The following is a 111,752-nucleotide window of genomic DNA, read 5'->3' as shown; positions in this document are numbered from 1 at the left end:
GCACCGAGGCGCCCAGCGCGGCCGCGAGCGCCGGACCGCTGGCCACGGCCTCGAGGCAGCCGGTGTTCCCGCAGCGGCACGGGGCCTCGCCCGCGGAGGCGACACGGACATGTCCCAGATCGCCCGCCGTACCCTGCGCCCCGCGCTGCAGCACGCGGCCCGAGATGATCCCCGCGCCGATGCCCGTCGCCACCTTGATGAACATGAGGTCGCCCACGTCCGGCCAGTTGCCCTGCTCGCCCAGCGCCATGATGTTGACGTCGTTGTCCACGAGGACGGGGACGTCGAAGCTCGCCCGGACGAGCCCCGGCACGTCGAACCTGTCCCAGCCCGGCATGATCGGCGGGTTGATCGGGCGCCCGGTGTCGTGCTCCACCGGCCCGGGCAGCCCGATACCGATGGCCGCGAGGTCCTCCTGGACACGCCCGGCCGCCCCCAGTAGCCGTCCGATGGCCGAGACCAGCCATCCGAGGACGGCGACGGGCCCGTCGGCGATGCTGAGGTCCTGCCGTTCCCGGGCGAGCTCCTCGCCGGCCAGGTCCGTCAGGATGACGACGGCGTGGGTGGCCCCGAGGTCCGCGCCGACGACCACCCGCGCCGAGGGGTTGAGCGCGAACAGGGACGGCGGCCGACCTCCCGTGGAGACGCCGCCGATGGGCGACACGAGGCCGAGTCCGGTGAGGACGTCCACGCGGGCAGCGACCGTGGAGCGGGCGAGGCCGGTGATCTGGGCGAGCTCGGCCCGCGTGCGCGGCCGGCCGTCGCGGAGGACCTGGAAGATCCCGCTGGCGCCCGACGGCGGCGGAGCAGGGGTCCGCGGGCGCGGACCGCCATGACTCGTCAGTGCCGGTGCCGGCTGTGGAAGGGACACACTTCCATTGAAGCACGAGCGGCTTTTGCACGCCTCTCGACAGAAGTGAGTGTGCCATGTCACAGTAGGCGCGTGGACGACGACGTCAGTGGCAGCAGGCACCCGGCTCCGGTCCTGCACGTCACCGGACTCTCGAAGAGTTTCTTCGGAGTGCCGGTCCTCGAAGACGCATTCCTCGAGCTCTTCCCCGGGGAGGTCCACGGACTCGTCGGCGAGAACGGGGCGGGCAAGTCCACCCTGATGAAACTCCTCGCAGGCGTGCACGTGCGCGACGCCGGGACCGTGGAGATCGCTGGGGAACCGGTCACGTTCACCCATCCGCTGCAGGCGCGACGCGCGGGTCTCTCTACGGTCTTCCAGGAGTTCAACCTGCTGCCCGAGCGCACCGTGGCGCAGAACATCTATCTGGGCCGGGAGCCGAGGAGAGGGCTCCTCGTGGATCGCCGGGCCATGACCAGGGACACCGCCGCGCTGCTCGGACAACTCGGCATCACCGAGATCCGGCCGAACGACGTGGTCGGGTCGCTCTCGGTCGCGCAGCAGCAGATCGTCGAGATCGCCAAGGCCGTCAGCTACGACGCCCGGATCATCTCGATGGACGAGCCGACGGCAGCGCTCGCCGGCCCCGAGGTCGACCTGCTGTACGGGATCATCGACCGGCTCCGCAAGCGCGGGACGGCGATCCTCTACGTCTCCCATCGCCTGAAGGAGGTCTTCGACCTCTGCGACACCATCACCGTGCTCAAGGACGGGCGCGTGGTGATGTCGTCGCCCGCCGCGGACCTGGATGACGCCGCACTCGTGCGGGCCATGGTCGGCAGGCCCATCTCCGCGTTCTTCCCCGAACCCCTGCCGGGGACCACCGTCGGCGACGCCCTCCTGGAGGTGCACGGCGCCGGCAACGACCAGCTCGACGACATCCACCTCACACTGCGGGCCGGGGAGATCGTCGGGGTCGCCGGGCTCCAGGGGTCGGGCCGCTCCGAACTCGTCCACGCGGTCTTCGGCGCGGCACCGTTCACCCGCGGCACCGTGACCCTCGGCGGGCGCGACCACCGCCCGGCATCGCCCCGGGAGGCCATCCGGCAGCGCGTCGCCCTGATCACCGAGGACCGCAAGGCGGAGGGCCTCAGCCTGAACCAGTCCATCATCGACAACGCGCTGAGCGTCGTGCGGTCCGTCCACCCGCGCCGCACGGGGGCGGCACGCCGCGAAGCGCCCGGCGTCTTCTCCTCGCTGGAGGTCATCGCCCGCGACCTCGACCAGGAGGTCCAGTACCTGTCCGGCGGGAACCAGCAGAAGGTCGTGCTCGCCAAATGGCTCGCGATCGATCCGCAGGTCGTGCTCCTCGACGAGCCGACCCGCGGCATCGACGTCGGGGCGAAGGTCGCCGTCTACACCCTGATGCGCCGCCTGGCGCGGGAAGGCAAGGCCATCCTCATGGTCTCGAGCGAGCTGCCCGAGGTGCTCGGCATGTCCGACCGGGTGATCGTCATGCGGGACGGCCGCGTCGCCGGGGAGGCACCGGCCGGCGCGTCCGAGGAACAGATCCTGCACCTCGCGACGGGCGCCCGGGGAGTCCCCTCGTGACCCGCCTGACCTCGACGCACATCGTCTACCTCGTGGCCCTGCTGACGGTCGTCGCGGGCACGGTCCTCGTGGGCTCCACGGGCCGCAGCTTCTTCAGCCCCGGCAACATCTCCGACATCCTCACGGGGACCAGCATCCTCGGCTTCATCGCCATCGGGCAGACCCTCGTGATCCTCGTCGGGAGCCTGGACCTCTCCGTGCCGTACGTCATCAGCCTCTCGAGCCTCATCGGCGCCGGGATCATGGCGAACCAGCCGGGGAACATCCTGCCCGCGGTGATCGCCGCGCTGCTCGTCTCCGGGCTCATCGGCCTCGCCAACGGTGCCGTGGTGGCCGGGCTGAAGGTCCACGGCTTCATCGCCACCCTCGGGATGGGTCTGATCATCAGCGGCTATCTCGCGTCCAACTACCAGGGCAGCTCGGGCCAGGCGCCGCTGGCGTTCCGCCTCGTCGGCGCCACGGGAATCGGGCCCGTGCCGGTCTCGACCCTCATCATGCTCGCGTGCGCCGCCGTCGTCCTGCTCATGCTGAACACCACGCGCCTCGGGCACGCGATGTATGCCGTGGGCGGGGACGCCTCGGTCGCGAGGATGTCCGGCATCAGGACCGCGACGCCGGTCGTCGCGGCCCACGTGATCTGCTCCCTCCTGGCCGGGCTGGCGGGCCTGCTGCTGGCCGCCCGGCTCGGCGTCGGCAGCCCGACCATCGGCTCCCAGGGCGGCTACGATCTCCTGTCCATCGCCGCCGTCGTACTCGGCGGCACCCTCCTCGCCGGCGGCAAGGGATCGCTGGTGGGAACCCTCGGTGGCGTCCTGATCTTCGCGATGCTGGACAACATCATGAGCGTGCTGCAGGTCAACCCCTTCCTCAAGGACGTGGTGCGCGGCGTCGTGATCGTGGTCGCCGTCGCCGTCTACGCGCGGCGCACGGTCGTGCCCCGTCAGGCGCGCTTCGGTCGCGGCGCCGCCCCGCACGGCGACGAGGCGCCGACGACGACGGCGCGGCACGACGACGGACCGGCCGACGGCGCGGGCCGCGGGACCCGGGACGGGGTGTCCGCATGAGCGTGGCCACCGGACGCGCCGTCCTCGAGCAGAACCGGTCCCCGCGGGCAGAGCGCCTGGGCCGTGCGCTCCGCTCCCCGAGCGGCGGGGTCTTCGTCCTCGTCGCCGTCCTCCTGGTCGCCGTCCTGGCGGCGAACCCTTCGTTCGGCGAGCCGGGATCCCTGATCCGGTTCATCGGACGGACGGCTCCCATCGCCATCGCCGCCATCGGCCAGTACTTCGTCATCGTGTCCGGCGAGTTCGACCTGTCCATGGGATCGGTCGTCACGGCACAGGTGATCATCGCCGGCAATCTCGTCGGCCAGGACGAGTCGCGCACGCTGCCGGTCCTGGCGCTCATGATCGTGTTCGGCGCGTTCATCGGACTCGTCAACGGGCTCGTGACCACCCTCCTGAAGGTCCCGAGCTTCATCGCGACCCTCGGGATGATGCTCGCCCTGCTCGGCCTCGTCCTGTACTGGACGGGCGGCGCCGCAACGGGGAACCCCGCCGACACCTTCCGCCGGATCGGCCGCGGCGGCATCCAGGACGTCCCCGGCTTCGACGTGATCCCCTACCCCGTCCTGATCCTCGCGGTCATCGCGGCGGGCGCCTTCTGGCTCATGCGCCGGCCCTACGGGCGCACGCTGATCGCCATCGGCGACAACGCGCGGGCCGCCGCCCTGACCGGTGCACCGGTTTGGTGGGTCCGCACCCGCGCCTTCATGCTGTCCTCGCTCGCGGCCACGGTGGCCGGCGTGATCCTGGTCGGCTACGCGGGAGTGCACCCGTCCGTGGGCCAGGGCTACGAATTCACCGCGATCACCGCCGTCGTCCTCGGCGGGGTGGTCCTCGGAGGAGGGCGCGGCTGGGTCCTGTCCGCCGCCGCGGGAGCGTTCGCCCTCGAGCTGCTCTTCACCCTCCTGAACTTCCTCGGCGTCCAGTCCACGTGGCGTGACACCGTGCAGGGCGTCATCATCATCGTCGCCGTCGCCGCGGCCGCCCGGACCTGGCAGCGCAAGCGGCGCGGCACCAGCGCGCAGGCCCATGACCAGCACCGTCCGATAGCAGCACCACAGCCCGCACCGGGCACCACTGAGGGAGGAACATGATGCGTGGAAGCATCCTGGGCAAGGTCACGGTGATCGCAGCGACGTCGCTGCTCGCCCTGACGGCCTGCACCACCGACTCATCCATCGAGAACCCGCCGGCCTCCGACGGCGCCGCAGCGGGCGAGTCCGCGCCGGCCGAGCAGCCCACCGGGGACAGCACGGAGTGGTTCGACCAGGCCGTGTACGACACGCAGGACGAACAGCGGTCGGCGACCTTCGAGGGCGATCCCGAGCAGCCGCACCTGCAGTACATCGACGGCGAGATGACGGACACCTCGTCGTTCGCCTCGGAGGGGGCCAAGAAGGTGTGCTTCTCGAACGCGTCGATCTCCAACCCGTGGCGCCAGACGGGCTGGATCACCATGAACGAGCAGCTGAAGGTGCTGCAGGAGTCCGGTGTCGTCTCCGAGATGGAGACGCGCGACGCCCAGGACGACGACAACACGCAGATCGCCGACATCGACTACTTCATCTCCGACGGCGACTGCGACGCCTTCATCATCTCCCCCAACTCCACGGCGGCGATGACGCCCGCCGTCGAGCGGGCCTGCGAGACCGGGAAGCCGGTGATCGTGTTCGACCGCGGTGTGCAGACCGACTGCCCGCTGACCTTCATCCATCCCATCGGCGGCTTCGCGTGGGGCATCGACACAGCGGAGTTCCTCAGCGAACGGCTCAGCGAGGGCGACAAGGTGGTCGCCCTGCGGATCCTCCCCGGCGTCGACGTCCTCGAGCAGCGCTGGGCCGCCGCCGAGCGCATCTTCGAGGAGAACGGCATCGAGGCCGTCGACTACTTCACCGGGGCGGACCCCGTGGAGATCAAGTCGATCATCGCCGACGAGCTGGCCAAGGGCGACGTCCAGGGCGTCTGGATGGACGCGGGCGACGGCGCCGTCGCCGCCATCGAGGCCTTCGAGGACGCGGGGGCCGAGCTGCCCGTCATGACGGGTGAGGACGAGATGAGCTTCCTGCGCAAGTGGGACGAGACCGGCATCGACGGCCTCGCGCCCGTCTACTCGAACTTCCAGTGGCGGACGCCGCTGCTGGCGCTCGAGAAGATCTTCAAGGGTGAGGAGATCCCGGCGGAGTGGGTGCTTCCCCAGTCGCCGATCACCGAGGACGAGCGTGCCGAGTTCCTGACCGCCAACGAGGGCATGCCGGACGGCCACTACGCCAAGTTCGGCGGCGAGGACCTGCCCGGGTACCCGGAGGTCTGGCAGGAACGCCAGATCCCCTGACCGCACGACCCATCCGCTGGAGGAAAGGAGGCAGGACCGTGGACACCGGACATGTGCGCCCGATCGGCGTCAACACCTGGGTGTGGACATCCCCGCTGACGGACGCGGACCTGCCTCCCCTGCTGCGCCGGATCGCCGTGATGGGCTTCGATGCCGTCGAGCTCCCCCTCGAGAACGTCGGCGACCTCACCGTGGAGGTGGTCCGGGACGTCCTGGCGGAGACGGGCCTGAGAGCCTACGTGGTGGGGGCCATGGCCCCCGGCCGGGACCTCGTCGACGCCCCCGACGCCGTCGTCCGGACCACCCAGCAGTACCTCCTCGGATGCGTCGCGTTCGCCGCCGGCATCGGGGCGCCCACGGTGTGCGGGCCCTTCTACGCGCAGACCGGCCGGCTCTGGCGCATGGACGACGCCGAACGCACGCGGGCCTACGCGGAGCTGCGACGCAACCTCGCCCTCGTGGCGGAAGCAGCCGTCCACGCGGGCGTCGTCCTAGGGATCGAACCACTCAATCGGTACGAGACCTCCCTCATCAACACGGTGGAGCAGGCGATCGAGGCTCTCGGTCCGCTCCTCGGCCACGGCGTCGGGCTGGCCCTGGACACCTACCACCTCAACATCGAGGAACGGTCCACGCCCCACGCCCTCCGGAGGGCCGGCGACCACCTCGTCCACCTGCAGGTGTGCGGCAGCGACCGCGGCACGCCCGGCGGGGACCAGACCGACTGGCCCGGACTGTTCCGGGCGCTGGACGACATCCGGTACCAGGGAGCCCTGACCATCGAGAGTTTCACCGCCCACAACGCCAGCATCGCCACGGCCGCGGCCATCTGGCGCCCCCTGGCCGAATCCCAGTACCTGCTGGCGGAGAATGGGTTGACCTTCCTCCGCCATGCGGAGGCCGTCCGGACCCGGGACGCAGCACCCCTACGAGGAGAAACCCCATGACCCACACCGCGGCCGAACCCGCTGACACCACCCGCCCCCTCGGCGTCGCCATGATCGGCTACGCCTTCATGGGCAAGGCGCACTCGGCGGCCTGGCGGACGGTCGGCAGCCACTTCGACGTCCCCGCCATCGCGCGGCGCGTCGTCGTCGGCCGGGACGCCGGGAAGGCGGCGGAGGCGGCCGCACGCTACGGCTGGGAGGGCTTCGCCACCGACTGGCGCGAGGTGATCCACCGCGACGACATCGACATCGTGGACATCTGCACGCCCGGCTCCCTGCACGCCGACATCGCCATCGAGGCCCTGAAGGCGGGCAAGCACGTCCTCGTGGAGAAGCCACTGGCCAACACCATCGCGGAGGGCGCCGCGATGGTGTCCGCCGCGGCGGAGGCGAGGACGCGGGGCGTCCAGTCCATGGTCGGCTTCAACTACCGTCGCGTGCCCGCCCTCGCGCACGCCCGCAACCTCATCGCGGACGGGCGGTTGGGCGCCATCCGCCAGCTGCGGGTCGCCTACCTGCAGGACTGGCTCACGGATCCCGACTCCCCCATGACCTGGCGACTGCGCCGGGAGACCGCCGGGTCGGGCGCCCTCGGCGACATCGCGTCCCACGCCCTCGACCAGGTGCAGATCCTCACCGGCCAGGAGGTCACCGAGGTCTCCGGGCGGCTGCGGACCTTCGTGGAGCAGCGCCCGGGTGAGGGCGGGCCGGAGCCGGTGACGGTCGACGACGCCGCCTGGATCACCGCCGAACTGTCCGGGGGCGCCGTCGCGACCATCGAGGCCTCACGCATGGCGACCGGGGTGAAGAACGGGCTGCGCATCGAGGTCTTCGGCGAGCGCGGGGCGCTGCGCTTCGACCTCGAGAACCTCAACGAACTGGAGTTCATGGAGGTGACCGGGCCTGCCACGGAGCAGGGTTTCCGTCGCATCCTGGTCAGCGAGCCCGGCCACCCCTACCTCGAGGGCTGGTGGCCCGCGGGCCACATCATCGGGTGGGAACACACCTTCACGCACCAGCTCCGCGACTTCCTCACCTCGATCCGCACCGGTGAGCCGCCGCGGCCGTCCTTCGAGGACGGACTGCAGATCCAGCGCGTCCTCGCCGCCGTCGAGGAGAGCGCCGGCGCCCGGAGCGCCGTCGTCCATCTCGCTCCGGCCCCCCACGCCCAGTCGTAGACACCCCCTTCCCAAAGGAGACCGCATGACGCGCAACTTCACCCTGTTCACCGGCCAGTGGGCCGACCTCCCCTTCGAGAAGGTCGCCGAGCTCGCCGGCCAGTGGGGCTACGACGGGCTCGAGATCGCCGTCTCGGGCGACCACCTCGACGCCTGGCGGTGGGACGACGACGCCTACATCCAGGACCGGCTCGACATCCTCGACCGCAACGGGCTGAAGGTCTGGGCCATCTCGAACCACCTCAAGGGCCAGGCCGTCTGCGACGACCCCATCGACTTCCGCCACGAGGCGATCGTCGGGCCGAAGGTGTGGGGCGACGGCGACCCCGAGGGCGTGCGCCGGCGGGCCGCAGAGGAGATGAAGCTGACGGCGCGCCTCGCGAAGAAGCTCGGCGTGGACACCGTCGTCGGATTCACCGGATCCTCCATCTGGCAGTACGTGGCCATGTTCCCGCCCGTCCCGGCGACCATGATCGAGGCCGGGTACCAGGATTTCGCGGACCGCTGGAACCCCATCCTGGACGTCTTCGACGAGTGCGGGGTCAGGTTCGCTCACGAGGTGCACCCCTCGGAGATCGCCTACGACTACTGGTCCACCCAGCGCGCACTCGAGGCCGTCGGGCACCGCCCCGCCTTCGGCCTCAACTGGGATCCCAGCCACTTCATGTGGCAGCAGATCGACCCGGTGGCCTTCATCTCCGACTTCAAGGACCGCATCTACCACGTGGACTGCAAGGACACGAAGATGCGCATGGGCGGGGGCCGGAACGGGATCCTCTCCTCCCACCTGCCCTGGGGGGATCCGCGGCGCGGCTGGGACTTCGTCTCCACGGGTCGCGGCGACGTCCCCTGGGAGGACAGCTTCCGCGCCCTGACGGCCATCGGCTACACCGGCCCCATCTCCGTGGAGTGGGAGGACGCCGGCATGGACCGGCTGCAGGGCGCCCCCGAGGCCCTCGCCTTCCTGAAGGGCTTCGACTTCGCGCCGGCGGAGACGTCCTTCGACGCGGCGTTCAGCCAGTAGGTCGTCGTCGCCGTGCACCCGGCGCTGCGGCCCTCCGTCGCGGCGCTGGCAGGTCGCCGTCGCCGTCGTGCACCCGGCGCGGCGGCCCGCCCGCGCGGCGGCGCATGGTGTGATTCCGCTCATTTCGTAACCTTGTAGAAATGGGAGCGGAGTAGCCTTGGGGCATGCATGAACTCCAGGCACGGATCATCGAGGAAATGGGCGTCAAGCCCACCATCGACCCTGCGGCGGAAGTCCGCAGCAGGATCGGCTTCCTGAAGGACTACGTCCGGTCCACGGGCACCCGTGGGTTCGTCCTCGGCATCAGCGGCGGACTCGACTCCACCCTGGCCGGGAAGCTCGCCCAGCTCGCCGTCGACGAACTGCGGTCCGAGGGCGTGGACGCCGATTTCGTCGCGATGCGACTGCCCTACAACGCCCAGCACGACGAGGAGGACGCCCAGGCGGCGCTCGCCTTCATCCAGCCCCGCACCTCGAAGGTGTTCAACGTGGCTCCCGCCGTGGACGGCCTCCAGCAGGAGTACGCGCGGGCCACCGGCGAGCGCATCTCCGACTTCACCAAGGGCAACGCGAAGGCCCGCGCCCGCATGATGGCGCAGTACGCCGTCGCCGGGCAGCACAACCTGCTCGTCGTCGGCACGGACCACGGTGCCGAGTCGGTCACGGGATTCTTCACCAAGTTCGGCGACGGCGGAGCCGACGTGCTGCCGCTCTTCGGCCTGAACAAGCGCCAGAACCGCGCCCTCCTGAAGGAACTCGGCGCGCCCGCCTCGCTGTACGACAAGGTCCCGACGGCGGACCTGCTGGACGAGCTGCCGGGCCGCGCCGACGAGCACGAACTCGGCCTCACATACGAGCAGATCGACGACTACCTCGAGGGGCGCGCGGTCGACGCCGATGCCGCGAAGGCCATCGAACACCGCTACTGGATCACCCGGCACAAGCGCACGGTGCCGGTCACCACGTTCGACTCGTGGTGGCGTGAGTAAACAGCACCGTTGGTAACGTAGGGGGCGTGAAGATCGCCACCTGGAACGTCAATTCCCTCCGTGCCCGCGCCGACCGCGTCGAAGCCTGGCTGAACAGGTCCGACGTCGACGTCCTGGCGATCCAGGAGACGAAGTGCAAGGACGACAACTTCCCCTGGGAGCTGTTCGAGAACAGCGGCTTCGAGGTGGCGCACTTCGGGCTCAGCCAGTGGAACGGCGTCGCGATCGCGTCCCGCGTGGGGCTCGACGACGTCGAACGGACCTTCCCCGGCCAGCCCTCCTTCGGCAAGCCGGGTGCCGACCAGGTGCAGGAGGCCCGGGCCATCGCGGCGACGTGCGGCGGGGTGCGGGTCTGGAGCCTGTACGTCCCGAACGGGCGGGCGCTCGACGACCCCCACATGCCGTACAAGATCGACTGGCTGAACACCCTCCGCTCCCACGCGCACCAGTGGATCACCGACGACCCCGACGCGCAGATCGCCCTCATGGGCGATTGGAACATCGCACCGCAGGACGACGACGTCTGGGACATCGACCTGTTCGTCGACGGCGGCTACACCCATGTGAGCCCCGCCGAGCGTGCCGCGTTCCAGGCCTTCCTCGACTCCGGCTTCGCCGACCTCGCGCGCCCCTTCACCCCGGGGCCCGGCCTCTACACCTACTGGGACTACAAGCAGCTGCGCTTCCCGAAGAAGGAGGGCATGCGGATCGACTTCGTCCTCGGCTCCCCCGCCCTGGCCGCCCGCACGCAGCACGCCTTCGTGGACCGGGAGGAGCGCAAGGGCAAGGGCGCCTCGGACCACGCCCCCGTCGTCGTGGAACTCAGCGGACCGTGAGCCGGCTGGACCGCGTCGTCCGGACGTTCCCGTACGTCTCCTACCTGCGCATCTACGAGCCGCTCGACGCCTTCTCCGACGCCCAGCAGCTCGCGATCCTCGAACAGCGGTCACGCGAACGGGAACTCACCGAGGAGATGGAGCACGAGCAGTCGTTGCGGCGCATCCTGCGCACCGTCTCGGACCCCTTCCCCCACCACGAGTCCGACCTCGTGCGGGTCACGCACTTCCCCAGCCTGAACGGCACGACGACGCCCTACTACTGCCCCAACCAGCTCGCCGTCCGCACCGCGCTCGCTGCCGAGTCCCTGGACCAGAGCCTGCGCGGGCCCCTGATCGACGTCCTCGTCCCGGAGATCGCCCGGGAGGCGCACCAGGCCCGGCTGGACCCCGACACCTTCGCCGACTCGGTCGCGAGGCTCCACACGCGGTCGGCGACCTGGGGTGTGCCCTTCGCCTGGTTCGCCCTCATCCACGAGGACGATCTGACGGAGGTCGTCGAGGACGACGGCCGGGTGAGCACGGTCCGGATCACGGCGCGGATCGGCGACTGCATCGACCGCGGGCGCCGGTCGATCGCCCAGCTGGCGGTCGGTGCCCCGGAGATGGACCTCCTGGACGAGCTCACGGAGATCGTGGAGTGGCTCGAGATCTTCCGGCGGGACGCCGTCGTCGAGGTCGACTACGGGCCGGTCGCGGACCGCGTGTTCCCGGACGACTCGCCGATGGACGTGCGGCTCGGGATCGAGAGCCTGGCCGAGGCGGACATGATGGGCGCCGCCGCATCCTACCGGCGTCTCGCCTCGCGGTGGATCCCGATCCGCCAGCTCGCCCGCGCGTCCTGACCCGCGCGACGGCGCTGCCTCAGGTCCTCGCCGGCCCGGTCGTGCCGCGCACCACGAGCGTGTGGGGCCGCGGGGGCGGGTAGTCCGCCGGGTCGTTGCGCAGCAGCTCCCCGAGCAGGAGGTCCGCCGCGTAGGCACCCTGGTCCTCGGGATCCTGCCGGATGGTCGTCAGGCCCATGGGCTCGGAGAACTCGTGGTCGTCGATGCCGATCACGGACAGCTCACCCGGCACGGCGATGCCGAGTTCCGCCGCAGCCTTCAGCACGCCGAACGCCATCTCGTCGGAGGAGCAGAACACCGCCGTCGGCCGGTCCGCCGGGTCGGCGAGCAGCTCCAGCGCCGACGCCCGGGAGGTGGCGAAGCGGAAGTCCCCGAACGCCGACCAGTCCTCGCGGACCGGTAGCCGGTGGTCCGTCAGTGTCTGCCGGTAGGCCTGCTCGCGGAGGCGCGGCACCTCGAAGTCGATGTCGAAGGACCCGCCGCCCCGCATGTGCGCGATCCGCGTGTGGCCGAGCCCGATCAGGTACTCCACCGCATCGCGTGCCGCCCGGGCGTCGTCGATCCCCACGTGCCGGACACCCTCGACCGCGCCGCCGATCATGATGTTCGGGTAGTCCAGTTGCTGGACGGCCGTCCGCTCCTCCTCGGTGAGATGCATGCACATGACCAGCAGCGCGTCGATCCGCTTGCGGAGGATGGAGCGGTGGAACACCCGGTCCCGGTTCACCCCGGAGCCGCCGAGGCTGAAGAGGATGAGGTCGTACCCGGCCGCCCGCAGCTGACGGTCCACTCCCTCCAGGACGGCGGAGAAGTACCAGCGGTCGATCACCGGGACGAGCACGCCCATGGCCATGGTGCGGCCGGACGCGAGCCCGGAGGCGGCCGACGACGGGACGTAGCCGAGCCGCTTCGCCGTCGAGGTGACCCGCGCCCGGGTCTCCTCGGCCACGCCCGGCAGGCCGCGGAGCGCACGGGACACCGTGGCCGTGGAGACCCCGAGGGACGCCGCGACGTCGTCGATGCTCGTCACGGTCAACCCTTCAGACCACCGGCCAGCAGGCCCCGCACGAAGTACCGCTGGAGCCCGAAGAACACGGCGAGCGGGACGATGATGGACACGAACGCGCCCGCCGTGAGCCGCTGCCACTCGCCGCCGCGCGAACCCTGGAGTTCGGCGAGGCGCTGCGTGATGGGCGCGACGTCCGCCCCTCCCCCGGAGAAGACCAGAGCCACCAGGAGGTCGTTCCACAGCCACAGGAACTGGAAGATGCCGAAGGAGGCCAGGGCGGGTGTGGCGAGGGGGACGATGATGCGCCAGAAGATGGTGCTGTGCCCGGCGCCGTCCACCCGCGCGGCCTCGATGACCTCGCCGGGAATCTCCGCGATGAAATTGTGGAGGAGGAAGATGGCCAGGGGCAGCCCGAAGATGGTGTGGGCGACCCACAGCTGGGCATAGGTCCCGCTGGGCAGCAGCTGGAATTCCCCGATCGTCAGGACCTGCGTGAAGAGCTGCAGGAGCGGGATGAGCGCCATCTGGAGCGGGACGATCTGCAGGGCGAAGACGAAGATGAAGAGCCCGTCCTTGCCGCGGAAGCGCCCCCAGGCGAACATGTAGGCGGCCATGGATCCGAGGACCAGCGTGAAGATGGTCCCGGGGATCACGATCGCGAGCGAGTTGACGAAGTAGGACAGCAGGTTCGGCGACTGGCTGCCGCCGGGGCTGAGGACGTCCGCGTAGTTCTCCAGCGTGAGCTGGCGGTCGGTGAAGACGTTCCACCAGCCGTTGCCCTTGATGTTGTCCTCGGGCCGGAACGACGAGATGAGCAGGCCGAAGGTGGGGATGGTCCAGATGACGGCGATGACGACGGCGGCCGCCGTCGCGGTTCGTGAGGTGAGCCGCTGCCGGACCCGCTTCTGCAGGGGCGGACGGCCCTGGGTGGCGTCGTCCTGGACGTTCGGCAGGAGGTCCTTGTTCTCGAGGGGGACAGTGCTCATCGGATTTCCTTCTGCTTGCGGAGAAGCCGGGCGTTGTAGACGACCACCGGCAGCACCATCAGGAAGAGGACCAGGGCCAGCGCGGCTCCGCGGCCCGGCTCGCCCGCCCGGAAGGCCTGGGTGTACATCTCGTTGGCGACCACGGAGGTCTCGTACTGCCCCGCGGTCATCGTCCGCACGATGTCGAAGACCTTCAGCGTGCCGATGGTGATGGTCGTGACGACGACGATCAGCGAACCGCGGATGGTGGGGATCGTGACGTTGCGGAACTGCTGCCAGGCGCTGGCGCCGTCGAGCCGGGCGGCCTCCACGATCTCGGTCGGGATGCCCTTGATGGCGGCCGAGAGCACCACCATCGCGAAGCCGGTCTGGATCCAGATCATGACCGCGATCAGGAAGAACGTGTTCTCGGGGGCGTCGAGGAGGAACTGCTTGGGCTCCTGTCCGAACCAGACGAGGATCTGGTTCAGCAGGCCGATCTGGTCCTGTTCGGCACCCTTGTAGGCGTAGACGAAGCGCCAGATGACACCGGCGCCGACGAAGGAGATCGCCATGGGCATGAACACCAGTGCCTTGAGCGCCTTCTCCCCGCGGGCCTTGTCGATGAAGACCGCGTAGGCCAGACCGATCGACGACGCGAGGAGCGGCACGAGGACCACCCAGATGACGGTGTTGCGCAGCGTGACCAGCGCTTCCGGCTGCGTGAACATCCAGACGAAGTTATCGAGTCCCACGAATTCGCCGTTGCGACCGGTCAGGGAGAGGTACGAGGTCTGCAGCGCGGGGAAGACGAGCCCGACGGCGAGCAGGATCAGCGCCGGCGCGAGGAACCCGGCGATCTGGACCTTCTCACGCCCGGACTTGGGCGCCCGGTCCACCACCAGCATGATGAGCCCGATGATGGCGGCGAAGACGGCGAGGCCGACCACCACCTGTAAACCTTTGTCTGCGATATCTTCCACAGCCCAGCCTCCTGGCGTGCTCTCGGAACGTGAATGGGGAGGCGGTGCAGCGGGCGCCCGATGGGGACGCCCGCTGCTACCCGACTAGGAGGAGGGCCAGCTGTCCTCGACGGTCTGCGTGACTTCCTCGGTGGAGGAGCCGTTGATCCAGTTCACGATGCCGCTCCAGAAGGAGTTGGCACCGACGGCACCGGGCATCAGGTCGGACCCGTCGAAGCGGAAGACCGTGTTGGGGTCCTGCAGCAGTTCGATGGACTGGCGGTCCAGGTCCGACTGCGCGACCTCGGGGTCCAGACCCTTGTTGGCGCTGATCGCACCACCCTGGGAGACACGGGCGTTGGCGAACTCGGCGCTCGCCAGGTACGCCTGCAGCGCCTGGACCTCGGGGCGGTCCGCGTAGGCGCCGATCAGCTCACCGCCGCCGGTGATGGCCGTGCCCTGGGAGGCGTCGATCGGCGGGGTCATGAAGGCCCAGACATCGCCGTCCTCGGCGACGTTGGTCCCTTCGGGCCAGTTCGCGGCCTGGAAGGACGCCTGGTGGTGCATGGCGCACTGGCCGTCCAGGACCGGCTGGCCGGCCTCGGCGAACGGCGTGGAGAGGATGGAGCGCACATCACCGAAGCCGCCGTTGACATACTCGTCGTTCTTCAGGATGTCACCCACCCGGTCGAAGGAGTCGACGATCCTGGGATCGTTGAAGGGGATCTCGTGGGCGACCCACTGGTCGTACACCTCGGGGCCGTGCTCGCGCAGGACGGCATCCTCCACCCAGTCGGTGCCCGGCCACCCGGTGGCCTCACCGGACTCGAACCCTGCACACCAGGGCTTCATCTCGCCCTCGCCGGCGATCTTCTCGGTCAGTTCGGTCATCTCGTCCCAGGTGGCGGGGACCTCCCAGCCCTTCTCCTCGAACGTGGCTGGCACGTACCAGACGTAGCCCTTCACGTTCGCGAGCATGGGGGCCGCGTAGAACGTGCCGTCCACCGTGCCGTACTTCTTCCAGTCCTCGGACCAGTTCTCGTCGACGAGGTCCGAGACCTCCTGCGGGGCAGGCTTGAGGTTCGGGGCCTGGTCGGCCAGGAGGCCCGGTTGCGGGAAGATCGCGAGGTCGGGAGCGGTGCCACCCTGGGCCCGCACGCCGATCTGCGTCTCGAATTCCTTGGAGCCCTCGTACGCCACCTCGATACCGGTGCACTCCGCGAAATCCGCCCAGGAGTTCTCGAGCAGTTCCGCCTCGAGGTCGACGATCGTCGAGTAGACGCTCACCTCGGCGTTGTCGAAGGTCCCGTAGGACTCGTAGGCGGCGCAGTCCGCGTCACCGGATCCTCCTGCGCTGTCCGAACCTTCCGAACCACAGCCGGCGAGCGCGAGGAGGGAAACACTGAGTGCTGCAGCAGGCAGCACGAATTTCCTTGAGCGAATATTCGCCATGAAACAGACTCCTTTGTCTGGCGGACCGTCTACGTCCGGGCTTCCAGCTGGACGCGCCGGGCCCCGGGGATGTTCCGCCTCACTGATTGGTATCGCAACAGTAAGCGCTTACATGAACGCGTCACAAGCATCACGGATGCCTCAGGGGTTTCGATATCGAAATGTGACCCGCTTCACGCCTCAGGCGACGCGTTCGGACCTCGCGAACCGGACCCGAGCCCCGGAACGGATGCTGATCAGCACCGGCGTGCGATACCCGGTGACCCTGTCCAGCGCCTCGACGAGCTGGGACACCTCCTCGGCGACGGCGTAGGGAGGCACCCCCTTGCGAGGGAACACCCGGACCTGCAGGCCGGGCACGCCCCGCACCGTCCAGACACCGACGGATGCCGAGGCGAGATCGGAACGCTCCAGGAGCGCGGCCTTGAGCGCCTGCTCGGCGGCTGCGGCCGTGATCGTCACCGTCCCGGCGGCAGCGTCGGCAGCTGGGGCAGGGCCGGCACCGGGGGCAGGGTCGGGTCCCGCGGGACGGCCCCGGCCGGGGACGGACCTGCGGCCGGCCCCGGTCGACGCGAAGATGCCCGTCCGCCCTCTCCCCTGCGCGGCGATCCAGAGGACGAGCAGCACGATCAGCAGCAGCAGGACCCCTGCCAGTGCCAGCCACAGCCAGGTGTCGTCCTGGCCGTCGGGCGTGGTCCGAGCCCGGACGCCGTCGATGAGCTCCCCGACCCGCGGCGCCGCGGCGGCCCACCAGGAGGCGACCGCGGGTACCGTCTGGACGGCGAGCCCGGCAGCCCCCGCGGCGAACAGGAGGAGCCCGACGACGGCGAGCACCGCGCGGTTGAGTCCCCGGGGTGTCGTGTTCACTGTCCGATCACCCCGGTGTCCGTCACCACGACGGCGATCCGCGGCTCGGGGGTCACGCCCGATCGATGGAGGTCGTCCGCGACGGCCGTCCGGACGGCGTCGGCGTCGACCGGGATCCCGGAGGTGGGCCGGACCTGCACCCTGACCGCAGTGCGTCCCACCGTGACGAGGACCTGCTCCGGCCCCACCCCCGCGGCGATGCGCGCCCTGCGGGCGAGCGAGGACGCCACCACCTCGGCGTCCACGACCACGGCCGCGCGGTCGTCGGGGATGGCGTAGCGGCTCCGGCGGCCCGGCAGCACGGCGAGCAGGAGCAGCAGCGCGCCGACGACGAGCAGCAGGACGGAGCCGGCTCCGAGCAGCGACGCCGGCACGCCGCCGGGCAGGGCGCCGATTCTCGCGGCCGCGGCGTCCAGGTCGAGCAGGAACGGCTCGTCCCCCACGGCCCGCAGGACGGCCTCCAGCAGCAGGACGAGGCAGCCCCCGATCAACGGGACGGCGGTCACCACCGATGCGACGGCGCGGGACGAGTGCATCTCCCGGCGCACGAGGCGGGCGGTGCCCGACGGCGTCGACAGGTCCGGCTGGTCGATACTCACAGGACCCGCGCCTTGGCGACGGTGCTGCCGATGATGCGGATGTCGACGCGGCTGAGCCGCGCCCCCGTGAGCTCCTGGACCCGCTCGAGGATCGGGGAGCGCGCGGAGTCGGCACGCTCCCCCAGCGCGCCGCCGAACGTCCCGACGACGGCGGGTTCGCGCACCACGCGGGCCAGCGGTGGCACGGGCAGTGGCAGGGCGAGCAGGAGTGCGAGGAGGCCCCGGTCGTCGGAGAAGGTCGCACGGACCTGGGCCGGCTGGACGCCGAGCACGTCTGCCGCGACCGCCCGCGCCGTGCTGGTGAGGGCCTGCGTGGTGATGCGGGTGTGGCCGGCGAGGAATGGCCCGGGAGGACGCCCGGGCACCGCCGTCGCCGGCTGGATGTGCTGCGGGAGCCGCGCGGGGACGGACTCGGCGGTCACGACGACGAGCGGCGGCCGGACAGGGCGTCGAAGACGCCGCGCAGGTCGAGCTTGCCCTCGATGATGCGCCCCACGACGGCGCCGCAGAGCACCAGGGCGAGCATGAGGAGGAAGCCCCAGAAACCGAAGACGAGCGCCGCGAAGGCGAGGACCGCTCCGGCGGTCATGCCGACGATGGTCGGGGTCACGGGCGCCTCACGCCCCCGGCTGCTGGAGCTGGGTGGAACCCGCCGTGCGGACACGGTCCCCGGACTTCGACTCGGCCGGAGGCGGCAGGTGGACGTCGAGGATCTCGACGTTCACCTCGATGACCTCGAGCCCCACGAGCTCGGTCAGGGCCTCGTACACGGCCGCCCGGACCGCGTCGGCGAGCGCGTTCAACGGGAACCCGTAGGCGGCGACGAGACTGATGTCGACGGCCAGCTGCGTCTGGCCGACCTCGACCTTGACGCCCTGGGAGAGATCGTTGGCGCCGACGGCGTCGCGGATGGCGCCCAGGGCGCGTCCGCTGCCGGGGCCGAGCGCGTACACGCCGGGAACGGCCCGCGCCGCGATGGCGGCGATCTTCACGGCCGCGGCGTCGCCGATCACGGTCCTCCCGGCCGCCGCGCCCGGGAGGACGGGCAGCTGCCGGCCCGTGGGTTGATCGATCATGGCGGGAACCCCTTTCGCTTGTGCCCCAGCCTAAGCCACACTGCTGCCGGTCAGGAGTGGGTGCAGTGACGACCCAGCCAGTCCTGCACCGGGGCCATGGCCTGCCGGAACGTCTTCTCGTCGAACGTCCCCGAACCGCGGGGAGGCGCCTCGACGGACCGCGCGAGCGTGGTGAAGTCGTCGTGCAGGTCGGCGGGCACCTTGTCCCGGAGCTCGAGGAGCTGCCGCTCGAGGGCCGTCAGCTCCTCCGGGTCGGCACCGGAGCGCAGGGCCAGCGGCGCGAGCATGGCGGTGGTGATGCCGCCGGCGACGACGACACAGTGCTCGGGTGTCCCGGGGGACGCCGTCGTCGTGTCCACCCGGGCCGCACCGTCCGGCGACGGAGCGGCGGCGCCGGACGGTGGGGAGGGGCTGGGCGGCATCGTCAGCATCCTCTCGGCGGAGGTCGGGGCACCCTGACCGCATCCGCACAGGGCCAGGACGAGCGCGCACGACGCGGCAGCGGAAGGCAGGATTCTCACTGGCGCCCTTTCGTCTCGATGCGATGCCGGAGGTCCGACGCTCGGTGACTCCAGAACTATCCCAGGTGATTCCCCGAGGCAACCTGCCGGGGTGGGACGGTGCGGGCTGCGACCCTCCGGCCGGGGTTCCGCCGCCATGGTACGGGCGGAACCCCGGCGTTGGCTGGGAGGACGGCGCCGAGGGTCAGCGCCGGCCGCCCTTCGCCTTCGAGGGCAGGAACTTCTCGCTGACGACACCGCTCACGTTGCCCGAGGTGTCGACGGCCCGCACCTGGACCGTGACGGCCCGATCGCCGACGGGGATGGGCCCGGTGTAGGTCTCGAACGAGCCGTCCCTGCGATTGAGGGAGTACTCGATACGCGACACCCCGGTGTCATCCGATGCCTCGACGCGCACGTGGCGCGTTGTCGGGTCGAGCGACGCCGTGACGGTGGGGGCGATGGTGTCGGCGTCGAGCGACGCCCTCACGTGATCCGAGTGCAGGCCGAACGAGTCGCCGATCCGCGGGACCCAGCAGTCGTCGTTGTGGCGTCCCACGGGGTACACCTCGGAGGTGTGCCGGACCCCCTTGCCGTCCAGCAGTGCGTCCAGGGACCGGACGGCGTCGTCGAAGCGGTAGTCGTCGTCCTCGCACGCGTCGAAGAAGAACTCGTGACGCGAGAGCTGCTCGCCGGTGCGGGCGGCGACGTCGGCCAACGGTGAGAGCGACTGCCCGGCCGGCCCGCCCGGCGAGGTCACCCCGACGACGGCGGGCGCCAGGCTCAGCGCGCCCATGTGCGAGGCGAGCGACGAGAAGAGCTCGGGGTGGGCGAGGCCGATCGAATAGGCTCCGAAACCTCCCATGGACACGCCGGAGAGCCCCCTGAAGTCGCGGTGCGCGATGGTGCGGTACTCGGCGTCGACCTGCGGGATCAGTTCGTCGATGAACATGCTGCGCCAGGGAGTGCCGTCCTGGTGGTCCACGTACCAGAGTGATTCGCCGTCGGGCATGACGACGATCGACTCCTCGAGCCCGCCGGACGTGTAGAGCTCATCGAGCTTCGCCCCGAAGTCGCGCGGCTCCCACTCACGGCTGCCGCCGTTGACACCGTGCAGGAGGTACACCACGGGGTATTCACGGTTCGGGTCCTCGAAGTAGGACGGCGGCAGGTACGTCACGTACTCGCGGCGTGCGCCCTCGAGCCCGGACTCGACGAAGTCGCGGAAGAACCGGGCACGGTTGCCGCTCTCGGTCCGGGAGGCGGGATCGATCGTCAGGAACTGCTGCGTCCGCGGCTGGAACTCGAAGGGCGCGCCGTCCTTCGTGCCGATGATCGCGCGGTTCGTGTCGACGAGCAGGCGGCCGTCGTCGGACCGGATGATCTCCACCCCCGCATCGTCGAGGCGCAGGCTGCCGGAGGCCGCCATCCAGCTTCGCAGTTCCTCCGCGCGGCGCTCGCGGTCGCGTCCGTCGTGCATGTAATCGCCGGCGAGAGTGGCGAGGTACGCGGCCACGTCCCCGGAGGCGAGCGCTGCGGCCTGGCGATCGAGCAGGGAGCCGACCCAGGCGGCCGTGTCGGCGTCGGCCGCCGTGCCGCTGATGCCGTACACCTCCTCGCGGACGGCGTCCTTCGAGTAGATGCCCACCGGGCCCTGATACCACCCGCCGCCGCCGGACATGTCGTAGACCCGCACGGAAAGCGTGTTGGTGCCGCCGAAGACGGGCGCCTCTGCGGGGACGGGATAGAGCCGCTGCTCGAACCACTGGCTCTGCGCGTCCGGCGGCATGCTGCCCGAACTCCCGATCCTCACACCGTTGAGGAAGGCCTCGTCCGCGTCGTCCAGGAAGCCGAGCGAGGCCACGAGGTTCTGGCCCTCGGCGTCGTCCGGGAGGTCGAAGGTCAGCCGGTACCAGCCGAATCCGTCGTAGTCCGCGAACTGCGGCGCGCCGTCGGTCTCCGGGACCTGCAGGGAGGTCCAGTCGGAATCGTCGAACGACGGCTCGGCATAGGCGGGGTCGTCGCCGACCGTGAACTTCCAGGTACCGGACAGGTCGAGGTTCGTCGTCGATCCCGGCGCGGCCGGCTCCGAGGCGAGGGCGGCACCGGGCGAGGGCGCCCCGATCGCCGGCAGGGCGGGGGCGAGGGCGACGGCGGTCACCGCGAGGGACGCGATCAGGCGTCGGGCGAATGGGGTGGGGCGTTGCTGCGCCATACGGGCTCCAACTTCATCGTTGAACAGGGACAGCCCGAACCTACTGGGAACGTTCACAGAAAGCGAGGAGGACACACCAGCCGGTGGGCACAGACGAGAAAACCCCGCGTTCCGTGGGGAACTGCGGGGTTATCAGCGGTGGCTCCGACCGGCGTCGATCCGGTGACCTTTCGATTTTCAGTCGAACGCTCTACCAACTGAGCTACAGAGCCTTGCAACCATCTTGCAGGATGATCACCGTATCCAGCCCGGCCGGCTTCCCCGAAGGGATCCGGCCGCCTGAGCGACCCTGACGGGACTTGAACCCGCGACCTCCGCCGTGACAGGGCGGCGCGCTAACCAACTGCGCTACAGGGCCTTGCTTACTTCACTCGCTGTTCGCAAGAGTTCCAGCCTACCAGCACTTTTCGCTCCGGTTGACCGCCCGTGAGGGCAATTCCTGCGTACCCCCAACGGGATTCGAACCCGTGTCGCCGCCGTGAAAGGGCGGTGTCCTAGGCCACTAGACGATGGGGGCCTGAACCACGGTCCGGGTTCCTGCGACCTGCCGGCGAACGAGCATTTCCGGCCGATCATTCCCTGTCGTGGACCTATAGAACTATAGATGCTCATCTCTGTTTCCACAAAATCACGACCCCCGGCCGGAGTCGGTACGATCGGGGGCGTGCCGTTCGAGATCTCGCGTGAGGAATTCGAGGAGGCGGTCGACGACGCCATCGACCGCATTCCCGACGAACTGGCGCGCGCCATGACCAACGTGGCGATCTTCGTGGTCGAGGAGTACGAACCGCGCCCGGGTGAGCCGGCGGACACGGAACTGCTGGGCCTCTACGAGGGCACTCCCCTGACCGAGCGGGACTCCTGGTGGGACGCCGGGTCGCTTCCCGACCGCATCAGCATCTTCCGCGGCCCCCTCATGCGCCTGTGCGGCTCCCGCGAGGAGCTCGTCGAGGAGATCCTCGTGACCGTGGTCCACGAGATCGCGCACCACTTCGGGATCGATGACGAACGGCTCCACGAACTGGGATGGGGCTGACGCGCCGGACGGGCCGGAGAGGTCGGTCAGCCGGCGCGGGGGACCATGGGGCCGAATGAACCCCGGTCCTCGAGCCGTGGGTCCGCCCGGTCGGGGACGACCAGCACTGGTCCGCGGGCGTGGTGCAGCACGCCCTGGCTGGTGGAGCCCAGCAGCATGCCGGCGAACCCCCCGCGCCCGCGCGTGCCCACCACGAGCAGTTCCGACGTGGCCGACGCCTCGATGAGAACCTCCGCCGGCGGTCCGTCCACGAGGTCCACCGTGATGGTGACGTCGGGGTAGTGGCTCTGCAGCCAGTCCCGGCCGGCGGCCAGCTGGACGGTGAGGTCGGCGTGCAGCGCCTCCCGGTCCACCGGCGCGGGAACCCAGGCGAGCGAGCCGTTGAACGGCGCGACGGAGCAGATGACCCGCAGGGGCAGTCCCCGGGAGCGGGCTTCCTCGGCTGCGGCGAGCGAGGCCATGCGGGCCTGCTCCGACCCGTCGACGCCGACCACCACGACGGGTTCGACGGCGGCAGGGGGGACGTCCCTGTCCCTCCCCTGCTTCCTGCCGAGCTCCGGATGTCCGAGGCGCGCACCCGTGCAGACGGGGATGACCGCCGTCGGGCATTTGGCGTGGGCGGGAAGGGCACTGCTCACCGAGCCGAGCAGTCGGCCGACGAACCCACCCCGGCCGCGCGATCCGACGACCATCAGTTCGGCGTCCTCCGAGAGGTCGAGGAGCACACCGGCGGCGTCGCCGCTCTCGATCCGCGGATGCACCTCCAGTGCCATGCCCTCCAGACGGGACACGGCCTCGTCGAGGACGGCCTGTGCGCTCTCGCGGATGACCTCGTCGTCCACCGTGGCGTACCCGGCGTCCATGCTCGACGCCGCGAAGACCGGCACCGTGTAGGCGGTCACGACGTAGAGCGGCGCGTCGCGTCGCGCGGCCTCACGCGCGGCCCACAGCAGCGCGCAGATGCTCTGGTCGGAGCCGTCCACGCCGACGACGATCCCGCGCTGCATCAGTTCCTGCGGCAGGCCTTCTGTGTTCTCACTGCTCACGGCAGGCCTCCCTCGGTCGCACCCGGAACCGCGGACAGCGGCCGGTCAACCCTTTCTAGCGCACCGGAGATGATCGGTCTATCCACTGTCCCAAATGTTATATAGGGTGAAGCGACCCGTCGCGGGGACCTGGCCGACAGGTGGGAACCCCGCACGCAGTACTCCTGGCCGACCCGTTCGCTGCCAGGAGTCCGCACGACCGGAGAAGGCGTGCGGAATCCAGGCTACGTGTGGAGGTGACCCGGTGGATTCCTTGCCGCCCGACCCGGCCCGACCTGCGCCCGAGCCCGGCGCGGCCGAGCGGACGAGCACCGTGGTCATCGGCTCCGGACTGTCGGGCCTGGCCGTCGCCAGTGAACTGAGCCGCCGCGGCATCGACGCGATCGTCGTCGAGAGCGTCGAGTGCTCCGACTCCGGCGCCCTGCGCACCGTCATGACGGACTCCGCCTCGCTCTCCGAGCGCACCGAACTGATGCGCCTCCTGCGCGGCTACGCGACCGCCCATTCCATCGATGTCCGCCAGACCACCGTGGCCGAGCAGCTCTGCATCATCGGCCACCCCCGGATCCTCCCGACACCGGTGGAGCGGAAGAAGTGGGCCGTGCAGACGGCGGGCGGGGTCCTCCTCGCCGACCATGTGGTCCTCACGAAATTCCCGCAGAACGAGCTCCGCCGGCTCCTCCGCTCGATGGACATCGCGATCGGCCGCGACGTCAGGGAGGCTCTGCGCGCGATCGGGCTGTACCTCGTGGGCGTCGGTGAACTGCTGGCGCCCTCCACGCGGGAGATCGTCCGCCAGGCGAAGCTGGTCAGCGACGCCATCGTGGAGCAGGGCCCGTCCGCCCTGGACCGCGTCGGGCCGCGCCCGGCGATCTCCCCCCGGTAGGGACGCCCCTGAACTCCGGGCGTCGCCACACGCCTGCCGGTCCGCGCCTAATTACCGCACGCCTCCCGGTCCGCGCCTACTTGCCGGCGCCGAGCCGCTTCCGTGCCGTGACCGCGAGCACGACGGCGATCGCGACGAGTGCGGCGATCATGAACACGACGCTCCAGGGGAAGTCGCCCACGCCGGCCTGGTGGGTCTCGTTCGTCTGATCGTCCTGGACGTCCAGGGGGCCGGCCGTGCCCGCGGTGTCCGGCACGGTGGCCGCACCCTCCTGCGTGGTGAAGCCGAAGGAGCCCTCGATGGGGTGGGAGTCCGAGCTGACCACGCGCCAGTTCACGGTGTACTCACCGGCGGGCGCCCCCGGGCGCAACGGCTGGGTGGCGGAGCGGTCGACGATCTCCGCCGGGCCGTCGGCCCAGTCCGTCCCGGATCCGTCCAGGACCTGGATCTGGGCCCCGATCCCGGACGGCACGCTGGAGAAGCTGAGTTCGAGGCTCGGCGGCAGCACGTCCACCACGGCACCGGCCGCGGGATTGCTCCCCGTCAGTTCGTCGTGCGCGGTCGCGGCTCCGCCGGCGCCCAGCATCGCCGCGAGCGCGAGCAGGACCGCGGGGACGAGCGACGCAAGGATCCGGGCGGCACGACGACGGCGACCGCGGGTGGGTGCAGCGGGCCGGGAGGGCAGGAGGAGGGCAGACATGCCCCCACCCTACGGCGCGTCCCTGATGAAGTGCTGGGTCACCGCGCTGGCCGGCGTCCGTCACGATCAGGACCCGGACGGACCGCCGGGATAGGATTTCCTCGACCCACCCCTTCCCCCTAGGACCTCCCATGCTCAAAACCGGTTCCGTGCTGGATCGCTACTTCCACATCACCCAACGGGGGTCGACCGCCTCCCGTGAGATCCGGGGAGGGCTCGCCACCTTCTTCGCCATGAGCTACATCGTGGTGCTCAACCCGCTCATCCTCGCCGGCGCCGACTCCTCGGGCGCCGAGCTCGGCTTCGAGCGCGTGGCCGCGGTGACCGCGCTCGTGGCCGGCATCCTGACCATCGTCATGGGCGCCTGGGCCAAGTACCCCTTCGCCCTCGCCACGGGGCTCGGCGTCAATGCGTTCGTGGCCATCACCGTCGCGACGAACCCCGGCCTCACCTGGCCGGACATCATGGGCCTGGTCATGCTCGCGGGCCTCACCATGCTGGTGCTCGTCCTGACCGGGTTCCGGACGGCCGTCTTCAACGCCGTCCCCGGGAGCCTGAAGACCGCGATCGTGGTGGGTATCGGCCTGTTCATCGCGCTGATCGGCCTGGTCAACGCGGGCTTCGTGCGCCGCATCCCCGACGTCGCCAACACCACCGTGCCCGTGGGCCTGGGCTTCGGCGGCGTCCTCATCGGGTGGCCCACCCTGGTCTTCGTCTTCGGCCTGATCCTGACGATCGCCCTCGTGGTCCGCCGGGTGCGCGGGGCCATCCTCATCGGCGTGCTCGCCGCGACGGCGCTCGCCGTCGTCCTCGAAGCCGTCTTCGACGTCGGCGCCAGCGTCACGCCGGGCGAGGAACCGAACCCCGCCGGCTGGTCGCTCGTGGTCCCCGAACTCCCGTCCGGCTCGTGGGTCGGCATCCCCGACCTCAGCCTCGTCGGCAACGTGAGCCTCTTCGGTGCCTTCGGACACCTCGGCGGGACCGCCGCCGTGCTGCTGACCTTCACCATCCTCCTGAGTATCTTCTTCGACGCCATGGGCACGATGGTGGGCCTCGCGAACGAGGCGAAGCTGGTCGACGCCAAGGGCGACATCCCCGGCGTCAACCGCGTGCTCATCGTCGACGCCCTCGGAGCGGTGGCCGGCGGCGCCGGATCCGTGTCGTCCAACCAGATCTACGTCGAGTCCGGTGCGGGCATCGGCGAGGGGGCCCGGACGGGACTCGCGAACGTCGTGACGGGCCTGCTGTTCCTCCTGGCGATGTTCTTCACCCCGCTCATCAGCCTGGTGCCGTTCGAGGCCGTGGCCCCGGCGCTCGTGGTGGTGGGCTTCATGATGGTGGCGCAGGTGGGGCGCATCGACTTCGACGACTGGGGAATCGCCATCCCGGCCTTCCTCACCTTCACCCTGATGCCGTTCACCTATTCGATCGCGAACGGCCTCGGCGCCGGCTTCATCGCCTTCGTCCTGATCCGCGCCATCCAGGGGCGCGGCCGCGAGGTGCACCCGCTGATGTGGGCCGTGGCCGCGGCGTTCGTGGTGTTCTTCGGCATCGGCCCGATCGAGGAGATCCTCGGCGTCTGACCGGCAGCCGCGGCGCCGATCGTCGCGCCCGGCTCCGCCCGGTGGGCATGTGTCCACCCGGCGGGGCTGTTCCTCGGCGGGGCTGACGACGGCGGGCGGGGGGGGCCGCCCGTCCTCCCTGCGGCGGGCGTCAGCGGGCTGACCAGCCGCCGTCCATGACGTAGGAGGACCCGGTGACCATGCCGGCGTCGTCGCCCGCCAGCCATGCGACGAGCGAGGCGACCTCCTCGGGTTCCACGAGCCGCTTGACGGCGGCCTCGGTGAGCATGACCTGCCCGAGGACCTCCTCCTCGCTGATGCCGTGCACGCGTGCCTGGTCCGCCAGCTGGTGCTCCACCAGCGGCGTGCGGACGTAGCCGGGATTGACGCAGTTGCTCGTGACGCCGCGGGCGCCGCCCTCGAGCGCCGTGACCTTCGACAGACCCTCCAGGCCGTGCTTGGCCGCGACGTAGGCGGCCTTGAACGGCGACGCCCGCAGCCCGTGGACGGACGAGACGTTGACGATCCGGCCGAAGCCCCGCGCGTACATCCCCGGGAGCGAGGCGCGGATGAGGAGGAAGGGCACCTCCACCATCAGCCGCTGGATGCGGCGGAAGTCCTCGGGATCGAACTCCTCGAGGGGGCTGACGGTCTGGATCCCCGCGTTGTTCACGAGGATGTCCGTCTCGAGCGTCAGCGTCTCCAGGGACCGCGTGTCGAGGAGGTCCACCGCCCACGCCTCGCCGCCGAGATCGGCGGCCAGGGCTCCGGCGCCGGCCTCGTCGCGGTCCGCGACCACCACGTGCGCGCCGCGTCCTGCGAGGGCGCGGGCGCAGGCGGCCCCGATGCCGCTCGCACCGCCGGTGACCAGGGCCCGCCGGCCGGACAGGGAGCCCTGGACGACGGCGGTCACCGGCCGGGACGCCGTCGTGCTCACGGCGTGACCTGCCCTGCGACCGGCTCGTCCAGGCCGTGGCGACGCGCGTCCTCGGCGTCGACCTCCCGGAGCGAGGTCCCGCGGGTCTCCTTCAGGGTCAGCACCGCGACCAGCGTGATGCCGCAGGCGATCACCAGGTAGACGGCCACGGGGACCCAGCTGTCGTATTCCTGCAGGAGGGCCGTCGCGATGATCGGCGCGAGGGATCCCGCGAGGATCGACGTCACCTGGTAGCCGAGGGAGACGCCGGAGTAGCGCATCCGGGTGGGGAACATCTCCGACATGATGGCCGGCTGGCCCGCGTACATGAGGGCGTGGAACACCAGGCCGATGGTCACCGCCAGGATGATCAGGAAGGGGTTCAGCGTGTCGAACATGGGGAACGCGAAGAACGCCCAGGTGGCGCCGAGGACCACCCCGGCGAGATAGACCGGCTTGCGGCCGAAGGCGTCCGAGAGCCTGCCCACCTGCGGGATGACGGCGAAGTGGACCACGTGCGCGATCAGGAGGGCCAGGAGCAGCTGCGAGGTGTCGTACTGGTGCACCGTCTTGAGGTACACGATCGTGAAGCTGACGATGATGTAGTAGAGGATGTTCTCGGCGAACCGGAGGCCCATGGCCCCGAGGACTCCCCTGGGGTACCGCTTGACCACTTCGAGGACACCGTAGCTGACCGCCTTCTCGGACTCGATCTTCTCGCGGGCCTCGAGGAAGATCGGCGCCTCGCTGACATGGGTCCGGATGTAGTAGCCGATCACCACGATGATCGCGGAGGCCCAGAAGGCCACCCGCCAGCCCCAGCTGAGGAACTCGTCCTGCGGCAGGATCCAGCTCATGCCGAGCAGGACGAGGGTCGCGAGGAGGTTGCCCACGGGAACGGCCGCCTGCGGCCAGCTCGACCAGAACCCGCGGGACCGGTTGGGGCTGTGCTCGGCGACGAGGAGCACCGCGCCGCCCCATTCCCCGCCGACGGCGAAGCCCTGGATGAAGCGCAGGACCACCAGCAGGGCCGGGGCCCAGTAGCCGATGGTGTTGAACCCGGGGAGGCAGCCCATGAGGAAGGTGGCCACGCCCACGAGGATGATCGTGACCTGGAGCGTGTGCTTGCGTCCGAGCTTGTCGCCGATCTGCCCGAAGACGATTCCGCCGAGCGGGCGGGCCACGAAGCCGACGGCATACGTGAGGAAGGCCGCGATGATGCCGTCCAGTTCGGAGCCGGCGTTGGGGAAGAAGAACGTGCCGAAGACCAGGCTCGCCGCCGTCGCGTACAGGAAGAACTCGTACCACTCCACGACGGTGCCGACCATGGCGGCGCCGACGATCCGTTTCAGCCCCGACGCCTCGTCGGGCTTCTCGGTCCGGGGCGGGTTCGCGCGCTGATTGACGCTCATGGGTTCTCCTCTGTCGACGCTGACATGGTGTCGGCCCGCTGCGGGCCCGGCTGGTTCTTCTCGAGTATCCCTGCGGCTTTCCGGCCCGCCAATGACCAGATCGGCACCGTCGCTCTGCAATACTGCAGATATGTCGGGGCCCAACGCGCAGGATCTCGTGGTGCTGCTCGCCGTGGCCCAGAGCGGGCGCTTCACCACGGCCGGCGAGTCGCTGGGGCTGAACCACACCACGGTGTCGCGGCGGATCGCGGCCCTGGAGAAGGCGCTCGGCGGGCGCGTCCTCTCCCGCGGCAGCGGCGGATGGGAGCTGACCGACCTGGGCCGGCGTGCGGCGGACGCCGCAGCGGCGGTCGCGGAGGCGGTCGCCCGGCTGGGTGACGACGACGGCGCGCTCTCGGGCGTGGTGCGGATGAGCGCCACGGACGGGTTCAGTGCGTTCGTCGCCGCTCCCGCCTTCGCCCGGCTCCGGGCCGCGAACCCCCTGCTGCGCATCGAGATCGTCACGGCCACGCGCCGGGCGTCGCAGACCCGGACGGGCCTGGACTTCGAGGTGGTGGTCGGCGAACCGCAGGTGCACCGCGCGGAGGCGGAGCGGCTGGGCACCTACGTCCTCGGGCTGTACGCCTCCAGGGAGTACCTCGACGTCCACGGCGCACCGGCCACGCTCGAGGAGGCCACGGCGCACCGGCTGGTGTACTTCATCGACGCGATGCTGCAGGTGGACAGCCTCGACGCACCCCGGCGGCTGCTGCCCGCCATGCGCGACGCCCTGAGTTCGACGAACGTCTTCGTCCACGTCGAAGCCACCCGGGCGGGCGCCGGGATCGGCCTGCTGCCCTGCTTCATGGCCGACCGGCACCCGGACCTCGTCCGGCTGCTTCCGGACGACGTCGCGGAGCGGCTCGACTACTGGCTCGTGGTGCGGGCGGACGCGCTGCGGCAGCCGGCGATCGCCGCCGTCGTCGACGCCCTCCGACGGTCGACGGCGGCCATGGAGGCGCAGCTCCTCGGGCGCGCCTGACGGCCGCCTCCCATCCCCCGGGCGCGGGACGTGGGAATGTTCGAACACTCCCACGTCTTGCGCCCGTCACGTGGGATGGGCGCAAGACGTCGGGCCCGGGGCCCGGGGCGAGGTGCCGGCACTGACGCTCCGCGCTCAGTCCGTGAGGACCTGCGCGTTCGCGGCGAACGTCCGGACGCGGGCGTCCTGCCACAGGTGCGCGGGGACGCCGCCACCGAGCAGGTCCCGGGCCAGGCCGGGGTCCTCTGCCAGCGGGGCGTCGCTGCCGGCGATGATCACGTTGCCGTAGCGCCGGCCCTTGAGCATGGCGGGGTCGGCGATGACCGCGGTGTGCCGGAACTCCGCGGCGATCGTCGCGGCCTCACGTCGGGCCATGGCGAGGTTCGGGCTGTCGCCGCAGTTGACGAGGTAGACACCGTCGGCCGCGAGGACGCGCTTGGCCGCGCGGGTGAACTCCGCCGTCGTCAGGGGTGCGGGTGTGGCCGACCCGGCGAAGACGTCCCGGATCACGAGGTCGCGGCTGCCCTCGCTGAGGGCTTCCGTGACGGCACGGGCCTCCCCGACCCGGATGCGGACGAGGGGTGCGCGCGGCAGGTCGAACCAGGTCCGGACGAGTTCCGCGAGCCGGCCGTCCAGTTCGACCACGACCTGGCGGGCCTGGGGGTGGCTCGCGGCGAAGCGGCGGGCGAGCGAGCACGCCCCTCCCCCGAGGTGCAGCACCCGCAGCCGCTCCGACGGCGCCCACCGGGAATCGACGAGCGAGGCGATCCAGTGCATGTACTCGAAATCCAGGTGCAGCGGATCGTCCAGGTCGATGTGGGAGCTGGGCACGCCGTTGACGCGCAGCACCCAGCCGTTGGGGCTGTACGGGTCGGGCTCGAGCTCGCACGTGCCGGTGTCGATCGGGAACTCGCCGATCGCGGGGCGGGGCCCTGCCGATTTCGTCATGGTCGAAGGCCGGACGCGTGGTCGGGGCGGTGCATGCGGAACATCGGCCGGTGGTGCCAGGTGGGCCCGCAGAGCATGGACGTGCCGTCGGGCGCGAAGCCGTTGCGGACGTAGAAGCGCTCGGCCCGCGGATTGCCGTCGAGGATCCACAGGTACGCGGCCCGGGCGCCGATGACGGTGTCCAGCAGGCGCTGCCCGAGTCCGGAGCCGTGCGTGGACCGCAGCGTGTAGATGTGGTGCAGCTCGAAGTCCGGGCGGTCCTCGTCCCGGCCCGGGCCGGAGGTCGCGACGGCGACCGGTCCGCCGTCGTCGTCGAACGCCAGCCAGCTCCGCGCCCCGCCGGGGGTCCGTGCCGCCTCCTCGAACGCTGCCCGACGGCGCCCGATCAGGGTAGGCAGCTCCGCGTCGTAGTGCGCGTGGTACTCCGGGGGCATGATGTGCTCGTACGTCTCGTGCAGGCCGGCGACGTGGGTGCGGACGTACGCCTCGGCGTCGTCGGGGGTGGCGGGCCGGATCACGTAGGGCAGCGTCGGCAGGGGCTGTGTCACCGTGCCAGCCTAGTGGCCCGGGGCACCGGACGACGCCGCGGGCCGGCGGGTCTAGGAGTGGCCTTCGAACTGCTCCTGTTCGGCCAGTGCCGCCTCGAGCCGCTCCACCTTCCCGGTCATTTCCCCCGTGCGGCCGGGCCGGATGTCCGCCTTCAGCACCAGGGACACACGGCTCCCGTAACGGCCCACGGCCTCGGTGGCGTGCTTGATCACGGCCATCACCTCGTCCCACTCCCCCTCGATGGTGGTGAACATCGCGTCGGTGGAGTTCGGCAGACCCGATTCACGGACGACGGCGACCGCGGCGGCGACGGCGTCGTGCACCGACCCGTCGGCGGTCTCGCGGGAGAGGTCGGAGGTTCCGGACGGGGCGACGCTGAAGGCTACGAGCATTCCCCCAGTCTGGCACGCGGTGGTCGTGCGGTCAGCCCCCGGCGATGGCGCCGACCAGCTCGTTCAGGCCGAGGACGAGGAACACGATGGTGGTGACGGCCAGGAACACGTTGGACAGCCACTTGTTCCGCCACTGACCGGGCAGGCGCGTGCTGTTCAGCAGGACCAGCAGGGTGATGGCGAGGAAGGGCATGAAGAGCGAGCCGAGGACCCCGTACACGAGGATCAGGAAGAACGGACGGCCGAGCAGCAGCAGGAGCATCGGCGGGATGGTCAGCCAGAGCATGTACGCGCGGGCGGGCTTGCTGTGCGAGCCGGGGGCGTCGTCGTCGGAGAGGTCGTCCGCCTTCTTGCGGAAGTTCGCCCAGAAGTCGGCGAACATCAGGCTCACGCCGTGCCACACGCCGAGGAGCGAGGAGAACGACGACGCCCAGAAGCCGATGAGGAAGACCTTCGCCCAGACCACCCCGTAGCGGTCCTCGAGCACCGCACCCATGTCGAGGAGGCCGCGGTCGCCGCTCTGCAGCGAGATGTTCGCGGTGTAGAGGAGTTCGGCGCCGAGGATGAGCATGCAGACGACGAAGACGCCGGTCATGGTGTAGGCGACCGAGTTGTCCACCCGCATGACCTTCATCCATTTGGGTTTGTTCCAGCCCTTCTCCCGGAGCCAGTACCCGTAGGCGGCGAGCGTGATGGTGCCACCGACACCACCCGCAAGGCCGAGCACGTAGAACACCGACCCACCGGGGAGGGTGGGGACGAGACCTGTGAGCATGGCGGGGACGTTCGGGACGGCGAGAATGGCCGAGCCGACGACGGAGACGAACATGATGCCGACCATCACGGTCATGATCTTCTCGAAGAGGCCGTACCTGCCGAACCAGACGAGCACCAACCCGGCGAGGCCGGACGCCACGGCGAAGACGTTGAGCGGGACGGCCGGGAAGAGCGCCTGGAGGGGCAGGGCAGTGGAGCTCATCGCCGTCGCTCCGTACACGAAGCCCCAGATGATGATGTACGGACCGAAGTACCAGCTGGTCCACGCGCCGAGAGTGCGCCAGCCCTGGAAGATGGTCTTCCCCGTGGCGAGGTACCAGCGGCCCACGCCCTCGACGAGGATGATCTTGAGCGCACAGCCGATCACGGCGGCCCAGAGGAGGGCGTAGCCGTACTGGCTGCCGGCGATCAGCGTGGCAACGAGGTCGCCCGCGCCGACGCCTGTGGCCGCCGCCAGGAGGCCGGGGCCCACGAGTCTCCATCTCGGTTTCTCGAGTTCGTCGGCGTCCGTGACCAGGCGTTCGGCGCTCATGCTGCTCCCTCGAAGTCGTGATCGTCCCGGTTGAGCCTAGCAAGCGTGCTGACGATCGACTGCGCGCGGTCACGCGGCGCGGGATGCCTCCCGGCGGCCGAGCCACGTGCTGAGTGGAGCCGTGGACACGCCGTGGACCAGGACCGACAGCGTGATAGCCAGGGTCGTGTAGACGAAGATCCGATGATCGCCGGTCAGCCGCTCGGCGAGGGTGGCGTAGAACAGCGCGGAGACGCCGATCGGCCCGAACCAGCCGAGGAAGACGGTCTCGGGGACGTCGTGCACCCGGCGTAGGAGCGGACGCAGGAGCGCGAGGGCGACGGCCCGGCGCAGGAGGACGGCCGCGAGGAGGACGACGGGCACGCCCCAGCCGAGAGCGGCCCAGTCCCTGAACGGCAGGGCGATACCGAGCAGGATGAAGATGGGCAGCAGGAAGAATCTGTTCACGGTGTCCTCGACCTTGTCCTCCTCGTCCTCGTCCTGCTGCGGGATGACCTGCCCGAACACGGCCGCGGCGACGAAGACGGCCAGGATGGCGTCGGTCCCGAGCAGCTTCCCCGTGCCGAGGACCAGGAGGGCGAACGGAAAAAGGAAGCCGAGGTAGGAGCTTTCCTCCATCAGGCTGTGACGCCGGGCGAGCGAGAACACTTTGCCCAGCACGAAGCCGATGACCGCTCCGAACATCGCCGCACCGAGGACCTCCTGGAGGAGCACTCGCGTCAGCAGGTCCCGCGTTGCCGTTTCCGGCGACGTGATCAGCAGGACCGGGAGCAAAACGAAGAGGTAACCCAGTCCGTCATTGAGACCGCTCTCCGACGAGATGTCGTACCGCACACCCTCGGGCACCTTCGCCTTCGCCAGGGAACCCGTGACGATCGGCGTCGCGACCACCGGATCCGTCGGGGTGATGATCGCCCCGACCGTCAGGGCGATCAGGAAGGGGACGCCCAGCAGTGCCCACAGGACACCCGCTGCCACGGCGAACATCAGGGGCATCCCGAGGACGATGACCGTTACGACCCAGCGGCGGTTCCGGCGCCAGTAGCCGTGCGGCAGGCGGAGGGCGACGCCGGCGAGGCCGACGGCCAGCGTGAGACGCGCGGTCTGCTCCAGGAGATCACCCGGAGGAACCCCGAAATCCTCGATGCGGATGAGTCCGGAGACTGCGGGGCCGAGGAGGACACCGAATCCGAGCGCCAGGACGGGCCCCGGCAGGCTGATGCGCTCGAAGAACGAGGAGAGGAGGGACAGGACGAGGACGCCACCGGCGAACAGGGCGAGGACCAGGTTGATGTCGATGTCCAGGACCACCTTCCGAGTGCCTGCCGGTGCTGGGAGCGCGTCCCACAGTAGCCTGTGTAGTGGCGGCGGGCGGAGGACGGATGCGCCCGATTCGAGGACGGAGGCGAACATGGACGCAGTCGTGACGAGTGCCGGGATCGCGCTGATCATCATGGGACTCCTGGACACCTACCAGTCCCTGCTCCACCCGAGCGGCACCGGCTTCCTGAGCCGGTGGGTCATGCGCTCGCTGTGGGCGGTGTCGCGACGCTCCCGTCACCGCCTCGGCTCCGCCGTGGGACCGGCGATCATGGTCGCCGTGCTTGTTCTGTGGCTCGTGATGCAGGTGATCGGGTGGGCGCTGGTCTACCTGCCGCACGTCCCCGACGGCTTCACCTACTCGCCCGGGGTCGACTCGGCCCAGTATGCGGATCTCTACGAAGCGGCCTACATCTCGAGCGTGACGCTCGCGACCCTCGGGTTCGGCGACGTGGTGGCCACCGACCCGTGGATCCGCTTTGCCAGCCCCTTCGAGGGGCTGGCCGGCTTCGCCCTCCTCACCGCCGCGCTCACCTGGTTCACGCAGATCTACCCGCCGCTGTCCCGGCGGCGTTCGCTCGCGCTCGAACTCAAAGGCCTCGGTGACGTGCGGTACCCGGCCATGCTGGACCGCCTCGATCCACGGGATGTCACACGCGTACTCGACACCCTGACGGCGCAGCTGGTGGTCGCCCGCATCGACTTCACACAGCACGCCGAGACGTACTACTTCCAGGAGGAGGACCCGCGGTTGTCCCTCGCACGTCAGGTGCGGGTCGCCGTCGGCATCCAGCAGGCAGCCGCTGCCTGCGCATCCCGCGACGTCCAGCTCGGCGCCGCCCGCCTGGGACACGCCCTCGCCGAACTCGGCGCCAAGCTGTGCGACGAGTTCGTCACCCCTGGCGAGGATGGGGACGCCTTCGCCGCCTACGCCACCGATCACGGACGGGACATGGCCGGACGCTGATGGCAGACCCGGGGCTACGGCCTCGATCCGGCGGAACGTTCCCCCGGGTCGGGGCGCCCGCCGCGGCGGCCCACCCGCCCGGCCCATCCCACCCGCCGCCGCTGCGGGCCCGCGCGATCACTAAGCCCCCTGCTTGTTGCCACCTACCGCCGACGCTTAAAATTCGGACCGTCGCCGTGCGATCCACAGCCGGCAGATTGGAATGCCCATGAAGAGCAGGATCTCCCCCGACGAGCCGTTCCCCGAGGACCTCGGCCGGTTGAAGGACCAGGACGTCGAAGTCCTCAACAGCAAGGTCCACCGGGAGGTCGACCACGAGTTCGCGACGGAGGGCGAGATCCACCCCGAGACGGCGGCCCGCAAGGACGAGGTCAGGGACGAACTCGACGACCGGGACGCCGGCCCCGGCCTCACGCTGGTCCCCCCGCACGACGGGGAGCAGGTCGACGACGACGACGGAGACGACGACGCGGAGCAGGGCGACGACGTCGAGGCCGACCGCGCCGGGGGCGAGCGCTAGGCGGAGCTGCCGCACGCCGGCCTGATGCGACCGGGGCGGGCGCGGGAATGCCCCGCACGGCGCCGGCGTTGCCGCAGGAGTCGCGCCACTGACGCGCCGACCTCTGTACGCCTCTCGGTCTTCAACGGTGCAACCGGGGCGATGACTGCCGACACTCCACGATTGGTACCCCCTTGTCTGTTTCCTCCGCTCAGGCGACCTCCACCCCACCGTTCCCCTACCTCGGGCTGCTGTCCCTCGCCGGAGCGATCTTCGTCTCGGTCACGAGCGAATTCCTGCCCACCGGCCTCCTGCCCGCCATGGCACGGGACCTCGGCGTCGGGATCTCGACCGCCGGCTACCTCGTGACCATCTTCGCGGGGACCGTCGTCGTCGCCACCACACCCCTGGCCGCCCTGACGCAGCGGTTCTCCCGCAAGTCCCTGATCGTCGTCGTCCTCCTGGTGATCGCAGCCTCCAACGTGCTCGCGGCCATCGCCCCGACCTACGGCGTGCTCGTGGCCGCGCGCATCCTCGGTGGCCTAGCGCACGGGTTGTTCTGGGCGGTCGTCGCCGCCTACTCCGCCCACCTCGTCCCGGCGCACCAGCTGGGCAAGGCGGTCGCCATCACCGCGGGGGGCGGGACGGCGGCGTTCGTCCTCGGCGTCCCCGTGGGCACCGCGATCGGCAACGCCCTCGGCTGGCGTGCGGCGTTCGCCACCATCGGCGTCGTCGTCGCCCTGCTCGCCCTCGTGATCGTGAAATTCCTGCCGCCCGTCAACCACCACGTGGAGCGGACGGCGGGAGAGGAGCGCGTGCCGCTGCGCCGCGACCCGAGCTTCCGCGCGGTCATCCTGCTGTGCGCGGTGATCCTGATCCTGCTGACCGGCCAGAACACGTTCTACACGTACATCGCGGCGTGGCTGACCGACGTCTCGGCCTTCGCGTCCGGGTCCGTCGCCCTCGTCCTGTTCCTGTACGGCGGAGCGGGCATCATCGGCCTCGTCGGCGCCGGCTACGCCGCGGACCGTTTCCCGCGGAAGGCCTTCGCCGGCGTCGTCGTGCTGGTCATGGCCGCCGTCCTGACCCTCGCCCTCGCGACCTCCAACACCGTGGTGGTGCTCATCGGGGTCATCGTGTGGGGCGCCGCGTTCGGCGGCATCCCCGCGCTGCTGCAGACCCGCATGCTCCGCACCGCCTCCTTCCGCACGCGTGACCTCGCGGCCGCCCTGCAGACGACGGCGTTCAACATCGGCATCGGCGGCGGCGCGCTCCTCGGCGGGCTCCTGCTCGACGGCATCGGCCTCGACGTCCTCCCGTTCACGATGATCGCGATCGTCGCCGCGGGCCTCCTCCTGAGCCTCGCGACCGACACCGTCACCGGCCGCCGGGAACGGCACCGGCTCCGCGCGGCCTGACCCCGCCGGCCGGCCACGACGGCAGCCCACGCACCGCCGGGACCGGCGCCGGCTGCGCACGGGAGGCATCACCGCGGGGCAGAATGGTGCGATGCGTGCCGTCTGCTTCGATGAGTTCTCCGCCCGTCCCGTCCTCCGGGACGTGCCCGCCCCCGTGCCGTCGCCGCGCGGCGTCGTCGTCCGCGTCGAGGCCACCGGCCTGTGCCGCAGCGACGTGCACGGCTGGCTGGGGCACGACGACGGCATCAGCCTCCCGCACGTGCCGGGTCACGAACTCGTGGGCACCATCGAGGCCGTGGGCGACGACGTCCGGCGCTTCTCCGTCGGCGAGCGCGTCACCACGCCGTTCGTCTGCGCCTGCGGCCGCTGCCCCGAATGCCTCTCCGGCAACGGCCAGGTGTGCCGCAACCAGACGCAGCCGGGCTTCACGCACTGGGGTTCCTTCGCGGACCTCGTGGCCCTGCACGACGCCGACACCAACCTCGTCGCCGTCCCCGACTCCCTCGACGCCGGAGCGGCCGCCCTGCTCGGATGCCGGTTCGCGACGTCGTACCGCGGCCTCGTGCACCAGGCGCGCCTGGCCGCCGGCGAGACCCTCCTCGTGGTCGGCTGTGGAGGCGTGGGGCTCAGCGCCGTTCTGATCGGCGTGGCGCTGGGCGCGCGCGTCATCGGCGTCGACATCGACGAGGACGCCCTGGCCCGCGCCGCCCGTTTCGGCGCGGTGGCCACCGTCCACTCGGCAGGCCTCTCCCGGTCCGCCGTGCTCGACGCCGTGAGGGACGCCGCGCCGGAGGGCATCGCCGTGTCCGTCGACGCGCTCGGCCGCGAGGAGACCGCGGCCATCGGCATCCTGTCCCTGCGGCCCAGGGGCCGCCACGTGCAGATCGGCCTGTTCCCTGCGGACCCGGTGATCCCGATGGGCGCCGTTATCGGGAAGGAACTCGCCGTCCTCGGCAGCCACGGCATGCCCGCCCACGACTATCCCGGCCTGCTGGACCTCGTGGCCGCCGGCAGGCTCCGCCCGCAGGACCTCATCGAACGCAGGATTCCCCTCGACGCCGTCCCCGACGCCCTGGTCGCGATGGCCGATGACACGTCCGCGGGCAGGGTGACCGTCGTCGACCTCGGCGCGTAACGCGCCGGCCGCGCTACCGGGGGCACTCCGCGCATGGGGATACTGGGGCATGGACTCCCTGCCGCGCCCCGCCGATCCGCCGTCGAACTCCGTCACCCTCCGCTTCCTCGCCTCCCCCACGGACCTCGGGCACAGCGGCTCGGTGGATGCCGGCACCGTGCTCGAGTGGGTGGACAAGGCCGCCTACGCCGCCGCCGTCGGCTGGGCGAAGACCTACTGCGTGACCGCCTACGTGGGGAACATCCACTTCGCGGACCCCGTGGCGGTCGGCGACCTCGTGGAGGTCGAGGCCACGATCGTCCATACCGGCACCTCCTCCATGCACATCCGCACGCGGGTCTCCTCCGGATCCGTGACCGGCGACGACGGCGGGAAGCGCAGCGAGTGCCTCGTCATCTTCGTGGCGGTGAGCCCGGACGGCAGGCCCGTCCCGGTGCCGCCCTTCGAACCCCGGACGGACGCCGAACGGGTGGAGAGCGAGCACGCGGTCGCGCGCATCAAGGTCCGCAAGGAGATCGTCGAAGAGATGCGCCGTCAGGAATACACCGACGGCAGCACGGCGGAACGGACGGTCCTGCGGTTCCTCGCCGCGCCCACCGACGTCAACTGGGGCGGGAAGGTGCACGGCGGCACGGTGATGGACTGGATCGACGAGGCCGCCTACGTCTGCTCCACCCGGTACTGCGGACTGGACACCGTCGCCGTGTTCTCCGGCGGCGTCCGGTTCCTGAAGCCCCTACACATCGGCGACGTCGTCGAGGTGGAGGCGCGCCTCGTCTACACGGGCACCAAGGGCATGCACATCGCCGTCCATGTCCGCTCCGGGAGTCCGAAGTCCCGCGACATGGAGCTGACTACCACGTGCCTCACGGTCATGGTGGCGCGCGACGACGAGGGGACGGCGGTCCCGGTGCCGCGCTGGGTCCCGGTGTCCGAGGAGGACCGGCGGCTCCACGAGCACGCCCGGAACCTGCTGATGATCCGCAGCCGCGCCCCGGGCAGCGTCCTGCCGACGCACCTGCAGCCGGGCTGAGCGGACCCCGTCAGCGGATGGTCGCGGACCGCGCCGGGACGCTGAGGGTCTTGCCGTAGGCGCTCACGGATCGCGCGACGGTCGTGGTGTTGACGGCCACCACGCTGCCGTTGGAGAGCCTCACCACGCTGACGCCCGAGTACTTGAGCGGCGCCGCCGTCGCGTAGGCACCGGACGTCACCGCCTTCGTGAGGGCTGTGACCTGGGAGTCGAGCGCATTGACCGAGGGCGCCGTGACCGCCTCGAAGTTTGCGTCGTCGTCCCAGGCGTTGTCCTGGCAGGTGGGTTCCGCCTGCGAGACGGTGGCAGTCATCTGGCGGGCCGTCGCGGTCCGCGCCTGCAGCAGGTGCCCGAGGGTCATGCGGTGGTCGAGGGTGCGGCGGGTCTTCGCCGCCGCGACGACCGACGAGCGGTTGGCAGACCCGTCACGCAGGCACGGTGCGGAACTCCCGATGTCACCGCCCTGGCGGTAGGCGGACGCGGGCAGTTCGCGCAGTGGGACCGAGTAGTCGTGCTCCACCACGGGCATGCCCGCCGTGGTGATCGCCTGGTAGGCGGCGCTCGCCTGCTGCAGGTCGATGACCGGCAGGGGCCGTCCGGTCCCGGTCGCGACCACGTGTTCCCGGAGGGCGAAGTCGACGGAGCGCGTGGACGCGAGTGCCTTGGCGAGGGTCACCTGGTTGCGCCAGGCCGGGTAGACCCCGAGGTTGACGGCGACGGGGATGTCGCGGCCCATGGAGCGGGTGAGCGTTGCGTCGAATCGCTGGACGGCCGCGATCAGCGCCCGGCCGTAGGCGTCGTCGTCGGCCCAGGGGCCCCACTGTCCGACGTCGACCATGTCCTGTCCGTGAGAGGGGGACATCGACGCGTCGTCGAGGAAGATGCCGTCGAAGCGGGCGGGAGGCGCGTTCGTGGTCCCCCGCTGGGAGTCGGTGTTGAGCATGGTCCGGGCCGTCGCCGCGCAGGCGTCCGCGTAGGCCGGGGAGAGATCGGCCACCGTCAGGTAGGGGAAGCCCGGGTAGCCGGCCAGGCCGTCGTCGGTGCGCGCAACCCTGGGGTTGGAGGTGGTCACCCCGAACTTCCTGCCGGCGGCGGTGGCGGTATCGGCGCAGGAGTTCTGGAAGACACCGTTCCAGGTCTCGAAGTCCCTCATCGCGCCGATGTTCAGGTACGCGAGGAAAGTGGTGCCAGGGTTGGCCACCTTCATGTCCGAGAGCGTGCAGTCCCCGGGCGCGTCGGTGGTGGCCATCATCGGGTCGACGATCGCCACGGACACCTTTCCCGTCAGGGCCGCGCCCGGGCAGAGCAGCTGACCCTGTCGGTAGCCCTGGAGGTAGGCGGGCAGTTGCTGGCCGGTGCTCGAGGTCAGGTTGCCGGCATGCGCGGGAGTCCCGGGGATCGCGAGCGAGCAGACGGCGAAGGCGACAGCGAGTGCTGCGGAGATGAACGTTGCCCCAGCGGCATTCGGTTTCATGTCCACATGGTCGTCCATGGCGGTGGAGTCGACCACCCCCGGGACCCGGATCATGGAGAATCCTGCGGAGAACCTGACGTTCGGTGGGCGGGACGTCGGCCGGTGTCAGGCGGCGCGTCGGAGGAGGATGCCGCGCCGGGGCGGCAGGACCACCACCGACGGGGCCGGCACCCCGGCGGCGTCCACGAGCCCCGCAGGGACCTCGAGGCGGCCCGTGGCGTCCGCGTCGAAGTTGACGGCCGCGAAGCCGTCCTCGAACTCACGCCACCAGAGGTGGTCCATCCCCGTCACCTCCGTGCGCGGTCGTCCGAGCTGCCAGTCGAGTTCGGGAACATGCTGTGTGCGGCTGTAGTCGTCGTGCCCTGTCGCCGCGTACGCCCCCCTCCCCGCCCCGAAGATCCAGAACGCCGACAGCCCGTACATGAGGTTCGGATGACCGTCGTCGCCGTCGGTGGGGACGCGGAGGATCGAGAGTCCCGGCCCGCCGGCCTGCGGCAGCTGGGCCTCGGCGGTCACAGGATCGAACAGCTGCTGTGCGCCGTAACCGAGCCAGACCTCCTCGAAGCCTCCACCATAGGCGGCGTGCGCCTGCCATCGGCCCGGCTCACGGCGGGACTCGGCGATGTTCGGTACCAGGATCTTGCCTGCCCCGTTCAGCGCCGTGCCGGCCGCCTGCACCAGGTCCCCGAGGGCGGAACGGAGATCCTGCATCTCCGTCGCTCCGTCGATGGGCAGGCGGAGACCGTAGTAGTCGTCGAAGACATCGTTGTCCGCCATGACGCCGTCGAAGGGGGAATCCCGCAGTTCGTCGACCACGTTCTCCACCCACCGGCGTTGGTACGCAGGATCCCACACCCGCATCTGCCAGTGTCCCGGATAACGTTCCCATTCGATCCGGGTGCCGTCGAGCCTCCGGGCGAACCACGCGCCCTCGTCCACGGATTCCGCTTCCGCGAAGGAGACGCCGGAGGTGTAGACGGGACCGGGCTCGTAGCTGCGCGTCGAGGACAGGCACTTGTAGCAGAGCACGGTCATGTCCGGACGCCGGCGCTTGAGCTCTGCGGCGGCGTCCACCTCCCACGGCTGGAGAATCGCTGCCCGGTAGTGCTCGGCGGCGAACTCGAGCTGCCCCGGCAGCAGCGGCCCGCCGTACCGGATCCAGGCCCCGACCCCGGTCATAAAGCCGTCCGCTCGAGGGCCTCGAGGTCCGCTGTGGAAAGACCCCGGAGGTCGGTGATATCTCCGACGGTGCGGTAGATCTCGTTGTAGGAGGACATGATCTCGTGCATCTGGAAGAACTCCTGAACCCGGGTCCTGGCGTTGACCGCGTAGTCGGCGTAGCGCTTCTTGTCGCCGATCACCGCCCGCACGCTGTCCGCCATTTGCTGGACGTCTCCGGCGACCACGAGTTCACCGCAGGCACCGACGGTCCGGCCGTCCCGGGTGTGCAGCTCATCTCCGATCAGCTGCCGCATGCCTCCGACATCGGTGCCCACGGTAGGGATGCCTGCAGCCATCGCTTCGAGGACGACGATGGGCTGGCCCTCGTTGTAGCTCGGCAGGACGAGGAGATCGAACTGGTCGAGCATGTCCCTGACGTTGACCGTGCCGTGGATCGTCACGTGATCGTGCAGCCCCAGGCTCTCGATCTTGGCCAGGCACGCCTCGTAGTACTCGGGTACGTGCTCGGTGGGGCCGAGGACGTCGAGATGGAGGTTCGGAAATCCGTGGCGACGCAGGAGGTCCATGCTGGACAGGAGGTCGAGCAGCCCCTTGATGGGCACGATGCGCGCGATGTAGACCAGCTTCCACGTATGATCGTCGCCGCGCTCCTCAAGGACCTTCTGCGCTGTCAGCCGCGCACGGTACTTGTCCTCGAATTCCTCGATGACCATGGCGTTGGGCACCACGACGGCCTTGTCGATATCGGTGCCGAGGCGCGCCGCCTCGGTGATCGCCGTCGGGTACAGGTAGGTGATGAGGGCGGCGCTCGGGTAGCAGAAGTGCCCCATCTCAGTCCACCAGGCCATCCACGCGCGCTGCTCCGGCGTGACGTCGAATGTGCGGTAGTCCTCGGAGGTGATGGACAGCGCCATGTTGCGGTCCAGCAGTGTGTTGATGGTGTCGCGGACGTAGAGGTTGTGCTCGGTCAGCAGGAACGAGGTCTCATGGTCGCGGGCGGCCGCGGCGCCGAGCAGCGACGCATACCCCGTGGTGTGTGCGTGGTAGACACGCGCCTTCGGCATGGTCTCCCCGAGGATCGCGTAGGCCAGCGAGAAGAAGTTCCGCAGCAGCCAGAAAGAGTCCGCGAGGGACAGGTCGAGCTGGGGCATCCTCACGGCGAGGGCCTCCATGAATTCCCTCGTCCCGAGCAGTGCCCAGAGCGGGTAGCTCCGCGTGCGCTCGTTGAGCCCCTCGTCGATAAGCTGCCACAGCGGCTCCACCTCGCGCCGTTCCGCCAGCGCATAGAGCGCGTCGAAGAGGCGGTCCACGAGGGCGGCGCGTTCCGCCGGGGTCATGCCGAGATCCCGGGAGGTCGCCGCCATGTAGTCGTGCCGGTGCTCCTGCAGGCTCAGGAATACCGGCCGCACCCAGACCACGTTGTCCGGCATGCCGTAGAGATCGTCCTGGGGAGAATCGGCATCCCAGGTGATGTGGATGATGCCGTACGTGAGGTCGGGGTTGTGCGTGACGATGTCGTGCACCACGGCGGAGACACCGCCCTTGAGGTAGGGGTAGGTGGACTCCATGACGATCGCCACGTCCACGTCCTCGTAGTGCCGCTGCCGTGCGGCCTGTGCCGCGGGAACGACGGCGCCGGACATCTCGAGTGCCGCGCGGCGGGTCTTCGGGGTCTTGAACACGTACATGGGTCTTCCTTCTGCGATCAGAGATGATGGGTCGAGCGGGGCCGGTCCGGCAGCGGTGCTACCAGGACGTGGCGTGGCGCCAGAAAAGGGTGTATTCGGGCTGGCTCCAGTGACGCTTGTAGAGCACCCAGGCCACGGCGACGAGGGCCAGATCGGCGACGACGAGTGCGCCGTAGGCGAGTGCCGCCCCGGCGGCACTCTGCGTCGCGGTGATCACCACGAAGGCCACCACGCAGAGCGCCAGGTGGACGCCGCCCAGCACCTGCGGCAGGACCTTCTCCCCGATGTAGTCCAGTTCGTAGCTGAGGAGCGTGAGGATCATGAACGTCCAGGACGCGATGCCTACCGAGACGGCGAGGAGCACGTTGACGGGCTGGAGTCCCTCGAGAAGCAGGGAGATCACGAGCGTGAGCACCATGCCGACGGCACCCGTGCTGAGGATGGCGCGGTCCACGGTGCGGCTGAGCCGGCCGGAGCGCGCGGCGAGGACTGTGAGCGGTGCCTCGGAGATGGAGCGATGCAGGTCGGTGACCGCCTCGTCCACTCTCGGGGCGAGGTTCACGAAGTAGTAGTTGTAGGCGATCACCGCGGGCAGCATCGCGAGGAACACGATCACCACCTGGAAGTCCCCGTCGGTGACGAGGAACAGGACGAACTTGTCGGCCCACAGCACCGCGCCGAGGAGGAGCCCCCGCGCCAGGTCCGCCGAGAAGTCGCGCGATGCCAGCCTCGTGAGGCTCATGGCGGCGAGGCCTCGTCCCATCGGCACGATCTGCGTGAGGGCGCCGAGCAGTGGCGGCAGCCACCACACGGTCGGGGCTGCGAGTAGGGCGACGGCGTAGGCCCCCCACGCAGCAGCCCACAGTCCGCGGCGGCTTCCCACATTGGCGAGGATCAGGGACTGCACAAACACGAGGTGGAGGGCGCAGAGGGCCGCATAGGTGGCGAGGGCCGCAAAGGACCAGCGCGTGGCGAGCCAGAGCGGCAGGGCGAACACCACGACGAGCGGCAGCGCCTGAACGAACATCGCGGGCCAGGTGGTGCAGAAGCGGCGGGTGATGGCTGCCATGTCCCTTTCCGCCATGAGGTCTCCGATAGCACGGTACGCCGGGAGGCAGGCGGCCTGCGCGAGCCACGGGACAGTGATCGAGGACGCCAGGACCACGAGTGTGAGCTGCACTCCCCCCACGTTCACCGCGGCCATGGCCGGGCTGACGAGCGGGTACACGAGATTGAGCAGGATCACCGGTGAGAGGTAGAGCAGGAGTCCTGCGCCGGGCCGCGTGCCGCCGTCGATCTTGACGCGACTACCACCGGGGCCCGGCCCGCCGGGTCGGGCGAGCATGAGCAGCGCCGCCATGACGAGTACCACGCCGGCGGCCAGCAGGGCGTACGACCAGCCCTCGGGCAGCAGCGTGTCGGCGAGCGGCACGAGGGCTGTCAGGACGAGGGCGACGGCGATGACCACCGTGCGGCGCCGGGCATGAGGGTCCTGGAGGAGGGACTGCAGCGAAGTCATGATTACCCCTGGGCCGCTCGCCACCGCGCAGCGCGGACGGGCGACCTCGTGTGAGACGTGGATGAGACGGAGCGGTGCCCGCTGGGCAGGAATCCGGGAGTCGTCCCACACGAAAGGTGATGGGGGCGTCCTCGCCAGCTCTGCCAGCGAGCGCCTGTCACAAAAGTAACGGGATAGCATCATGCGCAACACGAGTAGTGCCTACGTGTAACCCCCCGAACATCGCGCCGTTCCATCAAAGTAGTTACCCAAGGGATTCAGGGTTCTACTTGCTCCGGAGGTCAGAACTACTCATCGCCCGCGTGCTGACGCGGCTCGGGAGTGAACGGGAAGATCGGGCGCGTGATCAAGCACACGCCTTCTGTGCAGCCGCGCACCTCAGCGCCGTGCGGGCGCGCTGTTGGCGATCCGGTAGGACTCGTCGACGAGTTCGGTCAGCTCCTGGAGATCGATGCGGGCGAGACGCACGAGCACCAGCGACTCGTACTGCTCATGGTGCGGATGGATGAAGAAGGCACCCGGCTGGGAGGCGAGCAACGCCTCGCGCTCCTCCGTCTTGATCGTCAGGACTGTGTCATCCCACATGCGGGCGAAGAGTGTCCGTGCGAACCATGCGGGTCGGCTCCAGCTCAGCCGCTCCGAGGTCCCGGGCAGGGCGAGGCAGACGGACCGCACATCGTCTTCGCTGACCATGGACCAACCTTGGCACCGGCCGCACGGCCGGTCCAGTGTTTCCGCGGACCGGTCCCCTCGATCCGGGACACCGCCCCGTCACGATGCGCACACGGATCGGCAACGATCCCGGCGGCCGGATAACGATTCGGGCGTCGGTGCGATCAGGCATTCCGGGCAGCACCATCATGGAGCGACCAACCCGCGCTACGAAGGAGTAACCATGGGTCGCCCAGGCACCGCCCTGCTCTCATCCGGGGCCCTGCGCCTCGCTCTCTTCCTCTCCTCGTGCGCCCCGCCCGAGGCCGGCGCGGACACCGACACCGCCGGAGGGACGCAGGACCTCGTGTCGGAGCCCGGCTCCTCGCCGTCCGCAACCCCGGAACCCGCGAATCCGCCGTCCGCAACCCCGCCGTCCGACGACGGAGACGGCGCAGAGTGGGCCACCTACACGACGCCGGATGGGACACTGTCCTTCGACCACCCCGGGGACTGGACCGTGACCGCCTCCGCCCCGGCACCGGCGCAGGGAGAGGCCGTCACCGTCGAGGACGGCATCGGCCGGCAGCTCGCGTCCCTCCGGACGGAGCTCGTCACAGGGGCCGAGTGTCCGGCGAAGGTGCCGTACGCGCTGCTGGACTCCGAACCACTGCCCGCGCTGGCACAGCCCTCGGGCATCCCGATGTTCGTCTTCGAAGGCCGCACGGACCCCTCCGTACCCGATCCGGTGACCGCGTCGACGCTCGCCTACGGCATCACCTCCGCGCCCCTTCCCGACGGACCCACCGCCTGCCCCATCGCCCACTTCTTCACGTGGCCGCCCTCGGGGGCTGCCTTCGGCGGCATCTACGACCCGTACGAGATCTACCCCGGCAAACCGATGCACATCGACACACCGCAGGCCTACATGGAGACGGAGGAGTACCAGCGGATCCGGACGATGCTCACGTCCCTGCGCCCTGCCGGCCGGCCACCCGGCCAGCGGTAGCTCCGCACGGCAGAATGGACACGGGGACGGCGCCGGACGGGGGCCGGCGCAGGAGGAGGGTCCACGAGGATGACGAGTGTCCGTACCATCGAGGACCTCAGGGCCTTCCTGCCCGATCCCGTTCCCGGCAGGAGGACCCTGCTCGGGATCACGGGACCGCCGGGTGCGGGGAAGTCGACCGTCGCCGCGGCCGTCGCCGGGATCGACCCCGAACATCACGCCCTGATCCCCATGGACGGGTTCCACCTGGCGGACCAGGCCCTGGCCGCCCTGGGGCTGTCGGACCGCAAGGGTGCGCCCGAGACCTTCGACGCCCACGGTTATGCGGCGCTGCTCGCACGGCTGGCGGACGGTCCCGACCACACCGTCTACGCGCCCGCGTTCGAGCGCCGGCTGGAGCAGCCCCTCGCCAACGCCCTGCCGGTGGCGCCAACGGCGTCCGTGCTCGTCACCGAGGGCAACTACCTGCTCCTCGACGCGCCGGGGTGGCGGGAGGCCCGGGCCCTTCTCGATGAGGTGTGGTTCGTCGACGTCGAGCCCGGGCTACGTCGGCGGCGCCTCGTCGCACGGCACGTCCGCTTCGGGAAGACCCCGGCGGCGGCTGAGGACTGGGTCCGCCGGGTGGACGAACCCAACACGGCGCTCGTGGCCGCCACCCGGGACAGGGCGGACCGCGTCCTCGACCTGTCCCGGTGGCGCCTCGGCTGACCCGCCGGGCGCCCCGGTCGGCCGGAAACCGCCCCCGCGCCGGGCTCCGCGTCGGACCCGGTGGCGTCGCGGCTACGCTGGCACGACGGCGCCCGTCACCGCCGCAGGAAGGATGCCCGCGTGAGCACTGACCAGGACCTCTCCGTCGGCCAGCTCGCCGCGCGCAGCGGCATGAGCGTCTCCGCGCTGCACTTCTACGAACGCCGGGGCCTCATCAGCAGCCGCCGCACCGCGGGCAACCAGCGCCGGTACGACCGCTCGGTCCTCCGCCGGGTCGCCGTCATCGGTGCGGCCCAGCGCGCGGGCATCCCGCTCGCCACCGTGGCCGGCGCCTTCGCCGAGCTGCCGTCCGACGGCGTCCCGGACCAGGCGGACTGGCAGCGGCTGTCCGCGGCGTGGCAACAGGAGATCGACAAGCGCATCGCCCAGCTCGAGCACCTGCGGGACCGTCTGGACGGCTGCATCGGGTGCGGGTGCCTGTCCCTGGCCGCGTGCAGTTTCGTCAACCCCGACGACGCCGCCGCGGCCCGGGGGGTCCGGTCCACCCTCCTGGATCCCGAACCCCCGATTTGACCTCAACCATTGTTGAGGTTCTAGCGTTGGCGGCATGACGACATCCACCCGCCACGCGATCCCCACGGCCGAGCTCTTCAAGGACGCGTTCCGCGCGCACCCGGCCGGCATCGCCGTCATCACGGCCCAGGGGGTGGACGGGCCGGTCGGCCTGACGGCGTCGTCCGTGTCCTCCGTCTCCGCCGAGCCACCCGTGCTCGCCTTCTCGGTCTCGACGGCATCGTCGTCGGCGGCGGCCCTCATCGCGGCGGATACCCTGGTGGTCCACCTGCTCAGCGCGGACCAGGTCGGCATCGCGCAGCTCTTCTCGACGCGCGGCGCCGACCGCTTCGGCGGGGCGGTGGGCTGGCGACCTCTCCCCTCGGGGGAGCCCCTCCTGACGGAGGCACCATGGGCGCTGCGGTGCCGCATCCTGCACCGGCTGCCCGTCGGCGGGTCGATGATCCTCGCTGCGGAGGTAGTGGCGATCGAGGGCGACGGCGGCGCGGGCGGAGCGCCGCTGATCTATCACAACCGCTCCTACCACCGCCTGGATAACCACTCGCTGCTGCACTGAGGTCCAGGACGGCCCGGCCGGCACCGGACGCGCGCCGGCCGCGGCGAGTCCCTGAAGGGCGCCGCGACCGGGAGCCTAGACTGAACCGTCATCGACAGAGGGGACCTGTTCATGCCTGAGGCCTGGAAGCGGCTGGGCTCTTTCACCGCCGTCGGGGCGGTGGCGTTCGTCGTCGACATCTCGGTGTTCAACATCCTCGCTTCGGGGCTGGGCGCGGGCCCCATCTCGTCGAAGGTGTGCTCCGTCGCCGTGGCGACCGGTGTGTCCTGGTGGGGCAGCAGGCACTTCACGTTCCGCGACATCGGGGGCAGGGCGAAGCGTCAGGAAGCACTCCTCTTCGGGCTGACCAATGTGCTGGGACTCGGGATCGCGACGGCCTGCCTCTTCGTCTCGCACTACGTCCTGGGCTTCAGGGGACCGCTCGCGGACAACATCTCCGGGAATGTCGTCGGTGTGCTCCTCGGCAACGTGTTCCGCTACCTCGCGTACCGCTTCGTGGTGTTCCAGCCCTCACGCCGTGCGCCCGCCGACCGGCCCGACGCCCCGGTTCCGGCGGCCGGCCGGGAGTGAGTCCGACGCCACCTGTCCAGCGCAACATTCCGGTGGGCATGTCATCACCCGGCGCGTAGCATTGATGGGGTAGTCAGCCAGCTTGCAAAGCTGATGGGCCGTCCCGCCACCATGCTTCACAGTCATTCGAGAGTCCTCCCGCCATGCGCGCCTCCACCATCTTCCCCACCCTGGCGATCAGCTTCGGACTGCTGCTGTCCGGACCCGCGGCCGCCGTCGCATCCCCCGCTCCGGCGCCGGCGCCGTCCGACCCGGTGCCGTCACCCGCGCGATCGGCAACGCCCCTTCCGGCGATGACCGGCACGACGCCGGCCCTGCCCCCGGCCGAGCCGTCCCCGCAGGAGCCGACGACGCCCGTAGCACCCCCGGCAGACACGGCACCACCCGTCGAGGAGATGCCCGACACCACGGTCCCCCCGCCCGCCGCTGAGCCACCGACGACGAGTCCCGCCGCCCCACCCGCTCCCACCCCGGACACCCCGACGTCGGACACGCCGCCTCCGTCCACCCCCGACGACGCGACGCCGGACGCAACGGACCCGGCTACGGAGGAAGAGGACGCCCCCGCCGCTCCGGGCGGTGGGCAGCAGCCGGGCCCGGGCGAGGCCGTCGTCGTCGACCGGGCGGCGCCACGAGCGCCGGCGCCCGCGGAGAACGGCGCGGCGCCCACGCGGATGCCGACCCCCGTCGAGGAGGTCCGGGTCGACAGGGTGATCCCGGCAGAGCAAGTGGAGCCAGCAGAACAGGCCGAAAGCTTCCAGGCACCCGTCGAAGACACGTCGCTTCGCTACACGGTGGCCGGGATCCTGAGCATCGTCGCCCTGTTCCTCGCCCTCGCGATCGCCGTCGTCGCCCAACCGCGGCGGCCGCGCGCGCACTGACGCAGCGGCGCGGACCCCTCGCCGCCGGACGGCGGCGTGTGCCGGTCGACGCCGCCCTGCACCTCTCGAGCCCACGGACGGCAGGAGCCGGGAGTCTCCTCCCGGCTCCTGCTGCACACGAACGCTCGGACTAGCGGACCTGGAGGGTCAGCATGCCCGTCGAGTTGGACTGGACGACCTCGATCTTCGTCCCCGTGCCGGCGACGACGACGGAGCCCTGGGGATTCGTGGCGTCGTAGTAGGCATTCGGGTCCGTGTCGTCGAAGACGGCGACACCGGGCTGTGACGGGACGGTGAGCGTTGTCGTGCCCGCCGCCGTCTCGCGGTGCAGGCCGAGCGCATCGGTGGCCTGCTTGCCGAACGTGGCGTCGAAGCTCTGGATGCGGTTGCGCACCGTCGTGCCGTCGGACCAGGTCAGTGCCTTCGGGTGGGCGTCCACCGGCAGGGCGAGGCCCGCGCCCGGGTGCTGGCGCGTGTTGTTGTTCTTCTGCGCGGTGTTCCAGTAGGTGATGCTCAGGCCGTCCTGGTAGGCGTAGTGCTCCACCGTGTCCGGCGCGGTGATGCCCCAGCCGAAGTTGTACGGTCCGGTGGCGAGCGTCGCGTCGTAGCCGGCGTAGACGCGGTTCTCGGCGATGTAGAAGCGGCTCTTGCCGGCGGCGTCCTTGGGCAGGTTCACGACGACGGCCTGCGGGGCCTTCGTGGCGTGGAACGACGGACCGATCTTGTGGACGGACTTCTCACCGGCCGTGGCGACCTCGTAGTCGAGCCAGCCGAGTTGCAGCTTCTCCCAGGCGCCCATGTGGTTCGGCGTGGTGCCGATCGAACCGTCACCGTGGCCGAGCCACGAGCCGGAGCTCATGAGCGACCAGAAGCCGGTGCCGTTCTCGCCGCCGCTGGTGTCGTACAGGTCGGGCAGGCCGAGGTCATGGGCGTACTCGTGCGCGAAGACGCCCAGCCCGCCGTTTTCGGGCTCCGTGGTGTAGTCACGGATCCAGACGTCGGACTGGCCGATCTTGATGCCGCCGAAGGGGTTCGCGGACGGGCCCGTCGTACCGCGGCCCGCCTGGCCCACGGCCCAGCGGTGGGACCAGATGGCCGACGAGGGCGCCCCGGCCTCCTCTCCCTCGCCTGCGTGGATGGCCTGGAAGTGGTCGATGTAGCCGTCGGCCTCGTCGAAGTCGCCGTCCTTGTCGAAGTCGTAGCGGTCCCACTGGTCGAAGGTCGCGAGGTACGCGTCGATCTCGGCGGGAGTCTTCCCCTCGGCGATCTGCGAGTCGTACCAGGCGTCGGCGGTGTCCTGCACGAAGCGGGTCATGTCCGCCTGGCTCTCGGTCTCGCCGTAGCTGGCCGAGTTGTAGGGGACGGTCACCCAGTCGCTCACGTCGCCGTCGACCGTGTACCGGCCACTGGACATCTCCCCGTAGACGCCCTTGAGGGACTCGCCCTCCTCGCTGAAGAACATGTCGAGGTAGTGCTCGCGGTCGAAGGAGTCGGTCCAGTAGGTGGAGTTGTCCACTGCGCGGTCCGGCTCCTTGATGGCGCCGTGCGTGGGTCCTGCGGTCGACGCGGGGAAGCGCGGGTCGATGGTGGTCCCGAAGTCGACGAGGAAGGACAGGATCTGGTCGCTGTCCTGCAGGCCGTACTGCGCCCACTGGCCGGGAGCCATCTTGACGGCCTTCGAGCCGTTCCGGTCCTCGACCGTCGCCTCTCCGGAGAGGACCTTCCCGACGGCCTGCTGGTTGAGGTCGCGGCGCGCCTCCGCTGCAGGGTCCGAGCGGTCGTCGAGCTTCGCGGCACCGCCGTCGGCGCTGGGCGAGGACGTGGACGACGGCGCGGCCGGTGCGCTCACGGGCGTGGCCTGTGCGCTCACGGGCGCGAGGACGACGGCGCCGGTCACGGCGAGCGCCATCGCGCACCGCAGCCCCCGGGTACGAGTGATGGAATTCAAGGGTTCTCCTCTGTGAAATGTCCCAGCCGGTGCAGGGCAGCGACGAAGCCGGCCCTACGGTGACGAACATGTTGCCTGAGTCACACGTTCTGCTGGGACCGTAACACCGGCCGCGGACATTTCCCCCGCACTGTTGCCCCCTGTGAACCATCTTCCTGCTGCACTCTGGCGCGAGGGGGTGGGCGGTCGTATAGTGCCGGCGCCGCTGCGCGGGCGAGCGCGCGCCGTCGTGCACGGCTTTGACGCCGACGACCGCGTGTCGCAGCGGGACACGCCGCCTTCCGGCCCCCTACCGCCGGAAACCCGGACACGACGGCGCGGGCAGCCTCAGGCGAAAGCCGCCAGGACCTCCGCGGCTTCGGCGAGGACCGCGGAGCGGGTGGTCGCGTGGACGGAGAGGCGGAGACGGTCCTCGCCGTGGAGCGTGGTCGCGATGCCGGCGTCCGCCAGGGCGGCGTGGGCCCGGGCCGCCTGCCCGGGGAGGCCCGCCACCACGATCCCCGCGGCCTCCGGGCGGTCCCGCGGCGAGAGGACCGGCACCCCGACGGCGTCGAGGTGGTCGCCGAGCTTCTGGGCATGGGCTGCCACGGCGCCCTCGATGGCCGGCACCCCCACCGTCTCGATCAGGGCCAGGGCCTCGGCGAAGGCGCCGGTCGCGTAGGGCGAGAGGTTCGAGAGGGAGAAGCGCCGGGCTCCGGGCAGCGGCGGGTGCTCCTCGCCGTCGTACCTGCCGGAATCGGTGACGCCCGTCCACCCGGTGAGCAGCGGCTCGATCCGCTCCATGCCCTGCGGCGACAGGGCGAGGGCGGCCGCGCCCCAGCCGGCGCGGATCCACTTCTGCGCGCCGACGACCAGGACGTCGGCCCGGGTCCAGTCGAGGTCCGCGACCCCGAAGGCCTGGATGCCGTCGACCACCAGCAGCCGGTCGGGGCCGATCACCGCGCGGATACCCGCGAGGTCGGCGCGGTAGCCGGTGCGGAAGTCGACGCCGCTGACACTCACCGCGACGGTGTCCGGCGTGAGCGATCGGGCGACGACGTCGGGCGTCGTGCGGGTGCCCGGCCCGCCGATGAGCTCGACGCGCGCCCGCCCCGCGGCACGGGAGCGGAGCCAGGGGTAGGTGTTGGCGGGGAACTCGCCGGCGCTGACGAGCACGGAGCCGCCGGTCAGGCCGAACGCCACCTGGAACAGGCCGAGCGAGGTACTGCCGGTCAGCCCGACGTTCTCGACGGGGAAGCCGCTGAGCCGCGCGAAGGATTCCCGGGCACGGAGGTCCTCCCGTACAGGGTGGCGTTCGTGCCGGTGCCGCCGTCGCCGGCGAGCTCCATGAGGTGCGCCACCCGCTCGCGCACCGCGCGCGACGGCGGCCCGTAGCTCGCGAAGTTCAGGAACCCGGGCGCTTCGGTGAAGGACGCCCGGTAGGCCGCGAGGGCGTCATCGTGCGGCGTGGATCCGTCCATGTGCTTCTCCTGTCGGGCCGCTCACGTTCAGAGCCCGGTTCTCCGTGGAACCCGCCGGCCTAGATCCCGCATTCCTCACTGACCGTTGCGATGACGCCGTCCATCTCCTCCATGATGGCCGGATTCTCTGCTGCCTCCGCGCGAACCGCGTCCCGTCCCTTGGAGAACTCGTCGGCCAGGGTCTGGATCGGTTCCTGCAGGGGTTCGGCGGCACTCGTGGCCAGCTCGTCGAGCTGGTCCGCGAGTTCCGCGACCTGCGCATCCGATGGATCCGACTCGACGAGGGACGTGAAGTGCTTCTCCAGTTCGGCGCACGTCTCCTCCGTGGAGAGCTGCTGCGGCGCCTCGGACGTCGGCGCCTGCGATGCTGCGGCTGCCGGCGTCTGCGCCGCCTCCGACGACGGCTCCTCCGACCCGCAGGCGGTGAGAGCGAGCAGCAGTGCGGCGAGTGTCAGTAGTTTCTTCACGATTTCCCCCAGTGTGAGTGCAGTCCTGCTCATCCTTGCATGCGGAGTCGGCCCGTCCGGGGACCCTCGGCGTGCGCCGCGCGCGCCCGGAAGCAGGGACGATCGGGGCCTGGTCAGCGCCGCGTGTTCTTGCCCTTCAGCAGCGGGTCGGGGGTGTTGGTGACGATCCTGTCCGCCTGATCGTCGCTCGGTACGGCTTGTCCGCGGACGGCAGTCCTGCCGCGCAGGCGGCCTCCGGACCGGCGGGTACGACCTCCGGGTGTGACGGCGGGATCGGCGGCCGATGCGTCGCCGTCGACGCTCGTGACGATGCGTTCCTTCCGCACCTCGTTTCTCACCGTGGCCCGGCCCGTGACGGTGGTCCTGGCCAACCGGATCCGCTCGACGGGTACGTTCTCCCGGCCCAGGATCACCGCCCGCTCCTCGTGACCCACCAGCTCGACGACCTCCTCCCGGAAGAGCGACCCGCCCTGGCCCCGAACAGACCGGTATGGACGGTCACCCGGGGGGCGCCTCGGTGGCGTCGTCCAGATACACCTCGCCGACCGACCCCACCGTGTCCCCCTCGTCCGTGACGACCGCGGCGCGGTGGCCGAGCAGGGGATCGAGATCGTGCATCGTGAGCATGGCATTCCTGTCGCCGTGGTGCCGCGTAGCGCGGCGCAATGACCACAGAGGAGGGTGATTCGCCCCCGAATAACAAGCCGGCTTACTATTGTGGTCGGTGGGTCGTCAGCCCCCGATGCCCACAGCAGCCGGACGGGGTCGGGCGAGCGCTGCCAGCAGCGCGTCCGAGACGGCCTGCGCCTCGAGGTCGTGCGCCCCACCGCTGACCATGAGCTCGTCGGCAGCCGTGCGGGCGTGGAGTGCGGCGAGCTGCTGCTCCACCTCGTCCGACGTCCCGTACGCGGCTGCGGCGAGCGACTCCCGCACGAGCCCCTCCTGCCGCTCCGTCAGCGGGACCGTGGCCGCGTCCAGGGGCGGGAAGGACCCCGTGGTCCGGGAGACCGCGAGTGCGCGGGCCTCGGGCAGGAGCAGTTCCCGGGCCGCCGCCGTCGTGCCTGCCACGGCCACGTTGAGCGATACCGTGACGTGCGGCGCGGCCCACCACCGGGACGGCCGGAAGGACTGCCGGTAGCGCCCGAGCACCTCGTCGGGGTCCCGCGCCAGCGCCGGCCCGCCGAGCACGACGCCGAGGCCCGCCCGCGCCGCGACCTCCACACCATGGCCCGTGGCCAGGACGAACACGGGGGTCCGGCCGCCGTCGGCCGGGCGGGCGGTGATCGGAGCGGTGCCGCCGAGGAAGGCGAGGAGATCGGCGAGGTCCTGATCGAACCGGTCGGCGGCCTCCCTGTCCGCACGGAGCGCCGACCGGACCGCGGCCGTGAAGCCGAGCGACCGGCCGATGCCCAGGTCGAAGCGGCCCCCGGTGAGCGCGTTCAGCGTCGCTGCCTGCTCGGCGACCACCAGGGGCGGGTGGTTCGGCAGCATGATGCCGCCGGTCCCGATCCGGATGGACGTCGTCGCGGAAGCCACCGCGGCGGCCAGGACGGCGGGTACGGACCCCGCGATACCGGGGACGCCGTGGTGTTCCGCGACCCAGAACCTCCGGTAGCCGAGCCGTTCCGCCCGTTGCGCCCGCGCGATCACGTGCTGCAGGGCCTCGGCTTCGGAGGAACCGGTCCGGGACTGGGCACGGTCGAGGATCGAGAGCGCGTTGAAGGGAAAGGCCATATCGGGGGAACCCGGGGCCCGGCGCCGTCATTCCGCCGCCCGGGAGTGGTTCCGGGAAATGGGGGTGGCGCGCGACAGGATTGGTTCCTCATCGCCGGCCGCCCCCGCAGCGCGGCGTGGCCTCGACCGGAAGGACTCCCCGCCATGATGGGCGCCCACCATGCTGCCTGCGGCGCTGCCGCCTGGGTTGCCGCCACCACCCGGATCGAGGTGCCGCTGGGCCCGTGGCTGCCCGCCCTGCCGGAGTCGGTCACCCTCGGCCTGGGACTCCTCGATGTCAGCCCCGTCGGCGTGGTCACCGGCGCCCTGGTCACGGCGGGCGCTGCCCTCCTGCCCGACGCCGACCACCACGGCGCCACGATCGCGCATTCACTGCCGCCGCTGTCGAACCTCTTCTGTGCCGGCGTCGGCGCGATCTCGGGCGGCCACCGGCGCGGGACCCACTCCGTGCTCGGCGTCGCCGCGTTCGTCGCCGTCGCCTTCATCGCCGGCCTGTGGACCGCCGAGACCGTCGCGTTCGGCACCATCTACCCGGGCGCGGGACTGCTGACGGTGCTGCTGGTCTCCTTCGCGGCGAAGGCGCTGAAGATCATCCCGGACCGCATGCGGAAGTCGCCGTGGGCCGTGGGCCTGACCGCCGGCGCGTTCATCACCGCCTTCGCTCCCGAGGAGCAGTTCTGGTTCCCGCTCGCCGTGGGCATCGGCGTCGTCGTCCACATCCTCGGGGACATGCTGACCACCGGCGGCTGCAACCCGGTGTACCCGCTCCGGCTCAGGAGACCGCGCCGCCTGGCGAGGATGCCGGTCGTCGCGCAGATGTGGCGACCGAACGGCAACATCGCACTGCCCGTCCTCGGCAATGCCGGATCCCTCCGGGAGTGGTGCGTGCTCGTGCCCGTCTCGCTCTACGCTCTCGGCGGGATCGGCTGGGCGGCCCTGAGGATCGACGACGGCGGAATGGTGGCCGCACGCCTCGCCGGCGGATGATCAACGGCAGGCACCACAAAAAAGCGCGGGCCCCGATCCCGAAGGATCAGGGCCCGCGCCTGGCTGCTAGCGGCGGTTGAGCAGACCGCGCAGGATTCCGCCGGTCTTGCCTGCCGGGACGGGCGTGCCGCGCCGGCCGGCGACGCCGCCGGCGGGCTTGCCGGCGGTGCCGGATGCCTTGTTGCCGAGGTAGCGGCCGGCAGCGTTCTTGAGGGTGTTGCTGATTCCCATGATGGTCTCCTTTGGTTGCGCATCTGTACCCGAGAAGATCAGGTGGCTTACTACTTTACGTCATCGGTCCGTCCTTTCCGAATGCCGAGGACCCGCACGGCGGAGCGGCAAGGGCCCGGTCACGCAAGCGGCCGGCCGGGGTTCGGCATCCCGGTACTCCGGCGTACGGTGGGGGAATGAGCGTGCCGACGGATTCCAGGGTCACCTTCGACGGGCGCTTCGCGCGTGAACTCCCCGAGATGGCCGTCGCGTGGCAGGCGACGCCCGCCCCGCACCCCGCCCTCCTCGCCCTCGACGAACCGCTTGCCGCCGAGCTCGGGTTCGACCCGGCGTTCCTCCGCTCCCCCGAGGGACTGTCGCTGCTGGTCGGCACGGCCGCACCGGACGGCGCGACGCCGGTGGCCCAGGCCTACGCGGGCCACCAGTTCGGCAGCTTCAACCCGGGACTCGGTGACGGCCGTGCGCTGCTGCTGGGCGAGGTCACCGACGTCGCCGGACGCCTCCGCGACATCCACCTCAAGGGGTCCGGCCGCACGCCCTTCGCGCGCGGCGGCGACGGACTCGCCGCCGTCGGTCCCATGCTGCGTGAATTCATCGTGAGCGAGGCCATGCACGCGCTCGGCATCCCGACCACGCGCTCCCTCGCCGTCGTCGCCACCGGCCGTGACGTGCGCCGCGAGACCATGCTGCCCGGCGCCGTCCTGGCGCGCGTCGCCAGCAGCCACCTGCGGGTGGGCAGTTTCCAGTACGCCGCCGCCACGGGCAACCAGGACCTCCTCGCACGCCTTGCCGATCACGCGATCAGCCGCCACTACCCCGCTGCCGCCGCGGCCGGGCGGCCCTATCTCGCCCTGTTCGAGGCGGTCGTCGCAGCGCAGGCAGCGCTCGTGGCGCAGTGGATGCTCACCGGGTTCGTCCACGGCGTCATGAACACGGACAACATGACCATCTCGGGCGAGACCATCGACTACGGGCCCTGCGCCTTCTTGGACGTCTTCGACTACGCCGCCGTGTACAGCTCCATCGACCGTGACGGCCGCTACGCGTACGCGAATCAGCCGCTCATCGCGGAATGGAATCTCGCACGGCTCGCCGAGACCCTGCTGCCGCTCATCGCCGCTGACCAGGAGCAGGCGATCCCGCTCGCCGTCGCGGCACTCGAGGCGTTCCGCCCGCAGTACAGCGCCGCCTGGCTCGCCGGGATGAAGGCCAAGCTGGGCCTGCCCGGCGAGGTCGACGACGAGGTCGCGTCGGCCCTGGCCGACGACGTCCTCACCCTGCTGCAGGACAACCACGTCGACTACACGTCCTTCTTCCGCGGTCTGGGCTCGGTGGTCCGCGGCGACGCCCGACCGGCCCGGGACAGGGTGCTCGACGTCGCCGCCTTCGACGCCTGGGCCGCACGCTGGCTCGCCCTCTCCCCGGACGCCGAGGCGATGGACCGCGCCAACCCCGTCTACATCCCGCGGAACCATCTCGTCGAGGAGGCCCTCGACGCCGCGACGGCCGGCGACCTGGACCCGCTCGGCAGCCTGCTCGAGGTCCTCACCAGACCGTTCGAGGAGCAGCCCGGGCGGGAGCGCTACGCCGCCGGGGCGCCGGAGGACTTCGGGGCGTACACGACGTACTGCGGCACCTGACGCACAGGGCGCTCGCCTGCACCCGCGCTGCCCGCAGGCGGTAGGTAGTCCGGTGCCCCGAATCGAGTAGGTGCTCTCACTGCTCGCGTAGGTAGCACTGTTTATTGCGTGAACGAACTTCCATAGCTTGTGGGAGGCAACGATGCCGCCCCAGTCCTCAGGAGTCCACGTGCGCACCAGCATCACACGATCCACCCTCACCCGCCGCCTCGCGAGCGCCGTCCTCCTCCCGGGGATCCTCGGGGGCGCCCTGGTCCTCGCGCCGCAGGCGTCCGCGCAGGCCGGGCCGACCACGGGGGTGTGCAACGGCGTGGTGAACCAGCTGGCGCACCGGGGCACCGTGCAGGAGAACCTCCTCAAGACCGCGGCCCGGAAGAACGCGGACCGCATCGCCGCGCTGCAGGCCGAGCGGTCGGCCCTCCAGACGGACGCCGCCACCCTCAAGGCGCAGGTCGACGCCGCCGCAGCCGCCCTCGCGGCCCTCGAGACCCGGGGCGCCGAACTGGATGCCGCGATCGCGAGCACGACCACCGAACTCGCCGGCCTCGTCGAGCAGCAGGCGAACACCGCGCGGGCCATCGAGACGGCCACCGCGGAGGTCTCCCGTCTCCAGTCACGTCACGCCGAGGCCGTCGCCGCGCTCACCCCGCTCCGCGCGGAACTGACGGCAGCCCAGACCGAGGCGGAGGACCTGAAGGAGCAGGCAGGCGCGGCAGCGGCCGAGGCCGACCTCCGGCAGGCCGCGCTTCGTGCCGCGACCGACGGGCTCGCCGGCCTCGAAGCCGCCGCCACGCAGACGGCGACCGACGTGGCGCTGCACGCCGATGCCATCACCACGGCGCAGGGCGACCTCGCCTCCCTCACGACGACGGCGCAGGACGCCGCCGCCGCGGTGGCCACGGCCAGGCAGGCCGTGGCCGACGCCCAGGCCGTTCTCGACCAGCTCGTCGCCGCCGGCGCCACGGCGCAGTCCGCGCTCGACGCCCAGCAGGCCGAGGTCGAGGCGGCCAACCGGACGCTGACCGCCCTGCAGGCGGACGCTGCAGCGGCTGCGGACGCCGTCACGGCGAAGAGCACGGCGATTGCAGCCGCACAGGCCGATCTCCTCGCCCTCGAAGCCGCAGCGGCGCAGGCCGCGGACGCCGTCACCGCGCAGCAGACTGCCATCGCCGGCGCCGAGAGCGAGCTCGTCGCCCTGCGCGCAGCCGCGGCCGCCGCCGCCGACGCCGTCACCGCCAACACCACCCGCATCGCCACCCTCTCCGCCGAGATCTCGCAGCTGGAGAAGGACATCGCCGCGAAGAACGGTGAGATCACGGCCAAGCAGGGCGCCATCACCACCGCGCAGACGGAGCTGACCGCGCTGCAGGGCCGGAAGACGACCCTCGAGCGCGAGATCGCAGCCCTGACCAAGCAGATCGACGAGATCAAGGGCAACTCCGCCGCCAAGCGCGAGCTGGAGGCTCAGCGCACGTCGAAGCAGACGGAGCTCGACTCCGTCACCAGGCAGATCACGGACAAGAGCGCCCAGATCGCGGGCCTGCAGGGCGACCTCAAGACGCTGCAGGGCCAGGTGGACACCCTCAACGCGCAGCTGCTGGCCAAGCAGGCCCAGAGCAGCGCGCTCCAGCAGGAGGCCGCGCCCCTGCAGGCCGCGCTGACGACGGCGAACGCCGCCGTGACGACCAGGGAGGCCGAGGTCCGGACGCTGCAGGGTCAGCTTCCCGCGCTGCAGACGGCCCTGACCGAGGCGAAGGCCGCCGTTTCCGCGCAGCAGGACGCCGTCACGTCCCTGCAGGGGCAGCTGCCGGATCTCCTGACAGCAGCAACTGCAGCACGCGACGCCGTCAGCGCGCAGGAGAAGGCCGTCGTCGATCTCGAGGCGGCGCTCCCGGGCCTCACCGAAGGGGTCGAGGCAGCCACGGCAGCGATCACCGTCCAGAAGGACGTGCTCGCCGGGCTGCGAACCGACCTGGCCGATGCCGAGACCCGACGCGACGCGGCCGACGCGGCCGTAGCCGCCGCGACGGCTGACTTGGCCGGTCTGCAGGACCGCCTGCCCACGCTCCAGGCCGCGGCCGACAGCTCCGCGAAGGCCCTCGCGGACAAGCAGGTGGAGATCGTCGCGCTGAACGCCGAGGTCGACCGCCTGGTCGCCGCGCTGGCCGGGCTGAACACCCGCATCACCACGGCGGAGTCGGAGGTACTCGCCCTGCAGGGCAGGGTGGCCCCGCTCCTCACGCAGCTCAACAGTCTGAACGGCGAGATCAGCGCCACCGAGGCCCAGCTCAGGACCCTGCAGGGAGAGCTGACCACCCTCGACAGGCAAGTCACGGATGCGCAGGCGGTCCTCCGCGGGCTCGAGGCGCAGAAGAAGGCGAACAAGGACTCGATCGCGGCGCAGAAGGCCACGGTGAGGACCCTTCAGGACAAGCTCGGTACGGTCCAGGGGCAGATCAGGGCCATCGACGGCCGGATCCTGCTCGGGGGTTGCGTGGCCTGACCATCGCCCCGATGTGAGGGAGCCCCGGGAACAGTCCCGGGGCTCCCTCACGTCTGCGGGCCGAGGCGCCTGCGGACTACCGCACCCCGGCCCGACGACGTCGGTCGGTGCCCGAGCGCAGGTCCCGGTTGAGCCGGCGGTCGCCGTGGTACAGGATGGCCTCCCAGTCCGCCTCCTCCGGCGTCTTGTCGATGACCTTCGACTTCTCGACCTTCTTCACCCGTGGTGCCACGTACAGCCAGTTCAGGACGCCGAGGCCCATGTCCACGGCCGAGTTCTTGATGCCGATGTACGCGCGGATGGCACCGGCCGCCAGCACGGCGTTCAGTCCGGCGAACAGCGCGTTGCCCCAGTTCTGCTCCAGGACATCCCGGGCGAGAGTCAGCAGGGAGAAGGCGACGATCACGTACGGGATCACGACGTACAGGCCGGGGGCCGCGGTGCGGTCCTTGACCTTGGGGGTGCGGACGAACGGGATCTTCTCCCCCGTGAAGGCCTGCTGGATGGACTTCAGGACGCCGGCGAGATTGACCGGCAGCAGGACCAGGTTGAACCCGTAGATCCGGAAGATGTCCGAGAAGCGGTGCCCGCAGTCGCGGAGGTCGCTGCCCATGGCCAGGAAGTACGGGGCGGCGGCGAGGAACACGACCGGGCTGAGGAGCCGGCTGTCGTACGGGTAGGCGAGGAGGAACAGCAGCCCGAAGCTCGCCCACGCGATCGACGCCATGTAGTTGACCCGCAGCAGCACCTCCCGGAAGAGCACCGGCTCACGGAGGTGGCGGCGCTGCCGCAGCTGGTTCCACAGCTTCGGCAGGATCAGCAGCCCGCCGTTGGCCCACCGGCGCCGCTGCACCACGAGCGAGCCGAAGTCCGGCGGCGTGGCGCTGTAGCTGAGGCGCTCGGGGTAGTTCACCAGCGTCCATCCGTGGCTGCCGAGGTCCACGCTGGACTCGGTGTCCTCGATGACGGTGCGGTCCTGGATGTAGGTCTTGATCTCGAAGCCGCCCACGTTCTCGACCTCGACGATGTCCTCCACCGCACGCTTGCGGATCACGGCGTTCGCCCCCACCCAGAACGTGGCCCCGTAGTAGGTCATGCCCTGGTGCAGGATGTGCTGGATGTCCGTCGACGCGCCGGCCACCCGCTCGATCCGCGTCGGCGCCCCCCGGAAGGACGAGTACGGGGTCTGGGTGACGGCGATGCGCTCGTTCCCGGGGGATTCCAGCAGGTGGACGAGCCGCACGCAGTAGTCGCGCAGCAGCAGGGAATCGGCGTCGAGGGTCAGCAGGTAGGTGGAATCGGGGACGTCCAGGACGTCGTCGTCCTCCGCCTCCTCACCGTCCGCCATCGGGCGCAGCACCGTGCCGGTCGCGACGTGCTCCCTGCGCCAGCGGTGCCCCATCAGCGAGATGTAGGCGTTGAGGTTCATGGCCTTGTTGGCCTCGTGGGACAGCGAGGCGTAGGCCTTGCGCTCGAAGGTCTCCAGCCGCGTGTTGAAGATCCGTACGAGGCGCACGTACAGCTCCCGAACCCGCTCCGGCTCGGGGCACTGCCCCTGCGCCAGCGCGGCCCTGAGCGCGTAGATGGTCAGGCGCAGTTCGCGGGCCAGGCCCATGACCACGAGGTCCACGAAGAACTCGTCCACGTGGTCCTCCACCGTCTCGCTGTCGGCCATGTCCTCGAGCCACACGGCGGCGTCCTCGTAGGCCGCGATGAGCGGGGGCAGGTCACCGGTGGACGACGGCGCGTCCGGGTCCCGGGCGGCGAGCGCGGCCTCGAACCCGGCGAGCGCGGCACCCGCCCGCGTGGACGGCTCGAGCAGGGCGGACTCGATCTCGAAGGTGAGCGCGCGGGTGGCGTCGAGGCGTTGCCGGATCACGGGGTCGGTGGGGTGCGGCGGGTCGTCGAGGAGCAGGACCACGCGGATGTCGGGGAACTCCTGCAGGGCGGCGGACCACAGGGTGGCCCGGACGACGGCGGGCTCCTCCGCGTAGGAGGGCACGAGGACGGTGATGCCCTCCCGGTGATCGGCGAAGTGGCGGTCCAGCTCTCCCCGCGGCACGCGGCGGTGGTCGCGGAACCGATACAGCGCACCCTGCCGGGCGACGAGGTACATGAGCGCGGAGAACGTCAGGAAGGTGACGACGATCAGGTACGACGTCGCCTCCGCCTGGAACCGGAAACCCGCATCGGGATTGTTGGCGAACTGCCGCAGGATCGTCGTGACGATGTAGGTCAGCCAGGCCAGCACCGTGACCACGATGCCGAGGCGACCCAGGGCGATCTTCCGCGAGGACGGGGTGGGGTGCACGATGGACAGCGGCTCCGAGCGCCGCTCCGCGCCCCACTGCCGGCGACGCGCCGGAGCTGCCGGGGCCGCCGGGTCGGGGACGGTGGGGGCTGCGCCCGGCGACGGAGCGACCCTCACGCCCGCGGTCGCGTCGGGAACGGCATCGGGGCCGACGCGAGGTGCCGGGAAGTCGGTGGCATCGCTGGATCTGGACATGGCTACCTCGGCAGTTGGCGGGCGGGTGGGTGCGTGACGTCGCCCCGCGACATGCAGCGTCACTCTCCACCATCGGCCGGCCCGCCGGTAGCGTTAGGCAAAACAATGACGGGCACCGGATTTTGCCATACGCTTCAAGCGTCTCGCGCACCGGGGTGCGCACTCCCGCCTCCTATCGAGGCCGTCATCTGGGGTTCCTGTGTCTGCTCGTTTTCCTGGCCGGAGGCTGTCTCTCCTCCGCATGCTTCTTCTGTCCGTCGTCGTCGGCGCCCTGGCCGTGGGCAGCCTCACGGGCTGGAACCGCTGGGAGGACGCGAGGGTCGCCGAAGGTACCGGCGCCTTCTTCGCCGGCTACGTCGACGTCACGGCGACACCGTCCTACGCGTTCGAGGACCCCGCGGCGCAGAACGGCGACGGCGCGGTGCTGTCCTTCGTCGTCGCGTCGACGGAGGACCCGTGCACCCCGTCGTGGGGCACCTACTACGGCCTGGAGGAGGCCGGGACCGCCCTCGACCTCGACCGGCGCGTCGCCCGGCTCGCGCAGGACGGCGGCGAGGTCATCGTGTCCTTCGGCGGGCTCCTGAACGACGAACTCGCGACCGCCTGCACGGATCCCGGGGACTTGGTGGACGCCTACGCCGCCGTCATCGACCGCTACACGCTGGCGACCGTGGACCTGGACATCGAAGGCGAGAACCTGAAGGACGTCGCCGCGGGCCAGCGCCGCGCAGAGGCCATGGCGACGCTCCAGGCCGAGCGGGCCGGCACGGACACGCCGCTCAACGTGTGGCTGACCCTGCCGGTCGCTCCGAGCGGCCTGACCGCGGACGGCACCACCGCCGTCGCGCAGTTCCTGGAGGCAGGCGTGGACCTGGCCGGCGTCAACATCATGACCATGGACTACGGCGGAAGCCGGCCCGAGGGCACGAGCATGCTCGCCGCGTCGCAGAACGCCGCGGACGCGACCCACCGCCAGCTGCAGGTGCTTTACGGGAGGGCGGGCCTCGAGATCGGCCCGCAGGCCGCGTGGCGGAAGATCGGGCTGACGCCGATGATCGGGCAGAACGACGTCAAGGGTGAGGTGTTCACGCTCGACGACGCCGCGGCGTTCAACGCCTTCGCGGCCGAACGCGGCGTGGGACGCATGTCCATGTGGTCGCTGAACCGCGACGCCACCTGCAGCGAGAACTACGCCGACACCACCGTGGTCTCGGACTCCTGCAGCGGCATCGACCAGCAGGGTCTGCTCTTCGCGCCGGTGCTCGGGGCGGACTTCGAGGGCCGCGCCGCGACGCTCGCCGACGAGCCCGTGGCCGAGGAGACCCCCGAGGCCCTCGTCGAGGACGATCCCGAGACGAGCCCGTACCCCATCTGGTCCGACGTCGGCACGTACCGCGAGGACGACCGCGTGGTGTGGCAGGGCAACGTGTACGTGGCGAAGTACTGGACGCAGGGCGACCTCCCGAACGACCCGGTGCTGCAGGCCGAGGAGACCCCGTGGACGCTGCTCGGCCCGGTGCTGCCCGACGAGCGGCCCGTCCCCGCGGTCACCGCCCCGGCCGACCTCTACCCGGAGTGGGATCCGAAGAAGGTGTACGAGCGCGGCGACCGGATCCTCGTCGAGGGGCGCGTCTACGAGGCGAAGTGGTGGAGCCAGAGCGACAGCCCCGAGGCCGCGGTGCAGGGTTCGGACGCCTCGCCCTGGCAGAAGCTCGACGACGCCACCCTCCTGAAGCTCCTCGAGGAGCCGTCGGCCTCCTGACCCGCCGGGGACCTTCGGCTCTGTGCGGTGCCGGCCGGCCCGAGAAGGGTTGGTCCATGACGACGATCCAGATCACCGAGCAGGGCGAGCAGCCCACGGCGGGCGTCCGGGAGCGGGTGCCGATGGCGGAGCTGAGCGGGTTCTTCTCCCGGGCCTTCCGGGACACGATGGCGGCGTTGCAGGCCCAGGGCGTGCAGCCCGCCGGAGCGCCCTTCGGGAAGTACTACGGGCCGCCCGGCGCCGTCGTCGACGTCGAAGCGGGCTTCCCGGTCGCCGCGGCCATCGCGCCGGCCGGGAACGTGGCGCCGGGGAGCCTGCCGGCCGGGCGCACGGCCGAAGCGACCCACATCGGACCCTATGACACCATGACCGAGACCTATTCCGAGCTGGAGCGCTACTTCACCGAGGCCGGGCTGACCCCTGGCCCGGTGATGTGGGAGAGCTACCTCAGCGATCCCGAGGCGGAGCCGGATCCGGCGGGGTGGCGGACCCGGATCTGTTGGCCCGTGCTCCGGATCTGACCCCGGCCGGGCGTAGCGCCGGCCTCACGCCACCGACGGCACGTGCCGGTCCGTGGCGGCGACCGTGACCAGGGACAGCAGGCCGAGCACGGGGACGACGACCAGGAGGGCGAGTCCGGTCACCGACGACGCCTCGGTCGCGTCCGCGGCCGGCAGGAAGAGGGAGATGTCCCACGACCCGTGCGCGATCATCGCCGGGAGCAGGAGCCCGCTGATCCTCCGGAATGCGTAGAGGATGGCGCCGGTGAGCGTCGCGAGAAGCACCTGGTTCAGGACCGCGGAAGCGGGCGAGCCGGTGACCAGGTTGGTCAGATGGAACACCCCGAAGACCACCGAGGTGAGGACCGCGACCGTCGCCTCGGTGCGTCCGTCGGCCCTCAGCCCCCGGAGGAGGATGCCCCGGAACAGGGCCTCCTCGGCGAATCCGACCAGCAGCCCGGCGACGAGGATCGGGATCAGGAGGTCCAGGCCCAGCCCGGGCCAGTCCACGAAGGCCAGGTGCAGGACGATGCCGACGACGAAGGTGCCCGCCGCGATCCAGAGCACCATCGGGACCGGCAAGCGTTCCCTGTCCCGGAAGATGCGGTCCCAGCGGGACCACCAGAGGAACGCCACCAGGAGGGCGGTCCCGGCCGCCAGAGGCAGGACGGCGGTGCGCCAGACGTTCGCGGCGGAGTCGAACCACTCCGTGTAGGGGATCCCCGACGTCGCCGCCGTGAGGGTGAAGACCGCCGCGTACGCCACGACGACCACCAGCGCCGTCCCTGTGGACGGCCTGATCCGGGGAGCGCGCCCGAGCGATGCGGGCGATGTGTTGGACTGCGGCATGGTCGACCCTCCGCGGGGGCTCCCCGGTGGTGGCTGTCCTCCGGACCCTACGTCCTCCCGCGACGGCACGGAATCCTCCGTCCCGGGTGACTGGGCGGAGGGCGGCGAGCCGGAGAGGACGACGCCGATCAGGAGGATCACGATCGCGGAGCAACACCTGCTCCGGGTGAGGACATGGACGGCCGTACCGGCCGACAATGGCGGGATCACCGGCACGGCGCCAGCGCCCCCCCCGGACGACCGCCGCACACCAGGGAGGAATGCCCATGTCGACGTCGAGACCCGTTCTCACCGTATTGGTCACGTGGGGGGCGGTCGGGGCCCTCCTGGCCGGCTGCAGTGAGCCGACCCCGACCGAGAACACCGATCAGGCCTGCGCTTCCGCCGATGCGTTCACGGCCGCCGTGGACGATTTCACCGACACCCTCCGCCCGGGCGCGGACGTGGAGGAGGTGCAGGCGGCGCGGGACGAGGTCCGCCGGACCTTCGAGGATCTGATGGAGGAGGGCGGAGACGTGGCCGAGGACAAGAGGGAGGCCCTGAACAAGACGGTGGCGGAGTTCCGGACGGCGGTCGACGAGATCCCCGATGACACCACCCTGTCGCAGGGCCTCGCCGTCCTACGGCAGAAGGCCGCCGAGGTCGACACCACGCGCGGCGAGTACGTCGCCGAACTCGGCTGCGGCTGATCGGTGAGGGACACCGTGACCAGCGACGGAGTACGGACTTTCGGCGTGGAGGAGGAACTCCTCCTCGTCGACGGCACCACCGGTCTGCCGCTCGCGGCTTCCTGTGCGCTGCTCGAGGAGCACGCGGACGCCGCGGGGCCGAAGCTGGAGGCCGAGCTTCAGCAGGAGATGATCGAGGTGGTCTCCTCCGCCCCCCGCACACTGGCGCACCTGGTGTCGGACGTCGTGGACGGCCGCGCCGCCGCCGACCGCGCGGCCCGCGCGGTCGGTGCCCGGGCCGCCGCCCTGGCCACCTCCCCGATGCCCGGCCGCCCGCACGTCCATCCCACCGAGCGATTCGGCACGATCATCGACCGCTACGGCGTCCTCGCCCGGGACAACCTGACGTGCGGGATGCACGTCCACGTCTTCGTGACCTCCCAGCGGGAAGGCGTGGGGGTCCTCGACCGCATCCGCAACTGGCTGCCGGTGCTCGTGGCCCTGAGCGCCAATTCCCCGTTCTTCGGCGGACGGGACACCGGTTTCGCCAGTTACCGCTCGCAGGTCTGGCAGGGGTGGCCCTCGGCCGGGCCCTCCCCTGTGTACGGCTCTCCGGGAGCGTACCGTGCGCGGGAGGAGGAGCTGATGGCCACCGGGGTCCTGCTGGATCGCAAGATGCTCTACTTCGACGCCCGGCTGTCCCATGCGTATCCGACGGTCGAGATCCGGGTGGCCGACGTCTGCCTCTTCGCCGAGGACGCAGGGGTGATCGCGGCCCTCGCACGCGGCCTCGTGGAGACCGCGGCCCGGGACTGGCGCGCCGGGCTCCCTCCGGCTGCGATCTCCGCTCCCGCACTGCGCCTTGCAAGCTGGCAGGCGAGGCTGTCCGGGATGAACGGGAACCTGGTGCATCCGCTGACGGGACGTCCTGCCCCGGCGCCGGCTGTGGTGGCGGACCTGCTCGCCCACGTGCTCCCGGCCCTGGCCGACGCCGGGGACACCGAAACCGTGGCGGACGGTCTCGTCCGGGTGATCGCCCGGGGCACCGGAGCCGATCGGCAACGCGGCGTCCTCCACCGCACCGGCCGGCTCGCGGACGTGGTCACCGATGCAGTGGAGGTCACTCATGCCTTCGACCGGAGCGGCACCCTGGCGCGGGCCATGCACCCCGGGGGTGATTGACAGGCACCGCCGGCGGCCGTACCGACGCCGTGAGTCCACGAACAAGGAGGCTCCGCTTGAACGAGCTGACCATCGTCCTCATCACGGCGGCCCTCTTCGGGTGGGCACTGGTCTCGGCGCGCCTGCAACAGGCCGACCTGACACCGCCGATCGCGTTCCTCGTCCTCGGGGGTGCCCTTGCCGGGTTCGGCCTGGTGGATGGTTCCTCGATCCCCGAGACGTATGCCCCCCTGGTGGAGGTCACCCTGGTGTGGGTGCTGTTCTCCGACGCCGCCGGCCTGCGGCTGCAGCAGCTCCGTCAGGATGCGGGCCGGGTCCTGCGGCTTCTCGGCCTGGGCCTGCCCCTGACCGTCGTGTTCGGCTGGGTGACGGCCACCCTCTTCTTCCCGCAGCTGGGGCCCTGGCTTGCTCTCGTGGTCGCTGCCGCGCTGGCCCCGACCGACGCCGCGCTGGGGCTCCCCGTGGTGACGAACCGGCGGTGCCGTCGCCGGTCCGGCGGCTGCTCACCGTGGAGAGCGGGTTGAACGACGGCATCGTCACGCCCGTCGTCCTGCTGGCCATCGCTGGAGCGGCCGCCGCCGCCGGGATGGAGGACGCCGACGGTGCGGGTTCCGCGGTGATCACGCTGCTGATCGGGGTGGCGGTCGGCGCGGTGATCGGAGGAGCCGGAGGGTGGCTGCTGCGTTGGGCCCGACGGCGGGGGGTCGCCGCCGAGGATTTCGCGGGCATCGGCGTGCTCGCTCTGGCCCTGCTGACCTACACGGCCGCCGTCGAGGTGGGCGGCAACGGATTCGTCGCGGCGTTCTGCGGCGGGCTGGCGTTCGGTGCGGCGGCGGGCCCCCGCGCGAAGGGCGAGCTGGTGTTCCTCGAGCAGGCGAGCAACCTCGTGTCGATGCTCGTGTGGGCGGTCTTCGGCGCTGTCACAGTCGCCGTCGTCCTGGACCGCATCACGGTGCTGATCGTCGTCTACGCGGTGCTCAGCCTGACGGTGGTGCGCATGATCCCCGTGGCCCTGTCCCTGATCGGCTCCGGCCTCGGCCGCTCCACCGTGCTGTTCGTGGGCTGGTTCGGCCCGCGCGGCCTCGCGTCCATCGTGTTCGCCCTGATCGCGTTGGACGAGCTCGGCCCGCAAGCCGACGACGCCGTCTCGATCGTCGCCGTCACCATCCTCCTCAGCGTGCTGGCCCACGGGCTCAGCGCCTCGCCGCTGGCCACGCGGTTCGGACGGATGTCGGCGGCCCGTCCCGTGTCCCGGGCATAACGCCTGCGCGACACGGCAGGGAGACGCCCGGTGGACGAGCCCACCGGGCGTCTCCCTATGTCACCGGAACGGGGGCAGTCCCTCTCCGGCCACGCCTACTTGTAGGTGACGGTCGTCGCTCCTGTGGTCGCCGACCAGGTGATCCGACCGCCCTGGAAGTCCTGGGCGCGCACGGAGGCACTCACCTGGATCTCGTTGCTGACCGGATAGCCGAGGCGACCGCGTTCCCACCCCAGGGATGCCCACCGCGACCTGATCGCACCCTTGGTGATGAACGCCCCGGTCGCCGGCGACCAGTGGATCGACCCGCCCTGGAACGTCTGGTAGGCACCGCCGTTGGGCAGACCGACACCCTCGTTGATCAGCGGGTATCCCAGCGGACCGCGCTCCCAGCCCTGCGATGCCCACCGCGACCTGATCGCACCCTTGGTGATGAACGCCCCGGTCGCCGGCGACCAGTGGATCGACCCACCCTGGAACGTCTGGTAGGCACCGCCGTTGGGCAGACCGACACCCTCGTTGATCAGCGGGTACCCCAGCGGACCGCGCTCCCAGCCCTGCGATGCCCACCGCGACCTGATCGCACCCTTGGTGATGAACGCCCCGGTCGCCGGCGACCAGTGGATCGACCCACCCTGGAACGTCTGGTAGGCACCGCCGTTGGGCAGACCGACACCCTCGTTGATCAGCGGGTACCCCAGCGGACCGCGCTCCCAGCCCTGCGACGACCACCGCGACCTGATCGCACCCTTGGTGACGCGCGCTCCTGTGGCCGAGGACCAGTGGATCGAGCCACGCTCGTAAGTCTGGTAGCAGCCTCCGGAGACGAGGCCGCACCTGATCGGCCCGAGCGCGGCCCCGATCCCGGGCGTGGCAGCCGCGGCGGCGTTGATGGCCGAGGTGGCGGCCGCGGGAACTATCGGATCCGTCGGGTCCGTCGGGTCCGTCGGTGGGGGTGGCGTCGTACCGGCCGCCCTGAGGTCGTAGTCGTCGGTGACGAGCGTGCCGTTGCTGGTCAGGTTCAGCCCCATGCTGATCGCCGAGGCGCCGGCCGGCACGGGTGGTGTGGTGTAGCTGGTCTCGGTCCAGTCGGCCGCGGCGTCGTACTTCGGGCTGGACGTCCAGTACATCCAGGTACCCAGGCCGGTCCGGTAGTACAGCTCGAACTGGGTGGGGGCGGTCGACGTGTACCAGGCCTTCACCTGATACGCGGTGCCCGGCGTCGCGCTGGGGGCGCATTCGCCGAGGTCGAGGGTGGGCAGGAGCTTCGCGTCGCCGTCGACGTAGCCCGCCATGGTCAGCTGCTGCGCGATGTTGCCGGTGCGTCCGGGGCTGACCTGGCTGAACGTCGGGGAGTTCGTGCCGTAGCCGCCGAAGGCCCAGCATTCCGGCTTCGCTTCGACCCCACTGCCGGTTTCCAGGCTGGGGTTCCTCAACAGGTTCCCGGTGGTGATCGGCGCCGGTGCGGCGGGGCCGGCGACAACCGGCTGCGTGGTGCCGCCGATGACGTCGTTCACTGTCTTGACCTCGATCCTCCCGGCAGCGACCTCGTCCCGGAGCCAGGCCGTGTACTGGTTGAACAGCTCCGTGGTGACGGATAGCGGGTCACTGTCGCGGCCCACGTGGTGGAAGGTCAGCTGCACCCAGCCGCCCCCTCCGTTCACGGACTGCGTGACCTGGTTCTGCAGATCGGCGAGCGTCCAGGTGTTGTCGATCTGGTCCGGCGCGCCGGTGTAGTACGGGTTGCCCGGGGGGATGGTCTCAGCGAGAGCGAAGGTTGCGGATTCCGGGTTCTTGCTCCGGACGTCGCCCAGACCACGCGCGCTGTTGTATCCGCACTCCCTGACGATCGCCTCCACCTCGGGGCTTGAGGACGCGAACGGGTAGGCGAAGCTTCTGACGACCAGCCCCAGACCGGTGAGGTTGGCCCTGTCGTTGCAGACCTGGCGCCGGGCCTCCTCCGCCCCCGACGCTGCCAGGTCAGGGTGCGTGACGGTGTGGCCGCCGATCTCGTGGCCGCCGGCCTGCATCGCCTGGATCTGGGCGGTGGTCAGGAACTGCGGGGCATTCAGGTACCCAGAGGGGACGAAGAAGGTTCCCCGCAGCCCTGCTGCCGTCAAGGTGTTCGCGGCAGCGAACTGGTTGTCATTGGCGTCGTCGAAGGTGAGGGTGACGGTCGTGTTCGGCGCGGCCTGTGCCGGCGCCGCGACGACCAGGCCGCCGACCAGACCGGCGAGCGCCGCCAGGATGCCGGCCATGACGGTCCACCGCGTCCTGCCCCGCGTGGGGGCACTCGCCCTTCGGCGTCGGTGGTTCGATCTCGTATCGGCACGCCGATCATCCAGTGTTCCCATATCCGTATCCCGCTCTGTTCGGGGGGAACCCGTTCGGGCACAGCCCGGAGCCCGGTGAACACACGTACCTCGAGATGCCCCGCAATCCGACCCAGCCGCTCGTTCCCCTGCGATTCCGCAACACCAGTGCGTATTCGACAGCTATTGCGCCAGGCCCCCATATCGACCTGTGCTGGAAGCGTATGAGGGACCCTTGGCAGAGGGGCGAGTGGTCACTACCCGACTTCGCGAACCAGTGACCACCCGTTCGGCCGATATCCACTCAACCGGGAACGCCTGCACAAGTAGTCGGACCGGGACCGGCCCTACTTCGAATGCCTGACCGAGGAGCCCGTGGTCTCCACGGCTGGCGAACCCTCGGGGCTGTCCTCCGTGTCGGCGGAGATGACCGGTTCGCCCTCCACGTGGTCGCGGTCCTTCTTCGAGGCGTCGCCCCGGGTCTTGAGCAGGCTGGCGACGGTGGCGACGGCGATCGTGGCACCGATGAACAGCAGCGAGAACCAGATGGGGATCTCCGGCACCCAGAGCAGCGGCTCGCCACCGTTGATGAAGGACAGTTCGTTGACGTGCAGGGCGTGGAAGACGAGCTTCACGCCGATGAACGCGAGGATGACGGCGAGGCCCTGGGCGAGGTAGATCAGGCGTTCCAGGAGCCCGCCGATGAGGAAGAACAGCTGGCGCAGGCCCATGAGCGCGAAGGCGTTGGCCGTGAAGACGATGTATGCCTCGTTGGTCAGGCCGTAGATCGCGGGGATGGAGTCGACGGCGAAGATGAGGTCAACGAAGCCGATCGCGATGATGGTCAGCAGCATCGGGGTGACCCAGCGCTTGCCGTCCTTCTTCACGGTGAGCTTGTCCCCGTGGTACTCGTCGGTGACGGGCAGGACGCGGCGGACGAGCCGCATGAACTTGCCGTCGGCCGGGTTCGCCTCATGGCTGCCGAAGGCCTGCTTGTAGGCCAGGAAGAGCAGCAGTGCGCCGAAGATGTAAAAGATCCAGGAGAAGTTCTCGATCAGGCCCGCGCCGATGGCGATGAACGCACCGCGGAGGACGAGGGCGATGATGATGCCGATCATCAGTACCTTCTGCTGGTACTTCTTCGGGACCGCGAAGCCCGTCATCACGATCAGGAACACGAAGAGGTTGTCGATCGACAGGGCCTTCTCCGTGAGGTAGCCGGCGAAGTACTCGCCGCCGAAGCGCCAGCCGGAGACCACGCCGATGCCGACGCCGAAGAGCAGGGCGAGGCCGATGTAGAAGGCGGACCAGCGCGCGGATTCACCGATGGTCGGCTCGTGGGGCTTGCGCACGTGGGCGAAGAACTCGTAGACGAAGAAGAGGATCGTCACGGCGATCGTGATCAGCCAGATGGTCGGCGTGATCTGCATGTGGGTACTCCAAAGGGTAGGCGTCAGGCGATGGCGCCAAGGTCTCCTCCGCCCGGACGGAACCGGAACCGACGGGCCCGGGATGCTTCGCTGCATCCGTATTGACGGGCCGATCACAGACGGGAGTACTCCCCTTGATACGAGAAGCCTAACGCACGCATGACCGTGCCCATTCCCGGGGCGCCAGGGGTACCGCCATCGGGCGGGTGGCTAGGCTGGAGGAATGGCCACAGTTCTCCTCGTGCGGCACGGCCGCACCACAGCCAACGCGTCCGGACTCCTGGCCGGCCGGGCCGACGGCGTCAGCCTCGACGGGATCGGCCGCGACCAGGCGGCCCTGACCGGGGGCCGGCTCGCGGCCGTGCCCCTCGTCGGCGTCGTGTCGAGCCCCCTCGAGCGCTGCCGGCAGACCGCTCAGTTCATCCTCGACCGCCAACTCAGCTCTCCCCCCGCGCCGGTTGATCCAGAGCTCACGGAGTGCGATTACGGCCAGTGGCAGGGCCGCCTCCTCAGCGAGCTCGCGACCGAGCCCCTGTGGCCGACGGTGCAGTCCCAGCCGTCCGCCGTCACCTTTCCCGGCGGTGAGTCCATGGCCGCCATGCAGGCGCGGGCCGTGGCGGCCATCCGGCGCCGCGACGCGGCATTCGAATCCGAGCACGGGCCCGGAGCGGTATGGGTTGCCGTGAGCCACGGGGACGTCATCAAGTCGATCCTCGCCGACGCCCTCGGTACGCACCTCGACCTGTTCCAGCGCATCAACGTGGGCCCGGCTTCCGTATCGATCGTGCACTACGGCGCGAGCCGGCCGACCGTTTTCGCGACCAACACCGACGCCGGGGACCTGTCCTGGCTGGCCGCCAGCACCCCGTCCGGCGACGCCGCCGTCGGTGGCGGCGCGGGCCACGCAGCACCTCGTCCCTCATGAGCCTAAAATGCTCGTATGCCTACAACTGTTCACGAGTTCGCCTGGCCTGACCGGGTTGTCGTCGGCACCATCGGCGTCCCGGGGTCGCGTACGTTCTACCTGCAGGTGCGCTCCGGTGCCCAGCTCGTGAGCATCGCGCTGGAGAAGCAGCAGTCGGCCCTGCTCGCCGAGAAGATCGACGAGATCCTCGACGAACTGAGCACTCTCGAGGGCAACCCCTTCAGCGTTCCCGCCACCACGCCCATCGAACTCGTGGACAACGACGACCTCGAGACCGTCGAGGAGCAGTTCCGGACCGGCGCGATGAGCCTGGGCTGGGACCCGTCGACGGCGCAGGTGGTCGTCGAGGCCTATCCGCTGCCGGAAACCGACGAAGACGCCACGCTCGAGGACGACGAGACCGAAGCCTCCGAAATGCTGCTGGTGCGCATGCCGGTCGGCACCGCGCGCGCATTCACCAAGCGCACGCGGGAGATCGTGGGCGCCGGGCGTCCCATCTGTGTGATCTGCGGCCAGCCCATCGACGCCGACGGGCACACCTGCGCCATCACCGAGGTCTGATGCCGCCGCCCGACCTCGTGACCGCCGAGCTCGCGCTCACCGGCCGCATCACGACGGCGTCGAACGCCACGTTCCTGGGCACCATCGGCGATACCGCGGTCGTGTACAAGCCGATCAAGGGCGAGCAGCCGCTGTGGGACTTCCCCGACGGCTTCCTCGCCCACCGGGAGGTGGCAGCCTACCTGGTCTCGGAGGTGCTCGGCTGGAACATCGTGCCGCGCACCTGGCTGCGCGACGGCCCGTTCGGCGAGGGCATGGTGCAGCTCTGGCAGGAGACCGACCCCGACCAGAATCCCGTGGACCTGCTTTCCGCCGACGAGGTGCCGGACAACGGGTGGAAGCAGGTTCTCGAAGGGCAGGACGAGACGGGGCGGATGGTCGCCCTCGTGCACGAGGACACGCCGGCGCTGCGTCGGATGGCGGTGTTCGACATCCTGGCCAACAACGCCGACCGCAAGGGCGACCACATCCTCGCCATGCCCGATGCGCACCGGTACGGCGTGGACCACGGGCTCACCTTCCACAGCGACCACAAGCTGCGGACGGTGCTGTGGGGGTGGCTGGGCGACGAGCTGACCGCCGAGGAGCTCGAGGGCGTCGACCGGGTCGTCGAGGGGCTGCGGGGTTCGCTCGGACGCGAGCTGGCCGGTCTGCTGACCGCCACTGAAATCTCCTCGCTCGCGGCACGCTGTGCCGCGTTGCGCGCAACCGCGCGGTTTCCGGGTCCAGGCGGTCGAGGGTCTGCGGTGCCCTGGCCGCTGTTCTGAGGGGTACCGGCGTGGAGGTCTTACTCGATCATTTCGAGGGACCTCGCGCGTGACGGTGGACGAGCCGCCTCTCGGGCTACAACTGCTGAAAACGCGGCTCACCTTCTTCCTGGGCACCGGCCCTCACTCAGAGACTCATTCACTCATTGAGCCCGGTCAGAGCTACGCGGCGGTCCGACTCGAGTACGTCGCCTACTCCTGATCAACAGCGGCGAGAACCTGGTCGACAAGACCTTCGAGGATCGGGATATCGGCAGCCGGGCTGTCCATCGACTGGCTGATGGCCGTGACGCTGATCGAGCCGCGCGCGGCGCTGACCGTCGTCGTGTTCTGCTTCTGACCTGTTGGCAGAATCAGGACACCGCGTGCACCCGTCGAGATTGCGCTCTCGTTAGCGGTCTCCACCAGGGTAGATTCGCCTGTTGCCGTTTCGCCCTGCAGCTCTACCTGATAGGTGGAACAGGTTTCGGCGCGTGCTTCCGCATCCCCCTGCTGGGACCTCATCAGTTCCTCGGCACCGTCGAGTTCGGTGAGGGTGATGATGGTTGCGCTCTGGTCGGTCGGGTTCACAGCAGCGCCCACCGCGTAGCGAGTGCCTTCGGGCATCTGCGCGGCCGCTTCGAACACCGCACCGCACTCCTCGGGTGTCACCACGACGCCCTCGATCGATTGCAGACCCTGCTGCGCCATCGCATCGATCTGCTCCGGAGGAACGACCGTGAGGGGTGCACCGTCCGGCATCGCGATCGTGGCGAGCACGGCAGCGAGCTCCTCGGCACTTCTGCCCGTCGCCGAGGAGCCCGCGGCGGGAACGGACGGCACTGCTGTGGCTGACGCGGAGGGCACTGCGGACACGGACTCGGACGCCGAAGCGGATGGAGTCTCGGGCGATGACTCGGAGGCGACAGCCGAGGACGACGCCGAGGTTGCCGCGTCGCCCCCTCCGCCACAGGCTGTCAGAGCCAGCAAAGCGCCGGCAGCGAGAGCAGACAGGGAAAGGATGCGTGACATGTGAACCCCCAGTGTGATGGAGCCCACCCAGCTCCCCGTCAGAACCCTACAAGGACACCCTGTGGAACCCGAGGGACACGCAAGCAAGACGAATCGGTGTCACTAGACGTGCCGGCCCCGTCAGGCCGCGCCGCACAGCGTAGGGGCATGCGCCCCGGTACGCTCACTGGATCGACCGTTTGTTCTAGGCATGGGGGTAGCAATGAATGTTGGCGTGCTCGGTTTGGTGATTCTTCCGTTGTCCTACCTGATCGCGGCCCTGCTTCTGTACGTGATCATCCGCTTCGGCGTGAAGCACGGCATGCGCTCCTACTACGCGGATGCAGCCCAGCGCTCGGGCCCGGCGGCTGGCTCTGCCGGTGAGCCGCGGCCGTAGGTACGACGTGTGGCTGGGCCTGGTGATCGCGCCAGCGCGTGAGGGCGGCGGCCAGGGAGATATTTCTATAGATGAGCCGGAGACAGACTGACCACTTCGGTTGAGAACCCCAGGGGATGTTCAGCTCCTCTGCTACCTGCTGAAAGGTGGGGCACCGCAGCGGCCTGGACTGCCCACCGCTCCGGGGGGGGCAGTCCAGGCCGCTGACTCAGAAATCTCCGTAGGGCCAGTCGAAGTGGGCGCGTGTCTCCTCGATCGGACGGCGGAGTGTACGAGCAATCTCGTACCAGCTGGCGCCCTCGTTCCGGGCCAGCCGGACTGCGGCTCCGAGCTCCCGGTCGGCTCGCTGCGTCTGTTGCTGGCGGTCCGTCAGCAGGGCCTTCCAGTCCTCGATGAGCCACCCATGAGCCGCCAGGTCGTCATCGCTGGACTGCTCGAAACAGTCTCCGAGCAGCCGGTACGAGGTGAACGCTCTCAGGGCTTCGTCGGGGCTGAGGTCCTTAGACTACGCGGATCATCAGCCGCGGGCCCCCGGGGCGGGTGCGGATCGGGTTCCTTCAGCTCGACGAAGAAGGCGTGGACCCGCTGCTGCCCGCCCAGGACCACTACGGCGAGAACACCAGCACGACGCCGACGCACAATATCCTCGCTCGCTGCACGCTGTGCCGCCTTGCGCGCGACCGGGCGATTCCCGGGACCGAGCGGGCGGGGGTCCGCGGCGCCCTGGCCCCTGTTCTGAGCCGGGCGACGCGCTAACCCGTCGAGTGTCCGGACGTAGACGTGCGCGACGCAGTTATCACGCCGATCGTCGCGAGCCCCGCCATCACGACGACCATGGCGGGGTAGCCTCCGAGAACGGTCGCCAGGGCTGGGCCCGCGGCCGGAGCAAGCGCTCCGACGATGGTCACCGGCGCCGCGAAGGCGCCCTGCAGCGCGCCGAAGTTCCGAGTCCCCCACCGTTCCGACACAGCGGTCGCCTGCAGGAGCGTGTTACAGCCCCGCACCATGCCCGTGCTCACCGCGACGACGACCAGCAGCCCCGGTGGTCCGGACACCAGCGCCAGGGCCCAGACACACGCGGCCCCGGCCGCGGTGAGCACCACCGTGCGCGTCACGGCGGACATGCCGGCCGTCAGGGTGGAGTAGACGACCCGGCCGGCAACCTGCCCCGCCCCGATCAGGCCGAAGGCCACCACCGCGCTCTGGTAACTCACCCCTCGCTCAAGGAAGAGGGCAATCAGGTTGAACGTCACCGCATAGAGAGCGAGCGTCGAGAGGGACATCGTGGCCTGCAGCAGCCGGAACGGCCGGCTCCGTGAGACCGTCCGCGCGTCCTGCCACGGTTCAGCCCCTGCAGGTTGGGCCGATGTGGAGGTCCAGCGCGCGTTCAGGAAGAACCAGTGCAGCGGGATCGTCACCAGGGCCAGAATCCCCGCCAGAACAAGGTAGGCATTCCGCCACCCCAACCCCTCGATCAGCACCGCGGTGACAGGCGCGAAAATGGTCGACGCGAACCCTGCCACCAGAGTCAACGTCGTCAGGGCGCGCACCCGGTGCGGCCCGTACCAGCGCGTGATGACCACGAACGCCGGCTGATAGAACACAGCGGCCTGCGCGAATCCCGCGATCATCCACGCGGCTGCGAACACAGGAAAGCTCGGGGCAAGACCCACCAGCAGCAGCGCCAGGACGCCGATGACACTGCCGACAGTCATCAGAAGCCGCGGGCCCGTTCGATCCAGCGCACGCCCCACCTGCACTCCGGCGAACGCGGAGATGATCAGGCCGGCCGAGAATGCTGCGGTCATCCCCGACACCGACCACCTCGTGTCCTGACTGATCGGAACAAGGGCCACCGGCAGCGAGTAGTAGAGCAACCCCCAACTCGTGGTCTGCGCGACGCACATCGCCGTCAGACCCCCACGCGGCCGATCCCGATCAACACCAGTCACCCGATCACCTTAGAGTCAGGCGCGCACCCCGCCGTGAAGGCCAGCCGTCACGGGTGAAGCTGCGCCCGCACCTATTGCCGAACCCGGCGCAAGACGTGACCCTTGGTGCATCCGCAGTTCCGACGGTGAACGAAGGGAAGAGACGATGCCGCTCTATCTGTCGAAGTTCAGCTACACACCGGAGACCTGGGCGAGGCTGATCAAGGCTCCCGAGGATCGCGAGAAAGCCGCCCGGACGTACATCGAATCCGTCGGAGGGAGACTTCACGGCTTTTGGTACGCATTCGGCACCCACGACGGCTACAACCTGTGGGAAGCGCCCGACAACATCTCGATGGCCTCGGTTGCTCTGGCGATCAGCGGAGGCGGCGCGCTGAGCGCATTCGAGACGACGGTGCTCCTGACCGTTGACGAGACCATGCAAGCCCTCCGCAACGCCGAGCAGATCCGGTACCGGCCTCCCGGTACGCGACCTTCCTGACCACCAGGACCGGTCGAGCAGGTTCTTCGACGTCGTCCCCTCGGACGACGCGGATCATCAGCCTACTTGGTATCTGTCGGCGTCGAGCGGGTCACAGCTTGACCGGACCCAGCCGCGGGCCCCCCGGGACGGGGTGCGGATCGGGTTCCTTCAGCTCGACGAAGAAGGCGCGCGTCGGCGTCGTGCCGGTGTTCTCGCCGTAGTGGTCCTGGGCGGGCAGCCAGCGGACCGCCCCGTCCTCGAGTTCCACGTCGACGCTCGTCCCGCGGGCGTGCAACCGTCGGCGGAAGGACCCGGCGGTGATCATGACGCTGTCGGGGTGGTGGTGCTCTGTGCTGGTGTGGCCTGGCTCGTCCGTGTATTCGAGGACCCGCACGCGGTCGTTCTCGAAGACCACACGGTAATGGTCGGGATTGGTCTGCACCGGATCGTCTGCCATGGGCGGACTGTACGCCCGCCCGCACCCCGGAACCAGAGTCCTCCTGCCGCCCTCGCACGGACGGGTCTAGGGTGTGCGCATGAACCCGACGGAACAGTTCGAAGCCGAGCGCCCCCGCCTCGTGCGCATCGCCGCCGGTGTCCTCGACGACCGCGCCGAAGGCGAGGACATGGTGCAGCAGGCCTGGCTCCGCTTCGACGCCGTCGACGCCCGAATCGAGAACATTCCGGCCTGGCTGACCGTCGTCACGACGCGTCTCTGCCTCGACCGCCTGCGGTCGAGGGTGCCGGAGCCGACGGCCACCGTGCCGGAGACCGGCACCGGCACGATCCCCGACCCGGCCGAGGGCGTGGTCGAGGCCGCCGCCGTCGGCGTCGCCCTCCAGGTGGTGCTGCGAGCCCTGTCCCCGTCCGAACGGGTGGCATTCATCCTGCACGACACCTTCGGCATCGACTTCAGGACCATCGCGGCCGTCCTCACGGTCTCCCCGGAGGCCGCCCGCAAGCTCGCCTCGAGGGCCCGGGGCAGGATCTCCTCCCTTGCCCCGGACGGCACGCCGGCCGACTGGGAGGTGGTGGACGCGTTCCTCGCCGCGTCCCGGGGTGGCAGCTTCGCGCGCCTGGTGCACCTGCTCGCGCCCGAGGTCGTCGTTCGCGCCGACGCCGACGCGATCGCGGCCGGCACCCCGGCCCGATTGGAGGGCCGCGACGCGGTGGCGGCGATGTTCGACGGCGCCGCCACGACCGCGTTCCCGGTGTTCGTCGAGGGGCGGCCGGGCGCGGCCTGGTTCCACCGGGGCAAGGCCCGGGTGGCGTTCGACTTCACGACCACCGGCGGGGTGGTCAGCGCGATCACGTTCCGCGCCTCGCCCGACGTCCTCGGCTCCCTCGTCCGGCGCGTCGCTGCGGACCGAAGATGACGCCGACGGTCACACTTCCGGCTCCGGACTCGTCATCAGTACGAGGGCGGCAGACGCCGATCTCGTACACCGCATCCGGCAGAAGGTAACTCCCATGAAGACCATGACGTGCAGGCAACTCGGCGGCCCCTGCGATCTGGCGCTCCACGGCGACACCGCGGACGACGTCATCAAGGCCCAGGACCAGCACCTGAAGGACGCCACCGCGGCGGGCGATACGCAGCACCGGGCGGCCCATGACGCGATGAAGGGCCGCTGGAAGAACCCCATCAAGGGGATGGGCTGGTACAACGACACCAGGAAGGCCTTCGCCGCACTGCCCGACGGCTGACCGGCGGGTGAAGGAGAGACCGCCGGAGACCTGCTCCGGCGGTCTCTCCTGTCCTCTCAGCGGGTACATGCAGGATTAGCGCACGCCGATGTGACGTTATTATTTGCACTTCTGCTTAGGTTTACCTAACCTAAGCCTGTGCCCTTCAAGAACCCCGCGGCCCCGCCGACCCTCACCGCCACGGGCCTCGGCGTCTCCTACGGCAGCCGACGGGTCATCGACTCGGCCTCCTTCGGGCTCGCTGCCGGCACGGTCACCGCGCTGGTCGGCCCCAACGGCAGCGGCAAGTCGACCCTTCTGCGCAGCATCGCACGCCTCCACGCGCCCGACGCCGGATCGGTCGCCCTCGACGGCGCGGACGTCTCCACCCTCTCTCCCCGGGACTTCGCCCGCTCGATCTCCCTCCTGGCGCAGAGCCGGCCCGTCCCCGGCGGGCTCACCGTCCGGGAGGTCGTCAGCTTCGGCCGCCACCCGCACCGCAGCCGGTGGACGGGCCAGGACGCCGGGGGCCCCGCCGCCGTCGACCGCGCCCTCGACCTCACGCGCACCGCCGGACTCGCCGACCGCCCGGTCGCCGCGCTCTCCGGCGGGCAGGTGCAGCGCGTCTGGCTCGCCGGCTGCCTGGCCCAGGACACCGGCGTGCTGCTGCTCGACGAACCCACCACGTACCTCGACCTCCGCTACCAGGTGGAGATCCTCGACGTGATCCGCGACCTCGCCACCCACCACGGCGTGACCGTCGGCGTCGTCCTGCACGACCTCGACCAGGCCGCCGCCATCTCCGACCACGTGGTCCTGCTCGAGGACGGCGCCATCCTGGCGCAGGGCACACCCTGGGAGGTGCTGACCTCCGAGAACCTGTCCCGCGCCTACGGCGTCCGCGTGGACGTCACCGTCGCCGACGGCACCGTCCACACCCGCGCCGTCGGGCGCCACAACGCGCCCCGCGCGGCCGTCCCCACTCCCTGACCCGCTCCCGCGCCGTCCGCGCACGAACAGAAATGAACCCGATGACACGACCGAAGACCCTCGCTGCCTTCGCGGCAGCCGCCCTGCTCTCCCTGACGGCGTGCGGCACCACGGAGGACGCCGCCGGCAGCTCCTCGCCCGAGGCTGCCGCCACCGGCGAGGGCATCACCGTCACCGACGCCCGCGGCAAGGAGGTCACGCTCGACGGACCGGCAGACCGCGTAGTGGCCACCGAGTGGAACGCCGTCGAGAACCTCGTGGCCCTCGGCGTCATGCCGGTCGGCGCCGCGGACGTGAAGGGCTACGCCCAGTGGGTCAGCGCCGAACCTCTCGACGACTCCGTCACCGACGTCGGCGTCCGCGGCGAGCCGAGCATCGACACCCTCGTGTCCCTCACGCCCGACGTCGTCATCGTCACCGACCAGCTCGTGGAGGGCGCGATCGAGCAGATCGAGAAGACGGTGCCCGTCGTCGTCGTCCCGGGCGGCGACGCGACCGACAACCTCGGGCAGATGTACGAGAACCTCGACCTGATCGCCACCCTCACGGGCACCGAGGACCAGGCCGCGGAACTGCGGTCCGGCCTCGAGGCGAAGATCGCCGACGGCACGGCGGCCATCGAAGCGGCAGGGGCGGCGGGCGCACCGATCGCGTTCTCCGACGCCTACGTCGACGCCGGCAGCGTCTCGATCCGCCCGTTCACCGAAGGCTCCCTCGTCGGGAACGTCCTCGGGGAGCTGGGCCTCACCGACGCTTGGGACGTCGAGGGCGATCCCGTCTACGGCCTCGGGCAGACCGACGTCGAGGGCCTCACCGCCCTGCCCGAGGACACCCGCTTCTGGTACATCGCCAACGACGCCTTCGGCGATCCCTACCAGGACGAGCTCGAGGACAATGCCGTGTGGAAGGGTCTGTCGTTCGTCGAGTCCGGTGACGTGACGCGCTTCCCCGACTCGCTGTGGACGTTCGGCGGACCCAGCTCCATGGGGCAGATCGTGGACGCCGCAGTCGAGGCCGCACAGGCCGGGCAGTAGCGGCCGTGCCGCCGGCGACCCTCACCCGGTCCTCTCCCGCACGGGCCGGGGCACCCGCCCCGCGCCCGGGAGCGCGACTGGCAGTCGCCGGCGGCCTCCTCGCGATCGCCACCGCCCTCCTCGCCCTCGTCCACCTCACGCAGGGTACCTCCAGCGTGGACGCCGCGGACATCCTCGGCCTGCTGGCCGGGAACGACGACGGCACCACGGGCGCCGTCGTCACCGCCAGCCGCATCCCACGGCTGGCCGCGGGCATCCTCGTCGGCGCCGCCCTCGGGGCGGCCGGCGCCGTCATGCAGTCCGTCTCTCGGAACGCCCTCGCCTCCCCCGACACCCTCGCGGTGAACGCGGGCGCCCATCTCGCCGTCGTCGTCGTTGCGGCCCTCGGCCTGCAGGTACCGTTGCTCGGCGCCGTGGGCGTGGCGTTCCTCGGCGGCCTGGCCGCGGCGGCCCTCGTGCTCGCCCTCTCCCGCGCCGGCCAGTCCTCGAGCGTCCGACTGGTGCTGGCGGGGTCGGCGATCGCCCTGGCGTTCAGCGCCCTGACCAGCGCCCTCCTGCTCCTGTTCTCGCAGGAGACGCGCGGGCTGTTCGCCTGGGGCTCCGGATCCCTCGGGCAGAGCGGACTGGAGAAGGTCACCCTGCTCGCACCGCTGGCCGGGGCGGCACTGTTCGTACTCCTCCTCAGGTCGCGGTCCCTCGACCTGCTGACGCTCGGCGACGACCAGGCGCGCGTGCTCGGGATCAATGTCCGCGGGACGCAGGTCCTGGCCATCGTGCTCGCCGTGCTCCTCGCCGCCGCGGCCGTCACCACCGCCGGCCCCATCGGCTTCGTGGGACTGGCGGCGCCCGCTGTCGTGCGCCTCGCGGCGCCGCGCATCGCCGGCCTCCACCGCCACATCGCGCTGATCCCCGCCTCCGCACTGATGGGGATCTTCCTCGTGCTCGGGGCGGACGTCCTGCTGCGCGCGGTGATCGGGGCCGAGAGCGCCGTCGAGGTGCCCACGGGCGTCGTCACCACGGTGTTCGGCGCCCTCTTCCTCGTGGCGCTCGCGCACCGCATGCGGTCGGACGGGCCCACCCGGGAGGCCGCCGGGGTCTCGCTGCGCACGGTCGGCGCCGCCCGGAGTGCCGCCGTGCTGGCGGTCCTGGTGGTGCTGCTGGCGGCGGCGACCGTCGCGGGCCTGCTGCTCGGCGACGCGAAGCTCCTCCTCGGGGATCTCGCCAACTGGGTGTCCGGTCAGGCGGGGCCCGTGGTCTCGAGTGTGCTGGACACCCGGGTCCCCCGGGTCGGGGCGGCCCTGCTCGCGGGTGCGTCGCTCGCCGTGGCCGGGACCGCCATCCAGGCCGTCACGCGGAACCCCCTCGCCGAACCCGCGATCATCGGCGTCTCCGGGGGCGCGGGCCTGGGGGCTGTTCTCGTCATCACGGCCGTGCCGCTGGCGGGATTCTGGGCCGTCGGCGCGGCGGCAGGGGCCGGCGCCGCCGTGGTCTCGCTCGTGGTGTTCGGCCTGTCCTTCCGGGGCGGGATGCAGACGGACCGGCTGGTGCTGATCGGCATCGGCGTCTCCGCGGCGGCGACGGCCGTGATCACGCTGCTGATCGTCCTCACCGATCCGTGGAACGAGGCCAAGGCCCTGACCTGGCTGTCCGGGTCCACCTACGGACGGTCGCTGCAGCACCTCGTGCCCATGGCCGTCGCGCTGCTCGTGGCGGTGCCAATCATCGCGGCACTGCATCGAACGCAGGACCTCCTGGCCCTGGACGAGGATACCCCGCGCCTGCTCGGCATCCGGGTCCCGCGGGCCCGGCTGGTACTGCTCGCGGCTGCGGTTCTGCTCACGGCGTCGTCGGTCGCGGGCATCGGCGTCGTCGGGTTCGTGGGCCTCGTGGCGCCCCACGCCGCACGTGCCCTCGTGGGGGCGTCCCACCGGCTCATCCTGCCCGCCGCCATGCTGCTGGGCGCCGCGCTCGTGTGCCTCGGCGACCTCATCGGCCGGACGGCCATCGCCCCGGCACAGCTCCCGGCGGGCCTGCTCACGGCGCTGCTCGGAGCGCCGTACTTCGTCTACCTGCTGTTCCGGACCCGGTTCAGCCGCTGAGCCGGCTCCGGAACCGGATCGTCACGTCGGCGCCGAGAGAACAGCAATGACCGGCGGAAGCGCGTTCCGCCGGCCATTTCTGTCGTTTCGAGCGGGTACGAACTACAGCTCGATGCGCTCGGTCTCGATGACTTCCTTGCGCACCTGGCCGGTGACCGTCTCGTCGTGCGTATGTGCCTCGCGGCTGATACGGACACGCTCGATGGGCACTACGTCCACCTCGACGCGCGGCTTCTCCTCGTAGAGCACCATCTCGACGACGTCACCGTTGAAGGCGGTCTCCACCGCGGAGTACAGGCGCTCGCGCTCGGCCTTGCTGAACGTGCCGGCGCCGTCGTCGTACAGCGGCGCACCGTCCTTCACCGGCACACGCTCGACGACGAGCTCCTCCCGCCGGATCTGCACGGTCATGGTGACGTCCTCGGTGACCACACGCTTGACGAGCCGCACGCGCTCCGTCTCGCGGAGTTCGGTACCGACGCGGAGCTCCTCCTCCGAGCGTGTCATCGACACGTCGTCGTCATCCGCCGCACGGCCCACGAACTCGTCGGAGCGGCGGTCAGGGGATCCAGCGCGACCCGCGACGGTGTCGTCGCGGGACATGCGGTCGCCCGAGGGCGAGGACAGGAGTGCGGTCTCGTCCGACGCCGGCATCAGGCCGTAGTAGCGGAGCAGGTGCTGCTCCTCCTCCGGGCTGAGGTGACCGTCCTGCGACATCTTGGGAGATTCGTAGACCTTGCTGTGCGGGAACGGGAGGCGGACGTCCTGTCCGTCGAGGGTGGCCCCGCGGAGGGGCGCGAAGGATTCCGGGTTGCCCGCCGTGTGGGTCGCGACCGTGACCCAGCTGGGCTCCCCGGTCGCGTCGTCGACGTAGAGCTGGCCCATGGACCCCAGGACGGCTCCGTCCTCGCTCAGCACGTTCGCACCGGCGTTCATGGCATCCTTCATCTGTTCAAGCGTGATCATCGTGATCCTTTCGAGGAGGTTGCTTCCCTTCACCGTAGGTCCCGCCCGAAGCGATAGCAAGCATGCTTATTACCGGACGTGGGACAACCGGGTCGGCAGGTCGGCTGGACTTCGCCGCATCGGCGGGCGGGCCCTCAACCGGTGAGCCGCCCGATGACGAGGAACACCACCGGCAGGTAGGCCACGCCGGCGACCGTCTGCAGGGTGATCGTCGAGGCCATGAGGCGGGAGTCCCCGCCGAGCGCCCGGGCCATCACGTAGGCCGAGGACGCCGTCGGGAGGGACAGGAAGAGGATCACCGTGGCGGCCGGCGCCCCCGTGAGCCCGAGCAGCAGACACCCGGCCACACCGAGTCCCGGGAGCACCACGAACTTGACCGTGGTGGACAGCGCCACGGCGCCGAGGTTCCTGCCCATGCTGCGGAGCTCGAGCGCGGCGCCCACGCAGAGCAGCCCGAGCGGCAGGGACGCCGCCCCGAGGGTCCGCACGAAGCCGTCGAGGCCGGGCGGGAGTCCGACGCCGGTGACGTTCAGCAGGATCCCGATCAGACACCCCAGGATCAGCGGGTTCGTGGCGATGCTGCGCACGGTGCCGGCGACGGTCAGCCGCTGGGCTCCGTAGCGTGCGAAGGCGAGCGTGCAGAGGATGTTCACGAGCGGCACGAGCACGGCGTTGGCGATGGCGGCGAGCGCGACGCCGTCGGCCCCGAACAGGGCGAGCGCGATGGAGAGGCCGAGGTAGTTGTTGAAGCGGATGCTGCCCTGCAGCACGGAGGTGAACGCGGGACCGTCGAGGTCGAGGCCCCGTTGTGCGAGGACGAGTCCGATGGTCGTGAGGAGCACCGCCCCGGCGAGGATCGGTGCCATCAGTCCGATGGGGAGCCCCGCGAGGTCCGCCGTCGCCGTGCCGCTGATGAACAGCGCGGGCAACAGGACGAAGTAGCAGAGCCGCTCGGCGGGCGGCCAGAACGCCGGGGCGAGGAAGCTGCGGGCCCGGAGGCCGTAGCCGAGGGCGATCAGGCCGATGACCGGACCGAGCGCAGCGAGGGTCTGGGCGATCACCGGGTCGGAACGAGCGGCAGCACCGCCGCCGAGCGGCGCGGGCCGGGGAACGGTCGGGCAGCCGGGGGCGGGGCGCTCACCAGCCCCGCGCCTGGAGCCAGGCGGCCGCCAGGCTGCTCCACTGCCCCGCGGCGCCCTGCCCGTCCGCGAGCCCGAGGCCGTGTTCGCCCTCCTCGAAGACGTGCAGGGCGTGCGGCACGGCGTTGGCGGTGAGCGCCAGACCGAGCCGGTAGGCGTGCTCCACGGGGACGTCCTCGTCCGCGGCCGTGTGCCAGAGGAAGACCGGCGGTGCGTCCGCGGTGACCAGCCGGTCCAGCGAGGTCGCGGCGCGCAGCGCGCCCCCGGCGTCGGGGCCGAGCAGCTCGTCCTGCGATCCGCGGTGCGTCGCGAGTTCCATGGACACCACGGGATAGCCGAGCAGGGCCGCGTCCACGCGGTCATCGGGCGCGCCCGGAGCGAACGCCGCATGCCCGGCGAGATGTCCACCGGCCGAGAAGCCCAGCAGCGCCACGCGGTCGGCGCCCGCGGCGCGGACCCGGCGGATCTCCGCGCGGACGGCGTCGAGCGGTCCGGGGTGGCGGGTCCGGACGGGGTAGGCGAAGACGTCGGCCGACAGACCGAACGAGCGCAGCCGCTCGGCGACGACCTCACCCTCGTTGTCCGACAGCATGGCGTAGCCGCCTCCGGGCAGGACGATGACGTGGGAAGACTTCATGCCCTTACCGTACTGCCGCGTCGGCCGGCGGCGCCCGTGCCGACACCTAACCGGTTAAGGATGAAAGCCCCCGGCCAGGGGCCAGGGGCTCTGCAAGCGTGCGGAGAAGCTGTCAGCCCTCGCACTCGGTGCAGTACTTGTCACCGTTCTTCTCGCGCGCAAGCTGGCTGCGGTGGTGCACCAGGAAACAGGACATGCAGGTGAACTCGTCCTCCTGCTCGGGGATGACCTGGATCAGGAGTTCCTCGTGCGAGAGGTCGGCCCCCGGAAGGTCGATGCCTTCGGCGGTCTCACCGTCCTCGACGTCGATCAGCGCGGTCTGCGTGGTTGCGCTGCGCTGAGCCTGGATAGCCTCCAACGACTCGTTGGCCGGCTGGTCTTCCGGACGAACCCGTGGCTCGTCGTAATCGGTTGCCATTACGGTTGATCTCCTTCTGTGGGCGGGAATGTCGCCCAGATGCCACTCTCAACCTCGGCAGAGGTGGAAGTATTCCATATACCGGCTGCAATATACCGGTTACGGATGGGACTTTTCTCCACGCATCCCCACCACGTCCATCTGAACTTCGTTGTGACGGAACACGCCGGGCGTGATAGGCGGGTTGAAGCGTGCGTACCGCGGTTCGCCGCGGGGCACGAAGCCCGCCTTCTGCACGGCGGCCCGCAGGCCCCCGAGGTGCTTCTCGAACGACGCAAGGCCGCCGCGACCCGAGAAGGACACGACGGCGGTGGTGGCCGCGGGCTTCTCCACCACGCGGACGCGGGGGTCGTCGGGGATCGGCGCTGTGTCGAGGGAGACGTCGGCGGGCAGCACGAAGGCCACGGTGTGGCCGGTCGGTGCCTGTCGCTGGGTCACGGGCGCCGTCATCGCCAGGGACTCGGACACCCCCTTGCCGGCCGCCTGCTGGGTCACGGGCGCCGTCATGGCGAGCTTCCGCCGCGAGGTGTTCGCCCCGAAGATGTAGGAGGCGAGGGTCCGGAAGGCGGCGTTGCCGGCCGTGTCGAACGCAGCCTCGACGTCCACCTCGGCGACGACGTGCGACGGGTAGGCCCGCAGTTCGAACCCCGGGTAGGTGTCGATCAGGGTGTAGGGCTGCTGTTCGGTCATGCCCGGGATGGTACGCCCCGATCCTGACCGCGGGCCGTCGTAGGGTGGGACGCGGCCCCCTTCCCGAACCCTCCAGGAGCTCCCATGGCATGTGCACCCCACCTCGGGTACGTGGGCGCCGTCCTCCCGTGAGCCGCACTGCCATCCTCACCCCGAACGGCGCCCTCGCGGCGGGCCCCATGGCGGCGATCCTCGCGAACCACGCCATTCCCGGCTGCGAGCTGACCGACCCCTCCGGGCGCTCCCACACGCGGCTGCTGCCGACGCCGGCCGGCCCGCGCCGCGTCACGGTCACCATCCGGACGGACGACGTCGAACTCACCGCGGACACGGACGACGGCGCCGAGTTCGCGCACCTCGTGCGTGTCACTCGGGCCTGGCTGGACCTCGACGCCGATGTCGCCGCGGTTGAACGCGCTTTCGACGGCGACCCGCTCCTCGGCCCGCTGGTCCGGCAGCGCCCCGGGCTGCGGGCCGTGGGCTACCCGGACGCCTTCGAAGCCGCCATCATGACCGTCCTCGGCCAGCAGGTCTCGGTCGCCGCGGGCGGCACGTTCGGCGGGCGGCTCGCGGCCGCGTACGGTGGGCGGTCGGCGTCGGGCCTGACCCTGTTCCCGACACCGCAGCGCCTCGCCGACGCGCCGCCCGAGGAGCTGCGCGCGGCGGTGGGCGTGACGCGCACGCGGGCCGCGACCGTCCAGCACGTGGCCCGCGCCGTCGCCGAGGGCCTGACGCTGGATCCCGACGCCGATCAGGCGCCGCTGCGCCGGCAGCTGCTCGCCATCCCCGGGATCGGCCCCTGGTCGGCGGACTACCTCGCCGTGCGGGTCCTGCGGGACCCCGATGCCTTCACGCCGGGCGATCTCGTGGCCCGCCGCGCGATGGGCAACCCGAGCATCCGCGACGCCGGGACCCTGGCGGAGGCTTGGCGCCCCTACCGCGCCTACGCCCTGTTCCACCTCTGGACCGCGGCGACGTACCGCGGCGCCTAGGAGGACCGGGCCGGGGCCTTCCGGTCGCTCCTCAGCGCGATCTCCAGCTCGAAGCGCACCTTCGGGTCCTTGAGGTCGTCCCCGAACAGCTCACGCAGCTGCTGGACGCGGTAGCCGACCGTCTGCCCATGGATGCCGAGCTCCTCGGCGATCGGGGCACGCTGGCCCCAGTGCCGCAGCCAGGCCAGGAGGGTCTCCTCGAGCTTGACGCGCTGGACGTACGGCAGCCCGGCGAGCGGGGCGAGCCTCCGGCGGGACAGTTCCCCGACGGCGGACGGCTCGGCCGCCAGGACCACCTCGGTCATGTGCTCGTCCGCCCAGACCGGCGGGTCGTCCTCTCCCTCGCGCGGTGGCAGCATGGAGGCCGCCAGGACGGCCAGCCGCAGGGACTGCGCCACGTGATCGAGGCCGCCCGCGGGTCCGACGGCCGCGCTCCGGCCGGTGAGCACGCGGTCGAGCTCGGCACGCTGCCGCGGCCCGCGGTCGGGCACCAGGGCGACGGCGTCGGTCTCGCGTTCGACGACGATCGCCCCCGCCCCGAGGTGCTGCCGGATCCCCCGGGCGTGGTCCAGTGGCAGCGTCACCACGGCCACCTGCGCCGGGATCGACCAGTCCGCGAGGGACGCCGCCTGCCGGAGCGCGGTCTCGTCCGCCTGCCCGAGCAGCAGCAGCTCCAGCAGCTCGGCGCGGCGGCGGTCGACGGCGCCGGCCCGCTCGGACTGCTCGAAGGCGTAGGCCTCGGCGCTCACGGCCGAGAGCTCGTCGATGTAGGCCATGATCGATTCCCCGAGGTCGACGACGACGGCGGGACCGAGGCCCTCCTCCATGGAGCGGCGCGACATCTCGCGGAACGTGACGCGTGCGCCCATCCGGTAGGCGCCGAGCAGTGCGTCCATGCTGCGTCCCTGCCGGAACTCGCCGCGCCCCAGGCCCGCCACGAGCTCGCGGCTCTCGTCGGACAGCGCGGACATCGCCGTACCCGGCAGTTCGAGGAACCGCTCGAGCGCGGCAGCCACGCCCCGGCGCAGGCCCCGGCCGAAGTTCCCCTCCATGGGCCGGGCGTACGCCGGCACCAGCTGGGGAACCGCCTGGATGATGGCCTCCACGAGACCCGGCGTGAGCGGCCTCAACCGGTCACTCACCTCCGGCGGGAGAGCGAGCCAGGGCGGCTCCGGCGGAGCCATCTCCAGCGTGTCAGAACTCACAGGAACTGCTCCGATCTGTTTCGTCAGGATAATTTCACTCTGTCAACCCTACGTCAACGGTGCGCGACTTTAGCGGCCGAGGCTATATTGTTGTCGAATGATCCGGTTCAAGAAGTTGGCGCGCGTCACGGCCGCGCTGACCACCCCACTGACGGCTGAAGACTTCCTCGCGCTCTTCAACCCGGTGTACTCCTCGCGCCAGCTCCGCGGCGTCGTGACCCGCGTGGTGCACGAGACCGAGGACTCCGCAACCATCTACTTCCGCCCCGGACACGGCTGGCACGCGCACCAGGCCGGCCAGTGGGCGCGCATCGGCGTCGAGCTCGACGGGGTCCGCCAGTGGCGCTCCTACTCGCTGAGCAACGCCGCCGGACACGACCCGGCCATCACCGTCAAGGACGCCGGGGCCGTGTCCCACGTCCTGGTGCGCGACACCAAGCCGGGCGACGTCCTGTTCCTCGCCCCACCCCAGGGTGACTTCGTGCTCCCCGAGCACCCGCGCTCCCTGCTCATGCTCACGGCGGGGAGCGGCATCACGCCCGTCATGTCGATGATCCGCACGCTCATCCCCCGCCGCCCGGACGCCGACGTGGTGCTCATCAACTCCAACAGCACCCCGGAGAAGAGCGTGTTCCGGGAGGAGCTGGACGAACTGGCGGACCAGTTCCCCAACCTCACGGTCCGCCACTGGTTCACCAGTGCCCGCGGCCGCCTGCAGTTCACCGCCCAGACCATCGCCGACCTCTGCCCGGACTGGCGCTCCCGTGCCGCCTACGCCTGCGGCCCCGAGGGGTTCCTGGACGACGCCGAGGACCTCTGGGCGCGGGAGGCGGCGCTCGAGCAGTCGCGCACCGTCCCGGACGTCACCACCGGAGCCGACACGCAGGGCGTGCGGACCGGCACGCTGACCATCGAGCGGTTCAGCACCGATCTGACGGCGGGTGCCGGGCACGACGGCGGCCTCGTCACCTTCGAGCAGTCCGACCGCGAGGTGGAGGCCGACGGCGACACCCCGCTGCTGGACATCGGCGAGGACGCCGGCGTCCTGATGCCGAGCGGCTGCCGCATGGGCATCTGCCACAGCTGCCTGGTCCCGCTGCGCGCGGGCCAGGTGCGTGATCTCCGCTCCGGGGAGCTGCACAACACCCCCGGCCAACTCATCCAGACCTGCGTCTCGGCAGCCGCCGGGCCCGTGAACCTCGACCTGTAATCCCCAACGGAGGAGTCATCATGACCACCACAGTGACCCGCCCGGGCGCCCTCGCGGTGTCCGGCCACCCCCTGGTCCGCCCCGATGCCGCCAAGCACCTGACGGACGAGCAGGTCGAGGACCTCGGCCGCGAACTCGACGCCGTCCGCGACGAGATCCTTGCCAAGCGCGGCGCCACGGACGCCGCCTACATCCGTCGCGTCATCAAGATCCAGCGGTCCCTCGAGTTCGCGGGCCGCGGCACCCTCCTCTTCAGCAAGTACAAGCCGGCCTGGTTCGCCGGCACGGCCATGCTGAGCCTCGCCAAGATCATGGAGAACATGGAGATCGGGCACAACGTGCTGCACGGCCAGTGGGACTGGATGCGGGACCCGGACATCCACTCCACCACCTGGGAGTGGGACTTCGTCACGCCGGCGCGCTCGTGGCAGCACACGCACAACGACCTGCACCACCGCTGGACCAACGTCATCGGCAAGGACCGGGACATCGGCTACAACCTGCTCCGCATGGATCCCGACCAGCCGTGGCGCCCCTTCAACCTGGGCAACCCGCTGTACAACGCCATCCTGGCGCCGGTCTTCGAGTGGGGCATCGCCCTCTACGACCTCGAGATCCCGGAGTACAAGGAGGGTCTGAAGTCCAAGGAGGCCATGAACCGCGACCTCAAGGCCGTGGGCGTCAAGGTCGTCAAGCAGTTCTCCAAGGACTACGCCGCCACCCCCGCCGTCGCCATGCTGACCGGCTCCGGCAAGCAGGCCCTCTACGGCACGCTCGCCGCCAACGCCATCCGCAACTTCTGGGCGCACGCCGTGATCTTCTGCGGCCACTTCCCCGACGGCACCGACACGTTCACGGAGGAGGAGGTGGACGGCGAGACCCGCGGCGACTGGTACGTCCGCCAGATGATCGGCTCGGCGAACATCTCCGGGTCCAGGCTCATGCACTTCATGACCGGCAACCTGTCCCACCAGATCGAGCACCACTGCTTCCCGGACCTGCCGTCCAACCGGTACGCCGAGGTGGCCGTGAAGGTCCGCGAGATCTGCACCCGGTACGGGCTCCCCTACACCACGGGCCCGCTGCCCAAGCAGGTCGGCTCCACCTGGGCGAAGATCTTCAAGCTCGCCCTGCCGAACCGGAAGCCGAAGGCCGCCACCGCCTGACATTCCCGATTCTCCGCCGAGAGGCCAGAAACGACCGCCGAAACACTCTTTCGGCGGTCGTTTCTGCTCTCTCGACGGGAACGGCCCGACGAGGCGACGGCGGACGGGTCAGACCGCGGCGCCCTCCTCCGCGAGGAGGGCGTCCACCTGCCCGATGGCGCCCTTCAGGCCCTCCTCCATGCCCATCTCCACCATCTGGTGCAGCTGGTCGAGCGACTCGAACCCGGTGACCAGGGTCATGCGGGTCCGTCCGCCGAGGTCCTCGAGGGTGACGACGGCGTGGGTCCGGCCGAGCTCGTCCACCGGCTCGCGCTGTTCGTTCGCGAAGCCGTCGTCGAAGGTGAGGCGCGTGGGAGCATCGATGCCGGTGATGAGCCACCAGCCGTGCGCCTTCTCGCCGTCGGGCCCTGTCATGTAGTACTCCGCGCGACCGCCGACCGCGAACTCGTAGGTGTCGAACGTGGCGGGCCACGTGGGCGGGCCCCACCACCGCTCGAGCTGGCGGGGGTCCTCCCAGATGCGCCAGACGCGCTTCACGTCGGCGTCGAACTCGGCGACGAGCCTGAAGCTGAGCGCTTCGACGTCCTTCTCCGTACTGATGACCGTCATGATGCTGCCTTCCTAGTCGTCACCCCCGGCGTCGTCGCCGAGGATGTCCTCGATCCGGTCGACGCGCTGCCGCCAGATCCTCTCGTAGTCGTCGAGCAGCCGCCGTGCCCTCTGCACGCCGTCGACCTCTCCGCGCACGATCTGCTCCCGTCCGCGCTTCTCCTTGGAGACGAGCGAGGCCCGCTCGAGCACCGCGACGTGCTTCTGGACCGCCGCGAAGCTCATGTCGTACTGCTCGGCGAGACCGGATACCGAGTACTCGGCAACCAGGACCCGCGCCACGATGTCCCTCCGTGTCGCGTCGGCGAGCGCCTGGAACAGGCGGTCCACCTCGTCCTGCGTCGGTATTTCTACAACCATGTGGTTGTACGTTACGCTCCGGGTCGTGAGGGGTCAAGACCTCATGGCGGCGGCGTGACATCGATTATGGCGGGCCTCCCGCGACCCTGTAAGACTTGGCCCATGACCCGCGGAATTTATGTGAGCGCCATGACCAACGGCTCCGGCAAGTCCCTGATCTCCCTGGGCCTGGCCGACATGCTGCACCGGCACGCCGACCGCGTGGGCTTCTTCCGGCCCATCGTCGAAGGGGACGATCCCGCTACGGATCCCATGGTCCGCCTCATGCAGCGGGCGTTCGACCTCCCGGAGAGCCGTGCACGCGGCGGCCTCACCCGCGCGGAGGCACGCGCCCTGCTCGTCACGGGCGACCGCGCCGAGATCGACGCGCGCTGCGTCGCCATCTACAGCGAGATCGCCGCGGAGTGCGACGTCGTCATCGTCGAGGGCACCGACCTCTCCGGGAACGACGCCGCCGTCGAGTTCGACCTCAACGCGCGCCTGGCCAACAATCTCGGCGCCATGGTCCTCGCGGTCGTCAGCGCGAAGGACATGTCCGTGGAGGAGGCCGCCGACGCCGTGGACGTAGCCCGCCGCGAACTGGACGCCGCCAAGGCCTCCCTGCTCGCCATGATGGTCAACCGGGCGGCGGACGACGCCGTCACCGCGATCAGCGAGCAGGTCCGTCCCGGCCGCTCGGGCCGGCCCGTCTACGTGATCCCCGAACTCTCCGAGATCTCCCAGCCCACCGTCGCCGAGGTCGCCCTGGACCTCGGCGCCCGGCAGATCGCCGGGAACTCGAACCTCGAGCGGGACGTCACCAGTGTCCGGGTCGCCGCGATGAACGTCGGCAACTTCCTGCACCTGCTCACCGACGGCGCCCTGGTGATCGTGCCGGGCGACCGCGCGGACGTCCTGGTGGCGACCCTGGCGTCGTCGTTCTCCCCCGAATTCCCGGTACCCTCGGCGCTGTTCCTGACCGGCGGGCTCGCCCCCGACCCGAACATCCTCGCCCTCCTCGCGCAGGCGCCGTTCCCCGTCTTCGCGCTCGACGACGACACCTACACCGTGGCCCGCCACGTCAGCGAGGTGCGGGGGGAGATCGCGAGCGGACTGCGCCGCAAGGCCGCCGCCGCCCTCGGCGCCTGGTCCCGCCAGGTGGACGAGAGCGAGCTGCTGGAACGCCTCGCACTCCCGCGACCCGTCAGCATGACGCCGCTGCGCTTCCTGCACGAGCTGATCCAGCGCGCCAGGGCCGAGCGCAAGCACATCGTCCTGCCCGAGGGTGAGGACCTCCGCGTCCTAAAGGCCGCCGAGATCCTGCACCGCCGCGACGTCTGCGACCTCACCATCCTCGGCCCCGAGGCACGGGTCCGTGAGCTCGCCGCCGGTCAGGGCATCGACCTCGCCGGCCTCACGCTCGTGGATCCGGCGACGTCGGACCTGCGCGAGGAGTTCGCCGCCGAGTACGTCCGGCTCCGCGCGCACAAGAACGTCTCGATGAAGGAGGCCCGCGAGCGCATGCTCGAAGGAGCATATTTCGGGACGATGATGGTGCAGCTCGGCAGGGTGGACGGCATGGTGTCCGGTGCGGCCCACACCACGGCGAACACCATCCGGCCGGCCCTCGAGTTCGTGAAGACCAAGGACGGCGTGAAGATCGTCTCCTCGGTCTTCCTGATGCTGCTGCAGGACCGCGTGCTCGTGTACGGCGACTGCGCGGTCAACCCGGAGCCCGACGAGGAGCAGCTGGCCGACATCGCCGTCGCCTCCGCGGAGACGGCCGAGCAGTTCGGCGTGGAGCCGCGCATCGCCATGCTCTCCTACTCGACGGGCGAGTCGGGCTCCGGCGGTGCGGTGGACGAGGTGCGGCGCGCCACCGAGCTCGTCCGGAAGCAGCGCCCCGACCTCGCGGTCGAGGGACCCATCCAGTACGACGCCGCCGTCGACGCCTCGGTCGCGGCCTCCAAGCTCCCCGAGTCCTCGGTGGCGGGCCAGGCGACGGTGTTCATCTTCCCGGACCTGAACACGGGCAACAACACCTACAAGGCGGTCCAGCAGTCGGCCGGCGCCGTGGCCGTGGGGCCCGTCCTGCAGGGTCTGCGCAAGCCGGTCAACGATCTCTCCCGCGGCTGCACCGTGGAGGACATCGTCAACACCGTGGCCATCACCGCGGTGCAGGCCCAGCAGCCCGCCACCTCCTAGCCCGCTCCGCCCGAACCCCTTCCGTCTGAACCCACCAGGACAGGACCCCATGATCATCCTCGTCATCAACTCCGGCTCATCCTCGCTCAAGTACCAGGTCCGGGAGGGCGACGACGTCCTCGCGGAAGGCCTCGTCGAGCGGATCGGGGAGGCCGAGGTGCCCGACCACGCGGCGGCACTCGACCGCGTGGACGGCGAGGTGTCCGCGGCCTTGGGCGGGCGCGCGATCGACGCCGTCGGGCACCGCGTGGTCCACGGCGGCGAGCGCTTCAGTGAGCCGGTGCTCATCGACAACGAGATCACCCGGGCCATCGAGCGCCTCAACCCGCTGGCGCCCCTGCACAATCCGGCCGCCGTCACCGGCATCCGCGCCATCACCGACAAGTGGCCGGACATGCCGCAGGTCGCCGTGTTCGACACCGCCTTCCACCGCACGCTCCCGGAGCACGCCTGGCGCTACGCGGTGCCGGACGAGCTGTACCGGAAGTTCGGGATCCGGCGGTACGGCTTCCACGGCACCTCGCACGCCTTCGTGGCGCGCGGCGCCGCCGCACTGCTCGGCACGGACACGTTCACGGGCGTGATCGCGCATCTCGGCAACGGCGCCTCCGTGACGGCCGTGCGCGACGGCGAGAGCGTCGACACGTCAATGGGGTTCACGCCCCTCGAGGGCCTGGTCATGGGGACGCGGTCGGGCGACATCGACCCGTCCATCCTGCTGTTCCTCCTCCGCGAGGGCTACACCGAGCAGGACCTCGACACGCTCCTGAACCGCAACAGCGGGCTCAAGGGCCTCGCGGGCACGAACGACATGCGCTCGGTGACCGAGGCCGCCGACGCCGGCGACCCCCGGGCGCGACGCGCGATCGAGGTGGCCTCCTACCGGCTGGCGAAGTACGTGGGCGGCTATCACGTGGCGGTCGGCGGGGCGCAGGCCCTCGTGTTCACGGCAGGCATCGGCGAGAACGCCGCCGCGTTCCGCGCCGCCGTCGTCGCCAGGCTGGGTGCCCTCGGCCTGGAGCTCGACGAGGCGAGGAACCGCGAGCGCAGCAGGGAGGCCCGGATCATCAGCACCGAGGCGTCGGCGTTCCCCGTGCTCGTGGTGCCCACCGACGAGGAGGCGGCGATCGCGGAGGCGACGGCCGCCGTCGTCGGCGCTTCCCAGCCGGCCGCGTAGGGAAGCCCGGACCCATGACGATCCTGCGCATGACCCTCCTGTTCGTGCTCGCCGCGGGGGCGGAGATCGGAGGGGCGTGGCTCATCTGGCAGGCGGTCCGTGAGGGCAGGCCGTGGTGGTGGGCCGGACTCGGGATCATGGCCCTCGGCGCGTACGGTTTCGTGGCGACCCTGCAGCCGGACCCGAACTTCGGGCGGATCCTCGCCGCGTACGGCGGCGTGTTCGTGGCCGGGTCGCTGGCGTGGGGAATGATCGTCGACGGCTTCCGCCCGGACCGCTGGGACCTCCTCGGCTCGGCGGTCTGCCTGGTCGGCGTGGCGCTGATCATGTTCGTGCCGCGCTCGACGGCGTAGCGGGGCCGGCCGGCCCCGGGGAGCTACGCCGCGCCCAGCAGCCTCGCCACGCCGGCCGCGAGCGCGCCGACCGCGACGACCACGAGGAACGGCGCCCGCAGCCACAGCGCGACGGCGGCGGCTCCCAGCGCCACGACCCGCGCGTCCACGACGAGCGCCTGACCGGACGCGAAGGTGTTGGTCGCCGTCAGGGCAGCGAGCAGCCCGATGGTGAGCGACCCGGCGACGCGCAGCATCCGCGGATTGTCGAGCAGTTTCGCGGGCACCAGGAAGCCGAGGAACTTCGTGGCGATCGACACCGCGCACGCGAGCAGGATCCACCCCCAGAGACTCATGCGTCCCCCCGGCGGGTGGCGTCGGACCCGGCAGTGCGGTCTCCCCGCCCGGGCCCCGAGGGGTAGGGCTCGACGTCGGGCTCGAGGCCCTCCGTCGCCGGGCCGAGGCCCGAGAGCCCGAGCACGCCGGCGACGACGGCGGCGAGGAGGATCGGCACGCCCGGCGGGACGAGCGGCACGGCGATGAGCGTGACGACGGCGCAGACGACGGCAATGGCCGCGGGCTCGCGGGAGCGGATGCGCGGCCACAGCAGGCCGAGGAACGCGGCGACGGCGGCGCCGTCGAGCCCCCAGCGGGCCGGATCGCCCATCGCGTTGCCCGCGAGCGCCCCGACCAGCGTGAAGAGGTTCCACAGCACGAAGACGCCGATGCCGGCGGCCCAGAAGCCGCGGCGCTGCTCGTCCGGATCGGTCTGGCCCGTCGCCGTGGCCACGGACTCATCGATGGTGAGGTGCGCGGCCGGGAGCTTCCGCCAGCGGGACGGCCGGAGCAGCACGTTGACCTGCATGCCGTAGACACCGTTGCGGATCCCCAGCAGGGCCGCGGCGGACATCGCCGAGAGGCCGCTCCCCCCGCCGGCGATCACGCCGATGAAGGCGAACTGCGACCCACCGCTGAACAGCAGGAGGCTGAGCGCCATGGTCTGGAGGAGGGTCAACCCGGCCGCGACGGACAGAGCACCGAAGGACAGCCCGTACAGGCCGGTCGCGATCGCGACGGACAGGGCCACCCGGACCGCTGGAGAGTGGAGTAGCAGCACCTGACAAGGCTAGGGGACAGCGGACCCGGACTTCCCATTCGTGGCGGAGGGATGGAATAGTAGGAATGGAAAGCCTACTTACTACCCGGAGGAGCACCACATGAAGGCAGTGACATGGCAGGGCAAGCGCAACGTCAGCGTGGAGAACGTCCCCGATCCCACGATCCAGGAGCCCACGGACGCGATCATCCGCGTCACCTCGACCGCCATCTGCGGGTCCGACCTCCACCTCTACGAGGTCCTGGGCCCCTACATGCACAAGGGGGACGTCCTCGGGCACGAGCCCATGGGCATCGTCGAGGAGGTCGGTGCCGGCGTGACCAACCTGAAGGTCGGTGACCGCGTCGTCGTCCCGTTCAACATCTCCTGCGGCTACTGCTTCATGTGCAAGCGGGGCCTCCAGTCGCAGTGCGAGACCACCCAGGTGCACTCCGCCGGGTCCGGCTGCGCCATCTACGGCTACTCAGAGCTCTACGGCTCCGTTCCCGGCGGGCAGGCCGAGTACCTGCGCGTCCCGTTCGCCGACTACGGTCCGGTCAAGGTCGGCTCGGAACTGCCCGATGAGCGCTATCTCTACCTCTCGGACATCCTCCCGACGGCCTGGCAGGGCGTGAAGTACGCGGACGTGCCCGACGACGGCGTCCTCGCGGTCTACGGCCTCGGCCCGGTCGGCCAGTTCGCGTCACGGGTCGGCAAGTACCTCGGCCACCGCGTGATCGCCGTCGAGCCCGTCCCGGAACGCCGCGAGATGGCAAGGCGCCACGGCATCGAGACCATCGACTTCACCAAGGACACCGCCGAGGAACTGCGCAGCATGACCGACGGCCGTGGCCCCGACGCCATCGTGGATGCCGTCGGCATGGAGGCGCACGGGTCCCCCGTGGGGTCCTTCGCCCAGCAGGCCGTCGGGGTGCTTCCCGACAAGCTGGCGCAGAAGGTGATGGAGACCGGCGGCAGCGACCGAGCGGTCGTCCTCCATTCCGCCATCGACGCCGTACGCCGGGGCGGCACGATCTCCCTCAGCGGTGTGTACGGGGGGTCCGCCACCCCGATGCCGCTGCTGAACATGTTCGACAAGCAGCTCCAGTTCCGTATGGGCCAGTGCAACGTGCGCCGCTGGACGGACGAGCTCCTCCCGCTCGTCGAGGAGCCGTCGGATCCGCTGGGCGTCACCGACCTCATGACCCACGAGGTCTCGATCGACGAGGCGCCGGCCGCCTACAAGAACTTCCAGAAGAAGACGGACGGCACCATCAAGGTGGTCCTGAAGCCGCAGGGCGTCACGCTCTAGCAGCGGCACACGCGGACGGCGGGAGCCCGGCCCTCGGCCGGGCTCCCGCCGTCCGCGTCTAGTCCCGGGCCATCGCCGCGTAGGGGTCGGCCTTCCCGTCCGCCAGCCGTAGCGCGTCCGCGGCGCGGACCAGGGCGAGGTGCGAGAACGCCTGCGGGTAGTTGCCGGCCATGCGTCCGCCGACGGGATCGTATTCCTCGGCCAGCAGGCCGAGTTCGTTCGAGTAGCCCACGAGCTGATCCATGAGCCGCACGGCGTCGTCGGGCCTGCCGCCGTGCGCGTACTGCTCGACGAGCCAGAACGAGCACGCGAGGAACGGGTGCTCCCCGGGTTCGAGTCCGTCGTCCGAGTTGTCGGTGCGGTAGCGCAGCAGCAGGCCGTGACCGTCCAGGAGATCCGCCTCGATCCGCTCCACGGTGCGCAGCATCAGCGGGTTGTCGTAGTCGAGGAAGCCGACCTGCGGCAGCTGCAGCAGGGAGGCATCGACCTCCGTTCCCCCGTACACCTGGGTGAACGAACCCAGGTCGGGGTTGAATCCGTGCTCGAGGATCTCCTCGCGCAGGTCGTCCCGGATCTCCGTCCACCGCTGCTGGTGGCCGGGCAGTCCGTGGTCCCGGACGGCGCGCACAGCGCAGTCGAACGCGGCCCACATCATCACGCGCGAGTGGGTGAAGTGCTGGGCCTCCCCGCGCATCTCCCAGATGCCGTGGTCCCGGTCGTGGAGGTGCTTCTCCGCGAACCCCAGCAGCGCCCGCTGCAGGGGCCACGAGAAGCTGTCCTCGGTCACGCCGTGGACGCGCAGTTTCTCGAGGGCCACCATCACCTCGCCCACGACGTCCGCCTGGTACTGGTCGACGGCGCCGTTGCCCACGCGCACGGGCGTCGAGCCGGCATAGCCGGGCAGGTGCCCGAGTTCGCGTTCGGGCAGGTGCCGCTCCCCGGCCAGCCCGTACATGATCTGCAGGTCCTCGGGATCGCCGGCGACCGCCCGCAGCAGCCAGTTGCGCCACTCCAGCGCCTCCTCGGAGAAGCCGTGCGTCATCATGGCCTCGAGCGTCAGGGCGGCGTCGCGGAGCCAGCAGAAGCGGTAGTCCCAGTTGCGGGAGCCGCCGAACTGCTCCGGCAGGGACGTCGTCGGGGCGGCGACGATCCCCCCGGTGTCCTCGTGCGTGAGGGCGCGCAGGACGAGCAGCGAGCGCCGGACGGCATCGGCATACCCACCCTCGATCGCGCAGCCGGCAGCCCAGGCGCGCCAGTAGCTGATGGTGCTGTCGAGCGCCTCGTCGACGTCCAGGGCGTCCGGCTTCCCCCGGTGCGAGGGGTACCACACGAGTTCCAGGTCGACGACCTCGCCCTCGGCCACCGCGAAGGTGCCCTCGTGGAGATGATCCGCGGCCTTCAGCCGCGGGCCGCGCAGGAGCAGCGCGTCGGGACCGGCGATCGCGAGGAGGACCGGGCCGCCGTCGTGCGTGCCCTGCGTGACCCACGGCACGATGTCGCCGTAGCCGAAGCGGATCTGCAGCTCCTGCCGCAGGGTGACGGTGCCCCGGAGCCCCTGGATCCGCCGCACCACGTTCGCGCGGCGGTCCGTGACGGGCATGAAGTCGGTGACCAGCACCTCACCCTCGCCGGTTCTCCAGCGGGTCTGGAGGACGAAGGTGGAGTCGATGTAGCTCCGCTCCACCACCTCGGCGTCCGATGCCGGCTCGAGGAGCCAGCGGCCGTGCTGCGGCGCGCCCAGCATCGCGGCGAACACCGACTCGGAGTCGAACCGGGGGAAGCTCAGCCAGTCCACGCTGCCCTCCCGGGAGACGAGGGCACCGGTGTGCAGGTCGGACAGGAGCGCGTAGTCCTCGATCGGGGATTGCATCCTGCAACTCAACCACACCTCCGGGACGACCGCCCGGTCAGCCGTTCACGCCTTCGAAGGCCTGCCGCATCCGCGCCGGATAGTCCGTGGTGATCTCCTGGACCCCGAGTTCCGCGAGGTACAGGGCGTCCTCGACCGAGTTCACGGTCCACACCCGCACCCGCACGCCGTCGCGGATCCAGCGGCGCACGCGGCCGCGGTGGGTGCGCGTGTACCGCAGGCCCGGCCCCACCATGCCCACCTGATGATGGTTCACGAGCTGCTCGCCCTCCTTCAGGGCGCGGCGCATCAGCGTGATCAGCGCTCCCTCCGTGAGTGGACCGAACCGCAGCGCATTGCGCACCTCCTGCGGCTTCAGGTCCGACACCAGCTGGCACAGCATGTGCGCCGGCGCGGATTCGGAGAGCTGCCGCATGGAGTCGGGGTTGAAGCTCATGAAACTCACCTCGATGCTGCCGAGCATCGAGGACTCCGGGTCCCAGCCCTCGTCCATGAGGAAGGCGATCAGCGCGTCCTCCAGCCGCAGGCCGGAGGGACTCGGGTGTTTCAGCTCGATCGCCAGCCGCAGCGGGCGTCCCGCACGGCGCAGCAGCAGGATCAGGTCGGCGAGGGTGAGGAACTGCTCGGACGCACTGCCGTACTCGGCCGGGATGCTCGCGCCCTTCCAGGAACAGACGTCGAGCCCGCGCAGTTCCTCCAGCGTGTGGTCGGCCACCCGGCCGGATCCGCTGGTGGTGCGGTCCACGGTGGTGTCGTGGATGCACACGAGCTGTTCGTCCCGGGTCAGGTGCACATCGCACTCGACGCCGTCGGCGCCGTCCGCGAGAGCCTGCAGGTAGGCGGCGCGGGTGTGCTCGGCGTAGGTACCGCTGCTGCCGCGATGGGCGAAGATCACAGGAGGCACGGGGCATCCCCTCACGTGGGTGTTCGATGTCCTCCCACGGTACGCGACCGGCCGATCACGCCACCATGCGTTCCCGGGCCCGCAGCGGGCAGGAAGCCACCCTCGATAGACTCGGGAGGGTGAACGCGCAGACCACCGATACCGACGCGGACCGGGCCGCAGCCCTCCGCCGCATGAAGATCCTCGCCACCGGGCTGCTCGCCCTCATGGCGATGATCTTCGTGGTGGCGTTCGCACTGCAGGACACCTACCCCTGGCTCCAGTACGTCCGGGCGGCCGCCGAGGGCGGCATGGTCGGCGCTCTTGCCGACTGGTTCGCGGTCACCGCCCTCTTCAAGCACCCGATGGGCCTCAAAATCCCGCATACCGCGATCATCCCGCGCAAGAAGGACCAGATCGGGGAATCGCTCGGCCAGTTCGTGGAGGAGAACTTCCTCTCCGAGGACGTGGTGCGGGCGAAGCTGGACTCGGCACGCATCGCCCAGAAGGCCGGCGCCTGGCTCGCGAAGCCGGAGAGCGCGGACCGCGTGGCAGCGGAGGGAGCGGCCCTGATCCGCGGCATGTTCACGGTGCTCGACGACGACGCCGTGCAGGCCGTGATCGAGTCCATGGTCCGCAAGCACCTGCTGGATCCGCCCTGGGGTCCGCCGATCGGCAGCATCGCCGAGCGCGTGTTCGCCGACGGGCACCACCACCGGCTCGTGGACCTGCTGGTGGACCGGGCCGCCGACTGGGTCGACGCCAATTACGCCGTCGTGACCCGGGTCGTCGCCCAGCGGTCGCCCACCTGGGTCCCCCGCCTGGTCGACGGCGTCGTCGGGGACCGGGTCCACGCGGAACTGTCGAAGTTCATCCGTGCCATCCAGGACGATCAGCAGCACGACGTCCGGCTCGCCGTCGACAAGTACCTCAGGGACCTGGCGCGGGACCTGCAGCACAAGCCGGAGACGATCGCCAAGGCCGAGGAGATCAAGGGACAGCTCCTCGACGACCCGCGGGTCCGTGACCTCACCGCGCGCACCTGGTCGACCATCAAGAGCGCCCTGCTCGAGGCCGTCAACGATCCGGACAGCGAGCTGACCTCGAAGTTCAAGGCGGCCGTCCGCGACTTCGGCTCACGGCTGACGAGCGACGCCGACCTCGCCCACCGGGTGAACCTCTGGATCGCCGACGGCGCCTCCTACGCCGTGCGCACCTACCGCAGCGAGATCGCCGGCGTCATCTCCGAGACGGTGGGGCGCTGGGACGCGGAGGAGACCTCGCGGAAGATCGAGCTGCAGGTCGGCAAGGACCTGCAGTTCATCCGCATCAACGGCACCGTGGTCGGCTCGCTGGCCGGCCTCCTGATCTTCTCCGTCGCCCACGCGATCTTCGGTTAGGCCCGCTTCTTCCTCGGGGACGGGGCGGGAAGGCGCAGCACCTCGGCCAGCTCCCCCGGGATGGTCTGCGGCAGCGGCCCGAAGGCATCGCGGGTGGTGCGGATGACGGACTTGCCCATGAGGTTGTTGCCGGTCCCGCCGATCACGGCGCCCACCCCGAACGGCAGGGCGCGCCCGAGCATGAAGCCGCCCTGCTTGGCCAGGAACTTCTTCACGAACCGCCGCTGGATGGACCCCGTGAGCGTCTTCACCAGGGATGCGGGAGCGGACTTGTCGACCAGCCGGCCCCAGTACTGGGGTGCGCCCTGCCCGGCGGAGGAGCCGAGGACGGAGCGGATGAGCGCGGTGCCCTCCTCACCCATGAGGATGGCCATCACCATGGTGCGTGAGCGCTCCGGGTCCTCCGTGCGGACTCCGTGCAGCTCCGCCACCGATTCGGCGTAGAGCGCGGTGGCCTCGAGGAAGCCGACCGTCGCGGCGCCGGAGAGTCCGAGCGCCGCGATGGTACCGACGGCGGGGACCGCCGCGGTCGCGCCGACGGCGGCGCCTGCCAGCGTCGTCGCCCGCAGGTAGTCGCGTTCGAGCAGGATCGCCAGCTCGGCGGGCGACGCCTCGGGGTGACGCCGGCGGAGCCGATCGATGTTGGCGATGATCAGGGGGCGCTGGACGTCCAGGGCGCGTTCGATACCCCGCAGGATGGCGGGCTTCGGATTTCCGTCCTTGTCGAAGAGCGTCCCGTTCGCGGCCTTCGCGGCTGGGTTCTCCTTGTTACGGCCAAACATCGTGGTCCTTCCGCCGGTGATCGGGGTACTGCTGACAAGAATTCTAGGTGGGGCGCCCGCGCGGTGCCGGGTTCTGCTACCGGCGCAGAGCGCCTCCGGAGGGGGTGGGACAAAAGAAGGAGGCGCCACCGGTTGCCGGTGGCGCCTCCTCCACGACTGCTCCCCCACGGTGCAGCCGGTCATGCTGACTAGACGCGCGAGCCCTTGCGGCCGGTGACGGCGCCGTAGATGACGAGCACGATCAGTGCGCCACCGATGGCCAGCAGCCAGGTGGAGAGGCTGAAGAAGCTGTCGACACCGACGCCGAAGATGGCGCTACCGATGAAGCCGCCCAGCAGGGCGCCGACGACGCCGAGGACGAGGGTGATGACCCAGCCGCCACCCTGGCGACCCGGGAGGATCAGCTTTGCGATCGCGCCGGCGATGAGGCCCAGGACAAGCCAACCAATAATTCCCATGAGATGCTCCTTGAGTGATATTCAGTGCGCCGCCGGGGGCGGTGCACTACCTGATAGGTCGATGCACCGGAGTGCAACTCACCCTGAGTCTACTTCATCAGCCTGCTTAGGGTGCAATCCCTCTATAACCATATCTCCGTCGCCCGGGGCGCGCGTGAACTTTCCCGAATTGTTATGGGAGGCACGACGAGGGTGTGTGCGAGGTTCGGACAACCGCGCCGAACGGCGTCGTATGATGACGCGAAGCGGGCCGTCCCGGGAGTGGGTGGCACTGGAAGTAAAACCGCTGGGTACATTCTTTCGAAACTCCCGCCCCCCCTTGAAGGAGTATTTCCAATGCGAATCGGTTCCTCGATCTTCCTCATTGCACTCGGTGCAATTCTTGCTTTTGCCATCCAGGCCGACGTCATCAGCATCGTCGACATCAACCTCGTGGGGTACATCCTGATGGCGGTCGGACTGATCGGCCTGATCGCATCCCTCGTCCTTGCGGCCCCGCGCAGGCAGAACCGCATCTCGGAGTCGCGCAGCGTCGTCGATCCGAATACGGGCGAGACCATCACGCGCAACGAGACCCGCGACTCGGGGCTCTAGCCCCCGACCGCACCGACGAAGACCGGGACCCTGTCCCGGTCTTTTTCTTTGCCCCGCCAGCCCCGGATGCGTGGGTTTCAGTGGATGTGGATGCAGAAAAGTGCTTGACGTCACACTGAAGCGAAGATAGAGTCACTCAAAAGAAGATAAAACCACACGGGGCGAGTTCGACCGGTGGCCATGACGAGAGGAACCCATGTTCGCCGAGGAGCGGTACCGCCAGATCAGCAGCCTGGTCTCCGCCGACGGGCGCGTCACCGTCGCCGGGCTCTCCTCCCGCTTCGGGATCACCAAGGAGACCGTCCGAAGGGACCTCGCGCTCCTCGAGAACGACGGCGTGCTGCGGCGCGTCCACGGAGGCGCCATCGCCGGAAGCGGTGCGACGACGAACGAGCCGAGCCTGACCAGCCGCTCGACGCAGCGCTCGCCGGAGAAGAGGCGCATCGCCCAGGCGGCCCTCGCCCTCACTCCCGCGACCGGCGCCGTGGTGCTCGATGCCGGCAGCACCACCGGCGCCCTCGCCGACCTCCTCGTCGAGGAGGGCCGCCCGGACCTGGCCGTGGTCACCCACTCCGTCCCGATCGCGGCCCTGGTCTCGGGTGCCGGGCTGAGCGTGGAACTCGTGGGCGGCCGGGTGCGGGCGCTGACAAGCGCCGCCGTCGGCAGCAGCACCGTGAGCCATTTCTCCCGCCTCCGCGCGGACATCGCCTTCATCGGAGCCAACGGACTCTCGGCCGGTTTCGGCCTCAGCACGCCCGACGTCGACGAGGCGGCCGTGAAGACCGCCATCGTCCGCTCCGCCCGGCGCGTGGTCCTCCTGGCGGATTCGTCGAAGTTCGACGAGGAGACCCTGACCAGCTTCGCCTACCTGGAGGATATCGATGCCCTCATCACCGACCGAGCACCCCGAGGCCCCCTCGCGGAGGCCCTCGCCGACGCCGACGTGGAGGTGATCGTCGCGTGATCGTGACCCTCACGGCCAATCCGAGCATCGACCGCACCGTCGAGCTGACCGCCCCCCTCACCCGCGGAGCCGTGCAGCGGGCCGTCCACGTGGTGCAGGAGGCCGGCGGCAAGGGCGTCAACGTCAGCCGCGCCCTAGCGATGTCCGGCGTCCCCACCCTCGCGGTGCTGCCGGGCGACGACGACGACGCGGTCCTCGCAGGCCTGCGCGGCATCTCCCTCCCGTTCCGCAACCTGCCGATCGGTGCGGCGCTCCGCATCAACACGGCGGTCACCGAACCGGACGGCACGACCACGAAGATCAACGAGCCGGGGCCCGAGCTCTCCCCCATGCGCCTCGAGGAACTCCTCGCCGCTGTGGTCGCCGAGAGCGCCGGTGCGGACTGGCTGGTCCTCGCCGGCTCGCTGCCGCCGGGGGCCCCGTCCACCTTCTACACGACGGTGACGGACGCCGTGCGGAAGGCCTACGGGCCGTCCGCGCCCCTCGTCGCGATCGACTCCAGTGGCGAACCCCTCGCCGCGGCCGCCGCCGGCATCCCGGCTCCGGATCTGCTGAAGCCCAACGCCGAGGAGCTCAGCGAGCTGACCGGCATCGGTACGGGGGACGACCTGGAGCAGGACCTCGAACTGGCCGCGAAGGCCTGCGCGGTGCTCGTCGCCGCGGGAGTGGGAGCGGTACTGGCGACCCTGGGTTCCAGGGGCGCCCTGCTCGTGACGGACGCGGGAGCCTGGCATGCCGTGCACCCGCCCGTCACGGCGCGTTCCACGGTCGGCGCGGGCGATTCCGCGCTGGCCGGCTACCTGCTGGCGCACTCTGCAGGAGAACCTCCGGAGGACTGCCTGCGCCAGGCCGTCGCCCACGGATCGGCGGCCGCCGCCCTTCCGGGATCCACCGTCCCATCGCTAGACCAGACCACGCCGGCAGTCGTCGCGGTCACACCCCTGGAGGTCACGCCGCCCGTGACCGAAGCAAGCACGATCGGGTCCGCCGCAGGCCCCCGACAGGAGGAATTCTGATGTCCGACATCATCACTCCGGAGCTCGTGGCTCTGGACCGGGATCTGGGGGCCGACCGGCCCTCGGTGATCCGCCATCTCGCGGAGCGGGTCGCCGCCCAGGGCCGTTCCACGGAGGTCGAGGGCCTGTACGCGGACGCGCTCGCCCGGGAGGAGAAGACCGCCACCGGCATCCCCGGCGGCATCGCCATCCCGCACTGCCGCTCGACGGCCGTCTCGGAGGCGACCCTCGTCATGGCGCGCCTGTCCCCGCCCGTGGATTTCGGGGCCAAGGACGGCCCGGCCGACCTCGTGTTCTTCATCGCCGCCCCCGACGGGGCCGACCAGGAGCACCTGAAGCTGCTGTCCAAGCTCGCGCGTTCACTGATCAAGAAGGACTTCACTGCCTCGCTGCGCGCCGCGCAGTCGCCGGCCGACGTCGTCGCCCTCGTCAACGGTGCGCTCGGCCTCGGTGCAGCACCGGCGTCCGGAGCCCATTCCGCGCACGCTCCCGCCGGATCCGCCACCGGCTCCCGCACGGGCGAGGCCGCGGCCACCCTCGGCACCGCGCCCGCCGGGACGGAAACCACCGGGCCCGCCGTCGATCATGCGCGGGCCACCGACACCCGGACGCGCCGACTCGTGGCCGTGACGGCCTGCCCCACCGGCATCGCCCATACGTACATGGCCGCCGACTCCCTGGTCGCGGCGGCCAGGGAGCGCGGGATCGACCTGCAGGTCGAGACCCAGGGTTCCTCCGGCGCCACGCCGCTGGATCCCGCGGTCATCGCTGCCGCCGACGCCGTCATCTTCGCCGTCGACGTCGACGTCCGCGACAAGCAGCGCTTCGCCGGGCTCCCCGTCATCAGCTCGCCCGTCAAGCGCGGCATCGACGAGCCGGGCGAGATGGTCGAGGAGGCCGTCGCCGCGGCCGCGAACCCCAACGCGCGGCGCGTCGCCGGCGCGGCCGAAGACCAGCAGGCGGACGACGACGGCGGCCGGGACGGCATCGGCAGCACGCTCAAGCGCGCCCTGCTCACGGGCGTCAGCTACATGATCCCGTTCGTCGCCGGTGGCGGCCTGCTGATCGCCCTCGGCTTCCTCCTGGGCGGGTACCTGATCACCGAGACCGCCGACGCCGTCGTCCTCGAGAACAGCCTCACCAACCTGCCGGACGGCGGGCTCGGCGAGTACCTCGGGGCCGTGGCCTTCAAGATCGGCCAGTTGTCGCTCGGCTTCCTCGTCCCGGCGCTCGCCGGGTACATCGCGTACGCCCTGGCGGACCGCCCCGGCATCGCCCCCGGCTTCGTCGCGGGTGCCGTGGCCGGATTCATGGGCGCGGGTTTCCTCGGCGGTATCGTCGGAGGCCTGCTCGCCGGGTATGCCGCCATGATGATCGGCCGCCTGTCCGTACCCCGCTGGCTGCGGAGCCTCATGCCGGTGGTCATCATCCCGCTCGTGGCGTCCATCGTCGCGTCCGGCCTGATGTTCCTCCTGCTCGGCGGACCGATCGCCGCGCTCACGGCCGGCCTCAACGACTGGCTGTCCGGGCTCACCGGCACGGCCGCCGTCGGCCTCGGCGTGATCCTCGGGCTCATGATGGCCGTCGACCTCGGCGGCCCGGTCAACAAGGTCGCCTACTCCTTCGCCGTCGCCGGGCTCGGGGCCGCGACGGTCGACAACGTCGCACCCCTGCAGATCATGGCGGCCGTCATGGCTGCCGGCATGGTCCCGCCGCTCGCCATGGCCCTGGCCACCCTGATCGACCGCAACCGCTTCACCGCACCGGAGCGGGAGAACGGGAAGGCCGCCTGGCTGCTGGGGGCGAGCTTCATCTCCGAGGGCGCCATCCCGTTCGCCGCGGCCGACCCGCTGCGCGTCATCCCGGCGTCCCTGCTGGGTGCCGCGGCCACCGGCGCGATCATCATGGGGACCGGCGTCACCTCGCAGGCACCGCACGGCGGGTTCTTCGTCTTCTTCGCAATCGGTGACTTCGCGATGTTCCTGCTCGCGATCCTGGTCGGGACGGTCATCTCCGCGCTCGCGGTGATCGCCCTGAAGCGGTACGCGACGCGCAAGACACAGTTCGACGGCGAACCGGTTGCGGCCTGATCCCCGGTCGGCTTGGCTGTAACAGAACCTGTTCACGAAAAAGGAGCACATCATGGCAGAACGCAAGGCAACCGTCGCGAGCCGCGTGGGGCTGCACGCCCGCCCGGCATCGATCTTCGCAGAGGCGGCGGGTGAACTCCCCCTCGAGGTGACCATCGCCATGGACGGTGAGCCCGTCGAGGAGGCCATGGACGCCTCGAGCATCCTCTCGCTCATGAGCCTCGGAGCCTCGCACGGCGACGTCGTCGTCCTCCGCGCCGAGGGCGACGGCGCGGAGAGCGCCCTGGAGGCGCTGGCGCGCATCATCGAGACGGATCACGACGCCGCGTAGTCCGCACCACCACAAAGGGCACCATCCGCCGCACGTTCGTGGCGGGTGGTGCCCTTCCTTGCGTCCCCAGCAAGGACATGCAGGTGATGCCGCCCCGTTCGAAGGGACGCCCTGCCTGCCGGGTAACGATCCGCTGGCCCCCCACGGAAAGCGGCAGTTACATAATCATAATTTTTGCACACCATCATGGATTCGTGAACAGCAGCAGGACATAAACGTGTCACGATTCCTGCACGGAGTGCAGGAGCCGCCGATCACGCCAGCTTGTTCCCAGAGGAGCTGCTCTTCC

The 111,752-nt window shown here is 70.5% G+C and carries 112 protein-coding genes, 3 tRNA genes and 1 pseudogene (2 of these 116 running past the window's edge); 57 read left to right on the top strand and 59 right to left on the bottom strand.

Translation table 11 applies throughout. The annotated features are described in order from the left end of the window. Positions 1 to 844, bottom strand: the 5' portion of a protein-coding gene (locus ACSGDB_RS15140; RefSeq protein WP_434995999.1) for an ROK family protein. The gene continues 359 nt to the left of window position 1, outside the view; only the first 844 of its 1,203 coding nucleotides appear in the window; it begins with the start codon at positions 842 to 844; the stop codon falls past the left edge of the window. 99 nt (positions 845 to 943) lie between these two features. Between ACSGDB_RS15140 and ACSGDB_RS15135 the strand changes: the two genes are divergently transcribed. The 10 genes from ACSGDB_RS15135 (at position 944) to ACSGDB_RS15090 (ending at position 11,673) form a co-directional block, all read left to right on the top strand. Next, positions 944 to 2,461 carry a sugar ABC transporter ATP-binding protein gene (locus tag ACSGDB_RS15135; protein ID WP_434995741.1) on the top strand — a complete coding sequence of 506 codons (1,518 nt, stop codon included), beginning with the start codon at positions 944 to 946 and terminating at the stop codon, positions 2,459 to 2,461. After that, on the top strand, positions 2,458 to 3,525 hold the full coding sequence (locus ACSGDB_RS15130; RefSeq protein ID WP_434995740.1) for an ABC transporter permease: 1,068 nt from the start codon (positions 2,458 to 2,460) through the stop codon (positions 3,523 to 3,525). Before ACSGDB_RS15135 ends, ACSGDB_RS15130 begins: the two co-directional genes overlap by 4 nt. Further along, positions 3,522 to 4,616: an ABC transporter permease gene (locus ACSGDB_RS15125; protein ID WP_434995739.1), complete on the top strand. Its 1,095-nt coding sequence runs from the start codon at positions 3,522 to 3,524 to the stop codon at positions 4,614 to 4,616. Before ACSGDB_RS15130 ends, ACSGDB_RS15125 begins: the two co-directional genes overlap by 4 nt. Further along, positions 4,616 to 5,854 carry a substrate-binding domain-containing protein gene (locus tag ACSGDB_RS15120; RefSeq protein ID WP_434995997.1) on the top strand — a complete coding sequence of 413 codons (1,239 nt, stop codon included), beginning with the start codon at positions 4,616 to 4,618 and terminating at the stop codon, positions 5,852 to 5,854. The genes ACSGDB_RS15125 and ACSGDB_RS15120 overlap by 1 nt, the downstream gene beginning before the upstream one ends. A 38-nt stretch (positions 5,855 to 5,892) precedes the next feature. Beyond that, a complete protein-coding gene (locus ACSGDB_RS15115; protein ID WP_434995737.1) occupies positions 5,893 to 6,801 on the top strand; it encodes a sugar phosphate isomerase/epimerase family protein in 909 nt (302 codons plus the stop codon). Further along, the gene (locus tag ACSGDB_RS15110) at positions 6,798 to 7,979 is read left to right on the top strand and encodes a Gfo/Idh/MocA family protein (RefSeq protein WP_434995736.1); all 1,182 of its coding nucleotides are present in this window, start codon (positions 6,798 to 6,800) and stop codon (positions 7,977 to 7,979) included. Before ACSGDB_RS15115 ends, ACSGDB_RS15110 begins: the two co-directional genes overlap by 4 nt. 25 nt (positions 7,980 to 8,004) lie before the next feature. Beyond that, positions 8,005 to 9,003: a sugar phosphate isomerase/epimerase family protein gene (locus ACSGDB_RS15105; protein ID WP_434995735.1), complete on the top strand. Its 999-nt coding sequence runs from the start codon at positions 8,005 to 8,007 to the stop codon at positions 9,001 to 9,003. A 164-nt stretch (positions 9,004 to 9,167) separates the two neighbouring features. Next, a complete protein-coding gene (gene nadE, locus ACSGDB_RS15100; protein WP_434995734.1) occupies positions 9,168 to 9,992 on the top strand; it encodes an ammonia-dependent NAD(+) synthetase in 825 nt (274 codons plus the stop codon). 26 nt (positions 9,993 to 10,018) lie between these two features. Then, entirely contained in the window at positions 10,019 to 10,828 is an 810-nt protein-coding gene (locus tag ACSGDB_RS15095; protein WP_434995733.1) for an exodeoxyribonuclease III, read from the top strand. Beyond that, positions 10,825 to 11,673, top strand: coding sequence for a hypothetical protein (locus ACSGDB_RS15090; RefSeq protein ID WP_434995732.1), 849 nt, complete (start codon positions 10,825 to 10,827; stop codon positions 11,671 to 11,673). Before ACSGDB_RS15095 ends, ACSGDB_RS15090 begins: the two co-directional genes overlap by 4 nt. A gap of 19 nt (positions 11,674 to 11,692) precedes the next feature. Here ACSGDB_RS15090 and ACSGDB_RS15085 read toward each other — a convergent pair whose 3' ends face one another. From ACSGDB_RS15085 to ACSGDB_RS15020, 14 genes are all read right to left on the bottom strand, one after another. Further along, positions 11,693 to 12,703 (bottom strand): LacI family DNA-binding transcriptional regulator, encoded by a 1,011-nt coding sequence (locus tag ACSGDB_RS15085; RefSeq protein ID WP_434995730.1) that lies wholly within the window; start codon positions 12,701 to 12,703, stop codon positions 11,693 to 11,695. Positions 12,704 to 12,705: 2 nt separating this feature from the next. Further along, positions 12,706 to 13,668, bottom strand: a complete 963-nt coding sequence (locus ACSGDB_RS15080; protein ID WP_434995729.1) for a carbohydrate ABC transporter permease — start codon at positions 13,666 to 13,668, stop codon at positions 12,706 to 12,708. Then, complete coding sequence (locus ACSGDB_RS15075; protein ID WP_434995728.1) at positions 13,665 to 14,630, bottom strand: carbohydrate ABC transporter permease; 966 nt, start codon at positions 14,628 to 14,630, stop codon at positions 13,665 to 13,667. The genes ACSGDB_RS15080 and ACSGDB_RS15075 overlap by 4 nt, the downstream gene beginning before the upstream one ends. An 84-nt stretch (positions 14,631 to 14,714) precedes the next feature. Further along, positions 14,715 to 16,061, bottom strand: coding sequence for an ABC transporter substrate-binding protein (locus tag ACSGDB_RS15070; protein WP_434995726.1), 1,347 nt, complete (start codon positions 16,059 to 16,061; stop codon positions 14,715 to 14,717). 180 nt (positions 16,062 to 16,241) lie between these two features. After that, complete coding sequence (locus ACSGDB_RS15065; RefSeq protein WP_434995725.1) at positions 16,242 to 16,928, bottom strand: hypothetical protein; 687 nt, start codon at positions 16,926 to 16,928, stop codon at positions 16,242 to 16,244. Then, positions 16,925 to 17,527: a DUF6286 domain-containing protein gene (locus ACSGDB_RS15060; RefSeq protein ID WP_434995723.1), complete on the bottom strand. Its 603-nt coding sequence runs from the start codon at positions 17,525 to 17,527 to the stop codon at positions 16,925 to 16,927. Before ACSGDB_RS15060 ends, ACSGDB_RS15065 begins: the two co-directional genes overlap by 4 nt. Then, positions 17,524 to 17,949, bottom strand: coding sequence for a hypothetical protein (locus ACSGDB_RS15055; RefSeq protein ID WP_434995722.1), 426 nt, complete (start codon positions 17,947 to 17,949; stop codon positions 17,524 to 17,526). The genes ACSGDB_RS15060 and ACSGDB_RS15055 overlap by 4 nt, the downstream gene beginning before the upstream one ends. Then, positions 17,946 to 18,137, bottom strand: coding sequence for a DUF2273 domain-containing protein (locus tag ACSGDB_RS15050; RefSeq protein WP_434995721.1), 192 nt, complete (start codon positions 18,135 to 18,137; stop codon positions 17,946 to 17,948). Before ACSGDB_RS15050 ends, ACSGDB_RS15055 begins: the two co-directional genes overlap by 4 nt. 7 nt (positions 18,138 to 18,144) lie before the next feature. Next, positions 18,145 to 18,603 carry an Asp23/Gls24 family envelope stress response protein gene (locus tag ACSGDB_RS15045; RefSeq protein WP_434995720.1) on the bottom strand — a complete coding sequence of 153 codons (459 nt, stop codon included), beginning with the start codon at positions 18,601 to 18,603 and terminating at the stop codon, positions 18,145 to 18,147. A 50-nt stretch (positions 18,604 to 18,653) separates the two neighbouring features. After that, entirely contained in the window at positions 18,654 to 19,124 is a 471-nt protein-coding gene (locus ACSGDB_RS15040) for a hypothetical protein (protein WP_434995718.1), read from the bottom strand. A gap of 184 nt (positions 19,125 to 19,308) precedes the next feature. Then, positions 19,309 to 21,318 carry an alpha/beta hydrolase-fold protein gene (locus tag ACSGDB_RS15035; RefSeq protein ID WP_434995717.1) on the bottom strand — a complete coding sequence of 670 codons (2,010 nt, stop codon included), beginning with the start codon at positions 21,316 to 21,318 and terminating at the stop codon, positions 19,309 to 19,311. 139 nt (positions 21,319 to 21,457) lie between these two features. Further along, a tRNA-Phe gene (locus ACSGDB_RS15030) sits at positions 21,458 to 21,530 on the bottom strand. A gap of 72 nt (positions 21,531 to 21,602) precedes the next feature. Next, positions 21,603 to 21,676, bottom strand: a tRNA-Asp gene (locus ACSGDB_RS15025). 86 nt (positions 21,677 to 21,762) lie between these two features. After that, a tRNA-Glu gene (locus ACSGDB_RS15020) sits at positions 21,763 to 21,835 on the bottom strand. A 147-nt stretch (positions 21,836 to 21,982) separates the two neighbouring features. On the opposite strand from ACSGDB_RS15020, the gene ACSGDB_RS15015 reads away from it, so the two are divergent. Next, on the top strand, positions 21,983 to 22,354 hold the full coding sequence (locus tag ACSGDB_RS15015) for a metallopeptidase family protein (RefSeq protein ID WP_434995716.1): 372 nt from the start codon (positions 21,983 to 21,985) through the stop codon (positions 22,352 to 22,354). 26 nt (positions 22,355 to 22,380) lie between these two features. Here the strand turns inward: ACSGDB_RS15015 and ACSGDB_RS15010 are convergent, their stop codons facing one another. Continuing rightward, entirely contained in the window at positions 22,381 to 23,361 is a 981-nt protein-coding gene (locus ACSGDB_RS15010) for a universal stress protein (protein WP_434995995.1), read from the bottom strand. Positions 23,362 to 23,644: 283 nt separating this feature from the next. On the opposite strand from ACSGDB_RS15010, the gene ACSGDB_RS15005 reads away from it, so the two are divergent. Next, entirely contained in the window at positions 23,645 to 24,286 is a 642-nt protein-coding gene (locus ACSGDB_RS15005; RefSeq protein ID WP_434995715.1) for an FAD-dependent monooxygenase, read from the top strand. 76 nt (positions 24,287 to 24,362) lie between these two features. Here the strand turns inward: ACSGDB_RS15005 and ACSGDB_RS15000 are convergent, their stop codons facing one another. Continuing rightward, positions 24,363 to 24,986 (bottom strand): copper resistance CopC family protein, encoded by a 624-nt coding sequence (locus ACSGDB_RS15000; RefSeq protein WP_434995713.1) that lies wholly within the window; start codon positions 24,984 to 24,986, stop codon positions 24,363 to 24,365. 131 nt (positions 24,987 to 25,117) lie between these two features. On the opposite strand from ACSGDB_RS15000, the gene ACSGDB_RS14995 reads away from it, so the two are divergent. Then, complete coding sequence (locus tag ACSGDB_RS14995) at positions 25,118 to 26,569, top strand: NCS2 family permease (protein WP_434995712.1); 1,452 nt, start codon at positions 25,118 to 25,120, stop codon at positions 26,567 to 26,569. A gap of 130 nt (positions 26,570 to 26,699) precedes the next feature. Here ACSGDB_RS14995 and ACSGDB_RS14990 read toward each other — a convergent pair whose 3' ends face one another. Further along, the gene (locus ACSGDB_RS14990; protein ID WP_434995711.1) at positions 26,700 to 27,485 is read right to left on the bottom strand and encodes a 3-hydroxybutyrate dehydrogenase; all 786 of its coding nucleotides are present in this window, start codon (positions 27,483 to 27,485) and stop codon (positions 26,700 to 26,702) included. Beyond that, positions 27,482 to 28,876 carry an MFS transporter gene (locus ACSGDB_RS14985; protein ID WP_434995710.1) on the bottom strand — a complete coding sequence of 465 codons (1,395 nt, stop codon included), beginning with the start codon at positions 28,874 to 28,876 and terminating at the stop codon, positions 27,482 to 27,484. The genes ACSGDB_RS14990 and ACSGDB_RS14985 overlap by 4 nt, the downstream gene beginning before the upstream one ends. A 130-nt stretch (positions 28,877 to 29,006) precedes the next feature. On the opposite strand from ACSGDB_RS14985, the gene ACSGDB_RS14980 reads away from it, so the two are divergent. Beyond that, a complete protein-coding gene (locus ACSGDB_RS14980) occupies positions 29,007 to 29,897 on the top strand; it encodes a LysR family transcriptional regulator (protein ID WP_434995709.1) in 891 nt (296 codons plus the stop codon). Positions 29,898 to 30,032: 135 nt separating this feature from the next. Here ACSGDB_RS14980 and ACSGDB_RS14975 read toward each other — a convergent pair whose 3' ends face one another. The 5 genes from ACSGDB_RS14975 to ACSGDB_RS14955 all read right to left on the bottom strand — a co-directional run bounded on the left by ACSGDB_RS14975 (position 30,033) and on the right by ACSGDB_RS14955 (position 34,406). Then, complete coding sequence (locus ACSGDB_RS14975) at positions 30,033 to 30,845, bottom strand: spermidine synthase (RefSeq protein WP_434995708.1); 813 nt, start codon at positions 30,843 to 30,845, stop codon at positions 30,033 to 30,035. Then, complete coding sequence (locus ACSGDB_RS14970) at positions 30,842 to 31,393, bottom strand: GNAT family N-acetyltransferase (protein ID WP_434995707.1); 552 nt, start codon at positions 31,391 to 31,393, stop codon at positions 30,842 to 30,844. Before ACSGDB_RS14970 ends, ACSGDB_RS14975 begins: the two co-directional genes overlap by 4 nt. Positions 31,394 to 31,444: 51 nt before the next feature. Further along, positions 31,445 to 31,786, bottom strand: coding sequence for a thiamine-binding protein (locus ACSGDB_RS14965; RefSeq protein WP_434995706.1), 342 nt, complete (start codon positions 31,784 to 31,786; stop codon positions 31,445 to 31,447). A 31-nt stretch (positions 31,787 to 31,817) separates the two neighbouring features. Continuing rightward, a complete protein-coding gene (locus ACSGDB_RS14960; protein WP_434995705.1) occupies positions 31,818 to 33,095 on the bottom strand; it encodes an Nramp family divalent metal transporter in 1,278 nt (425 codons plus the stop codon). 69 nt (positions 33,096 to 33,164) lie between these two features. Next, positions 33,165 to 34,406 (bottom strand): cation:proton antiporter domain-containing protein, encoded by a 1,242-nt coding sequence (locus ACSGDB_RS14955; protein ID WP_434995704.1) that lies wholly within the window; start codon positions 34,404 to 34,406, stop codon positions 33,165 to 33,167. Positions 34,407 to 34,506: 100 nt separating this feature from the next. Between ACSGDB_RS14955 and ACSGDB_RS14950 the strand changes: the two genes are divergently transcribed. From ACSGDB_RS14950 to ACSGDB_RS14930, 5 genes are all read left to right on the top strand, one after another. Further along, on the top strand, positions 34,507 to 35,382 hold the full coding sequence (locus ACSGDB_RS14950; RefSeq protein WP_434995702.1) for a potassium channel family protein: 876 nt from the start codon (positions 34,507 to 34,509) through the stop codon (positions 35,380 to 35,382). A 208-nt stretch (positions 35,383 to 35,590) separates the two neighbouring features. After that, positions 35,591 to 35,902, top strand: a complete 312-nt coding sequence (locus tag ACSGDB_RS14945) for a hypothetical protein (protein WP_434995701.1) — start codon at positions 35,591 to 35,593, stop codon at positions 35,900 to 35,902. A 173-nt stretch (positions 35,903 to 36,075) separates the two neighbouring features. Next, positions 36,076 to 37,299 carry an MFS transporter gene (locus ACSGDB_RS14940; RefSeq protein ID WP_434995699.1) on the top strand — a complete coding sequence of 408 codons (1,224 nt, stop codon included), beginning with the start codon at positions 36,076 to 36,078 and terminating at the stop codon, positions 37,297 to 37,299. 91 nt (positions 37,300 to 37,390) lie between these two features. Then, complete coding sequence (locus ACSGDB_RS14935) at positions 37,391 to 38,434, top strand: zinc-dependent alcohol dehydrogenase family protein (RefSeq protein WP_434995697.1); 1,044 nt, start codon at positions 37,391 to 37,393, stop codon at positions 38,432 to 38,434. A gap of 49 nt (positions 38,435 to 38,483) precedes the next feature. Further along, entirely contained in the window at positions 38,484 to 39,467 is a 984-nt protein-coding gene (locus tag ACSGDB_RS14930; protein ID WP_434995695.1) for an acyl-CoA thioesterase, read from the top strand. 10 nt (positions 39,468 to 39,477) lie between these two features. On the opposite strand, the gene ACSGDB_RS14925 is transcribed toward ACSGDB_RS14930, so the two are convergent. From ACSGDB_RS14925 to ACSGDB_RS14905, 5 genes are all read right to left on the bottom strand, one after another. Beyond that, entirely contained in the window at positions 39,478 to 40,995 is a 1,518-nt protein-coding gene (locus ACSGDB_RS14925) for a hypothetical protein (protein WP_434995694.1), read from the bottom strand. A 51-nt stretch (positions 40,996 to 41,046) separates the two neighbouring features. Then, a complete protein-coding gene (locus ACSGDB_RS14920) occupies positions 41,047 to 42,120 on the bottom strand; it encodes a putative glycoside hydrolase (protein ID WP_434995693.1) in 1,074 nt (357 codons plus the stop codon). Beyond that, complete coding sequence (gene pelF / locus ACSGDB_RS14915; RefSeq protein WP_434995692.1) at positions 42,117 to 43,811, bottom strand: GT4 family glycosyltransferase PelF; 1,695 nt, start codon at positions 43,809 to 43,811, stop codon at positions 42,117 to 42,119. The genes ACSGDB_RS14920 and pelF overlap by 4 nt, the downstream gene beginning before the upstream one ends. A 58-nt stretch (positions 43,812 to 43,869) precedes the next feature. Beyond that, the gene (locus ACSGDB_RS14910) at positions 43,870 to 45,330 is read right to left on the bottom strand and encodes a hypothetical protein (RefSeq protein ID WP_434995690.1); all 1,461 of its coding nucleotides are present in this window, start codon (positions 45,328 to 45,330) and stop codon (positions 43,870 to 43,872) included. Between the two features lie 378 nt (positions 45,331 to 45,708). Continuing rightward, positions 45,709 to 46,023, bottom strand: a complete 315-nt coding sequence (locus ACSGDB_RS14905) for an MmcQ/YjbR family DNA-binding protein (protein WP_434995689.1) — start codon at positions 46,021 to 46,023, stop codon at positions 45,709 to 45,711. 202 nt (positions 46,024 to 46,225) lie between these two features. Between ACSGDB_RS14905 and ACSGDB_RS14900 the strand changes: the two genes are divergently transcribed. The 6 genes from ACSGDB_RS14900 to ACSGDB_RS14875 all read left to right on the top strand — a co-directional run bounded on the left by ACSGDB_RS14900 (position 46,226) and on the right by ACSGDB_RS14875 (position 50,278). Continuing rightward, positions 46,226 to 46,990: a hypothetical protein gene (locus tag ACSGDB_RS14900; RefSeq protein ID WP_434995688.1), complete on the top strand. Its 765-nt coding sequence runs from the start codon at positions 46,226 to 46,228 to the stop codon at positions 46,988 to 46,990. Positions 46,991 to 47,059: 69 nt separating this feature from the next. After that, complete coding sequence (locus tag ACSGDB_RS14895; protein WP_434995687.1) at positions 47,060 to 47,698, top strand: nucleoside/nucleotide kinase family protein; 639 nt, start codon at positions 47,060 to 47,062, stop codon at positions 47,696 to 47,698. Between the two features lie 120 nt (positions 47,699 to 47,818). Further along, positions 47,819 to 48,271, top strand: a complete 453-nt coding sequence (gene soxR, locus ACSGDB_RS14890) for a redox-sensitive transcriptional activator SoxR (protein WP_434995686.1) — start codon at positions 47,819 to 47,821, stop codon at positions 48,269 to 48,271. A gap of 34 nt (positions 48,272 to 48,305) precedes the next feature. Continuing rightward, positions 48,306 to 48,827 carry a flavin reductase family protein gene (locus ACSGDB_RS14885; protein WP_434995685.1) on the top strand — a complete coding sequence of 174 codons (522 nt, stop codon included), beginning with the start codon at positions 48,306 to 48,308 and terminating at the stop codon, positions 48,825 to 48,827. Positions 48,828 to 48,938: 111 nt separating this feature from the next. Beyond that, on the top strand, positions 48,939 to 49,397 hold the full coding sequence (locus ACSGDB_RS14880) for a GtrA family protein (protein ID WP_434995684.1): 459 nt from the start codon (positions 48,939 to 48,941) through the stop codon (positions 49,395 to 49,397). A gap of 143 nt (positions 49,398 to 49,540) precedes the next feature. Next, on the top strand, positions 49,541 to 50,278 hold the full coding sequence (locus tag ACSGDB_RS14875; RefSeq protein WP_434995683.1) for a hypothetical protein: 738 nt from the start codon (positions 49,541 to 49,543) through the stop codon (positions 50,276 to 50,278). Positions 50,279 to 50,408: 130 nt separating this feature from the next. Here ACSGDB_RS14875 and ACSGDB_RS14870 read toward each other — a convergent pair whose 3' ends face one another. The 7 genes from ACSGDB_RS14870 to ACSGDB_RS14840 all read right to left on the bottom strand — a co-directional run bounded on the left by ACSGDB_RS14870 (position 50,409) and on the right by ACSGDB_RS14840 (position 55,887). Beyond that, entirely contained in the window at positions 50,409 to 52,226 is a 1,818-nt protein-coding gene (locus ACSGDB_RS14870; RefSeq protein ID WP_434995682.1) for a M6 family metalloprotease domain-containing protein, read from the bottom strand. A 327-nt stretch (positions 52,227 to 52,553) separates the two neighbouring features. Further along, positions 52,554 to 53,441 carry an aminotransferase class V-fold PLP-dependent enzyme gene (locus ACSGDB_RS14865; protein WP_434995994.1) on the bottom strand — a complete coding sequence of 296 codons (888 nt, stop codon included), beginning with the start codon at positions 53,439 to 53,441 and terminating at the stop codon, positions 52,554 to 52,556. Then, positions 53,438 to 53,686: a hypothetical protein gene (locus ACSGDB_RS14860; RefSeq protein ID WP_434995681.1), complete on the bottom strand. Its 249-nt coding sequence runs from the start codon at positions 53,684 to 53,686 to the stop codon at positions 53,438 to 53,440. The genes ACSGDB_RS14865 and ACSGDB_RS14860 overlap by 4 nt, the downstream gene beginning before the upstream one ends. Positions 53,687 to 53,745: 59 nt before the next feature. Then, on the bottom strand, positions 53,746 to 54,153 hold the full coding sequence (locus tag ACSGDB_RS14855) for a hypothetical protein (protein ID WP_434995680.1): 408 nt from the start codon (positions 54,151 to 54,153) through the stop codon (positions 53,746 to 53,748). A 113-nt stretch (positions 54,154 to 54,266) separates the two neighbouring features. Next, positions 54,267 to 54,587, bottom strand: coding sequence for a hypothetical protein (locus ACSGDB_RS14850; protein ID WP_434995679.1), 321 nt, complete (start codon positions 54,585 to 54,587; stop codon positions 54,267 to 54,269). Between the two features lie 64 nt (positions 54,588 to 54,651). Then, the gene (locus ACSGDB_RS14845) at positions 54,652 to 54,780 is read right to left on the bottom strand and encodes a hypothetical protein (protein ID WP_434995677.1); all 129 of its coding nucleotides are present in this window, start codon (positions 54,778 to 54,780) and stop codon (positions 54,652 to 54,654) included. A gap of 105 nt (positions 54,781 to 54,885) precedes the next feature. After that, positions 54,886 to 55,887, bottom strand: coding sequence for an MsnO8 family LLM class oxidoreductase (locus tag ACSGDB_RS14840; protein WP_434995676.1), 1,002 nt, complete (start codon positions 55,885 to 55,887; stop codon positions 54,886 to 54,888). Positions 55,888 to 56,031: 144 nt separating this feature from the next. On the opposite strand from ACSGDB_RS14840, the gene ACSGDB_RS14835 reads away from it, so the two are divergent. After that, positions 56,032 to 56,874, top strand: coding sequence for a metal-dependent hydrolase (locus ACSGDB_RS14835; protein WP_434995675.1), 843 nt, complete (start codon positions 56,032 to 56,034; stop codon positions 56,872 to 56,874). 66 nt (positions 56,875 to 56,940) lie between these two features. On the opposite strand, the gene ACSGDB_RS14830 is transcribed toward ACSGDB_RS14835, so the two are convergent. Then, positions 56,941 to 57,105 carry a hypothetical protein gene (locus ACSGDB_RS14830; RefSeq protein WP_434995674.1) on the bottom strand — a complete coding sequence of 55 codons (165 nt, stop codon included), beginning with the start codon at positions 57,103 to 57,105 and terminating at the stop codon, positions 56,941 to 56,943. Between the two features lie 176 nt (positions 57,106 to 57,281). Between ACSGDB_RS14830 and ACSGDB_RS14825 the strand changes: the two genes are divergently transcribed. Next, entirely contained in the window at positions 57,282 to 58,745 is a 1,464-nt protein-coding gene (locus ACSGDB_RS14825; protein ID WP_434995673.1) for a protein adenylyltransferase SelO, read from the top strand. Positions 58,746 to 58,914: 169 nt separating this feature from the next. Continuing rightward, positions 58,915 to 61,248: a chromosome segregation ATPase gene (locus tag ACSGDB_RS14820; RefSeq protein WP_434995672.1), complete on the top strand. Its 2,334-nt coding sequence runs from the start codon at positions 58,915 to 58,917 to the stop codon at positions 61,246 to 61,248. 76 nt (positions 61,249 to 61,324) lie between these two features. Here the strand turns inward: ACSGDB_RS14820 and ACSGDB_RS14815 are convergent, their stop codons facing one another. After that, positions 61,325 to 63,754 carry a glycosyltransferase family 2 protein gene (locus tag ACSGDB_RS14815; protein ID WP_434995671.1) on the bottom strand — a complete coding sequence of 810 codons (2,430 nt, stop codon included), beginning with the start codon at positions 63,752 to 63,754 and terminating at the stop codon, positions 61,325 to 61,327. 241 nt (positions 63,755 to 63,995) lie between these two features. Between ACSGDB_RS14815 and ACSGDB_RS14810 the strand changes: the two genes are divergently transcribed. Next, positions 63,996 to 65,516, top strand: coding sequence for a chitinase (locus tag ACSGDB_RS14810; protein WP_434995669.1), 1,521 nt, complete (start codon positions 63,996 to 63,998; stop codon positions 65,514 to 65,516). A gap of 56 nt (positions 65,517 to 65,572) precedes the next feature. Beyond that, a complete protein-coding gene (locus ACSGDB_RS14805) occupies positions 65,573 to 66,037 on the top strand; it encodes a GyrI-like domain-containing protein (RefSeq protein WP_434995668.1) in 465 nt (154 codons plus the stop codon). Between the two features lie 24 nt (positions 66,038 to 66,061). Here the strand turns inward: ACSGDB_RS14805 and ACSGDB_RS14800 are convergent, their stop codons facing one another. Further along, a complete protein-coding gene (locus tag ACSGDB_RS14800; RefSeq protein WP_434995666.1) occupies positions 66,062 to 66,865 on the bottom strand; it encodes a CPBP family intramembrane glutamic endopeptidase in 804 nt (267 codons plus the stop codon). Between the two features lie 266 nt (positions 66,866 to 67,131). On the opposite strand from ACSGDB_RS14800, the gene ACSGDB_RS14795 reads away from it, so the two are divergent. The 3 genes and pseudogenes from ACSGDB_RS14795 (at position 67,132) to ACSGDB_RS14785 (ending at position 69,976) form a co-directional block, all read left to right on the top strand. Continuing rightward, positions 67,132 to 67,554 carry a hypothetical protein gene (locus ACSGDB_RS14795; protein WP_434995665.1) on the top strand — a complete coding sequence of 141 codons (423 nt, stop codon included), beginning with the start codon at positions 67,132 to 67,134 and terminating at the stop codon, positions 67,552 to 67,554. 15 nt (positions 67,555 to 67,569) lie between these two features. Continuing rightward, positions 67,570 to 68,715 carry a glutamate--cysteine ligase gene (locus tag ACSGDB_RS14790; protein ID WP_434995664.1) on the top strand — a complete coding sequence of 382 codons (1,146 nt, stop codon included), beginning with the start codon at positions 67,570 to 67,572 and terminating at the stop codon, positions 68,713 to 68,715. 29 nt (positions 68,716 to 68,744) lie between these two features. After that, positions 68,745 to 69,976: pseudogene (locus tag ACSGDB_RS14785) on the top strand (cation:proton antiporter domain-containing protein). Positions 69,977 to 70,071: 95 nt separating this feature from the next. Here the strand turns inward: ACSGDB_RS14785 and ACSGDB_RS14780 are convergent. Both ACSGDB_RS14780 and ACSGDB_RS14775 read right to left on the bottom strand, forming a co-directional pair. Then, a complete protein-coding gene (locus ACSGDB_RS14780) occupies positions 70,072 to 72,234 on the bottom strand; it encodes a polysaccharide deacetylase family protein (RefSeq protein ID WP_434995663.1) in 2,163 nt (720 codons plus the stop codon). Positions 72,235 to 72,635: 401 nt separating this feature from the next. After that, positions 72,636 to 73,718, bottom strand: coding sequence for a TerC family protein (locus ACSGDB_RS14775; RefSeq protein ID WP_434995662.1), 1,083 nt, complete (start codon positions 73,716 to 73,718; stop codon positions 72,636 to 72,638). A 223-nt stretch (positions 73,719 to 73,941) separates the two neighbouring features. On the opposite strand from ACSGDB_RS14775, the gene ACSGDB_RS14770 reads away from it, so the two are divergent. The 3 genes from ACSGDB_RS14770 to ACSGDB_RS14760 are packed head-to-tail and all read left to right on the top strand — an operon-like array spanning position 73,942 to position 75,971. Then, positions 73,942 to 74,643, top strand: a complete 702-nt coding sequence (locus ACSGDB_RS14770; protein ID WP_434995661.1) for an MSMEG_4193 family putative phosphomutase — start codon at positions 73,942 to 73,944, stop codon at positions 74,641 to 74,643. A gap of 15 nt (positions 74,644 to 74,658) precedes the next feature. Continuing rightward, positions 74,659 to 75,204 carry a DUF3090 domain-containing protein gene (locus ACSGDB_RS14765; RefSeq protein ID WP_434995660.1) on the top strand — a complete coding sequence of 182 codons (546 nt, stop codon included), beginning with the start codon at positions 74,659 to 74,661 and terminating at the stop codon, positions 75,202 to 75,204. Then, complete coding sequence (locus ACSGDB_RS14760; RefSeq protein ID WP_434995658.1) at positions 75,204 to 75,971, top strand: SCO1664 family protein; 768 nt, start codon at positions 75,204 to 75,206, stop codon at positions 75,969 to 75,971. The genes ACSGDB_RS14765 and ACSGDB_RS14760 overlap by 1 nt, the downstream gene beginning before the upstream one ends. A gap of 192 nt (positions 75,972 to 76,163) precedes the next feature. On the opposite strand, the gene ACSGDB_RS14755 is transcribed toward ACSGDB_RS14760, so the two are convergent. Next, complete coding sequence (locus ACSGDB_RS14755) at positions 76,164 to 76,730, bottom strand: hypothetical protein (RefSeq protein WP_434995657.1); 567 nt, start codon at positions 76,728 to 76,730, stop codon at positions 76,164 to 76,166. A gap of 454 nt (positions 76,731 to 77,184) precedes the next feature. Between ACSGDB_RS14755 and ACSGDB_RS14750 the strand changes: the two genes are divergently transcribed. Beyond that, a complete protein-coding gene (locus ACSGDB_RS14750; protein ID WP_434995655.1) occupies positions 77,185 to 77,358 on the top strand; it encodes a hypothetical protein in 174 nt (57 codons plus the stop codon). Between the two features lie 576 nt (positions 77,359 to 77,934). Then, positions 77,935 to 78,114 (top strand): hypothetical protein, encoded by a 180-nt coding sequence (locus ACSGDB_RS14745; protein WP_434995653.1) that lies wholly within the window; start codon positions 77,935 to 77,937, stop codon positions 78,112 to 78,114. Here ACSGDB_RS14745 and ACSGDB_RS14740 read toward each other — a convergent pair. Then, positions 78,111 to 79,310, bottom strand: coding sequence for an MFS transporter (locus ACSGDB_RS14740; protein WP_434995651.1), 1,200 nt, complete (start codon positions 79,308 to 79,310; stop codon positions 78,111 to 78,113). The two genes, ACSGDB_RS14745 and ACSGDB_RS14740, sit on opposite strands and share 4 nt — an antisense overlap. Positions 79,311 to 79,455: 145 nt before the next feature. Between ACSGDB_RS14740 and ACSGDB_RS14735 the strand changes: the two genes are divergently transcribed. Continuing rightward, the gene (locus tag ACSGDB_RS14735; protein WP_434995650.1) at positions 79,456 to 79,791 is read left to right on the top strand and encodes a GYD domain-containing protein; all 336 of its coding nucleotides are present in this window, start codon (positions 79,456 to 79,458) and stop codon (positions 79,789 to 79,791) included. 91 nt (positions 79,792 to 79,882) lie between these two features. On the opposite strand, the gene ACSGDB_RS14730 is transcribed toward ACSGDB_RS14735, so the two are convergent. Next, positions 79,883 to 80,230 (bottom strand): cytoplasmic protein, encoded by a 348-nt coding sequence (locus ACSGDB_RS14730; RefSeq protein WP_434995649.1) that lies wholly within the window; start codon positions 80,228 to 80,230, stop codon positions 79,883 to 79,885. Positions 80,231 to 80,309: 79 nt separating this feature from the next. Between ACSGDB_RS14730 and ACSGDB_RS14725 the strand changes: the two genes are divergently transcribed. The 5 genes from ACSGDB_RS14725 to ACSGDB_RS14705 all read left to right on the top strand — a co-directional run bounded on the left by ACSGDB_RS14725 (position 80,310) and on the right by ACSGDB_RS14705 (position 85,582). Beyond that, positions 80,310 to 81,149 carry a sigma factor gene (locus ACSGDB_RS14725; RefSeq protein ID WP_434995646.1) on the top strand — a complete coding sequence of 280 codons (840 nt, stop codon included), beginning with the start codon at positions 80,310 to 80,312 and terminating at the stop codon, positions 81,147 to 81,149. Between the two features lie 94 nt (positions 81,150 to 81,243). Beyond that, positions 81,244 to 81,480, top strand: coding sequence for a hypothetical protein (locus ACSGDB_RS14720; RefSeq protein WP_434995645.1), 237 nt, complete (start codon positions 81,244 to 81,246; stop codon positions 81,478 to 81,480). Between the two features lie 138 nt (positions 81,481 to 81,618). Continuing rightward, positions 81,619 to 82,449 (top strand): ABC transporter ATP-binding protein, encoded by an 831-nt coding sequence (locus ACSGDB_RS14715; protein WP_434995643.1) that lies wholly within the window; start codon positions 81,619 to 81,621, stop codon positions 82,447 to 82,449. A 41-nt stretch (positions 82,450 to 82,490) separates the two neighbouring features. Next, positions 82,491 to 83,483 (top strand): ABC transporter substrate-binding protein, encoded by a 993-nt coding sequence (locus ACSGDB_RS14710; protein WP_434995642.1) that lies wholly within the window; start codon positions 82,491 to 82,493, stop codon positions 83,481 to 83,483. A 5-nt stretch (positions 83,484 to 83,488) separates the two neighbouring features. Next, positions 83,489 to 85,582: an iron ABC transporter permease gene (locus ACSGDB_RS14705; RefSeq protein ID WP_434995641.1), complete on the top strand. Its 2,094-nt coding sequence runs from the start codon at positions 83,489 to 83,491 to the stop codon at positions 85,580 to 85,582. Between the two features lie 102 nt (positions 85,583 to 85,684). Here the strand turns inward: ACSGDB_RS14705 and ACSGDB_RS14700 are convergent, their stop codons facing one another. The 5 genes from ACSGDB_RS14700 to ACSGDB_RS14680 all read right to left on the bottom strand — a co-directional run bounded on the left by ACSGDB_RS14700 (position 85,685) and on the right by ACSGDB_RS14680 (position 89,432). Continuing rightward, positions 85,685 to 86,548 (bottom strand): YsnF/AvaK domain-containing protein, encoded by an 864-nt coding sequence (locus tag ACSGDB_RS14700; protein ID WP_434995639.1) that lies wholly within the window; start codon positions 86,546 to 86,548, stop codon positions 85,685 to 85,687. A gap of 134 nt (positions 86,549 to 86,682) precedes the next feature. Beyond that, the gene (locus tag ACSGDB_RS14695; protein ID WP_434995638.1) at positions 86,683 to 87,609 is read right to left on the bottom strand and encodes an AEC family transporter; all 927 of its coding nucleotides are present in this window, start codon (positions 87,607 to 87,609) and stop codon (positions 86,683 to 86,685) included. A 76-nt stretch (positions 87,610 to 87,685) separates the two neighbouring features. Continuing rightward, complete coding sequence (locus ACSGDB_RS14690) at positions 87,686 to 88,324, bottom strand: alpha/beta hydrolase (RefSeq protein ID WP_434995637.1); 639 nt, start codon at positions 88,322 to 88,324, stop codon at positions 87,686 to 87,688. A 112-nt stretch (positions 88,325 to 88,436) separates the two neighbouring features. Further along, on the bottom strand, positions 88,437 to 88,742 hold the full coding sequence (locus ACSGDB_RS14685) for a DUF4193 domain-containing protein (protein ID WP_434995636.1): 306 nt from the start codon (positions 88,740 to 88,742) through the stop codon (positions 88,437 to 88,439). Between the two features lie 99 nt (positions 88,743 to 88,841). Next, on the bottom strand, positions 88,842 to 89,432 hold the full coding sequence (locus ACSGDB_RS14680; protein WP_434995635.1) for an SOUL family heme-binding protein: 591 nt from the start codon (positions 89,430 to 89,432) through the stop codon (positions 88,842 to 88,844). A 128-nt stretch (positions 89,433 to 89,560) separates the two neighbouring features. Between ACSGDB_RS14680 and ACSGDB_RS14675 the strand changes: the two genes are divergently transcribed. Further along, positions 89,561 to 90,424: a DNA-3-methyladenine glycosylase family protein gene (locus ACSGDB_RS14675; RefSeq protein WP_434995634.1), complete on the top strand. Its 864-nt coding sequence runs from the start codon at positions 89,561 to 89,563 to the stop codon at positions 90,422 to 90,424. Here the strand turns inward: ACSGDB_RS14675 and ACSGDB_RS14670 are convergent. Then, entirely contained in the window at positions 90,421 to 91,629 is a 1,209-nt protein-coding gene (locus ACSGDB_RS14670) for a PucR family transcriptional regulator (protein ID WP_434995633.1), read from the bottom strand. The genes ACSGDB_RS14675 and ACSGDB_RS14670 overlap by 4 nt on opposite strands. A 97-nt stretch (positions 91,630 to 91,726) precedes the next feature. On the opposite strand from ACSGDB_RS14670, the gene ACSGDB_RS14665 reads away from it, so the two are divergent. Together ACSGDB_RS14665 and ACSGDB_RS14660 are read left to right on the top strand one after the other, a co-directional pair. Beyond that, positions 91,727 to 92,839 carry a ferredoxin reductase gene (locus tag ACSGDB_RS14665; RefSeq protein WP_434995632.1) on the top strand — a complete coding sequence of 371 codons (1,113 nt, stop codon included), beginning with the start codon at positions 91,727 to 91,729 and terminating at the stop codon, positions 92,837 to 92,839. Positions 92,840 to 92,859: 20 nt separating this feature from the next. Then, entirely contained in the window at positions 92,860 to 94,005 is a 1,146-nt protein-coding gene (locus ACSGDB_RS14660) for a fatty acid desaturase family protein (RefSeq protein WP_434995630.1), read from the top strand. Between the two features lie 108 nt (positions 94,006 to 94,113). On the opposite strand, the gene ACSGDB_RS14655 is transcribed toward ACSGDB_RS14660, so the two are convergent. After that, positions 94,114 to 94,614 (bottom strand): SRPBCC family protein, encoded by a 501-nt coding sequence (locus ACSGDB_RS14655; RefSeq protein WP_434995629.1) that lies wholly within the window; start codon positions 94,612 to 94,614, stop codon positions 94,114 to 94,116. 12 nt (positions 94,615 to 94,626) lie between these two features. Next, entirely contained in the window at positions 94,627 to 94,974 is a 348-nt protein-coding gene (locus tag ACSGDB_RS14650) for an ArsR/SmtB family transcription factor (protein ID WP_434995628.1), read from the bottom strand. Positions 94,975 to 95,076: 102 nt separating this feature from the next. On the opposite strand from ACSGDB_RS14650, the gene pta reads away from it, so the two are divergent. Genes pta through ACSGDB_RS14635 form a run of 3 tightly spaced genes read left to right on the top strand, consistent with a single transcriptional unit; the run spans position 95,077 to position 98,688 of the window. Next, a complete protein-coding gene (gene pta / locus ACSGDB_RS14645) occupies positions 95,077 to 97,158 on the top strand; it encodes a phosphate acetyltransferase (RefSeq protein WP_434995627.1) in 2,082 nt (693 codons plus the stop codon). A 49-nt stretch (positions 97,159 to 97,207) separates the two neighbouring features. After that, a complete protein-coding gene (locus ACSGDB_RS14640) occupies positions 97,208 to 98,335 on the top strand; it encodes an acetate/propionate family kinase (protein ID WP_434995626.1) in 1,128 nt (375 codons plus the stop codon). Positions 98,336 to 98,349: 14 nt separating this feature from the next. Further along, entirely contained in the window at positions 98,350 to 98,688 is a 339-nt protein-coding gene (locus ACSGDB_RS14635) for a YnfA family protein (RefSeq protein ID WP_434995625.1), read from the top strand. A gap of 23 nt (positions 98,689 to 98,711) precedes the next feature. Here the strand turns inward: ACSGDB_RS14635 and ACSGDB_RS14630 are convergent, their stop codons facing one another. After that, positions 98,712 to 99,023, bottom strand: coding sequence for an AzlD domain-containing protein (locus tag ACSGDB_RS14630; RefSeq protein WP_434995623.1), 312 nt, complete (start codon positions 99,021 to 99,023; stop codon positions 98,712 to 98,714). After that, positions 99,020 to 99,784 carry an AzlC family ABC transporter permease gene (locus tag ACSGDB_RS14625; protein WP_434995622.1) on the bottom strand — a complete coding sequence of 255 codons (765 nt, stop codon included), beginning with the start codon at positions 99,782 to 99,784 and terminating at the stop codon, positions 99,020 to 99,022. The genes ACSGDB_RS14630 and ACSGDB_RS14625 overlap by 4 nt, the downstream gene beginning before the upstream one ends. 100 nt (positions 99,785 to 99,884) lie before the next feature. On the opposite strand from ACSGDB_RS14625, the gene ACSGDB_RS14620 reads away from it, so the two are divergent. After that, positions 99,885 to 101,075 (top strand): zinc-dependent alcohol dehydrogenase, encoded by a 1,191-nt coding sequence (locus ACSGDB_RS14620; RefSeq protein ID WP_434995620.1) that lies wholly within the window; start codon positions 99,885 to 99,887, stop codon positions 101,073 to 101,075. 58 nt (positions 101,076 to 101,133) lie between these two features. Here the strand turns inward: ACSGDB_RS14620 and ACSGDB_RS14615 are convergent, their stop codons facing one another. Together ACSGDB_RS14615 and ACSGDB_RS14610 are read right to left on the bottom strand one after the other, a co-directional pair. After that, a complete protein-coding gene (locus tag ACSGDB_RS14615) occupies positions 101,134 to 102,963 on the bottom strand; it encodes a glycoside hydrolase family 15 protein (RefSeq protein ID WP_434995618.1) in 1,830 nt (609 codons plus the stop codon). A gap of 19 nt (positions 102,964 to 102,982) precedes the next feature. Further along, positions 102,983 to 103,849: a glycerophosphodiester phosphodiesterase gene (locus ACSGDB_RS14610; RefSeq protein WP_434995617.1), complete on the bottom strand. Its 867-nt coding sequence runs from the start codon at positions 103,847 to 103,849 to the stop codon at positions 102,983 to 102,985. A gap of 173 nt (positions 103,850 to 104,022) precedes the next feature. Here ACSGDB_RS14610 and ACSGDB_RS14605 point away from each other — a divergent pair, with 173 nt between their 5' ends. Beyond that, positions 104,023 to 105,228 (top strand): DUF445 domain-containing protein, encoded by a 1,206-nt coding sequence (locus ACSGDB_RS14605; RefSeq protein ID WP_434995993.1) that lies wholly within the window; start codon positions 104,023 to 104,025, stop codon positions 105,226 to 105,228. Here ACSGDB_RS14605 and ACSGDB_RS14600 read toward each other — a convergent pair. Next, the gene (locus tag ACSGDB_RS14600; RefSeq protein WP_434995616.1) at positions 105,225 to 106,010 is read right to left on the bottom strand and encodes a hypothetical protein; all 786 of its coding nucleotides are present in this window, start codon (positions 106,008 to 106,010) and stop codon (positions 105,225 to 105,227) included. The two genes, ACSGDB_RS14605 and ACSGDB_RS14600, sit on opposite strands and share 4 nt — an antisense overlap. Before the next feature lie 188 nt (positions 106,011 to 106,198). Continuing rightward, a complete protein-coding gene (locus ACSGDB_RS14595; protein ID WP_434995614.1) occupies positions 106,199 to 106,468 on the bottom strand; it encodes a GlsB/YeaQ/YmgE family stress response membrane protein in 270 nt (89 codons plus the stop codon). Between the two features lie 336 nt (positions 106,469 to 106,804). Here ACSGDB_RS14595 and ACSGDB_RS14590 point away from each other — a divergent pair, with 336 nt between their 5' ends. From ACSGDB_RS14590 to ACSGDB_RS14570, 5 genes are all read left to right on the top strand, one after another. Continuing rightward, complete coding sequence (locus ACSGDB_RS14590) at positions 106,805 to 107,062, top strand: DUF6458 family protein (protein WP_434995613.1); 258 nt, start codon at positions 106,805 to 106,807, stop codon at positions 107,060 to 107,062. A 196-nt stretch (positions 107,063 to 107,258) separates the two neighbouring features. Next, on the top strand, positions 107,259 to 108,026 hold the full coding sequence (locus ACSGDB_RS14585; protein ID WP_434995612.1) for a DeoR/GlpR family DNA-binding transcription regulator: 768 nt from the start codon (positions 107,259 to 107,261) through the stop codon (positions 108,024 to 108,026). Beyond that, positions 108,023 to 109,042: a 1-phosphofructokinase family hexose kinase gene (locus ACSGDB_RS14580; protein ID WP_434995611.1), complete on the top strand. Its 1,020-nt coding sequence runs from the start codon at positions 108,023 to 108,025 to the stop codon at positions 109,040 to 109,042. Before ACSGDB_RS14585 ends, ACSGDB_RS14580 begins: the two co-directional genes overlap by 4 nt. Then, positions 109,042 to 111,132 (top strand): PTS fructose transporter subunit IIABC, encoded by a 2,091-nt coding sequence (locus ACSGDB_RS14575; RefSeq protein ID WP_434995610.1) that lies wholly within the window; start codon positions 109,042 to 109,044, stop codon positions 111,130 to 111,132. The genes ACSGDB_RS14580 and ACSGDB_RS14575 overlap by 1 nt, the downstream gene beginning before the upstream one ends. A gap of 52 nt (positions 111,133 to 111,184) precedes the next feature. Beyond that, on the top strand, positions 111,185 to 111,463 hold the full coding sequence (locus ACSGDB_RS14570; RefSeq protein ID WP_434995609.1) for an HPr family phosphocarrier protein: 279 nt from the start codon (positions 111,185 to 111,187) through the stop codon (positions 111,461 to 111,463). A gap of 254 nt (positions 111,464 to 111,717) precedes the next feature. Here the strand turns inward: ACSGDB_RS14570 and ACSGDB_RS14565 are convergent, their stop codons facing one another. Then, positions 111,718 to 111,752, bottom strand: the 3' end of a protein-coding gene (locus ACSGDB_RS14565) for a hypothetical protein (RefSeq protein WP_434995608.1). Its footprint extends 586 nt past the window's final position; the window shows 35 of its 621 coding nt (coding positions 587–621); the start codon falls outside the window, past its right edge; the stop codon is at positions 111,718 to 111,720.

This window comes from Arthrobacter sp. Ld5 (genome assembly GCF_051172775.1).
In the GTDB taxonomy this organism is placed as follows: Bacteria; Actinomycetota; Actinomycetes; order Actinomycetales; family Micrococcaceae; genus Arthrobacter_D.
Note: the sequence above shows the minus strand (reverse complement) of the source record. Positions and strands in the feature narration are given on the sequence as shown.

Bases quoted from the DNA above. Each gene is read 5' to 3' on its own strand.
- ACSGDB_RS15125 (WP_434995739.1), top strand. From the start codon at position 3,522: ATGAGCGTGGCCACCGGACGCGCCGTCCTCGAGCAGAACCGGTCCCCG.
- ACSGDB_RS15120 (WP_434995997.1), top strand. From the start codon at position 4,616: ATGCGTGGAAGCATCCTGGGCAAGGTCACGGTGATCGCAGCGACGTCG.
- ACSGDB_RS15110 (WP_434995736.1), top strand. From the start codon at position 6,798: ATGACCCACACCGCGGCCGAACCCGCTGACACCACCCGCCCCCTCGGC.
- ACSGDB_RS15105 (WP_434995735.1), top strand. From the start codon at position 8,005: ATGACGCGCAACTTCACCCTGTTCACCGGCCAGTGGGCCGACCTCCCC.
- nadE (WP_434995734.1), top strand. From the start codon at position 9,168: ATGCATGAACTCCAGGCACGGATCATCGAGGAAATGGGCGTCAAGCCC.
- ACSGDB_RS15080 (WP_434995729.1), bottom strand. From the start codon at position 13,668: ATGAGCACTGTCCCCCTCGAGAACAAGGACCTCCTGCCGAACGTCCAG.
- ACSGDB_RS15070 (WP_434995726.1), bottom strand. From the start codon at position 16,061: ATGGCGAATATTCGCTCAAGGAAATTCGTGCTGCCTGCTGCAGCACTC.
- ACSGDB_RS15045 (WP_434995720.1), bottom strand. From the start codon at position 18,603: ATGATCGATCAACCCACGGGCCGGCAGCTGCCCGTCCTCCCGGGCGCG.
- ACSGDB_RS15035 (WP_434995717.1), bottom strand. From the start codon at position 21,318: ATGGCGCAGCAACGCCCCACCCCATTCGCCCGACGCCTGATCGCGTCC.
- ACSGDB_RS15010 (WP_434995995.1), bottom strand. From the start codon at position 23,361: ATGCAGCGCGGGATCGTCGTCGGCGTGGACGGCTCCGACCAGAGCATC.
- ACSGDB_RS15000 (WP_434995713.1), bottom strand. From the start codon at position 24,986: ATGTCTGCCCTCCTCCTGCCCTCCCGGCCCGCTGCACCCACCCGCGGT.
- ACSGDB_RS14995 (WP_434995712.1), top strand. From the start codon at position 25,118: ATGCTCAAAACCGGTTCCGTGCTGGATCGCTACTTCCACATCACCCAA.
- ACSGDB_RS14985 (WP_434995710.1), bottom strand. From the start codon at position 28,876: ATGAGCGTCAATCAGCGCGCGAACCCGCCCCGGACCGAGAAGCCCGAC.
- ACSGDB_RS14980 (WP_434995709.1), top strand. From the start codon at position 29,007: ATGTCGGGGCCCAACGCGCAGGATCTCGTGGTGCTGCTCGCCGTGGCC.
- ACSGDB_RS14975 (WP_434995708.1), bottom strand. From the start codon at position 30,845: ATGACGAAATCGGCAGGGCCCCGCCCCGCGATCGGCGAGTTCCCGATC.
- ACSGDB_RS14965 (WP_434995706.1), bottom strand. From the start codon at position 31,786: ATGCTCGTAGCCTTCAGCGTCGCCCCGTCCGGAACCTCCGACCTCTCC.
- ACSGDB_RS14960 (WP_434995705.1), bottom strand. From the start codon at position 33,095: ATGAGCGCCGAACGCCTGGTCACGGACGCCGACGAACTCGAGAAACCG.
- ACSGDB_RS14950 (WP_434995702.1), top strand. From the start codon at position 34,507: ATGGACGCAGTCGTGACGAGTGCCGGGATCGCGCTGATCATCATGGGA.
- ACSGDB_RS14945 (WP_434995701.1), top strand. From the start codon at position 35,591: ATGAAGAGCAGGATCTCCCCCGACGAGCCGTTCCCCGAGGACCTCGGC.
- ACSGDB_RS14935 (WP_434995697.1), top strand. From the start codon at position 37,391: ATGCGTGCCGTCTGCTTCGATGAGTTCTCCGCCCGTCCCGTCCTCCGG.
- ACSGDB_RS14930 (WP_434995695.1), top strand. From the start codon at position 38,484: ATGGACTCCCTGCCGCGCCCCGCCGATCCGCCGTCGAACTCCGTCACC.
- ACSGDB_RS14925 (WP_434995694.1), bottom strand. From the start codon at position 40,995: ATGATCCGGGTCCCGGGGGTGGTCGACTCCACCGCCATGGACGACCAT.
- ACSGDB_RS14920 (WP_434995693.1), bottom strand. From the start codon at position 42,120: ATGACCGGGGTCGGGGCCTGGATCCGGTACGGCGGGCCGCTGCTGCCG.
- pelF (WP_434995692.1), bottom strand. From the start codon at position 43,811: ATGTACGTGTTCAAGACCCCGAAGACCCGCCGCGCGGCACTCGAGATG.
- ACSGDB_RS14910 (WP_434995690.1), bottom strand. From the start codon at position 45,330: ATGACTTCGCTGCAGTCCCTCCTCCAGGACCCTCATGCCCGGCGCCGC.
- ACSGDB_RS14905 (WP_434995689.1), bottom strand. From the start codon at position 46,023: ATGGTCAGCGAAGACGATGTGCGGTCCGTCTGCCTCGCCCTGCCCGGG.
- ACSGDB_RS14900 (WP_434995688.1), top strand. From the start codon at position 46,226: ATGGGTCGCCCAGGCACCGCCCTGCTCTCATCCGGGGCCCTGCGCCTC.
- ACSGDB_RS14895 (WP_434995687.1), top strand. From the start codon at position 47,060: ATGACGAGTGTCCGTACCATCGAGGACCTCAGGGCCTTCCTGCCCGAT.
- ACSGDB_RS14885 (WP_434995685.1), top strand. From the start codon at position 48,306: ATGACGACATCCACCCGCCACGCGATCCCCACGGCCGAGCTCTTCAAG.
- ACSGDB_RS14880 (WP_434995684.1), top strand. From the start codon at position 48,939: ATGCCTGAGGCCTGGAAGCGGCTGGGCTCTTTCACCGCCGTCGGGGCG.
- ACSGDB_RS14875 (WP_434995683.1), top strand. From the start codon at position 49,541: ATGCGCGCCTCCACCATCTTCCCCACCCTGGCGATCAGCTTCGGACTG.
- ACSGDB_RS14860 (WP_434995681.1), bottom strand. From the start codon at position 53,686: ATGGACGGATCCACGCCGCACGATGACGCCCTCGCGGCCTACCGGGCG.
- ACSGDB_RS14845 (WP_434995677.1), bottom strand. From the start codon at position 54,780: ATGCTCACGATGCACGATCTCGATCCCCTGCTCGGCCACCGCGCCGCG.
- ACSGDB_RS14840 (WP_434995676.1), bottom strand. From the start codon at position 55,887: ATGGCCTTTCCCTTCAACGCGCTCTCGATCCTCGACCGTGCCCAGTCC.
- ACSGDB_RS14835 (WP_434995675.1), top strand. From the start codon at position 56,032: ATGATGGGCGCCCACCATGCTGCCTGCGGCGCTGCCGCCTGGGTTGCC.
- ACSGDB_RS14830 (WP_434995674.1), bottom strand. From the start codon at position 57,105: ATGGGAATCAGCAACACCCTCAAGAACGCTGCCGGCCGCTACCTCGGC.
- ACSGDB_RS14825 (WP_434995673.1), top strand. From the start codon at position 57,282: ATGAGCGTGCCGACGGATTCCAGGGTCACCTTCGACGGGCGCTTCGCG.
- ACSGDB_RS14815 (WP_434995671.1), bottom strand. From the start codon at position 63,754: ATGTCCAGATCCAGCGATGCCACCGACTTCCCGGCACCTCGCGTCGGC.
- ACSGDB_RS14810 (WP_434995669.1), top strand. From the start codon at position 63,996: ATGCTTCTTCTGTCCGTCGTCGTCGGCGCCCTGGCCGTGGGCAGCCTC.
- ACSGDB_RS14805 (WP_434995668.1), top strand. From the start codon at position 65,573: ATGACGACGATCCAGATCACCGAGCAGGGCGAGCAGCCCACGGCGGGC.
- ACSGDB_RS14800 (WP_434995666.1), bottom strand. From the start codon at position 66,865: ATGCCGCAGTCCAACACATCGCCCGCATCGCTCGGGCGCGCTCCCCGG.
- ACSGDB_RS14795 (WP_434995665.1), top strand. From the start codon at position 67,132: ATGTCGACGTCGAGACCCGTTCTCACCGTATTGGTCACGTGGGGGGCG.
- ACSGDB_RS14780 (WP_434995663.1), bottom strand. From the start codon at position 72,234: ATGGCCGGCATCCTGGCGGCGCTCGCCGGTCTGGTCGGCGGCCTGGTC.
- ACSGDB_RS14775 (WP_434995662.1), bottom strand. From the start codon at position 73,718: ATGCAGATCACGCCGACCATCTGGCTGATCACGATCGCCGTGACGATC.
- ACSGDB_RS14770 (WP_434995661.1), top strand. From the start codon at position 73,942: ATGGCCACAGTTCTCCTCGTGCGGCACGGCCGCACCACAGCCAACGCG.
- ACSGDB_RS14765 (WP_434995660.1), top strand. From the start codon at position 74,659: ATGCCTACAACTGTTCACGAGTTCGCCTGGCCTGACCGGGTTGTCGTC.
- ACSGDB_RS14760 (WP_434995658.1), top strand. From the start codon at position 75,204: ATGCCGCCGCCCGACCTCGTGACCGCCGAGCTCGCGCTCACCGGCCGC.
- ACSGDB_RS14750 (WP_434995655.1), top strand. From the start codon at position 77,185: ATGAATGTTGGCGTGCTCGGTTTGGTGATTCTTCCGTTGTCCTACCTG.
- ACSGDB_RS14735 (WP_434995650.1), top strand. From the start codon at position 79,456: ATGCCGCTCTATCTGTCGAAGTTCAGCTACACACCGGAGACCTGGGCG.
- ACSGDB_RS14730 (WP_434995649.1), bottom strand. From the start codon at position 80,230: ATGGCAGACGATCCGGTGCAGACCAATCCCGACCATTACCGTGTGGTC.
- ACSGDB_RS14725 (WP_434995646.1), top strand. From the start codon at position 80,310: ATGAACCCGACGGAACAGTTCGAAGCCGAGCGCCCCCGCCTCGTGCGC.
- ACSGDB_RS14720 (WP_434995645.1), top strand. From the start codon at position 81,244: ATGAAGACCATGACGTGCAGGCAACTCGGCGGCCCCTGCGATCTGGCG.
- ACSGDB_RS14710 (WP_434995642.1), top strand. From the start codon at position 82,491: ATGACACGACCGAAGACCCTCGCTGCCTTCGCGGCAGCCGCCCTGCTC.
- ACSGDB_RS14700 (WP_434995639.1), bottom strand. From the start codon at position 86,548: ATGATCACGCTTGAACAGATGAAGGATGCCATGAACGCCGGTGCGAAC.
- ACSGDB_RS14690 (WP_434995637.1), bottom strand. From the start codon at position 88,324: ATGAAGTCTTCCCACGTCATCGTCCTGCCCGGAGGCGGCTACGCCATG.
- ACSGDB_RS14685 (WP_434995636.1), bottom strand. From the start codon at position 88,742: ATGGCAACCGATTACGACGAGCCACGGGTTCGTCCGGAAGACCAGCCG.
- ACSGDB_RS14680 (WP_434995635.1), bottom strand. From the start codon at position 89,432: ATGACCGAACAGCAGCCCTACACCCTGATCGACACCTACCCGGGGTTC.
- ACSGDB_RS14665 (WP_434995632.1), top strand. From the start codon at position 91,727: ATGATCCGGTTCAAGAAGTTGGCGCGCGTCACGGCCGCGCTGACCACC.
- ACSGDB_RS14660 (WP_434995630.1), top strand. From the start codon at position 92,860: ATGACCACCACAGTGACCCGCCCGGGCGCCCTCGCGGTGTCCGGCCAC.
- ACSGDB_RS14655 (WP_434995629.1), bottom strand. From the start codon at position 94,614: ATGACGGTCATCAGTACGGAGAAGGACGTCGAAGCGCTCAGCTTCAGG.
- ACSGDB_RS14650 (WP_434995628.1), bottom strand. From the start codon at position 94,974: ATGGTTGTAGAAATACCGACGCAGGACGAGGTGGACCGCCTGTTCCAG.
- pta (WP_434995627.1), top strand. From the start codon at position 95,077: ATGACCCGCGGAATTTATGTGAGCGCCATGACCAACGGCTCCGGCAAG.
- ACSGDB_RS14640 (WP_434995626.1), top strand. From the start codon at position 97,208: ATGATCATCCTCGTCATCAACTCCGGCTCATCCTCGCTCAAGTACCAG.
- ACSGDB_RS14635 (WP_434995625.1), top strand. From the start codon at position 98,350: ATGACGATCCTGCGCATGACCCTCCTGTTCGTGCTCGCCGCGGGGGCG.
- ACSGDB_RS14630 (WP_434995623.1), bottom strand. From the start codon at position 99,023: ATGAGTCTCTGGGGGTGGATCCTGCTCGCGTGCGCGGTGTCGATCGCC.
- ACSGDB_RS14620 (WP_434995620.1), top strand. From the start codon at position 99,885: ATGAAGGCAGTGACATGGCAGGGCAAGCGCAACGTCAGCGTGGAGAAC.
- ACSGDB_RS14605 (WP_434995993.1), top strand. From the start codon at position 104,023: ATGAAGATCCTCGCCACCGGGCTGCTCGCCCTCATGGCGATGATCTTC.
- ACSGDB_RS14600 (WP_434995616.1), bottom strand. From the start codon at position 106,010: ATGTTTGGCCGTAACAAGGAGAACCCAGCCGCGAAGGCCGCGAACGGG.
- ACSGDB_RS14595 (WP_434995614.1), bottom strand. From the start codon at position 106,468: ATGGGAATTATTGGTTGGCTTGTCCTGGGCCTCATCGCCGGCGCGATC.
- ACSGDB_RS14590 (WP_434995613.1), top strand. From the start codon at position 106,805: ATGCGAATCGGTTCCTCGATCTTCCTCATTGCACTCGGTGCAATTCTT.
- ACSGDB_RS14585 (WP_434995612.1), top strand. From the start codon at position 107,259: ATGTTCGCCGAGGAGCGGTACCGCCAGATCAGCAGCCTGGTCTCCGCC.
- ACSGDB_RS14575 (WP_434995610.1), top strand. From the start codon at position 109,042: ATGTCCGACATCATCACTCCGGAGCTCGTGGCTCTGGACCGGGATCTG.
- ACSGDB_RS14570 (WP_434995609.1), top strand. From the start codon at position 111,185: ATGGCAGAACGCAAGGCAACCGTCGCGAGCCGCGTGGGGCTGCACGCC.